Genomic DNA, 113,977 nt, shown 5'->3' on the forward strand with positions numbered 1-113,977 from the left:
GGATGTCACCGGCGATGAGGACGGGCAGCAGGGCGCCGGTGGAGGCACGGGCCGGCAGGACCGCCGCGAAGACCGCGAGACTGACCGTATTGGCCCCGCTCACGGCGGTCTTGGAGAAGCCGACGAGCAGGGCCGCGAAGGCGAGCGCGGCGAATTCCCAGCCGGTGAGGTGCCAGAGCGTCATGGTGTCCATTGCGGGCACCGATGCTATGCGTACCCGGCAGGCGCCCGTAAGGAGCGTCTCGTCAGGCGATCACCGACGGCCGGCGTACCGCGCCCGCAGTTCCCGCTTGAGCACCTTCATGCTCGGGCCCAGCGGCAGCGCGTCCGTGAACTCCACCCGGCGCGGGTACTTGTACTTGCCGAGGTGCTGCTTGGACCACTCGGTGATCTCGGCGCCGTCCGGTGTCGCGCCCGGGGCGGGGACGACCACGGCGCACACCTCCTCGCCGTGCAGTTCGTCCGGCAGGCCGATGACCGCGACCTGGGCGATGCCGGGGTGGCGCATCAGGACCTCCTCGACCTCGCGCGGATACACGTTGTAGCCGCCCCGGATGACGACGTCCTTCTTCCGGTCCACGATCCGCAGGAAGCCCTCGTCGTCCTTGGTGCCGAGGTCCCCGGTGCGGAACCAGCCGTCGACGAGCGCCTCGGCGGTGGCCTCGGGGCGGCCGAGGTATCCGGAGAAGACGTTGTGGCCGCGCACGACGACCTCGCCCAGCTCACCGGGCGGCAGCAGTTCGACGCGGTCCTCCGTCTCGGCGCGGGCGATCTCGACGTCCACGCCCCACAGCGGGTGGCCGATGGTGCCGGGCCTGGCGCCGAACACCGGCTGGTTGACGGCCGCGGCGGGCGAGGTCTCGGACAGCCCGTACCCCTCGTAGATCTTGGCGCCGAAGGCCTCCTCGAACCGCTCCAGCACGGCGACGGGCAGCGAGGCGCCGCCGGAGATGCACACCCGCAGCTCGGGCAGGGCGCCGGCCTCGGCCGCCGCCGCGGCGAGGGCGACGAACATGGTGGGCACCCCGTGGAAGGTGTTGACCTTCTCCCGCACCATCAGCTCGATCGCGCGCGCCGCGTCGAAGCGGGGCAGCAGGACGAGGGTCGCCCCGGCCCGCCAGGTGGAGTTGAGGGAGACGGTCTGGCCGAAGGCGTGGAACAGCGGCAACGCGCCGAGCGCGATGTCGTCGGGGCGGATGTCGTTGGCGTCGAAGGCGTTGACGGTCGCGTTCATCACCAGGTTGAAGTGGCTGAGCACCGCGCCCTTGGGCACGCCGGTGGTGCCGCTGGTGTAGAAGACGACGGCCGGGTCGTCGGCGTCACGCGTCACGTACGAGGGCAGCGGCTCGGCGTCCGCGGCGAGCTTGCCGAGTTCGTCGCCCAGGACGACGACCCGCACCCCGGCCTCCCGCGCGGCGGCCGCTCCCGTCTCCGCCTGCGCCGGGTGCACCAGCAGCAGGCCGGCGCCGCTGTCGGTGAGGACGTGCCCGACCTCCGCCGGGGACAGCAGCAGGTGGACCGGGACGACGACGGCACCGGCCGCGGCGATCGCGTAGTACGCCTGCGGGAAGTCGGCGGTGTTCGGCGCCATCAGGGCGACCCGGTCCCCCGGCCGGACGCCCAGCTCCGCCAGGGCACCCGCCTGGGCGCGGGCCCGCTGCCACACCTCGGCGAAGGTCAGCCGCAGGTCGCCCTCGACCAGTGCCTCCTTGTCGGGACGGCGCCGGGCGTTCTCGGCGAGGATGGCGGCGACGGAGAGGGTTGCCATGGGGTGTTGCTCCGTTTCCTTGCTGCGGCTCTGCAGTGGGGTCGGGTGGGTGGCGGCAACGGCCTAGGACCGTTCGACCAGCACCGCGCTGCCCTGCCCCACGCCGACGCACATGGTGGCGAGTCCGCGGGCGGCGTCGGTGCGCCGCATGCGGTGGAGCAGGGTGGTGAGGATGCGGGCGCCGGAGCAGCCGAGCGGGTGGCCCAGCGCGATGGCGCCGCCGGTGGGGTTGACCAGGGCGGGGTCGATGCCGAGCTGGTCGACGCAGGCGAGGGCCTGGGCGGCGAACGCCTCGTTGAACTCGGCCTCCGCGATGTCGTCGATGCTCCAGCCGGCGCGGGCCAGGACCTTGCGCGTGGCGGGGACCGGGCCGATGCCCATGACGTCCGGGTGGACGCCCGCCGAGCCGCCGGCCACGTAGCGGCCGAGCGACTCGAGGCCCAGGTCGTTCAGTGCCTCCTCGCTGACCAGCAGGAGGGCCGCGGCGCCGTCGTTCATCGGGGAGGCGTTGCCCGCGGTGACCGTGCCGCCGGCGCGGAAGACCGGCGTGAGTCGGGCCAGCTTCTCGACGGAGGTGTCCTCGCGGACGCACTCGTCGGTGTCGACGACCACGCCGTCGGGCCGCTCGACGGGGAGCAGCTCGGCGTCGAAGTGGCCGTTCTTGCGGGCCTCGGCGGCGAGGCGGTGGCTGCGCAGGGCGAACTCGTCCTGCCGTTCGCGCGACACGTCGTACCGCGCGGCGACCTCCTCCGCCGTCTCGCCCATGGCCAGCAGGCCGTGCAGGTCCTTCATCGCCGGGTTGACCAGGCGCCAGCCGAGCCGGGTGTCGGCGGTCTCGATGCGGTGCGGCAGGGCCTCGTCGGGGCGGGGCAGGACGAAGGGGGCGCGGCTCATCGACTCCGAGCCGCCCGCGAGCACGATGTCGGCCTCGCCCGCGGCGATGGTGCGGGCGGCGGTGGTGACGGCTTCGAGGCCGGAGGCGCACAGGCGGTTCACCGTGGCGCCGGGCACGGTCTCGGGCAGGCCCGCGAGCAGGGCGGCCATGCGGGCGACGTTGCGGTTGTCCTCGCCGGCCTGGTTGGCGGCGCCCCAGTACACGTCGTCGATGCGGGCGGGGTCGAGCGCGGGCACGTCGGCGACCAGGCCGCGGATCACGGTGGCGGCGAGGTCGTCCGGCCGCACGGCGGACAGGGCGCCGCGCAGCTTGCCGATCGGGGTGCGGCGGGCGGCCGCGAAGTGGACGGGACGCACGAGGTGACTCCTGACCGTCGTCGCTCGGCCGCCGGGCGGTGTGCCGCCGGCCGGCCTCCGCGAGCCTTCTTCCTTCATTCCCGCAGCGAAATTAGCACTGCTAGTTTTGGACTATAGACCTCCGGCCGCCTCCCTGGGAAGATCCTCCGGGTGACCTGCACCGACGCAGCTGGAGGAGACATGGCCGAGGCCCGCGAGCACGTCCTGTCCGGAACGCGGGGACGGATCACCGTCCGCGAGTGGTCCGCCGAGCGGCCCCGGTACGCGGTGCTGCTGATCCACGGCTACGGGGAGCACGCCGGCCGCTACGAGGAGGTGGCCGGCGTGCTGACGTCGCACGGCGCTGCCGTCTACGGCCCCGACCACATCGGGCACGGCGCCTCCGAGGGGGAGCGGGTGCTGATCGAGGACTTCGAGGACGTGGTCACCGACGTGCACGCGGTGGCGGAACTCGCCCGGGCCGCCCACCCCGGCCTGCCGGTCGTCGTGATCGGCCACTCCATGGGCGGCCTGATCGCCTCCCGCTACGCGCAGCGCCACCCCGAAGGGCTGACCGCGCTGGTGCTGTCCGGCCCGGTCATCGGCGACTGGGAGCTGCCGCGCCGTCTGCTCGCCCTGGACGAGATCCCCGACACCCCGATCAGTCCGTCCTCGCTCTCCCGGGACCCGGCGGTCGGCGCGTCGTACGCGGCCGACCCGCTGGTGTGGCACGGCCCGATGAAGCGGCCGACGCTGGAGGCCTTCGTCCGGACGCTGGAGACCGTCGCGAAGGGCGGCGACGTCGGCCGGCTCCCGCTGCTGTGGGTGCACGGCGACGACGACCGGCTGGTGCCGCTGCCCGGCAGCCGCGTCGGCGTCGAGCGGCTCAGCGGCGGCCACCTCACCGAGCGGATCTACCCGGGCGCCCGGCACGAGGTCTTCAACGAGACGAACCGCGCGGAGGTGTTCACGGACGTCACGCGCTTCCTGGACGGCGTGCTCGCCCGCTGAGCGGCCGGAGGCGTTTGCCCTGGTGCCCCACGGGCACCCGCGCCCCACGGAGTGGTTGCGCCGCCGCCCGCGTGGGACATCGCGGCCGCCGGCCGTGCGGCAGGCACCTGCGAGGAGGAGCGCGTCGCTCCGCTCCGTACGACCCGAGGCCCGGCGGTGAGGAACGGCTGAAGCGCCGCACGACTGCCCTGACGCCTCGCACGCACATCCGCACGACGAAAGAGGGGCACCATGGCCGACGCCCTCGAACTCGACGCGCTGTGGGAGGACTTCCACCGCGTGGTGAACATGACGTCCGCCGAGCTCGCGGACTGGCTCCGGGTACGGGACTCCGGCGAGCTGACCGAGCCACTGCCGGACGACGCCGGCTCGCCACTCGGTCAGCACGTCCTCGCGATCCTGCAGAAGCGGCGCACGGACCTGACGGAGGGCGACCTGCGCGCGATGCGCAAGGTCGTGGACACGGTGACCTCGCAGGCCGACCTGGAGAACGAGCCCCGGGCCGACGACACCCGGCTCAGGCACCGGCTGATGACGATCGGCCACGACCCGCTGAAGCCGTAGTGGCGGGCCACGACGAGCGCGTCGTACGGGAACTCGTCGGCGCGCACGGGCAGACGTACGCCGAGGAGGCCGGCATCCGGCTGAGGGACACCCCGCAGCCGCTGTACCGGCTGCTGGTCCTCGCCCACCTGCTCAGCGCCCGCATCCGCGGCTCGGTCGCCGTGGCGACCGCCCGGACCCTGGACGAGGCCGGACTCGGCGACCCGCGCCGCATGGCCGGCGCCGGCCGGCAGGAGCGGGTGGACGCCCTCGGCCGGGGCGGCTACCGGCGCTACGACGAGCGCACCGCGACGCAGCTCGGCGACGGGGCGGGGCTGCTGATCGAACGGTGGGGCGGGGATCTGCGCCGGCTGCGGAGGGAGGCGGACGGCGAGGTGCCCGAACTGCGCCGCCTGCTCCAGGAGTTCCCCGGTGTGGGACCGGCCGGTGCGGACATCTTCCTGCGCGAGGCCCAGCGGGTCTGGCCGGAGGCGGCCCCCTACCTCGACCGCAAGGCGCTGCAGGGAGCGCGGCGCCTCGGCCTCCCGGAGGACGCCGGCCGGCTGGTCGGGCTCGCCGGCGGAACGGAACCGGCCGTCCTGGCCGCCGCCCTGGTGCGCGCGGCCGTGGACAAGGAGACGGTGCGGGACGCCCTGGACCGCGCCGGCTGAGCGCGTACACGCCCCCACGGCCGGGGCGCGGGCTCTGCTTCGCACCTCCGCGGTACGGTTCCGGCCCCGCCCCCGCGGTCCTGCCGTCACCCGGACGGTCCCGTGCGCTGGTGACCCCACCGCCTCGGTGATGCCCTGAGGACACCGTGCCACGTCCTCCAGGAGGCATCCGCGATGAGCCGTCGTCCGTCCCACCCCGTCCGTCTCCTCGCCTCCGCGCTCGCGGCCGGCGCGCTGCTGACCACGGCGGCCTGCTCGGACGACGGCGGCGGGCCGGGCACCGCCTCGGACACCGCCGCCGAGGAGGCCGCCCGGGCCGCTTCGCCCGCCGTCGAGCGCGACGCGGTGCGGGAGGCGCCCACCGGCTCCCCCACGGCCTCACCGTCCCCCTCCACCTCGGCTCTCACCGCGCCCGGCGCGAAGGCCGCGCTGATCACGGAGGCGGACGTGGAGGACGACTGGAACCAGGTGCCGAACGCGGACAAGTGGCACGACAGCATGCTCATCGGCAAGGTCGACGTGTCCGACTTCCTGTCCGCGAAGGCCGACGCCGCGGAATGCCAGCAGCTGCTCGACCGGCTCTACTCCGGCGATCTGCTGGGCACGCCGTCCGGGGCGTCGGCGGTCACCGGCTTCGAGCAGGGCGACTCCCGTCTGCTGGAGCAGGTCGCCGCCTACCAGCGCAGCCAGCTGGACACCTCCCTGAAGTGGATGGCCTCGCTGCCGGAGACCTGCGACCAGTTCACGGCGACCGACGACTCGGGCGACAAGCGGACGGTGCAGGTGACCGAGGCCTCCGTGCCGAAGGTGGGCGACACCCGACAGGGTGTGCACGTGACGGTGCAGGGCAACGCCGGCGGCAACCCCGCGACCCTCACCCTGGACGTCGCCGCCGTGCGGGTCGGCATCAACGCGGTCGCGGTCACCGGCGGCGGCCTGAGCGGCGGCGAGACCGACTCCGTGCAGCAGGCGACGCAGCAGGGCACCGAACGGCTGCAGACCGTCCTGGCGGGCAAGACCCCCTCCCCGCAGCCCGGCGACCTCGACTGACCGCGCCGCGCAGCACCCGCCCCGCGTCCTCGGGCGCGGGGCGTCGCCGTGCGCGCCCTGGCCCAATCCCGGGACACGGTGATCAACCGGGCGGCACAATGGTCCGCGACGGGCGGCGCACGCGCGAAGCCCGGCGGGCACCGCATCCCGTCCCGTCTGGGAGGACGTATGACCACTCTCGCCGACCCCGTCCCCGGCGGACGGCCCGGTGACGTCGCGCGGGCCGCCTCGCTGAGCGGCGAGCTGGCCGGGCTGGGCGTCCACGGTGTCGTCCTGGCGTACGTCGACACCGCCGGGATCGGCCGGGTGAAGACCGTGCCGACCGCGAAGCTCGCCTCGGCCGCGGCCTGGGGCGTCGGGATGTCGCCGGTGTTCGACACCTTCCTCGCGAACGACGCGATCGTCACCACGGACGTCCTCGGCTCCCCGGACGGCGACCTGCGCCTCTACCCGGACCTCGACCGGCTGACCGTCCTCGCGGCACAGCCCGGGTGGGCGTGGGCGCCGGTGGACCGGATCACGCAGGAGGGCGAGCCGCATCCGGCGTGCGGGCGGACCGTCCTGCGCCGGATGGTGAGCGAGGCCGCCGAACGGCACGGGGTCACCTTCCGGGCCGCCGTCGAGATCGAGTGGGTCCTCGGCCGGGGCGACGCACCCGACGACACCTTCGTGCCCGCCGTATCGGGGCCGGCGTACGGCGCGACCCGGCAGATCGGGCTGAGCGACTGCGCCGCCGAGCTGCTGGCCGCCCTGGCGGCGCAGGACGTGGACGTGGAGCAGTTCCATCCCGAGTACGCGCCGGGGCAGTTCGAGGTCTCGGTGGGCGCGGTCGACCCGGTGGCGGCGGCCGACCGCAGTGTGCTGGTGCGCCAGACGATCCGGGCGGTGGCCCAGCGGCACGGGCTGCGGGTCTCCTTCTCCCCCGCGGTGTCGGCGCGGGGCGTCGGCAACGGCGGTCACCTCCACCTCTCGGCCTGGCGGGACGGGACGAACCTGCACGCGGGCGGTCCGGGCCGGTACGGCATGACGGCCGAGGCCGAGTCACTGGTGGCCGGGGTGCTCGCCCACCTCCCCGGGCTCACCGCGGTGACCGCGCCCAGCCCGGCCAGCCGGCTGCGGCTCAGGCCGTCCCAGTGGGCCGGGGTGTTCACCGCCTGGGGCCGGGAGACCCGCGAGGCGGCCCTGCGCGTGGTCACCGGCACGGCCGGGGTGCGCGACCAGGCGGCGAACCTGGAGGTCAAACCGGTCGACCTGGCCGCCAATCCGTACCTCGCGCTCGCCTGCGTGATCGCCGCCGGGCTGCACGGCATGGCCTCGTCCGCGTCCCTGCCCGAGGAGATCACCGGCGACCCGGCCCGGCTCGACCCGGACGAGGCCGCGGCCCGGGGTGTGCGCCGGCTGCCGGTCTCGCTCGCGGAGTCGGTCGACGCGTTCCGCGCGGACGACGTGCTCCGCGGCGCGCTGGGGCCGGTCCTGGCCGACGCGGTGACCGCGGTGCGGCGGGGCGAGATCGCGGCGGTCGACGGGCTGGACGACGACCGGTTGGCGGCGGCCTACCGCTGGATCTACTGACATGGCCGCGGGCCCCGTCCACGAGACCCTCGCCGCCCTGGACCTGGTCGACCACCACTGCCACGGCGCCGTCGTCGACGACCTGGACCGGGCGGGCTTCGAGTCCCTCCTCACCGAGGGCGAGGCGTGGCCCGGCGTCTCGGCCTTCGACAGCCCCGTCGGGCTCGCCGTCCGCCGGCACTGCGCGCCCCTGCTGGACCTGCCGCGCCACGCGTCGCCGGACGCGTACCTGGCCCGGCGCTCCGAGCTCGGCGCCGCCGAGGTGAACCGGCGGTTCCTGCGCGCCGCGGGCACCCACGTGTTCTGCGTGGACACCGGGTACGCCCCGCACCGCGTCACCACGCCGGCCGGCCTGGCCGGGGCGGCGGACGCGGTGGCGTACGAGGTCGTCCGGCTGGAGGGCGTCGCGGAGGCGGTGGCGGCCGGAGGCGTGGAGCCGGACGCGTACGCGGAGGCGTTCCGCACGGCCGCGTGGGAGGCGGTGCGGCGGCCGGACGTGGTGGGCGTGAAGTCGGTGGCCGCCTACCGCACCGGCTTCGACCTCGACCCGGCCCGCCCGTCGGCCGAGGAGGTGACGCGGGCCGCCCGGCGCTGGCTGGCGCGCGGAGGCCGGCTGGACGACCCCGTGCTCGTACGGCATCTGCTGTGGACCGCCGTCGACCTCGGCCGGCCGCTGCAACTGCACACCGGGTTCGGCGACAGCGACATCCGCATGCACCGCGTCGACCCCACCCGTCTGACCGACTGGCTGCACCTGATCGCCGGGACGGTCCCGGTGCTGCTGCTGCACTGCTGGCCCTACCAGCGGCAGGCGGCCTACCTGTCGGCGGTCTTCGAGCGGGTGTACCTCGACGTGGGCCTCACCCTGCACCATGTCGGCCCCGCCCGGGCGGGCGCGATCCTGGCGGAGGCCCTGGAGATCACGCCCTTCCGCAAGCTGCTGTACAGCTCCGACGCCTATGGAGTGGCCGAGTTCCACCACCTCGGGGCGCTGTCCTTCCGGCAGGGGCTCGCCGGGCTGCTGCAGGAGCGGGTGGACGCCGACGAACTGGCCCTTCCGGACGCGCTGCGTATCGCGCGGTGGACGGGCCGCGACAACGCGATCCGGGTGTACGGGCTGCCCGGCGACCCACCGGACGACGGCTGAGCGGCGTGGGGACGGTCACAGTCCCGGAGCGGCGCCCAGGAAGCACGAGACGTTGAAAGTATGATCAAGCGATGTCTGACATGACCGAAACCACGCCGGGCTGGCTGACGACCGACGAACTCGAGATGGCGCGCGCACGCATGCCGATCCTGTACGTCGAGGCCGTGCCCGTGCGCGTCGACGACAGCGGCGAAGTCACCAGCGTGGGCCTGCTGCTGCGCATCGGGCCGGACGGCACGGTCAGCCGGACCCTGGTCTCCGGCCGGGTGCTGCACCACGAGCGGGTCCGCGACGCCCTGCTGCGCCATCTGGAGAAGGACCTCGGCCCGGTGGCGCTGCCCCGGGTGCCGTCCTCGCTCCAGCCCTTCACGGTGGCGGAGTACTTCCCCACGCACGGCGTCACGCCGTACCACGACCCCCGGCAGCACGCGGTCTCCCTCGCCTACGTCGTGCCGGTGACCGGCGACTGCCGGCCGCGGCAGGACGCGCTGGACCTGGTCTGGTTCAGCCCGCAGGAGGCCTTGTCGGCGGCGGTGCAGAGCGAGATGCCGGGCGGGCACGGGGTGCTGCTGAAGCAGGCGCTGGCGCATGTGGGCTGCGTGATCTGACGGGGGACCGCGCGGCGCCGCGGGAGGGACCGGCGGGCGTCGGCCCGCGGGGCCCTCGCCCGCGCCCGGAACCGACAAAAGGGTCCCGCGGGCTCTCACCCGCGAAGACCCTTCGCTCTGTCGGGACGACAGGATTTGAACCTGCGACCCCTTGACCCCCAGTCAAGTGCGCTACCAAGCTGCGCCACGTCCCGTTGCCCGTGTGACCTGGGGTTTCCCCTGGCCGAACGCGCAGGAAAACCATACCGCACTCGGGCCGGTGGTCGCGCACCGCTTTTCGGGGCGGGCGGTGCCCCGCAGGTCAGCCCCGCTCCGCGCGGGCCCGTCCGCGCAGCGCCGTCCGGCCCGGCCCGGCGGCGCTCGCGTCGACGCGCACCAGGCCGCGTACCGCCGGTATCACGAGCAGGGTGGTGCACACCACGAAGCTCATCGCACCGGCGACGAGCAGGACGTGGCCCGCGCCGAGGGCCGAGGCCGCGGGGCCGGCGAGGGCCTGGCCGACGGGCATCATGGCGAGGGAGCCCGCGACGTCGTAGGCGTGGATGCGGTTGAGGACGTCGGGCGGGACCTGGGTCTGCACGCTGGTCGCCCACATGACGCCCCAGAAGGACATCCCGGCGCCGGCGACGGCGGCGCCGGCGGCCATGGCCGGTACGCCGAGACCGGCGCCGACGCTCGCCGGGAAGGCGGCGAAGCCGAAGAGGGCGATCGCGCCCGCGCGGAGCATGCGGCGCGGGCGCAGCCGCAGCGCGAGGAGTCCGCCGACGACCGTGCCGGCGCCCAGGGCCGAGTTGACCAGGCCGTAGGCGCGCGGGCCGTGCTGCTGCACGACCTCCGTCGCCACCAGCGGCACGGTCGGACCCCAGACGGCGATCATGTAGATGCCCCAGACGGCGATGACGCCCCACAGCCAGGAACGGGACCGGAATTCGCGCCATCCCTCGACGAGGTCGGCGCGGAAGGCCTCGGTGGCGCGGCCCGCGGGCTGCCGGCCGGCGCGGTCCCGGGGCGGGAGGGGAGGCAGGCGGAGCAGCAGCAGGCACAGGGCGCTGACCGCGTAGGTGGTGGCGTGGGCGGCGAAGACCCCGCCGGGCGAGGCGAAGCCGACCAGCAGTCCGGCCGCGGCGGGGCCGGCGAGCTGGGCCGCGGACTCGGCGACGCGGATGGCGCCGTTGGCGCCCTGGATGTCGGAGGCGAGCCGGGGCACGGTGCTGGCGACGCCGGGCTGGAACACGGCGCCCGCGACACCGTTGAGGAAGCCGATCGCGCAGATCTGCCAGAGGACCACATGGCCGGAGAAGAAGAGCGCGGCGGCCAGGGCCTGGGTGACCAGGCGCACCAGGTCGGCGCCGATCATGAGCCTGCGGGTGCTGAACCGGTCGGCGAGGACCCCGCCGAAGACGACCAGTCCGGCGAAGGCGGCGGCCGTCGCGGCCATGGCGAGCCCCACGGCGCCCGCCCCGTACCCGTGCTGGAGCAGGCCGGCGGCCAGGGCGACGGGCAGCATGGTGTCGCCGAGCCGGGCGACGGCCCGGGCGACGAAGAACAGGGCGAAGTCCCGTGACCAGACGGGTCGTGCCGCCTTCCGCTGGGCCGGCCCCTCGTGCGTGGGCCCTGATGACGTCCCGGCCATCCCGCGCGCTCCCCTCCCCGGCCGGTCCCCCGGCCCTGTGCTCGCCGCCCGGGCCCCCGTCGATCCCCCGGCCCCTGGTCCCCCGTCGCGCTACAGGCAGCCGGAGCCCCCCTCCGGCCCCGGCTGCCACGCTTGTCTCCGGATCATGCCACGGGGCACTGACAACGCCCGAAGGGTTTTCAGCCCCCGGTCGGGAGTCCCAGCCGGGGGTGCGCCTCCAGCAGCCGGGAGGGGGCGGCCTGGCGCCAGGAGTCGGCGAGGATGTCGCGCAGCTCGTCCTCGCCGTCGAGGGCGGCCAGGCGCGCCCGCACCCAGGCGAACTGGGCCTCGTGACCGGCGATCCAGAACTTCTCCGGCTCCGCCAGCACCAGTTCGGCGCGTTCCTCCTTCGGGCAGCGCACCGCCATGGAGGTCTCGTCCTCGGGCAGCGTGGCGAACATCTTGCCCGCGACCCGGAACGTGGGCATGCTCCAGGCGGTCTTCTCCGTGGTGTCCGGCAGGGACAGGGCGATACGGCGTACGTCTTCGGCGTCCGGCATGTCAGGCACCGTAGCCGCCGCCACTGACAATCAGCGGGGAATCAACCGCCGGCCGCGAGGGCGCCGACCTGCTTGAAGTAGAGGGTCGTCGGCCGCAGCACGCCTTCCGGGCTCGCCGCGTAGTCGGGGATCGTCCCGGCCCGTGTCCACCCGGCGGAGCGGTAGAGGTGTTCGGCGGGGCTGTCGGTCTCGGTGTCCAGGTGGAGCAGGGTGATGCCGGCCCGGGCGGCGGCCTCCTCGGCGACGGCCAGCAGCCGACGGCCGAGTCCCCGGCCGCGGGCGTCGCGGGACACCATGAGTTTCACCAGCTCGGCGCGGTGGCGGCTGTTGGGCTTGTCGGGCAGGGCGAGGCTCACCGTCCCGGTCACCCGGTCCCCCTCCTGCGCCACCCATACGGTGAGCTGTCCGGCCGCCACGGCGGCGGCCCGTCCCCGCCACCAGGCGAGGGCCTCGCCGCGGTCGAGCGGCGCCAGGAAGCCGACGGAGGCGCCGCCGTCCACCGTGTCGGTCAGCAGGTCGGTCAGCTCCTCCAGCAGCGCGGTCAGCCGGGCCTCGTCGGCGAGGGTCACGGTCACGGCAGCACCACCGCCAGCACGTACCGCGCGTCCTCCGGGCCGGCACACCGGAACCTGGTCGGCCCCCACACCCGCAGCCGCAGGCAGTCGCCGGTGCCGAGCTCGTGCGCGACGTCCTGTGCGGTCACCTCCAGTGCCCCTTCCAGGACCCAGATGTGCTGTTCGAGGCCGGGCACGGGCGGCCGGTCGTAGGCGATGTCGGCGCCGGCGGTGAGCCGTCCCTCGACGAGTTCGCCGCGCAGGCCCGCGTGCGGCGGGGAGACCGACCTGCGCACGAATCCGGCGGTGCGGTCCTCCCACAGCGGCTGCTCACCGGCGCGCACCAGGAGTGCCGGCTCCGCCTCGACCTCGCTGAGCAGCCGGGACATGGTCCGTCCGTACACCGCGCACAGGCGGTTCAGCACGGAGGCGGTGGGGCTGATCTCCGCGCGCTCGGCCCGGGACAGGGTGGACCGGCTCACCCCACTGCGCTCCGCCAGCTCGCCCAGCGACCAGCCGTGCTCGGCGCGCAGCTCGGCGAGGCGGGCGCCGAGCCGGGCGTCGACGGGATCCGGGAGTGGGGCGGGACTGTGCACCGCCTCGGACTGTTTCATATCCGGGATGCTATCCCAGATCAGAAACGCGGTTCATTTGACCCCGGAACGCCCGCCGAACGCGCTCAGCGTGCGCTCCAGCATCGGCAGCGCCCGCACCACCCGCTTCGAGCGGATCAGCAGGTCCCAGGCGGGCTCGAACTTCTTCCAGCCCCCGGCGTACGCGAGGTGCCGCAGCCGCTCGTGCGCCCCGGGCTGGGCCCCCGAGCCCCGCCAGATGCTGGACCAGCGGTAGAAGTCGCGGTACGCCCGCCAGTAGCCCTCCTCCAGCTGCCCGGCCGTCATGCCCCTGGGCCGGTGGACGACGTGGCGGGTGTCGTACAGGTCCCAGTCGCGGTGCAGGATGCGGTCCTCGGACTCCAGTTGCCGCCACAGCCCGGTCGACGGGTAGGGCGTCATGATGTGGAAGGTGGCCGTCTCGACGCCCTGCTCGACCGCCCACTGGACCGTCCGGTCGAAGACGTCGGGGCCGTCCTGGTCGAGCCCGAAGACGAAGCTGGCGTTGACCATCACCCCGGCGTCGTGCAGGCGCCGTACCGCCGCCCCGTAGTCCGTGCCGATGTTCTGGTTCTTGCGGCGTTCGGCGAGGTTGGCGTCGTTGACGGTCTCGAAGCCGACGAAGAGGCTGCGCAGCCCCGCCTCGGCCGCCCGCTCCAGCAGGCCCGGTTTCAGGACGGAGTTGACCGTGCCCGCCGCCTGCCACAGCCGGCCCATGCCCTTCATGCCGTCGAAGAGGGCCTCGGCGAAGCGCGGATTGCCGAAGAGGTGGTCGTCGAGGAAGTAGAGGTGGCGGCCGGGCAGGCGCTCGATCTCGGCGAGGGCGTCGTCGACGGCCTGCGTGTAGAAGGACTTGCCGCCCTCGAAGAAGGCGTCCTTGTAGCAGAAGTCGCAGTGGTGCGGGCAGCCGCGCGAGACGACGATGGAGTTGGGGACGAGGTAGAGGTGACGCTTGATCAGATCGCGGCGCACCGGCGGCAGTCCGGCGAGGGTGCGCAGCGTGGAGTCGTAGCGGCGGGCCGGTACGCCGTCGCGGAAGTCCTTCAGGAACAGCGGCCAGGTGTCCTCGCCGGGGCCGGTGAAGACCGTGTCGGCGTGGGCCGCCGCCTCGTCGGGCAGCGAGGTGACGTGCAGGCCGCCCATGGCGACGTGGACGCCGCGGGCACGGAAGTGGTCGGCGATCTCGTAGCTGCGCCGCGCCGAGGTGATGTACGGCTGGATCACCAGCAGGTCGGGGGTCGGCATGGCCGCCGGGTCGAGGCGTTCCACGTGCTCGTCGTGGAGGGTGACCTCGTCGTCGGGGTCCAGGTAGCCGGCGAGGGTGGCGAGGCCGAGCGGCGGGAACAGCGAGTACTTGATGGGCCGGAACAGCGGGCTCGTCGCCTCGGTCAGGGCCGGGAGGATCATCGTCACGCGCATGACAGCCCAGACAGCCGGGGGCGGGTGGCCGGTTCCCGTCGGCCGGCCGGCGCGCGGCGCGCCCTACCGTTCGGCGACCGCCTCGAGCGCGTCCAGCACCGGGCGGATCAGCGGATGCCCCTCGGCTCCCCGGCGTACGGCCGCGAAGACCCGGCGGGTGGGCGCGACGCCGTCGACGGGGCGGACCATCACCCCGGCCAGGTCCATGCCGAGCAGCGCCGAGCGCGGGACGAGCGCCACGCCCGCGTCGGCCGCGGCGAGGGACACGACCGCGCGGAAGTCGTCCGAGGAGTGCTCGAGTCGGGGCTGGAAGCCGGCCGTCTCGCAGGCCAGAACCACCACGTCGTGGCACGGGTTGCCGGGGTAGGGGCCGATCCACGGGTCCTTGGCCAGCTCCGCGAGCGGCACCTCCGCGGCGTCGGCGAGGCGGTGGGTGACCGGGACGACGGCGTCGAACGGCTCCGCGTACAGCGGGACGTGGGTCAGGCGCGGGTCGTCGGCGGACGGCGCCCCGCGGTACTCGACGGCGACCGCCACGTCGACCTGGCGGTCCAGCACCATCGGCAGGCTGGCGTCGCCCTCGGCGTCCTGGACGCGGATGCGGATGCCGGGCGCCGTCTCCGCGAGCCGGGCCAGCGCGGGTCCGACGACCAGGGTGATGCCGGTCGCGAAGGCGGCGACGGTGACCGTGCCGGCCTCGCCCGAGCTGTACGCGGCGAGCTCGGCCTCGGCCCGCTCCAGCTGGGCGAGGACGGCGTTGGTGTGGCTGAGCAGGATCTCGCCGGCCGGGGTCAGCCGTACGCCCTTGGCGCCGCGCTCGACCAGGCGGTGCCCGGTCTCCTGCTCCAGGGCGGTCAGCTGCTGGGAGACCGCCGACGGGGTGAGGTACAGCGCGGCGGCAGCCGCCGTCACGGTGCGGTGGTCCGCCACCGCTCGGAGGATGTGCAGCCGCCGCGCTTCGATCACGGAATCGATTCTCTCAGGTCGGACAACGGCGGGCCGGACGCCGTCAGGCGTCCAGCTCCGCCCGCGCCGCCACGAAGGCGTCCACCGCGCGGTCGACGTCCTCGGTGGAGTGGGCGGCGGACAGCTGCACGCGGATGCGGGCCTGGCCCTGCGGGACGACCGGGTAGGAGAAGCCGATCACGTACACGCCGCGCTCCAGCAGCAGCTCGGCCATGCGGCCCGCCTTCGACGCGTCGCCGATCATGACGGGCGCGATGGCGTGGTCGCCGGGGAGGATGTCGAAGCCCTCCTCGGTCATCCGGCGGCGGAACAGGGCCGTGTTCTCGGCGAGGCGGACGCGCAGGTCGTCGGCCGACTCCAGCAGGTCGAGCACCTTGAGGGAGGCGGCGGCGATCACCGGGGCCAGCGTGTTGGAGAAGAGGTAGGGCCGGGACCGCTGGCGCAGCAGGGCGACGATCTCGGCGCGGGCGGCGACGTAACCGCCCGAGGCGCCGCCCAGAGCCTTTCCGAGGGTGCCGGTGATGATGTCGACGCGGTCCATGACGCCGTGCAGCTCGGGGGTGCCGCGTCCGCCGGGGCCGACGAAGCCGACGGCGTGCGAGTCGTCGACCATGACCATGGCGTCGTAGCGGTCGGCGAGGTCGCAGATCTCGTCGAGCGGGGCGACGTAGCCGTCCATGGAGAAGACGCCGTCGGTGACGATCAGCTTGCGGCGGGCGTCGCCCGCGGTCTTGAGCTGCGCCTCCAGATCGGCCATGTCGCGGTTGGCGTAGCGCAGACGCTTGGCCTTGGACAGGCGGATGCCGTCGATGATCGAGGCGTGGTTCAGGGCGTCGGAGATCACCGCGTCCTCGGGGCCGAGGAGGGTCTCGAAGACGCCGCCGTTGGCGTCGAAGCAGGAGGAGTAGAGGATCGTGTCCTCCTGGCCGAGGAACGCGGAGAGGCGGGCCTCCAGCTCCTTGTGGACCTCCTGGGTGCCGCAGATGAAGCGCACGGACGCCATGCCGTAGCCCCAGCGGTCCAGCGCCTCGTGGGCGGCGGCGACGACCTCGGGGTGGTCGGCGAGACCGAGGTAGTTGTTGGCGCAGAAGTTGAGGACCTCGCCGGGACGGCCGCCGGCGGTGACGTTCACGGTCGCGGACTGGGGGGTGCCGATGACGCGCTCGGGCTTGTGCAGGCCGGCGGCGCGGATCTCGTCGAGGGTGGCGCGCAGGTCGTCGCGCACGGAGTCGAACATCTCAGAAGCTCCTAGGAAAAGCAGATGACTTACGCGGACCAGTCGAGGATGACCTTGCCGCCCTTGCCGCTCGCGGCGTCGGCGAAGGCCGCCTCGAAGTCGCGGTGGCTGTAGCGGCCGGTGATCACGGGCGCGAGGTCGAGGCCGCCTTCGAGCAGCACCGACATGGCGTACCAGGTCTCGAACATCTCGCGGCCGTAGATGCCCTTGATCGTGATCATCGAGGTGACGATCCGGGCCCAGTCGACCGGGAACTCCTCGGAGGGCAGGCCGAGCATCGCGATGCGGCCGCCGTGCGTCATGTTGGCGATCATGTCGCGCATCGCCTCGGGGCGGCCGGACATCTCCAGGCCGATGTCGAAGCCCTCGCGCAGGCCCAGTTCGCGCTGGCCGTCGGCGATGGTCGCCTTGGACACGTCCAGGGCGAGGCTGACGCCGACCTTGAGCGCGAGGTCCAGACGTTCCTCGCTCACGTCGGTGATCACGACGTTGCGGGCGCCCGCGTGCCGGGCCACCGCGGCGGCCATCAGGCCGATCGGCCCGGCGCCGGTGATGAGGACGTCCTCGCCGACCAGCGGGAAGGACAGGGCGGTGTGCACGGCGTTGCCGAACGGGTCGAAGATCGCGGCGACGTCGAGGTCGACGGGGACGCGGTGCACCCAGACGTTGGCGGCGGGCAGGGCGACGTACTCGGCGAAGGCCCCGTCCCGGCCGACGCCGAGGCCGACCGTGGCGCGGCACAGGTGACGCCGGCCGGCCAGGCAGTTGCGGCACTTGCCGCACACGAGATGTCCTTCGCCGCTGACGCGGTCGCCGGCCTTGATGTCGGTGACGTCCCGCCCCGTCTCGACGACCTCGCCGACGAACTCGTGCCCGACGACGAGCGGGGTGCGGATGGCCTGCTGCGCCCAGCCGTCCCAGGCCCGGATGTGCAGGTCGGTGCCGCAGATACCGGTGCGCAGCACCTTGATGAGCACGTCACCGGGTCCTACGGCGGGCTCGGGGACGTCCGCGAGCCGGAGCCCGGGCTCCGCCTTCTCCTTGACCAGCGCCTTCAACGCTACGGCTCCTGACGGGTGTGGTCCCCGCGGTGGGCATGCCGAAGCGGCCCGCGTCCGGGGAAGGGAGTGGAATCGCACAGCAATCTGCCGTACGTGACCGCCCCGGGTCCATCGAGCCTTTCTTAAGCCCGGCCGCAGCTTTCCTTCACACCCCGCGCACCGGTCGTGCCGTCCCCCGGCGGCTCACAGGGGGAGCCCGTCCTCGGCGCTGCGCTCGATGCGCCGTACGAGGTCGGCCGCCGACGACTTGACGGTCTCCAGACCTGCCCTCCCCCAGGTCCGGGGCCGCACGTCGGCGGCGGAGACGGTGCCCAGCACCGTCCCAGTACTGTCGATGAGCGGCGCGCCGAGGTAGGAGTGGATGCCGAACTCGTCGACGACGGCGTTGCCCGCGAAGCGCGGGTAGTCGCGCACGTCCTCCAGGACCAGCGCCTTGCGCCGGACCACCACGTGGGGGCAGAAGCCGTGGTCGCGGGGCTGGACCCGGCCGAACTCGGGACTGGTGCCGTCCCCGCGCCTCACCGGCGGGACGTCGGGCACGCGCAGGCCCGCGAAGAACTGCCCGCCCTCGACCAGGAAGTTGACCATCGCGTACGGCGCCTCGACGAGCACCGCGAGATGGGCCGCGAAGGCGTCGAGGGCCGGGTCCGGGCGTTCCGCCAGACCGAGGCGGCGCAGCCGTCGCACCCGGGCGGGGGCCTCCCGGTCCTCCGGGGTGAGCAGCAGACGTCCGACCGGGCGCGGCGGGTCGTAGCTCATGGGCGGGCCCCGGCGCCGAACCCCGTGGTGGGAGCCGGTGTGTGGGCGATGAGGTGGCGGACGAGGGTGAGCAGCGTCTGTACGCCGGAGCTGGAGATCCGGGCGTCGCAGCGCACGATGGGGATCTCGGGGTGGAGGTCCATGGCCGCGCGCACCTCCTCGGGGTCGTAGCGGTGGGCGCCGTCGAACTCGTTGATCGCGACGATGAAGCCGAGGCCGCGCTCCTCGAAGAAGTCGACGGCGGCGAAGGACTCCTCCAGGCGCCGGGTGTCGGCGATGATCACCGCTCCGAGCGCGCCCTCGCACAGCTCGTCCCACATGAACCAGAACCGTTCCTGGCCGGGGGTCCCGAACAGGTACAGCACGTGCTGCGGGTCGAGGGTGATGCGGCCGAAGTCCATGGCCACGGTCGTTTCGAGCTTGTTCTCGATGCCGTCGAGGTTGTCGGTGCCGGCACTGACGGTGGTGAGCAGTTCCTCCGTACTCAGCGGTGCGATCTCGCTGACCGCGCCGACGAAGGTCGTCTTGCCGACACCGAAACCGCCCGCCACGAGGATCTTCAGCGCGGTGGGGAACGGATCGGTGCCGTCGTCGTGGCCGTGGCCGTAGTCAGAGCTGTCGTCGTAGTCCATCGAGCACTGCCTCCAGAAGGGCCCGGTCCGTGGGGTCGTGGTGGAACGCGGCGGGGGGTTTGGTGGTCAGCGCGCCGCAGTCGACGAGGTCCGACAGCAGCACCTTGGTGACCGCGACCGGCAGCCTCAGGTGCGCGGCGAGCTCGGCGACCGGGAGGGGCGCCCGGCACAGGTCGAGTGCCTGCGCGTGTTCGGGTCCGAGGTCGCCGAGGGGGGTCGCCCCCGTGGCCATCACCTGGGACATCAGGTCGAGCGCGACGGTGGGCCGGGTACGGCCGTTGCTCACGGTGAAGGGGCGCACCAGCCGTCCGGCCGCGTCGTCGAGCCAGGGGCCGTCGCCGGCCGCGGCCACCCTCAAGGCCTCATCGCCGGGGGTTCCACGGCGTACTGCCGGGGCGCGGTGACCAGGTAGGGGCGGACGCTCTTGACCAGCATCGCCATCTCGTAGCCGAGCACGGCCGCGTCGGCCTCGCGGCCGGCCAGCACGGCGAGGCAGGTGCCGGAGCCGGCGGTGGTGACGAAGAGCAGGGTCGAGTCGAGTTCGACGACGACCTGGCGTACGTCTCCGCCGTCGCCGAACCGGACGCCGGCGCTGCGGCCGAGGGAGTAGAGGCCGGAGGCCAGGGCCGCCATGTGGTCGGCGCTGTCCGCGTCGAGGCCGTGGACGGACTTCACCAGTCCGTCGCAGGACAGGAGCACCGCGCTGGTCGTGTGCGGTACGCGCTGCACGAGGCCGCTCATCAGCCAGTCGAGGTCGGACACTTGGCCGGTCGGCGCGTCGCTCGCCATGGTGGATCGACTCCTTGGGGTACGAAGGGCAGCGGGAGCGCTGGTCGTGGGGGTGGGCGGGGGTGCTGTCATCCGGCCGGTTCGCTCCCGTCGTGCGAGGCGGTGCGGTCGGCGCGGGGCCCGGGCGGGCGGTGCGCATCGCTGTACGCGGTGCGGGCCGGTTGCCTGGGGGACGCGTCGGAGGTGACCGGCGCGGTGGGGGGTGATTCGGTGTGCGGCGGCGCTGTGCGGGCGGGCTCCGTGCGGGCCTGCTCCAGGTGCTGTTGGGCTTCGGCGAGGCCGACGCCGCGCTGGAAGGCCGCCATCAGGCCGGGGTCGTGGCCGACGAGGTGCCCGGGGTCGGTGTCCGGGCGCGGCGCGGGACCGCCGCGCAGCTGTGGCGCGATGTGCTCGTGGGCGCGGCGGCGGGGCAGTCGGGGCTTGTCCATGGTTCCGCGCACGGCGCCCTGACGCGGGACGGGCGGGGTGGCCGCGTGCTCGGCGAGGGCGCCCCGGTCACCGGGCCGGAGGCCCGGCACCGCGGCGGCCGGGTTGGCCCGGTCCTCCCGGGCGCTCCGCACGGGCAGCGGCAGGGGTCCCCCGCTCTCCGCGGCGGGGGACCCCTGAGACCCGGCAGGCACCGGCGCCCACGGGGCGGGGGCAGCGGGAGCGGGCGCAGGGAAGGCCGGTACGGCGGAGCCGGACGCCCCGGAGACGGGCGCGTCGGAGCCCGGTACGTCGGAGGCGGGCGCCCCGGTGCCCGGCAGGGCGGATGCGGGCACCCCGGACACCGGCGTGGCGGGAACGGGCGTCCCAGGGCCGGGCGCGGCGGAGGCGGGCACCCCGGGCACCGGCCGGGCGGACGTGGGCGGCAGGGGCGTGGCCGGCGGTCGCGGCTGCTGCGACGGGACGAGCGACGGCGTGGCCCCCGTTACCTCCTGCGGCCGGACCCCGGCATCCGGGAGGCCCGGCGCCGTGCCCAACAGGGCCTGCGGAACGACCAGTACGGCCTGGACTCCGCCGTAGATGTTGGTCTGCAGGCGGACCGTGATGCCGTGCCGCTTGGCGAGCTGGGAGACCACGTAGAGCCCGATGCGGCCGTCCGCCAGCAGACGGGCGACGTTGACCTGGTCGGGGTCGGCGAGCAGGGCGTTCATCCGGCTCTGCTCGGCCACGGGCATGCCGAGTCCGCGGTCCTCGACCTCCACGGCGAGGCCCGCGGTGACGAGGCTGGCCCGCATCAGCACCTGGGTCTGCGGGGCGGAGAACAGGGTGGCGTTCTCGACGAGTTCGGCCAGCAGGTGGATGACGTCGGCGACGGCGTGGCCGCGCAGGGTCCCGTCGACCGGCGGGACCAGCCGGACCCGGGAGTACTGCTCGACCTCGGCGATGGCCGAGCGCAGCACCTCGGTCATGTCCACCGGGTTGCTCCACTGCCGGCGGGAGACGGCGCCACCGAGCACGGCGAGGTTCTCGGCGTGGCGGCGGATGCGGGTGGCGAGGTGGTCGACGTGGAAGAGGCCCTTGAGGAGGTCGGGGTCCTCGATCTCGTTCTCCAGCTCGTCCAGGATGGAGATCTCGCGGTGCACCAGGGACTGGAGGCGCCGGGCGAGGTTGACGAAGACCTCCAGCTTCTGTTCGCTGCCCGCCTGGCTGGAGAGCTGGGCGGCCCGGACGACGGCGGTGACGGCCCCGTCGTGGGCGCGGGAGAGGTCGGCGGCGAGCAGTTCGAAGTCGTCCGCGTCGTCCGGCGGTCCGCCGCGCGGCTTGCGCGGGGGCGGGGTCTCACCGCGGCGCAACGCCTCGACCACGGCACGCAGATCGCCCTCCCCGCGCGCGGTGCTGCGGCGCAGCGCGCCGACACGCTCGTGCACGGACCGCGCGGCGCGGTCGGCGGCGACGGCGGCGATGACGACGGCCGCCAGTGCCACCGAGACCGCTCCGCCGAGCACGCCCCACAGGACGGGGCCGGGCCGTACGCCGCTGGAGCGGACGGTGAACAGCACCGCCGCGCAGGCGCTGAGGGCGACCGCCACGGGCGGCAGCACGGCGAGACGCAGGAGTTGGGGCCGTATGTGGGTCTCGTGCAGCGCGGGGGCGGTACGTGAGGCCGGCCGGCCGTGCCGCCCGCCCTCACGGCGGTCTGCTCGCGCGGCGGGGGCGCGGAGGTGAGACATCGGGGTCCTCGTGCTGGTCCGTTGGTCCGTCGGGCGCGGGGGCCCGCACCTGGTGGCGGGCACCATGCGGGCACGCGACGCCACGCGGGCGTGCGCCATCGCGCTGTCGGCCGGGCGGACCGGGGATCCGGCCCTACGTCGCCCGACGGACACTGACAGTAGTCGCCCGCACATCAAGTGCGGTGGGCAGTTGCCAAAGTCCCTCGGACAACGTCCCGCTCTGGTATGAGGCGTCGTACGACAGACCGATAACAAGGTGAAGCAGTCGTTCCAGAAGTACCGAGGACCGGTCCGGTTCGATCAAAATCGGTCACCGTGAGTGACGGCGACGGCCGGGTGTCCACCCGCGTCCGGACAGGCGGCGCCACCGGAGTATTGACGCCCCTGTGAAACAACGAAATAGTTTTTGTATCTTCGACTCGCAGGGGGCCCGATGACCGACACCACCCCGGACGCCGCACCCCGCACCACGACGTTCACCGCCCGCTCCCCGGCGACCGGCGAGCCGCTCGCCGAGCATCCGGTGCACGGTCCCGAGCACGTCGCCCTTGCCGTGGCGCGGGCCAGGTCGGTCCAGGCGGACTGGGCGGCGCTGCCCGCGGCCCGGCGCCGCGACCATCTGCTGCGCTGGAAGCGGGCCCTCGCCTCCGACCTCGACACCGTGGCCCGGACGATCGCCGAGGAGACCGGCAAGCCGGCCGGTGACGCCGCGCTGGAGGTCGTTCTCACCCTGGAACACCTCGGCTGGGCCGCCCGCAACGCCGACCGCGTCCTGCGCCGGCGGCGGGTGCGCACCGGGCTGTTCACCGTCCACCAGCGGGCCTCGCTGGTGCACCGGCCGGTGGGCGTGGTCGGCGTGATCGGCCCCTGGAACTACCCCTGCTACACCCCGATGGGCTCCGTCGGATACGCCTTGGCGGCCGGGAACGCCGTGGTCCTCAAGCCGTCCGAACTGACCCCGGGCACCGGCGTCCTGCTCGCCGGACTCTTCGACGCGGCCGTGCCCGCGCACGCCGGGCTGCTCACCACCGTCACCGGAGCGGCGGCCACCGGGGAGGCGCTGGCCCGCTCCGGGGTCGACAAACTGGCGTTCACCGGCTCGCCGGGGACGGCGCGCAGGGTGATGGCGGTGTGCGCCGAGACGCTGACGCCGTTCCTCGCCGAGTGCGGCGGGAAGGACGCCGTGATCGTCACCGCGGACGCGGACCTGGACGCCGCCGCCGACGCGATCGTGTGGGGCGCGCTGAGCAACGCCGGACAGACCTGTGCGGGCGTGGAACGCGTCTACGCCGTGCGCGAGATCCACGCCGCCCTGTGCGAACGGGTGGTGCGGCGCGCCGGTGCGCTGCGTCCGGGCGCCGAGGGCGACGCGGCCTACGGCCCGATGACCCTGCCGGCGCAGATCGGGGTCGTCGAGCGGCACGTCACCGGGGCGGTGGCGTCGGGCGCGCGGGCCCTGGTGGGCGGGCCCGAGTCGGTCCGGGCGCCGTACGTCGCGCCCGTCGTGCTGACCGATGTGCCGGAGGACGCGGCGGCGATGACGGAGGAGACGTTCGGACCGGTCGTCGCGATCAACCCGGTGACCGACGTGGACGAGGCGGTGGACCGGGCCAACGACTCCCGCTACGCCCTGGGGGCCGCGGTGTTCTGCCGCGACCGGCGGGCCGGGGCGGCGATCGCGGCGCGGCTGCGTGCGGGGGCGGTGTCGGTGAACTCCGTGCTGGGCTTCGCGGCCGTGCCGGCGCTGCCGTTCGGCGGTTCGCAGGACTCCGGTTTCGGGCGGATCCACGGCGCGGAGGGGCTGCGGGCCTTCACCTCCGTGCAGTCGACGACCGTGCAGCGGTTCGCCCCGCCGGTCACGCTGACCTCGTTCGAGGTGCCGGCGGCGACCCGGGAGCGCGCGGTGCGGCTGGCCCGGGCCCTGCACCTGCGGCGCTGAACCGCCCGCCGGTCAGGCGTCCAGCAGGGGGGCCAGGTAGCGGCGGGCGAAGGCCCGGGCCTGGTCCTCGTCGTCCATCTCGATGCAGCTGGCGGGGTTGAGAAGGAAGGAGACCGCCACCCGCACCATGAGCTCGGCGACCGGCCGCGGGTCCTCGTCGGGGCGGCCCTCGGCCTGCTGCGCACGGCGCAGATGGCCCGTCAGGTACTCGACGGTGGCGGCCAGCGAAGAGCCGCCGTTCACGGTCAGATAGGGCAGTACGACGTCCGGTTCCAGACGCAGCAGACCGCCGAAGAGCGGATGCGCACGGGTGTGGCGCAGGGCGACCACGAATCCCTCGACGACCCGTTCCTCCATGGTCGGCAGCGCCGCCACCGCCGCGTCCAGCCGCTGGAAGAACCGGCTGTTCTCGCGCAGCAGGGTCTGCTCGACCAGCTTGTCCTTGTTCTGGAAGCGCCGGTAGACGGTGACCCGGGAGACACCGGCCCGTTTGGCGACGTCGTCCACGGAGGAGCGGCGCAGGCCGAAGACGGTGAACTGCTCCAGCGCGGCGTCGAGGATGCGCCGCGCCGTCCGGTCCTCCGTCCCGGTCTTCAGGCCCGTGCTCACGAGAGCGACACCCCCGTCCCGAGAAATCAAGAAACAACGACCAACACTTTGTCACACGACCTTGGAGGACACCTCATGGGCAGTCGTCTCACCGGAGAGCAGTCCGCGTTCGTCGCGGCCGTCCGGGATTTCGCCAAGCGCGAGTGCGGCACCCGGGAGCAGCGTGACGCGCTGACCGGCGGCGGCCGCGAGGCCCACCATGCCGGGCTGTACGCCAGGCTCGCCGCGCTGGGCTGGCTCGGGGTGTGTCTGCCCGAGGAGTACGGGGGCTCCGGCGGCGGACTGGCCGACGCGTGTCTGTTCCTTGAGGAGACGTCGTACGGGATGGTCCCGGCCGGCGGTTTCGTCACCACCGTCATCGCCGCCAAGGCGTACGAACGGTTCGGCACCGAACGGCAGCGGCACGAGGTGCTGACCGGTGTCGTGAACGGCGACGTCCTGTCCATCGCCATGTCGGAGCCGGGGGCCGGTTCGGACGTCGGCGCGCTGCGCTGCCGGGCCCGGCGGGCGGCGGACGGCACCTGGGCCATCGAGGGGCAGAAGACCTGGATCTCCAACGCGCACCACGCGAAGAGCATCCTGCTGGTGGCCCGCACCGGGGAGGACAAGCACGCCGGGCTGACCATGTTCCACCTGCCGGCCGACGCCCCGGGCGTGGAGGTGCGGGGCATCGAGACCATGGGCGGCCGGGAGGTCAACGACGTGTTCCTCACCGGTGTCCGGCTGCCCGCTGACGCGGTGGTGGGCCGGGTGGACGACGGCTGGCGGCAGTTGATGGCCGGACTGAACCACGAGCGGCTGTTCCTGGCGTCGAACATGCTGGGCCTGGCGCGCCGCGCCTTCGACGACGCGCTCGCCTACGTCCGCGAGCGTGAGCAGTTCGGCCGGCCCGTCGGTTCGTTCCAGGCGCTGCGGCACCGGGTGGCCGACCTCGCCACCGAGATCGAGTGCACCCGGCTGCTGGTGCGCGAGGTGGCGTCGGACTGCGACGCGCAGCCGGACAAACTGTTCCCGCGGGAGGCGTCCATGGCGAAGCTGAAGGCCACCGAGATCGCCAAGCGGGCCGCCCTGGAGGGCATGCAGATGATGGGCGGCTACGGCTACACCACCGAGTTCGACATGGAGCGCCACCTGCGGGCCGCGGTCGTCTCCACGGTCTACGGCGGGACCAGCGAGATCCAACGGGACGTGATCGGCAAGTCGTACGGCCTCTGACCCGGCCGCGCGCGAGGCGCCCCGCCCGCCCCGGTCTCGGGCGGCGGGGCGGGGAGAGCGGTGCGGACCGGTCAGTCCTGGTAGAGCCCGGACAGCGCGTCGGCGTACTTGTCCCGGATGACCCGGCGCCGCATCTTCAGGGAGGGCGTCAGCTCACCGGTCGCCGGACCCCATTCCTCGGACAGCAGCGCGTACCGCTTGACCTGCTCGGTGCGGCTGAGCCGGGCGTTGGCGGCGGCCACCGCGCGCTCCACCTCGGCCCGGACGGCGGGGTGCCGCGCCAGCCCGGCGAGTCCGCCGTCCGCCTCGACGCCGTTGGCCGTGGCCCAGGCGGGGGCGCCCTCCGCGTCGAGCACCAGCAGGGCGACGAGGTAGGAGCGCCGGTCGCCGTGCACCAGCGCCTGGCCGATCAGCGGGTGCTCCTTGAGCGCGTTCTCCACCAGGGCGGGCGAGACGTTCTTGCCCGTCGAGGTGATGATCATTTCCTTCTTCCGGTCCGTGAGCCAGAGATAGCCGTCCTCGTCCGTCCGGCCGATGTCGCCGGTGGCCAGCCAGCCGTCGGCGTCCAGGACGGACCGCACCGATCCGTCCGGCTGGAGGTAGCCGGAGAAGACGGACTCGCCGCGCACCTCGATCTCACCGTCGTCGGCGAGCCTGACCTCCACGCACTCCACGGGACGTCCCACCGAGCCGATCCGGAAACCGGTCCGCGGGCTGTTGGTGGTGGCCACGCCGGTGGTCTCGGTCAGCCCCCAGGCATCCATGATCACGATGCCGAACCCGGCCCAGAAGTCCACCACGTCGACCGGCATGGGCGCCGACGCGCTCGCCGCCCAGGTGACCCGGTCCAGGCCACCCGCGGCCAGCAGCGGCGACAGGACCTCCCGGCGGGCCCGGGCGTAGCGCTCCTCCAGTTCGGCGGGCGGTGTCTCACCGCGCTCGCGGTACCCGACGTGCTCGCGGGCCACCGCGGACGCCTCGTCGATGACCGCCCGTTGATCCGCCGGCGTCAGGGAGAGAACGGCCCGCATGGCCCCGCACAGCTTCTCCCAGATCCGCGGCACACCGAAGAACTGGGCGGGGCGCACCTTGCGCACGACCGCGCCCACGCCCGTGGGGTCGGCGCAGAGGTAGACGTGCGAGACCCGGTGACAGGGCAGGTAGATGCCCAGCATCCGCTCGGCGACGTGGGCGAGCGGCAGGTAGCAGATGTGCTCGACGTGCGGCGGCAGCTCCACCACGGCGTCCAGCGCCAGCGCGTTGGCCATCACCTGCCGGTGGGTGACGACGACGCCCTTGGGTTCGCCCGTGGTGCCGGACGTGTAGACGACGGTCAGCGCGTCCCCCGGGCGCGCGGCGTCCAGCTCCTCGGCGAAGCGCTCCGGAACCCGTTCCCGGAGCAGGGCGGAGTACGGGAGGTGGCCGCCCTCGTCGCCCGCCTCGGCCACCACCAGCCGCGCCAGCGGTGTGCCGGCGTCGGTCAGCAGCGGCTCCCACGTCTTCACCTGCGCCGCCCCCTCCACCACGGCGACACGGGCCCGGCAGTTGCGGGCGATGTGGGTGATCTGTTCGGGGGCCGCGGTGCCGTAGACGCTGACCGGGACGGCACCGAGACGGACGAGCGCCAGGTCGGACAGCCAGTGTTCGGGCCGGTTGGCCATCATCAGCAGCACGTGGTCGCCGCGGCCGACGCCGAGTGCCGCGTAACCGGCGGCCAGGCGCCCGGTGTGCTCGTGGATCTCCGCCCAGGTGAGCGTCGTCCAGCCGCCGTCCCCGTCCGCCGGCTGCCAGGAGAGGCCGGGGAGGCCGGGGTACTCGCGGGCGTTGCGGGCCAGCAGCTGTGTCAGGGTCCGGTCGGCCGGGGCGGCGGGCGGTTCGCCGGTGGCGCGGGGCGCTGATGTCATGGGGCCTCCTTGCGGGTCGGGTGGAAACGGCCGGAGTCGACAGTCCGTGCACAGGTCCGTTCATGGTTCCGTTCAGGAGTCCGTGAAGGTTTCGCCCCGTTCGGCCTTGCGCAGGAGCAGCTCGGGCGGGACGAAGCGCTCGCCGTGGCGCTCGGCCAGCTCGCGCGCCCGGGCCACGAAGCCGGGCAGACCTCCCTCGTAGCCGTTGATGTACTGGAGGACGCCGCCGGTCCAGCCGGGGAAACCGATGCCGAGCAGCGAGCCGACGTTGGCGTCCGCCACCGAGGTCAGCACGCTCTCCTCCAGGCAGCGCACCGCGTCCAGCGCCTCGACGAAGAGCATGCGCTCCTGCATGTCGCGGAACGGGATCTCGTGCCCGGGCCTGGTGCCGTGCTTGCCCGGGGGGTGGCCCCCCGAACCCCCGAAGTGCTCGCGCAGTCCCGGCCACAGCCCGGCGCGCCTGCCGTCCTCGCCGTACTCGTAGAAGCCGGCGCCGCCGGAGCGTCCCGGGCGGCCGAACTCGTCGATCATGCGGTCGACGACGGCGTCCGCGGGGTGCGGCTCCCACCTCTGCCCGGCTTCCTCGGCCGCCCGGCGGGCCTCCTCACGGATCTTCCGCGGGAGGGTGAGTGTCAGCTCGTCCATCAGGGAGAGCACCTTGGCCGGGTAGCCGGCCTGGGCCGCCGCCTGCTCCACGGACGCGGGCTCGACACCCTCGCCGACCATGGCGACGCCCTCGTTGATGAAATGACCGATGACCCGCGACGTGAAGAAACCGCGCGAGTCGTTGACGACGATCGGTGTCTTCTTGATCTGCCGGACCAGATCGAAAGCACGGGCAAGGGCCTCGTCACCGGTCCGCTCACCCTTGATGATCTCGACCAGCGGCATCTTGTCGACGGGCGAGAAGAAGTGCAGCCCGATGAAATCGGCCTGACGCTCGACGCCCTCGGCCAGCGCCGTGATGGGCAGCGTCGAGGTGTTGGAGCACAGCAGCGCGTCAGGGGCGACGACGTGCTCGATCTCCTGGAACACCTTGTGCTTGAGCGACGTGTCCTCGAACACCGCCTCGATCACCGCGTCGCAGCCCGCCAGATCGGCGGCCTCGGCGCTCGGGGTGATCCGGGCGAGCAGCGCGTCGGCCTTCTCCTGGGTCGTGCGGCCCTTGGCCACGGCCTTGGCACACAGCTTCTCCGAGTAGCCCTTGCCCTTGAGCGCCGCCTCCAGGGAGACGTCCTTGAGGACGACGTCGATGCCCGCGCGGGCACACGAGTAGGCGATACCGGCGCCCATCATCCCGGCACCCAGAACGGCGACCTTGGTGACCTGGCGGGACTCGACGCCCCTCGGCCGGTTGGCGCCGGAATTGACCGCCTGGAGGTCGAAGAAGAACGCCTGGATCATGTTCTTCGTGATCTGCCCGGTGACGAGTTCCGTCAGGTATCGGGCCTCCACGACGAAGGCGGTGTCCACGTCGACCTGGCTGCTCTCCACGGCCGCCGCGAGGATGTTGCGCGGCGCCGGGAAGGGCGCACCACCCGTCTTCTTCTTCAGCAGCGCGGGGAGGGAGGGGAGCCGCGCGGCGAACCCCGGGTCCGAGGGCGTACCCCCGGGAATGCGGTGGCCGGGGGCGTCCCAGGGCTGGGCGGACCGCGGGTGGGCGTCCACGAACGCGCGTGCCCGGGCGAGGAGTTCGTCGTGGTCGGCGGCGATCTCGTCGACCAGGCCGGCCTCCAGGGCGCGTTCAGGTCCGTACGGGGTGCCGTCGAGGAGCACCTTCCGCAGGGCGTCCGCGACGCCGAACATCCGGACGGTGCGGGTCACTCCCCCGCCGCCGGGCAGCAGGCCCAGGGTGACTTCGGGAAGCCCGACCCGGGCGGCCGGGGTGTCCAGGACCACGCGGTGGTGGCAGGCCAGGGCGATCTCGTAACCGCCTCCCAGCGCCGCGCCGTTGATCGCGGCGACGACCGGCTTGCCCAGGGTCTCCAGGACGCGCAGCGAGCGCTTGACCCGCATCCCGGCCTCGAAGGACTCCTGCGCCGTCTCCGGGGTGACGGAGATCAGGTCGCGCAGGTCGCCACCGGCGAAGAAGCTCTTCTTGGCGGAGGCGACGATGACACCGCGGATGCCGTCACGGCGTTCCGCGAGCCGCGCCGCGACGGCGTCGAGCGAGTCGATGAACGCGGCGTTCATGGTGTTGGCGGACTGGTCGGGGTCGTCCAGGACGAGGGTGACGACGCCGGTGTCGTCCTGCTCCCAGCGGATGGTGGTGGACTCGGTGCTCATCAGGAGGTGCTCCAGGTGATCCGTCGGGAGGGGGTCAGATGCGCTCGACGATGGTGGCGATGCCCATGCCGCCGCCCACGCACAGGGTGGCGAGGCCGTACCGCTTGTCCTGGCGCTCCAGTTCGTCGACGAGGGTGCCGAGGATCATCGCGCCGGTGGCGCCGAGCGGGTGACCGAGGGCGATGGCGCCGCCGTTGACGTTGACCTTGTCCAGGGACAGTCCCATGTCCCTGACGAAGCGCAGGACGACCGCCGCGAACGCCTCGTTGATCTCGACCAGGTCGATGTCGTCGATGGTCAGCCCGGCCTTGGCGAGGGCCTTGCGTGAGGCGGGAGCCGGCCCGGTCAGCATGACGGTGGGATCGGAACCCGAGACCGCGACGGAGACGATCCGGGCCCGCGGGACCAGACCATGACGCTCACCGGCCTGCGTGCTGCCGATGGCGACGAGGGAGGCGCCGTCCACGATGCCGGAGGAGTTGCCCGCGTGGTGGACGTGGTCGATCTTCTCCACCCAGTGGTACTTCTGCAGCGCCACGGCGTCGAAGCCGCCGAGTTCGCCGATGTCGGCGAAGGAGGGCTTGAGCTTCGCGAGGGAGTCGGCGGTGGTGCCGGGGCGCAGGTGCTCGTCGTGGTCGAGGACGAGCAGCCCGTTGCGGTCCCGGACGGGGACGACGGACCGGTCGAAGCGGCCGTCCTTCCAGGCGGCGGCGGCCCGCTCCTGGGAGAGGGCCGCGTAGGCGTCCACGTCGTGGCGGGTGAAGCCCTCGATGGTGGCGATCAGGTCGGCGCCGATGCCCTGCGGCACGAAGCCGGTGTCGTGGTTGGTGCGCGGGTCCAGCACCCAGGCTCCCCCGTCGCTGCCCATCGGGACGCGGGACATGGACTCGACGCCGCCCGCGAGGACCAGGTCCTCCCAGCCGGAACGGACCTTCATGGCCGCCATGTTGACGGCCTCCAGACCCGAGGCACAGAAGCGGTTCTCCTGGACGCCGGCCACCGTGTCGGGGAGTCCGGCGGCGATGGCGGCGATGCGGGCGATGTCGGAGCCCTGGTCACCGAGAGGGCCGACGACACCGAGGACGACGTCGTCGATCGCCGCCGGGTCTAGGTCCGGGAAGCGGCTGAGGGTTTCGTGGATGAGGCCGACGACCAGGTCGACGGGCTTGGTGCCGTGCAGGGCTCCGTTCGCCTTGCCGCGTCCGCGCGGGGTGCGGATCGCGTCGTACACGTACGCTTCGGTGGTCATCTCGAGTGCCCTCCATGGGGGTCACGACGGGCCGCGGATGCGGCACGGCTTCGATGCGGGCGGTCGGCGCGGGATCAGCCGAGGAGGGAGCGGCCGATGATCTCCTTCATGATCTCGGTGGTGCCGCCGTAGATGGTCTGGATGCGGCTGTCGAGGAACGATCGCGCCACCCGGTACTCGCTCATGTAGCCGTAGCCGCCGTGGAGTTGCAGACACCGATCGACGACCCGCTTCTGCAGTTCGGTCGCCCACCACTTGGCCATCGACGCGTGCGCGGCGTCGAGCCGGCCCTTGTTGTGCTCGGTGACGCAGCGGTCCAGGAAGGTTCGGGTGACCGCCGTCTCGGTGGCCATCTCCGCGATCTCGAAGCGGACGTGCTGGAGCTTGGCCAGCGGCCGCCCGAACGCCTCGCGCTCCTTCACGTACCGCGTGGTGACGTCGAGGATCTCCTCGGCCGCGGCGGCGGCGCCGACCGCGATGGCCAGCCGTTCCTGGGCGAGATGGGCCATCAGGTGGGTGAAGGCGCGGTTCTCCTCCCCCAGCAGGTTCTCCTTCGGGACGCGTACGTCGGTGAAGAACAGCTCGGCGGTGTCCTGGGCCTTCTGGCCGATCTTCTCGAGGTTGCGGCCGCGTGCGAAGCCGTCCGCACCGCGCTCGACGACGAGCAGGCTCAGCCCGCGGCTGCCACCCTCGGGGGTGGTGCGGGCCACCACGACGACGAGGTCGGCGAGGATGCCGTTGGAGATGAAGGTCTTGGAGCCGTTGAGCAGGTAGTGGTCGCCCCGGTCGGTGGCGGTGGTGCGGATGCCCTGGAGGTCGGAGCCGGCGCCCGGTTCCGTCATGGCGATGGCGGTGACGATGTCGCCGGAGACGAACCCGGGCAGCCAGCGCCCCTTCTGCTCCTCGGTGGCGAGCCGGGTCAGGTACGGGCCGACGATGTCGTTGTGCAGGCTCAGGGCGAGTCCGGAGGCGCCGGCGCGGGCGAACTCCTCGATGAGCACGGCACTGTAGCGGAAGTCCTCGGTGCCACCGCCGCCGTACTCCTCGCCGACGGCCATCCCCAGCAGGCCCTGGCGGCCCGCCGAGCGCCACACCTCGCGGTCGACGACGCCGTCCTTCTCCCACCGTTCGTGGTGCGGGGCCACCTCCTTGGCGAGGAAGGTCCGCACGGTCTCGCGGAAGGCCTCGTGGTCGGGGCCGTACAGGTCTCGTTCCAATGTCACAGCCAACTCCTCACGCGTTCGACCAGCCGGGCGGGTTCGGGGCCGACGGGGGTGACGTTGAGCATCGTCACCCCCGCCTCCCGGAAGACCTCGACGCGGTCACGGACATAGCCCTCCGGGCCGGCCAGGCAGATCTGTTCCAGCAGTTCGGCCGGCACGGCGGCCTCCGCGTCCTTCTTGCGGCCCGCGAGGTAGTGCTCCTGGACGGCGGCGGCCGCGGCCTCGTAGCCGTAGGAGCAGACCAGGTCGTGGTAGAAGTTGCGGCCGGGGGCGCCCATGCCGCCGACGTACAGGGCGACGGCCGGGCGCATCAGGTCGCGGACCGTCTCGGCGCCGTCCCCGATGGCGAGCGGGCCGCCCGCCACGACCGACAGCGGTCCGAGTGCGGGATCGCGCTCGGCGGTGCCCTCGGCCAGGGACGGTCCCCACACCTCGGCGGCGTGCTCGGGCGCGTAGAGGAACGGCAGCCAGCCGTCGGCGAGTTCGGCGGTCATCCGGACGTTGGCCGGGCCGAGTGCGGCGACGTACACGGGGATGGTGACGCGGACCGGGTGGGTGAGCAGTTTCAGGGGTTTGCCGAGGGTGCCGCCCTTCTCGGGGGGAAGGGGCAGGTCGGTGATGCCGTGGTGCTCGATCACCTCGCGCCGCCAGATCCGCCGCGACAGCTCGATCACCTCGCGGGTGCGGCCCAGCGGGCGGTCGTAGCGGCGGCCGTGCCAGCCCTCGACGACCTGCGGTCCGGAGGCGCCGACGCCCAGGAGGGCGCGGCCGCCGGTGAGGGCGTCGAGGCCGGCGGCCGTCTGGGCGATCAGGGCGGGGGTGCGTGAGTAGACGTTCAGGACGGCCGAGCCGATCCGCATCCGCTCGGTCTTCGCGGCCAGGTAGCCCATGACCGTCGGGGAGTCGAAGCCGTAGGCCTCGGCCACCCAGACGGCGTCGAGGCCGGCGGACTCCAGCGTGGCGGCTCGGTCCGCCGCCTCGCGCGGGTCGCCGGTGTACGTCAGAGGCGAGGACAGTTCCATCAGCGGCGGCCCTTCAGCAGTTCGGGCAGGTCCCAGTCGCGGGCCACGTCGGCGGTGCCCGCGCCGGGGACGGCGGGAGGCAGCCGGAGAGTGCCGGGGGTGGCGGAGAAGCGGGGCGCGGGCGCGGGCTGGGTGACGCCGTGCGCCTCGGTGTAGGTGCCGCGCTCGGTCAGGTGCGGGTGGCCGGCCGCCTCGCGCAGTGAGAGGACGGGGGCGACGCAGGCGTCGGTGCCTTCGAAGACGGCCGTCCACTCGTCGCGGGACGCGGCCTTGAACCGGGCGGTGAACCGGGCCCGTAGCTCGGCCCAGTGGTGCGGATCGGCGCGGTCCGGCAGGTCGTCGCCGTCCAGGCCGAGCAGCGAGACGAACACGGCGTAGAATTGCGGTTCCAGGGCGCCGACCGCCATCCAGCCGCCGTCGGCGGTCTCGTAGACGCAGTAGTACGGGCAGCCGCCGTCGAGCGTGTTGCGTCCGCGGGCGTCCTGCCAGGTGCCCCCGGCGAGCATGCCCCAGAAGAGGGCGGTGAGGTGGGCGGCGCCGTCGACGATCGCGGCGTCCACGACCTGGCCCCGGCCGGTGGCGCGGGCGGTGAGCAGCGCGGCCAGGACGCCGGTGGTGAGGTAGAGCGAGCCGCCGGCGTAGTCACCGAGCAGGTTGGCGGGGACGGCGGGCGGTCCGTCCGGGGCGCCGATCATGGAGAGGGCGCCGGCCGTGGCGATGTAGCCGATGTCGTGACCGGCCAGCGGCGCGAGCGGCCCTTGCTGCCCCCAGCCGGTCATCCGGCCGTACACCAGGGCGGGGTTGACGGCCATGCACTCCTCGGGGCCGACTCCGAGCCGCTCCGCGACCCCCGGGCGGTAGCCCTCCAGGAGGATCTCCGCGCGTGCCGCCAGGGCCCGCACGGTCGCCGGCCCGTCGGGCGACTTGAGGTCGACCAGGACCGAGCGCTTGTTGCGGTTGGTCACGTCGTGGGCGGAATCACCGGCGAGCGGCCCGGGTCCGGGACGGTCGACGCGCACCACGTCGGCGCCCAGGTCCCCGAGCAGCATCGCCGCGAAGGGGCCGGGCCCGATGCCCGCCAGCTCGACCACGCGCACGCCGTCCAGCGGTCCGGCACTGCCGCGGCCGTGGGCGTCAGGGGGGTGGTGGCTCATGGGTTCCTCTCTCGGGCACGGCGGGCTGCCGCCGCGCGACCAGGACCTTACTGAGCGTTCGCTAAGAACGTAGAAGCGCACAGTCGATCGGTCAACGCCCTGAACACCAGGAGTTTCGGCGGGACTTGCCGGGGAAAGCAGACAGAGCCGAAGGTGAGGCCCCCGCCCGTTGCTGAGCGATCGCTAAGCTCGCAAGAGGAGAGGAATTCCGGACTCACGGTCGTACGATGCCGCCCGTCGACGCATGTTCCGAGGAGAGTCGTTGAGCACCGAGCCGAGCCAGGACACCGCGGCCCCGGCGCAGCACTGGCGCCGCTACGGGCCGCCCGACCTGCACCCGATCCTGGCGCACGCCATGGACGCCTTCAACGAGCACGGCTACCACGGCACTTCGGTCCGCAACATCGCCGGCCGGGTCGGCGTCACCGTGCCCGCGCTGTACTACCACTACGAGAACAAGCAGGCGTTGCTCGCCACCCTGCTGGAGACGTCCATCAAGGACGTCCTGGACCGCTGCCGGGCGGCGGCCGCGGAGGCCGGGCCCGATCCGCTGGCGAGGTTCTGCGGCATGGTCGAGTCGATCGTGCTCTACATGGCCCACCGCCGGTCCCTGGCCTTCCTGGACACCGAGATCCGCAGCCTGGAGCCAGGCAACCGGGCCCGCTACGTGGCGCTGCGCGACTACCTCCAGCACATGCTGCTGGACACGGTCGAAGCGGGCCGCGCCGAGGGGGTGTTCACGACGCCGATCCCGGCCGACGCCGTCCGCTCGGTGCTCATCATGTGCCAGGGCGTCGCCAACTGGTTCCGTCCCGACGGCCCGCTCAGCGCGGAGGAGGTCGCCGAACGCCATGTGCTGCTGAGCCTCGGCACCGTGGGGTACCCCGGCGCGTTCACCGGCGAAGCGGCACCCCCGTCCCTCCGGCGCCCCGCGGCCTCCCGCGGTCCGGCACCCCACAGCGTCCGGTGACGCGGACGGGGTTCCGGGATCGCTGCCTCACGGCACCACCGTCACGGTTTCAGCATCGACGAGAGGACACCGCATGGACCCGCGCGAAGCCCGCACCCGTTTCCAGGCGCTCCGCGAGACGAAAGGCACGGTCGAGGCGGCCGAACTGGACGCTGTCTGGGCCGGGTTGGACACCGTACGGCTCGAAGAGATCCTGGGCGAGTGGAAGGGTGGCGAGTTCGACACCGGCCATCCCCTCAACGGCATGCTGGAGCAGGCCGGCTGGTACGGCAAGACGTTCACCTCCGTGCACGACGTCAAGCCGTTGGTCTGCCGCGACGCCGAGGGCCGGCTGTACTCCAACCGCGAGCTGGGCCAGGGTGAGGCCAGCCTGTGGACCGTCGAGTTCCGCGGCGAGTACACCGCGACGATGATCTACGACGGCCGCCCGGTCCTCGACCACTTCAAACGGGTCGACGACACCACCCTCATGGGCATCATGAACGGCAAGGGCATCCCCGCCGACGGCCCCTACTACTACTTCTTCCTCGACCGCGTCGACGGCACCGCCCCGGGCCGGCGATCCGGCGAGGACCTGTGAGGCGCGTCCGCGCCGCCGTCACCCAGGAACCGGGCGCACCGTTCACCGTGCGGGACGTGGAGCTGGAGGAGCCGCGACCGCGTGAGGTGCTGGTCAGGATGACCGCGGCCGGGGTGTGCCACACGGACCTGGGGATCCAGGCGACCTGGCCCCGGCTGCTCACCCCCATGGTCTTCGGCCACGAGGGCGCCGGCCGGGTCGAGGCGGTGGGCGCGGAGGTGACGGGTGTCGTGCCGGGGGACGACGTCTGCCTGACGTTCGCCAGCTGCGGCGCGTGCCCGCAGTGTGGGGCGGGCCACCCGGCGTACTGCCACTCGGCGCGGGACCTCAACCTCTCCGGCGGACGCGGCGACGGCAGCACCCCGCTCCTCCTCGACGGCGCTCCTCTGCACGGCGGCTTCTTCGGTCAGTCCAGCTTCGCCACGTACGCGGTCGTCCACGAACGCGGCGTGGTCAAGGTGCCTTCCGGCCTGCCGGCCACGGTCGTCGCGCCCCTGGGCTGCGGCGCGCAGACGGGCGCGGGAACGGTGCTCAACCGGCTGCGCCCCGAACCGGGGACCTCACTCGTGGTTCTCGGGGCCGGCGGGGTCGGACTGAGCGCGCTGATGGCCGCGGTGGCCGCCGGCTGCGACCCCGTGGTGGCGGTCGACCCGGTCGCCTCCCGGCGGGACCTGGCCGTCGCACTCGGCGCCGAGGCGGCGCTGCCCCCGGGTGAGGGTCTGGCGGCGGCGCTGCGCGATCTCACCGGTGGCGGGGCGCACCACGTCGTGGACACCACGGGCCGGGCGGAGATGCTCCACCGTGCCGTCGAGGCGCTGCGCCCGCGCGGCGCGCTGGCCTTCCTCGGTCTCGGCGGTGAGGTGACGTTCGACATGATGCGCCTGATGACCAAAGGGGTCCGCCTGCATGGGGTGATGGAGGGCGATTCCGACCCCGCCCGCTTCGTCCCCGAGCTGATCGGCCTGCACCGGCGCGGCCTCTTCCCGGTGGACCGGCTGGTCACCACGTTCCCCTTCGAGGAGATCCACGCCGCCGTGGCCGCCATGCGCGACGGCAGCGCGGTCAAGCCCGTCCTCACCTTCGCCTGACCGCGCGGGCCGGGCCGTGCGGTCCGGGCGGGCATTGCCCCGGGCCACCCGCACGACCTGTGGTTGACTGATTCGCATGGTCCCGCCCCCTCGTCAACCCGTTCGGCCGTGACCGCCGATCCGACCACGGCCGCTCGGCCCCGCAACCGCAGGCAGCTCATCGTCGAGGCGGCCGGCCGGGTCTTCAGCGAACGCGGCTACCACAGGGCGTCCATGGAGGAGATCGCCGCCGGCGTGGGCATCACCGCGGCGGCCCTGTACCGGCACTTCCCGAACAAGTACGCGCTCTTCGCCGAGTGCGCCGACGTCATGGCGGACGGACTGGTCGCCGCACTCGACGAGGTGCCGCCCGGGGCGCCCCTGACCGATGTGCTCGCCGCCGTCACCCGGGTCACCGTCGCGCGCCGCGCGTCGGGCGGCGTGTACCGGTGGGAGGCCCGGTACCTCAACCGTGAGGACCGCCGGCGTCTCAGGGCGACGTTCGGGCGTCTCGTCGGACGGGTGGACGAGGCGGTGCAGCGCGAGTATCCGCGGTCCGACGAGCACCTGCGGGCCGTTGCGGCCCTCGGTGCGATCGGCTCCGTCACCATGCACCACACGTCCATCGCGCAGCGACGGGCCGAGGACCTGCTGTCGGCGTCGGCGCTGCGCGTGGCCGCCGCGGACCTCGCGGCGGTGCACCCGAGCGCACGCCCGGTCGAACTGCCCGCCCAGCCGGTGCCGCGCACCCGGCGCGCGGAGATCCTCGCGGCCGCCATCCCGCTGTTCGCACGGGACGGGTTCGCCAACGTCACGAACGGGCAGATCGCGCGGGCGGTGGGACTGGCCCCGTCCGCGCTCTACCGTCACTACCCCGGCAAGGTCGACATCCTGGCGGCGGCGTGCCTCCAGGCGGCGGGACTGCTGGCCCAGGGGGTGGAGCGGAGTCTCCACGAGGTGACCGGGCCGCACGAGGCCGTCGTCGCGCTGGCGGCGACCTACGTGGCCTACAGCTTCGAGTACACCGCGCTCAACAGCGTCGCCGAAGCCGAGGTGGCCGGTCTGCCGGACGATCTGCGGCGGCCCCTGGTCCTCGCCCAGCGTGAACACATCGCCGTCTGGGAGCAGCAGTTGCGGCTGGCCCGTCCGGAGCTGGACCCGCGTCAGGCCCGGGTGCTGGTGCACGCGGGCTTCGGGGTGGTGGTGGAGGCCGGACGCAGGCTGCGGTGGCGGGACGGCCGTGACCACCGTGCCGCCGTGACCGCTCTGGTCGTGGCCGCGCTGGGCCTGTGAAGCGCCCGGAAGTCACCTGGGAGCCCGCCCCTCGACGTTTCCGCCGCGGGACGGGTACCCGGGGTAGCGGACCGGTGGCTCAGCCGGGCCTGTTCCCGGTGGGGATCGTGATGGGCGTGGTGGACCCGGAGGAGCCCTTGTTGAGGAACAGCATGGCCAGGGCGCGCACGAACTGGTCGACCATGTAGAAGGCGCCGGGCATGACGGGCGACAGGCCCTCGCGGAACAGGATGTACGCCGGCCAGGCGGTGCGGACCAGGGCCGCCGCCGCGTAGTCGCGGCGCAGTCCCAGCCAGTCGCCGACCTCGTCGCTGAGGACGTAGCGCACGAACTCGTTGAGGAACCCGCGGGTGACGCCGAGATCGACCTGAGCGGTCAGGCCCAGCAGTTCCTCGGCCAGCTTCCTGCCCTCGGTCGTCGGGGCGAGGATCGGGGTGAGCACCTGCGCCGACTGCGCTTCGGCGGCCGCCCAGGTCTTGGGGATGTACTCGTCCGGCACACCGAGCAGGTGCAGGGCGACCTGCCAGGAATGCAGGAACGCCTCCTGGTCCGCGGCCGGGAACGGCACCCTCCAGTCGATCAGCTTCCTGCGGACGTAGGTGCCCAGACTGTGGAAGGTGACCAGGATGTCGGCGGCACTGATCGGGATGTGCTGGTCGGCGCCGGACGTCCACTGCGGTGACTGCGGCAGCAGGTGACGCACCGCCGCGTGCACCAGCCGGGTCTTGTTGGCGGTGACGACGAACTGTCCCGTGGGCTCGAAGGCCCCCAGCTGGGACAGGTCGTAGCCGAACGTGAACGTCTTGGCCGCGCGGTCCTGCATGTTGGCGCCGCCCGCGGACCAGTAGACGCTTCTGGCCTCACGGGGGATCACGGTGCTCATGATGCCGCTGCCGAGGCCGTACAGCATGAACAGGTAGGTGTCCCTGCGCCGGTTGAAGTCGGCCGCGCGGGTCAGCTTGGCGCGGTCGGCCCACGAGGGCAGCGTGTTGACCTGCCGCAGATGCGCGGTGAGGCCGGCCGGCAGACCGCTGGGCAGCGGGTCACCGTTGTTCACCCACCCCGCCATCGCGGCGTTGATCGACGGAACCTGGCCGTTCTTGATCAGCTCGGCCATCAGAGGGTCCGTGGCGCTGTCCCAGACGTACTCCGGGTCGGCACCCGTGCCGGTGCCGGCCACCGAGTCGGCCGACGGCCACGCCCACGCCGTGGCGCCGTCCGCCACGGTCACGAGCCCGAGCGCGACACCGAGGGACAGGACTCCTCGTCTGCTGAGATTCTCCATTGACTTAACCCGCTTCCCTGAGGGCCAGACGGTGCTCTACGTCCTTGCTGCATGCCGGTTGAGCGACCACCACACTTCGGGTCGTGCCAAGTGATGTGATTTCTCGTTAACATAGCGAGACGAGTCGGGGTGGGCAATGGGGGTGACAGCGGGTTCGTCGGCGCTCCCGTGCATCCCGACGGTCAACGGGGGTTCACGCCAAATGGGGAGATCCCTGGCGAACGGCATGGCCGTTGGGTAACCTGCGGCGCACGCCACGGACGGACATTGCCGTGGTCGGGCACAGGGGAACCCGGCCGTACGGACTGCCGTCGGCCGGGAGGCGGGGGGCACGGCGATGGATCAGCACACCCGGGACGGCGTGGACGAGTCCTCACAAGGACCACAGTTGTTCGGGGAACTGCGGAGCCGATTCGCCCGGCTCACGGCCGCCGCGGACGACCTGGCCGGACTCCTGGAACGGACCGCCGCCGAGGTGCGGGCCGGCATCGTGCCCGGCCTGCGGGTGGACGAGGCCCTGCGGGCGTTCCGCACCGGATTCCGTGAACTGGAGGAGGCCGTCGCGGCTCCGGGCGAGCCGGCCCTTCCGGCCGGCTCCGCCACGAGGTCCCTCTCCGCACTGGGCGCGGCCCTCAGCCGCCGCGTGGAAGCCGAAGCCGAGGCCATCCGTGCGGAGATCGCCGATCTCACGGCGCAACTCGAGGAGGCGAGGCTCGACCGGAGCCGTGTCGCGCTGAGCACGCTGATCGCGGAACTACGCGCGGATCTGGCCCACTTGGAGGCCGTACAGGGGCCTGTTTCCGCGGACCGGCGTCCCGCGGCCGCGACGCTGCCGAAGCCCGCTGGAGCGCCGGACGACGCTGCCGTCGCAGCCCGGCCGGCGGAGGAGGAGGCCGAGAGGTCCTCCGGTGTCGCGGAGAAGGCCCCGGACGTCGGGGCGGACGCACCGCTCCCGGAAGCCGGACGGCCCTCGGAGGGCGACGACGACGCGCCCTCCCGCCCCGGCGGCAAGGCCCGGCCGAAGGAAGGCCACCGCAGGAGCCCAGCGGCCCTGCCCCCGCAGCTCAGTGGCAGTTATGTCCTCGGCGGGGTGCCGTCCGAGCTCACGAGGGCCCCGGGGATCTCCGGCTCGTTCGCATCCGCGCCGGCCGCCGGTGCGGGACGGGGCACGCCCGCTCCCGGCCCGGCCCCCGCCCCGGCGCCGGCCGCGCCGGCTGCCCCGGAGCCCGACCGGCTTCCCGTCGGCCGCAGCGCGCAGGGCAGCGCGGACGACACCCCTCGCCGTCCCCGCAACGGTGCCGTGCGCAAGCGCCGGACCGGCGCCGTGGAGGACACGAACACGGCGGAGCCGGAAGCGGCCGACGACGAGCCCCACGACCGCCGCCCCTGGCAGGGGGACCGGACGACCCGGCTGGTCCGGGCCGGCCGACTCGACAGGGCGTACTGGGTGACCCGCTGTTCCGACGAACCGGAGGGGCGGGCACAGGCCCTGGCCTATCTGGCGGCGGCCTTCGCCACGGAGCAGGAGCCGTGGCAGGTGCAGTCCGTCTTCGAAAGCCGGCTGACCGGCACGGGCGACGGAGACCTGGCCCTCCCGGACGGCCCGGCGTGCACGACCACCCTCGTCGCCCATCTGAGGTGCTCCCTCGCCCAGGGATGGGGCACCGACCTGCGCCGCGACCTGCTGCAGCGGGTCACACTCGACGAGCCGTGGCAGGAGTTCGCCCACAAGGCCTGCGAGGCGCTGGGCGGCGGCCGGCCGCTCTTCACGACGGACGAGCCCGGCGGGGCGGACTCCGCTCTGACCAGGCGGGCGGAGCTGGGCGAACGGGCCCAGGCACTGATCGAGGACTTCGCCGTACGGAGCACCCCCTACCCCCGCGCCACCAATGTGCTGCACCACCTCCTCGACCAGAAGACGGTGCTCGGCGCCGGCGTCCGGGCGGTGGTGGACTGGGGCGCGCCGGCGGACGGCCCGGAGTGCGTCGAGGCCATCAGGAAGGCCGCCGCGGGGCTGGCCAAGCCCCGTCAGGTCGACAGCGTGATCGAAGAGACCGACCGGCGCTATCGGTCGAGCAGCCAGGCCCGCAAGCCGATCGAGGCGAAGGCGCTGGTCGCGCTGCAGGACGCCGTGCGGGAGGTCGCCGCGCTGCTGCGCACGGCGGTCACCGAGATCGAGACGGCGGCCTCGCAGCCGTCGCGGGCCACTCCGCACGCCGAGCTGTTCCGGCTCGCGGGGCAGATCGCGGCGCGCGAACCCCGCTGCGTCGAGGAGGCTGCCTTCGGACTGCTGGCCGACTGGATCCAGCGTCCCTCGCACGAGAGCGGCGGCCAGGACCCCGTACGCCCGGCGGAGAGCGGCAGCCGGACGACCACCGAACCGGACGCCTCCTGGCTGCTCCTCGCGCCCGAACTGCCGAGGAACGCGGACGGCGGACCGGCGCCCGCGGACCCCGCGGCCTACCCGGCGCTCATTCGGCTGCTGGACAGCCCGCCCTCCGCGGAGGAGGCGTTCGAGGCGTACGCCGCCGACGGGCGCCTGGACCTGGCGCGAAAACTGCTCGACGCCGCGCCCACGACGCTGGACCCGGACGACCCGCTCCTCCCGGAACTCGCGGACCGCCTTCAGGAGCAGTGCGCGCTGTGGAACAAGAAGCTCGGCCCCCGGATCGAGATCGCCATCGCGGACTTCGAGACCGCGCGACGGCAGAACCTCACCCACGCCGACGACGAGCGGATCCGCGCCAGCCTGGACGCGCTGTCCAGCCGGTACCAGGCGCTGAGGGCCTCGGGAGCCGCCGTCGACTACGGCGCGCTGGTGCGGCGGGCGGAGGAGCTGCGCCGGCCGTCGGTGGACCGGATAACGGCCCACCGGGCCGCGCTGGAGGACCGGCTGGACAAGACCCGGCTGGGCAGGGAGGACAAGCAGCGGGTCCGCCGGCTGCTGGAACGCAAGGACTGGGCGACCGCCTCGGAGCTGATCACCGAGGCGGAGCAGAAGAACCGGCTCCCGCAGGAACGCGACCTGGTCGCCCAGGACCTGCGCGGATTCGTCGACCTGCTCAACACGGACACCTCCCGCATGGCCAAGGAGAACGCGGACGCGCGCTACCTGGCACGGCGCGCGTCGCGGCGTGACCGCCAGAGCGCGGAGGCCGAGGTCGCCCTGGAGGCCTGGGAGAGGATCCACGACCGGCGGCCGGGTGCCGTCCGGCAGCGCAGCACCGACCTCAAGAGCGTGCTGCGGCTGCTGGGCCTGAACGCGCACAGCGTACGCACCGACCAGGGCGCCAGCGGACTCCAGGGAGTCCTGCGCTACGGGGTCTCCTGCGACATGAACAGGGTCGCCTCCCATGTGCCCGAGTTCGGCTCCGGGTCGGGAGGCGTGTTCCAGGTCCTGCTCGCCACCCGGCCCCTCATCGGCCAGAGCCCCGCCGACCTGCTCACCGGGCAGGACCAGCTCAGGCCCACCTTGCTGCTCTGCCCCCAGACCTTCACACCGGCCCAGCGCTTCCGGATCGCCGGCGCGCTGGCCCAGCACGTCACGCCCACGCTCGTCGTGGACCACGCCGTCATCGGCTGGATGGCCGCACGGGCGTACGGCTCCTTCCAGCGTTTCCAGCGCGTCACCCTGCCCTGGACCCGCACCAACCCCTACCAGGACGCGGGTGTCGTCCCCCGGGAGATGTTCTACGGGCGCACCGCGGAGGAGGCGACCGTCCTCGACCCTCGCGGCGGGATGTTCCTGTACGGAGGCCGGCAGCTGGGCAAGTCCGCCCTGCTGCGCCGGATCGAGACGGAGTGGCAGGGCAGGGAGAACGAGATCGCCGTCTACATGGACCTGCGGGGCCTGGGCATCGGCGAGTCCCAGGGGCCCGACCGCATCTGGCAGCAGCTGCGCACGGCCCTCGACCGGCACCCCGGATTCGCCCGCGAGACCGCACGCCTCGGCCGCAACGCCGGGCCGGAGGTCATCGCCCACTCCATCAAGAACTGGCTCGACGCCGACAGCGTGCGCCGGGTGCTGCTGCTGGCCGACGAGGCCGACCCCTTCCTGACCGCGGACTCCAACAAGGTGGCCACCCGCGGCGGCACCTCCGACTTCGTGGTGCTGCGCGCGCTGCGCCAGCTCCGCGACGACACGTCCGGCCGGTTCAAGCCCGTCTTCGCCGGCCTGCACCAGGTGCAGCGGTTCGGCACCATGTCCAACACCCCCACCGTGCAGGGCGGCGTGGACGTGCTCATCGGCCCCCTCGACCCGGACTCCGCGCGGTCCCTGGTCGTCGAGCCGCTCGCGGCGCTCGGCTTCGTCTTCGGGCCGTCGGAGGAGGAACGCAACCTCGTCTGGCGGCTGCTCGCGGCGACCAACTACTACCCGCCGCTGATCCAGCTCGTGTGCCGCACGCTCGTCACCACGCTGCGTCAGCGGCTGGAGCGCACAGAGTCGCACCCGCCCGTGCTCATCACCGAGGAGGACGTGGAACAGGTGATCACCGCTCGGGCCGTCATGGACGGTCTGCGCGACAAGCTGCGGATCACCGTCAACCTGGAGGACCGTTACCGGGTGCTCAGCCTGGTGACCGCCCGCATGGCCATCCAGGACAGCTACGCGGCCACCTACCCGGCCCGCACCATCCACGACGAGGCCGCCGCCGTGTGGGAGCCGGGATTCCCCGAGCACACCGAGCAGGTGACGGCCGGATACCTCCGGGAGATGGTGGGCCTCGGCATCCTGGTCGAGGGCCCCGAGGGGCCCGAGGGCCACGGCTACACCATGCGCAGCCCGAACATGGTGAACCTGCTGTGGACCGTGGACGACATCGAACGTGAGCTCAAGACCGCCGAGTTCGACGCCCCCTACGAGTACAACCCGCTCCAGGCCCGGCGCACACTGGAGCTGGAGACCGACGGGCTACGCCGTTTCAGCCCGCTCACCGACGGCCGGATCGCCGTACTGACCCAGGGCACGGGTCCCGTCACCGTGTTCGGCAGCCCGGCGCTCGGCAGCGCCAGACTGGTCGCCGCCCTGCGTTCCAAACTCGCGGCCGATCAGGTCAGCGCGATCAGGACCCGCCGCGGCACCGCCGAGGACCGGGCGCACGACAGCACCGCTCAGGTGGACTGTGTACGTCCCGCCGAGCTGGGCGAGTGGATCACCCGTAACTCCGCGCCGGGTGCGGAGAACCACAAGCCGTCCCTGCTGGTGGTCGACCTGCTCGGCGCCGACGAGGCCGAGTGCGCCGAGGTGGAGGCCCGCCTCGGGCGGCGTGAACTGGCCGAACGGCTGAGGTCGGTCCTGCTGCGCTCCAACCGTCAGGACGACCTCCGTTCCGACACCGACCAGGTGGTGCGCATGGAACGCTGGACGGTCGAGTCGCTGCGGGCCTGGCCCGAGTGCGTCTACGACACGCCCGACCAGCGCAGTCGGCTCATCGCCGCCACCGGAGGCTGGCCGGAGTTGGTTGAGGACGTGGTCGCCCGTGCCGCGTCGCACTCCATGCAGCGGACCGACGCCTGCGCGTGGGGACGCGACCGCCTGACGGATCCGCAGCTGGCCAGTGCCTTCATCGACGCCGTGGGCCTGACCGAACGCCAGGTGGAGGTCCTGCGCGACTGGGTCGAGTACGCCACCCTCGACGACCGGAGCGAGGGACTCCCGCTGACGGACGTCGCCGACCTCCTCGCCGAACACCTCGCTCCCGAAGAGGGTCCTCCGCTGGAGGCCGCCGAACGCCTGCAGCGGGAGTTGAGCGCCCTTCAGGTCCTCGATCCGGTCAAGGGCGGAGGGCTGCTGCTGGACACCGCGGTGTGCACGGCACTGCACACCCTGCACACCGCGGGTGCCGGCCGTGCCGCGGAGTGACACACCGGGTCCGCGCGCGGCGCCCGCGGACCCGGAAGAGGCGCGGACGGTGATGCCCGGGGCCGGCGCGACCGCCGGTCATCCGCTGACGGCCGGCCTGCCCGGCGTCCGGGACCACCTGCGCGCCGTCGCCCGGGATCTGCACCACGGCCGCAGCTGCCTGTGGATCTTCCCCGACCACCTGGTCGAGAACGGCACCGCGGACCGGCTCTTCGGCGAGGTGGTCGCCGGGACGGCCGGCGCCCGCGTCGAGGACGTGCACGCCGAGCTCGCCGAGGCGACGGTCCCCGGGCCACGGACAGCGGCGCGCCCGCCGCGCCGCAGCATCTGGGGCCCACCCGCCGCGGGCCGCTCCCCTGATGCCTCTGCCGCTCCGTCGTTCGGCGCACGTCTCCAACACGCCCTGGAGGCACGGGTACCGGCGGAGGACGAGGACCCTCTGGAGCGCGTCCTGGAGACGTTGCTCACCGGAGGCCGGACGGGCGCCCGCTGGTTCGTCAGCGCACGTTCCTGGCTCGAACCCGATCTCGAAGGACTGGTGGCGTTGTACCAGCGCCTCACCCACCAGGTACGGGCCGAACCGCCGCCCGTCGAGTGCACCCCTCGCCTGCTGCTCGCCGCCCGGTACGGGGACATTCCCGCGGACCTCCCCGCCCGGTCGGACCCGGACACGGCACGGGTGCACTGGTGGTGGGGCGTCCTGGGACGGCTGGACGGTCTGACGGCCGCCGCCCACACCGAGGCGGCCCGGCCCTCCCTCGCGCTCCTGGCCGAGGGCGACCTCACCGGCAAGGACGGCGCGCCCGGCAGGGACCTGCGGGAGATCTCACCCGCTGAAGCGGCCTACACCCGCACCGTGCGGACACAGCTGCGAAGGGAGGCCGCGGCCGAGCTGGCCGGCCCGGACCTCGCCCTGCTGCCCGCCCTGCTCACCGCTCCCGACGTGGGCGTCTGGGAGAACGACGAGGCCGCGGTGAAGTCCGTACGGGACGCTCTGCGCTGTGCCGCGGAAGACCCTGTGGACGCCCCGGCCACCGACTGCCATCTCCATCCCGTCACCTCCGCCCCCGCCCAGAACCTCCGGGACGCCTGGGCCCGTGGTGCCGTCGACGCCTGGGAGGGACGGCTGCACGTCCGGATCACCGACCGGCTGCGCTGCTCGGGCGGCGACAGGGCGGAACACCGGCGGACCGAAGACCTGCACACGGCGGTGTGGCGGGCACAACTGCGCGTCATCTACCCCCTGCTGGCCTCGGGGCGCGGCCAGCTCCAGGACGCCTATCTGCGGCTGACCCGGATGAGTGTGCAGGGCCTGCGCGACCGCGCGCGCCACCGGCTGCGCGGTCAGGGCCGGGAGTACCGCGTGCCGTCCTCGCCCTCCCTCATGGAGCTCTCCGAACTGAGATTCCTCATGAGGCTCTTCTCCGGCTCCCCCAACGATCTCCTCGGAACGTTGTGCGAGGCTCTGCACAAGGCCCGCAACCATCTGGCCCACCACCAGTGCCTCGGCCGGCAGGATGTCGACGAGGTGTGCAGGGCGCTCGCCCGCCTCGACGGCATCGACGCGGCCCGCCCGCGCCACCTCACCGTGCCCGGCCCGCGACCACCCGCCCCCGGTCCTTGAGGTGCCGCCCGCTGGGGGCGGGAGTCGATCCGGTATCCGCACGCCTGGTGAGGTCGCGCGGACCGACGTCACCGTTCGCCGGCGAGGTCGAGGTCGTCGGTGCGTGTCACGGCCTCGGCGGGACGGGGGCGGCGGCTCGGGGCCTCAGTCGGGTGGGAGACGCCCCGCCACCACGGTGCCTGGGGAAGCTCCCCCGCCGGCTCGAAGGGCTCACCGGGCCGCGGCAGCGCCACGGCCTGCCCGGCCTCCTCGGCCGCGGTCATCGTCCACTCCCCCGGCTCCGCCCAGGCGTGCGGCGCCAGGTTGAAGGTCCCCCAGTGGATCGGCAGCACGGCGCCGCCGGGGCTGCCGCCCTGGAGGTCGAGGTGGGCGCGTATGCCCTCCTCGGGGGTCATGTGGATGTCCGGCCAGAACTCGGCGTACGCCCCGATCTGGATCATCGTGGCGTCGAACGGGCCGTGTGCGGCGCCGATGTCCCGGAAGCCGTCGAAGTAGCCGGTGTCGCCGCTGTGGTAGACGCGGTGCTCCTCACCGGCGACGACCCAGGACGCCCAGAGGGTGTGCTGGGTGTTGCGCAGCCCGCGTCCGCAGAAGTGGCGGGCCGGGGTGGCGGTCAGGGTGAGGCCGCCGACGCGCGTCGACTCGTGCCAGTCCAGCTCCCGCAGCCGGCCGGCGGACACGCCCCAGTGTTCGAGGTGGGCGCCGACACCGAGGGGCACGGCGAACAGGGTGTCCGTGCCGGCCAGCGCCTTGATCGTGGGCATGTCCAGGTGGTCGTAGTGGTCGTGGGAGATGACGACGACGTCGACCGGGCCCAGGGCCGCCAGGGGCACCGGGACCGGGTGCAGCCGCTTGGGGCCGGCGAAGGGGAACGGGGAGCAGCGCTCGCCCCATACGGGGTCGAAGAGCACCCGCTGTCCGTCGATCTCGGCGAGCACGCTGGAGTGCCCGGCCCAGGTCAGCCGCAGCCCGGTGGCGGGCGGCCGGGCGAGGTCGGCGAGCGTGGCGGCGTGGACCGGGACCGTGCCGCGCGGGGCACGGCGCAGCCGCGACTCCCGGTCGAAGTAGATCTTGGCGAACTCGCGGGCCGATCCGGAGGGCCGGGTCCGGGCGGTGCCGCCGGGGTTCTGGAAGACCCCGTCACGGAAGTGCGGCGATCTGCGGATACGCGCCATGCGCTCACCGCCCGGGTCCGCGCCGAAGGCGGCGGGCCGCGGCACGCGGAACCCGGTGTGGGGGGAACGGGGGGCGGCCACGGTACCTCCTGGTGGAGTGGGTCAGGCTCTCATTGTCGTCCTGTCCGACGTCACCTCGAACGACGGATGCCACATCCAGGTTCCCTCCGCCCGCCGTACCGGTGAGGGCGCCCCCGCCGGAGCGCCCGGAACGGTTCGGCACGGCCGACGGACAGGAAGGTGGCCCCCATGGCCCGCGTGTCCCTCACCCCGCCCCGGACTCTCCTCTTCCGCTTCGGCCGGGCGAGCCTGCGTTCGTGGAGCTGACGGCCGTGATCGCCGTCGAGAGCCTGCGTTCCCGGGTCAACGCCGCGCTCGACCTCACCAGTCAGGGCTTCCAGGACTCCTGCGACCTGCCCGGCGCGGGGCGCACGGGCGCGGCCACCGCCACGGTGGACTGAGCCGGCGGGCCGGATGCGGCCGTCGTCGCACACGCGTGCGCCTGTATAGGGTGACGGGCGTGACGAGAGTCCGGTTGAGTGTGGCGGAGCGGCGTGAGGAGCTGCTGCGCGCGGCCATCGAGCAGATATCGGCGCGGGGCGTGGCGGCGCTGCGGATCGCCGACGTGGCCGCGGCGCTCGGTGTCAGCAGCGCGCTGGTGCTCTATCACTTCTCGACGAAGGAGAGGCTGGTCGCCGCCGCGTTCACCCACGCCGCCGAGGACGATCTGGCCCGTCTGCGCAAGCTGCTGGGCCGCCGTACGTCGGCGCTGCGCCGGCTGCGCGCGGCCGTGCGGTGGTACGCCCCGACCGGGCAGGCCAAGGGCTGGCGGCTGTGGATCGAGGGCTGGGCGGCGTCGCTGCGCGAGCCCGCGCTGCGGGAGGTCACGCGGGAGCTGGACCGGCAGTGGAAGGCGGCCATCGCCGAGGTCATCGCGGACGGTGTGGCCGCCGGGGAGTTCCCGTGCCCGGACCCCGACGGCGCCGCCCTGCGGCTGACGGCACTGCTGGACGGGCTGGCCGTTCAGCTGACGTCGTACACGGGCGCGGTGCCCCGCACCCGTGCGCTGCGCTGGGTGGACGAGGCGCTCGCCCGCGAACTCGGCCTGGACCGGGAGGCCCTGACCGAGCCACGCCCCTGAGGCGCCCCGCCGGCCGGAGCAGCAGGGCGTCCTCGCCTCAGGCCACCGCGGCGATCCGCAGTTTGATGTCGTCCGCCGACAGGGTCCCCTTGGCCGTGACGTGGTCCCCCGAGGATTCGCCGCGCAGGCGGCGGCCGATCCACGGCACCAGGTACTCCCGTGCCCAGTGCACGTCGTCCCGCCGGACGTCGAAAGTGCCGCGCGGTGGCAGGGGCGGCCAGGGCTGGTCCGGGTCCGCCGGGATGCGCAGGCCGAGGACCTGGCCGGCGCGCAGCGCCACGCGGGTGTGCCCCTCGGCCGACAGGTGCAGGCGGTCGGCGTCCCAGGCCCTGCGGTCCTGGACGCTGCGCAGCGACCACAGGTCCAGCACCGGGCAGCCGTAGCGGTCGGCGATGGCCCTCACGTGCCCGTTGTAGGTGGCGATCTTGCCGCGCAGGTGCTTGAGGACGGGCACTCCGCGGGTGTCGAAGCCGGTGGTCACCAGCACCGTGCCGGCCGCGGCGGTCAGCGCGGCCACCGCCCGCTCGAACCGTTCGGCCACCTCGTCGGGATCGGTGCCGGGCCGGATGATGTCGTTGCCGCCGGCACAGAACGAGACCAGGTCCGGCGCGAGTTCGACCGCCCGGGGGACCTGCTCCGCCACGATCTGGTCGAGCAGCCTGCCGCGTACGGCGAGGTTCGTGTACGTGAAGTCGCCCTCGGGGCGCCGGTCCGCGAGCAGTACGGCGAACCGGTCGGCCCAGCCGACGAACGCCCCGTCGGGGCCGGGGTCGCCGACGCCCTCGGTGAAGCTGTCCCCCACCGCCACGTACGACCCGATCACTGCTCTGCTGTCACTCTTCGAATCGTCTGCCACATCGGCCCATGATTCACCCTGGAATGTGACCTACGCGACCGTAGGAAAGGGTTGACGGGCGGTGAGAAAAGCCACTCCTAAAGTGTTCGCCAACTCAGGAATAAGCAAAGCCCGATGACGGACGCACCGAAGGCCGGACCCGGGGATCGGGGTCCGGCCTTCGGTGGCGCGGGTACTGCGCGGGACGGTCGTCAGATGGAGACGCCGTGCGAGCGCAGGTAGGCGACCGGGTCCACGTCGGAGCCGTAGTCCGGCGTGGTGCGGATCTCGAAGTGCAGGTGCGGTCCGGTCACGTTGCCGGTGGCGCCGGAGAGACCGATCTGCTGACCGGCGGTCACGGACTGGCCGGCGGAGACGGAGAGCGAGGACAGGTGGGCGTACTGGGCGTAGTAGCCGTCGGCGAGCTTGATGACGACCTGGTTGCCGTACGCGCCGCCCCAGCCGGCGGAGACGACCGTGCCCGCGCCGACGGCCTTCAGGGAGGTGCCGGTCGGGACGACGAAGTCGGTGCCGGTGTGGTAGCCGCTGGACCACATGCTGCCGGACTGGTGGTACGGGGTGCCGACGCCGGCGCCGGCCACCGGGGTGGTGTAGCCGCTGGTGGTGCCGGCGGACTGGGCGCTCGCGCCGGAGGACGTCGACGCGGAGGTCTTCGCGGTGTCCGACGACTTCTCGGCGGACTGCGCGGAGGACTTCTCGGCCTGGGCCGGCTTCTCGGCGGACTTCTCCGAGGACGGCGAGGACTTGGCGCTGCCGGCCGCGGCCTTCTGGCCGATCGACAGCTTGAGACCCGGGTGGATGAGCGACGGGTCGGAGCCGACGGCCTCGCGGTTGTCCGAGTAGAGCTTCTTCCAGCCGCCGTCGACGTGCTGCTCGTCGGCGATCTTCGAGAGGTAGTCGCCGCTCTTCACGACGTAGGTGTGCGAGGCCGAGCTCTTGTCGGCCGACTTCTGCGCGCCGGTCGCGACGGACTGGACGGACTGTCCGGCGACGGAGTGCGCGGGAGCGGCGTTGGCGGCGGCGGCACCCATCAGCGGGAGCGCGAGCGCGGCGCCACCGGTACCGGCGACGGCGATGGTGCGGGTGAGGCGCTGGGCCTTGGTACGGCGGTGCTTACCCTTCGCGGGCATGGCGAATTCCTCTCCGGCGCCTGCGAGGTGAGCTGTCGGGTGCGGGCTGGAGATGCCCGGCCGCGTCATGCCGCGGCTTTACCCCGAGCCGTTCCGGGAACCGGAACAGGCGGTTTTACCTGTGGGTCCCCCGCTCCTGCCGTGTACGGGTGGTGGACGAGTGCGGGCTCCGGTCGGCGGCAGGATTAGGCGTCCGTCCGGATCGGTGGTGAACGTAAGCGACCAAGATGCGAACGGACAAGCGAGAGGTTTCGCGGACAGGTGTTTCGCTTGATCCTTTGGAGGAACGGGCGGTCACACTCCGTGGATTCCGCGAGCGTCCTTTTCCGCAAAGCGCCTTGATAAGCGCATGCATTACGTGAACATGACGGGCAACGGACGGTCACCTCTATGACGCTGCTCACGGGAGACACTCCAGCACCCCTCATTTCCATACGAGTTGGAATGAAGGGACCAATTCGGGCAGACAGCCCAAATACCCAGCAGCCGGACCTGCCGGTCGGCCTTGGGTGACTCGTTGCCGCAGGCAAGGGATGCCGTATCGTCGGCTGGGCGCCCGTCGACGAGCAGCGCCGGCGGGGCGGAGTGGGAGGAGCCCCCGTGACGCAGCAGGTCCCGTCGACCGAACCCGAGCTGGCCGGCGTGCGCAACTTCCGGGACGTGGGCGGACTGCCGACCGTGGACGGGCGGCGCGTGCGCCACGGGGTGCTGTTCCGCAGCGGTCACCTCGCGCACGCCACCGGGGACGACGCCGCGTTCCTCGCCTCGCTGGGACTGCACACGATCTTCGACTTCCGCAACGCCGCCGACCAGAAGCTCGAGGGCCCGGACGTCGAGCTGCCGGGCGTGCGCAATGTGAACCTGCCGCTGAGTGATCCGGCCGACGGCGCCGAGTTCTGGAAGATGGTCCGCGACGGCGACCTCGACCAGCTCCGCGGAATCCTGGCGGACGGCCAGGCCGCGAACCGGATGATCACCTCCTACCGCACGATCATCAAGGAGCGCACGGCGGAGCACTCCCGGGTGCTGCACGCGCTCGCCGAGGACAGCGTCCCCGCGCTGATGCACTGCGCGGCCGGCAAGGACCGCGCGGGCCTGTCGATCGCGATCACCCTGCTCGCCCTGGGCGTGCAGCGGGACGCCATCGTGGAGGACTACCTGAAGTCGAACGCGACGCACCGCCGCTACAAGGTGCGCCGCAGCAGCTCCGCCGCCTCGGCCTACTCCCCCGAGGTCATGGAGCTGCTCAGCCCCCTGTTCGACGCGCGCGCCGAGTACCTGACGGCGGCCTTCGAGACCGTCGAGGAGACCTGGGGCGGGGTCGACACCTACCTGGAGAACGGGCTCGGCGTCACCCCGGAGATCCGGGAGCGGCTGCGCGAGCGGATGCTGGACTGAGCCACCCGCTCACGGTGCCGGCCGGCTACTTGGCGCCCACCTCGAAGAGCAGGAAGAGGAAGCCCGCGACGACGTGCCCGAGGGCGATGTAGATGAGGAGTCGCACCCACAGGGCGCGCGGGAGCTTGTCCTGGATCGTGCTCATGGCATCTCTCCTGCGGTGTGAAGGGTCGGTGTGGTGACGGGCCCCAGGCACAGCGCCGCCGTGGGGCTCTGCAGCAGGGTGTGGACGAAGAGGAGCTCCAGCCCGTCGGCGTCCTGGGCGGCGATCCGGTGCGGGGTCAGGGAGTCGAAGTGCGCACTGTCGCCCGGGCCGAGCAGGTGCGCGGCGTCCCCGAGGCGCAGCCGCAGCCGGCCCCGCAGGACGTAGAGCCACTCCTCACCGGGGTGCACGCGCACGATGTCGCCCTGGGAGCCGTGCGGCACACGGACGCGCAGGGCCTGCATCCCGCGGCCGGAACCGCCGGCCTGCCAGTACGTCCAGCCGCCGGCGGCCGTCGGCTCCATGTCCCCGGCCCGCACGACGGCGTCCCGGTCCGCGGCCGTCTCGCCGAGCAGCTCCGAGACGGTCGTACCATAAACGCGGGCGAGCGAGAGCAGCATCGGCAGCGAGGGCTGGCGCTGCCCGGTCTCCAGCCGGGAGAGGTGCGCGGGCGACAGCCCGGCGGCGCGGGCCGCCGCCTCCAGGGTGAGGGCCGCACGGCGCCGCAGGGCGCGCAGCTGCGGGGCGACCACGGAGGTCACGGCGTCCGCCGGTTCCTCCACCGGTTCCTCCGTGGGGTCGTTCGAGGAGGTCATGCCTCCATTCAGCCCCAGTTTTGCCCGCGAGGCAATTTTGTTGCCTCACAGGCAAAACAGGGTCGGTCCCCGGCGGCTAGCGGTTCGCCACCGCCTGCCTGACCAGTGTCTTCCCGAAGTCCCACATCAGGCCGCCGCCGTTGTGCGCGTCCTCCATCACCTCGGTGAAGGCGTCGATGAAGCGGTCCACGTCCGAAGTGTCGATGATCAGCGGCGGGATCAGCTTGATCACCTCCAGGTGGTCGCCGGACACCTGCGTCAGGATCCGATGCCGTTGCAGCAGCGGCACCACCACCATCTGCGCGAACAGTCCCTTCCTGGCGGCCTGCAGCATCGTCCAGCGGCTGCGCAGCCTCAGCGACCTCGGCCGGCCGAACTCGATGCCGATCATCAGTCCCCTGCCCCGGACGTCGGCGATCAGCTCGTAGCGGTCCACCAGCTCCGTCAGCCGGGTCTTGAGGCGTTCGCCCACGGCGGCGGCGTTCGCCACGATCTCCTCGTTCTCCATCACCGACAGCACCGCGAGCCCGGCGGCCATGGCCTGCGCGTTGGCCCCGAAGCTCGCCGAATGGACCAGCACCCGGTCCATCGAGGAGTACACCTTCTTGAAGATCCACTCCTTGCCCAGCGTGGCCCCCACCGGCACATAGCCGCCGGACAGCGCCTTGGCCACGCACACCAGGTCCGGCTCGACGCCGTCCTCGTGCTGGTAGGCGTAGAACTTCCCGGTCCGGCCGAGGCCCGTCTGCACCTCGTCGGCGATCAGCAGCGCCTTGTGCCGGCGCAGCAGCTCCTGCGCGGCCCGCAGATAGCCGGGCGGGGCCTCGTGGACGCCCTTGCCCTGGATCGGCTCGACGATCAGCGCGGCCACGTCGCCCTTCATCAGCTCGCGGGCCAGGGTATCGAGGTCGCCGAGCGGCACGACGGTGTCCGGCAGCAGCGGGGCGAAGCCGTCCCGGAAGCCGCTCTCGCCGTTCACGGACAGCGAGCCGGTGGTCAGCCCGTGGAAGGCGTGCGTGCAGTAGAGGATCCTTTGCCTGCCGGTCGCGTACCGGGCGAACTTCAGCGCGGTCTCCACGGCCTCCGTGCCGCTGTTGCCGAAGAAGACGCGGTCCAGGTGGGGGCTGTAGGAGAGCAGCCGCTCGGCCAGCAGTCCGGGCAGCGGCGGGCAGTCGAAGCGGGTCAGGTCGGCCAGCGAGGCGTCGAGGACGTCGTGCAGGGCCTTGCGGACGACGGGGTGGTGGCGGCCCAGGCCCATCACGGCGAACCCGGCGAGCATGTCCAGGTAGTCGTTGCCGTCCGTGTCCCAGAAGTGCGCGCCCTCGGCCCGCTCGTACACCTTGTCGAAGCCGATGGTGCGCAGCATGCGCGGCAGTTGGTGGTTGAGGTGCTTCGCGTGCAGCTCGTACCGCTCGGCGCCACGCTCGGCCAGCAGCGCGCCGAGGTCGAACTCCTTGGTCATTCAGTTCTCTCCTTGCCCTGGCATGACGATCCGGCCGCCCCCGGCCGCTTCCCGTACGGTCGGGCTCGCGCTGATCCGGCCGGCGATCTCGACCGGGGTGAGGCCGATGTCGGCGAGCACCTCGGCGCGTTCGGCGTGCGCGAGGAACTGTTCCGGGATGCCGAACCGCCGTACGGGTACGTCGACTTCGGCGTCGCCCAGGGCCAGCGCCACCGCGGAGCCGACCCCGGCGGCGCGGCTGTTGTCCTCGACGACGGCGATGACGTCGTGCTCGGACTGCTCGCGCGAGGGATAGCCGGAGAGCACGCCCTTGCCGCGCAGCTTGGAGGCGTTCTGACGACCTGTCAGGAGATTGTGGACGTAGCTCTGGTGGCCGGTGTCCCACAGGATGCGGTCGGCCGGTGACTCGGAGACCCGGTGCGGGGCGACGGTGAGTTCCACCACGCCGAGGTCGGGTCCGAGGTGTCCGCCGGTACGGGCGACCGAGTGCACCAGGAAATCGCGTATCGCGTCGGACAGTTCGCCGAGTTCCGCCTCGGACAGCGCCTTCAGGTCGTGTGGTCCCCGGATGCTCTCCGGAATCGTCACGCTCGGGCCCCCTTCGGTTCGTGCTGCTCAGCTCACGGTGACGGCCGGCTCCCCCGACGCGCCGTCCTTCTCCATCTGCTCGGCGATCCGCATCGCCTCGTCGATCAGCGTCTGAACGATCTTCGACTCGGGCACGGTCCTGACGACCTCGCCCTTGACGAAGATCTGGCCCTTGCCGTTGCCGGAGGCAACGCCCAGGTCGGCCTCGCGGGCCTCGCCGGGGCCGTTGACCACGCAGCCCATGACGGCGACGCGCAGCGGCACCTCCATGCCCTCCAGACCGGCCGTGACCTCCTCGGCCAGCTTGTAGACGTCCACCTGCGCCCGGCCGCAGGACGGACACGACACGATCTCCAGCCGGCGCTCCCGGAGCCCGAGGGACTCCAGGATCTGGATGCCGACCTTGACCTCCTCGACGGGCGGTGCCGACAGGGAGACGCGGATGGTGTCGCCGATGCCCTGGGAGAGCAGGGCGCCGAAGGCGACGGCCGACTTGACGGTGCCCTGGAAGGCGGGGCCGGCCTCGGTGACGCCGAGGTGCAGCGGATAGTCACACTGGGCGGCGAGCCGGCGGTAGGCCTCGACCATGACGACCGGGTCGTTGTGCTTCACGGAGATCTTGATGTCCCGGAAGTCGTGCTCCTCGAAGAGCGACGCCTCCCACAACGCGCTCTCGACCAGGGCTTCCGGGGTGGCCCTGCCGTACTTCTGGAGCAGGCGGCGGTCCAGGGAGCCCGCGTTCACGCCGATGCGGATCGGGGTGCCGTGGTCCTTCGCCGCCTGGGCGATCTCCTTGACCTTGTCGTCGAACTGCTTGATGTTGCCGGGGTTCACCCGGACCGCGGCGCAGCCCGCCTCGATGGCGGCGAAGACGTACTTCGGCTGGAAGTGGATGTCCGCGATCACCGGGATCTGCGACTTCTTCGCGATCACGGGGAGGGCGTCGGCGTCGTCCTGCGTGGGACACGCCACACGCACGATCTGGCAGCCGGAGGCCGTCAGCTCGGCGATCTGCTGGAGCGTCGCCCCGATGTCGGACGTACGGGTCGTCGTCATCGACTGCACCGACACCGGGGCCCCGCCCCCCACCGCCACCGGCCCGACCTGGATCCGCCGCGACATGCGCCGCTCGGCGATCGGCCGGACCGGTACCTCGGGAACGCCCAGGGAGATGGCGGTCACTACGTCAGTCCCGGTTCCCGGAGACCGTCTCCCGCATGGCCCGCAGGGACTCCTTGAGGGAGCCCATGGTGGCCAGGACGGCGGTGGGCTCGTAGCCGCAGTGCGCCATGCAGTTGGCGCAGCGCGGGTCCTTGCCGCGGCCGTACTTGTCCCAGTCGGTCTCCTCGATCAGCTCCCGGTACGTGGGCACGTACCCGTCGCTCATCAGGTAGCAGGGGCGCTGCCAGCCGAAGAGGGAGTAGTTCGGGATCGCCCAGGCGGTGCAGGGGAAGTCGACCTTGCCCTCGAGGAAGTCGAGGAACAGCGGGGAGTGGTTGAGCCGCCAGCGGGCCCGGTTGCCGCCCGAGAACGCCTTCTTGAACAGCTCACGGGTCTGCTCCACGCCCAGGAAGTGCTCCTGGTCGGGCGCCTTCTCGTAGGCGTAGGCGGGCGAGATCATCATCTCGTCGACCTTGAGGTCGTCGTTGAGGAAGTTGAGCACCTCGACGATGGTCTGCGGGGTGTCGGTGTTGAAGAAGGTCGAGTTGGTGGTGACCCGGAAACCGCGTCGCTTGGCCTCCTTGATGGCCTCCACGGCCTCGTCGAACACCCCCTCCTTCGCCACGGACTCGTCGTGCCGCTCACGCAGCCCGTCGATGTGCACCGCGAACGCGAAGTACGGCGAGGGCGTGAACTTGTCCATCTTCTTGCGCATGAGCAGGGCGTTGGTGCACAGGAAGACGTACTTCCGCTTGGCCACCAACTGGCGCACGATCTCGTCGATCTGCGGGTGCATCAGGGGTTCGCCGCCGGCGATGGACACCATCGGCGCACCGGACTCGAGCACCGCCCCCACGGCCTGGGCGACCGGCATGCGCTGCTTGAGCACCCCGGCCGGGTGCTGGATCTTGCCGCATCCCTCGCACTTCAGATTGCAGGCGAACAGCGGCTCCAGCTCGACGATGAGCGGGAACTTGTCCCGCCGCCGGAGCTTCTGTTCGGCCAAGTATGTAGCGACCTTGATGGACTGGCGCAGCGGCATGGCCATCTGGGCTCACCTCCTGGGGAGCAGCAAAGAACGGTGCCATTCGAAAAATGCGGGAAGTACGGACCGGAGGACGCGGAAAGCCGATATTCCACCGCGCACGGTGCCGATCCGGACGAGTTCGTGTTCGGGAGCGTCCACGACCACCCGGACGGCCGCAACGGGGCGCGGGCCCGTACGGACGGCGCTCAGGAGCGTGGCGGCGGACTCCATGTCGACGGCGATCGCGCCGGTCGCGAGCAGGTCGGCGCGTTCGGCACCGCGGACGACGTGGTCCGAGCCGGTCAGCGGCCCGGTGTGGACGGTGCGCCCGGGCACGGCACGCACCAGCTCCTTGACGAGCCGGTCGGTCCCGACGCACCCGACCGCGCCCCGCGGGTCCCGGGTCTCCTCGGCGACGACCAGGTCGCCGGGGTGCATACCGGGGGCGAGGCCCGCGCAGAAGCCCGTGGCCAGTACGGCGGCGTCGCCGAGCGCCGGGCCGGCCAGGACCCGGGCGAGGGAGCGCTCGGCCGCCTTCGGTCCCATGCCGGTCCGCAGGACCGTGACCGGCCCGGCGGCCCCGCCTCGGTCACCGGCGCGCAGGGCGAGGTGCTCGATGCCGAGCGCGCAGGCGATCAGCAGCGGGGCCGGTCCGGGCTGTGCGCTCATCAGCTCCCCTTCGCCTCGGTCAGCGACTCGGCGAGTGCCTGGACCGTGCGGGGCGCCTTGGCGAAGGGTTCGCCGTGGACGTACCGGCCGAGCGCGGTGAGCGGGAACACCTGCCGGTAGAGGTGGTAGTTGATGGAGAAGTCCCAGGGGAAGCCGGTGCCGGTGAAGTACGGCTCGTCCCAGGAGCCGTCCTCCCGCTGGGTGGCGGCCAGCCACTCGACGCCGCGCTCGACGGCCTTGGAGTCCCTCTCCCCGGCCGCCAGCAGGGCCATCAGGGCCCAGGCCGTCTGCGAGGCGGTCGAGGCGCCCTTGCCGCTCCACTCCCTGACGTTGCGGTAGGAGCGCAGGTCCTCGCCCCAGCCGCCGTCGTCGTTCTGGACGGACTCCAGCCAGGTCACCGCGCGGCGGATGGCCGGGTGCGAGGCGGGGATGCCCGCGGCGGTCAGGGCCGGGACGACGGATCCGGTGCCGTAGACGTAGTTGACGCCCCAGCGGCCGAACCAGGAGCCGTCCGGCTCCTGCTCGGCGAGCAGCCACTGGATGCCGCGCCGGGTGCGCGGGTCGTGGGCGAGGCCCTCGACCGCGAGCATCTCCACGACGTGCGCGGTGACGTCCGCGGACGGCGGGTCGATCACCTCGCCGAAGTCGCAGAAGGGCAGCCGGTTGGGGAAGGGGCTGGTGTTGTCGACGTCGAAGGCGCCCCAGGCACCGTTCTTCGACTGCATGCCGAGGTTCCAGCGCACCCCGCGGCCGATGGCCTTCTCCGTGCGCTCCGGGTCGTGGTGCCGGACGCGGCGCAGGGCGAGGACGACCTCGGCGGTGTCGTCGATGTCGGGGTAGTTGTCGTTGTGGAACTCGAACGCCCAGCCGCCGGGCGGGAGTCCGGGCCGCTTCACCGACCAGTCGCCGGGCCGCACGATCTGCTCGCCGAGCATCCAGTCCGCGGCCTTCACCAGCTGCGGGTGGTCGGCGGGCACCCCGGCGTCGGCGAGCGCGATGGTGGCCAGGCAGGTGTCCCACACCGGGGACTGGCAGGCCTCGATCATCCGGGCCCCGTCCTCGCGCCACACGGCGAAGCGGTCCAGGGACTTCAGGCCGGCCCGCATGACGGGGTGTTCGAGGTCGTAGCCGAGGAGGTACAGGGCGATGACCGAGTACACGGCCGGGGGCTGGATGCCGCCCCAGCATCCGTCGTTCTCCTGCCGTTCGACGATCCAGCGGGCGGCGGTGTTCATCGCCGCCCTGCGCAGCCGTTTCGGTGCCACCTTGCGGTAGGCGTGCAGGGCCTTGTCGATGCGCTGGAAGGCGCCGTCCCAGCTGGCCGCCGGGGCCAGAGGCCGGGGCGGGGCGGGGCGGGCGGGGTCGGTGTGCAGTTCGTCGAGCGGGAACGGCGCCGGGCGCACCGGGCGCTTCGCCGAGACGATGGTCAGCGGCACGATGGTCTGCCGGGCCCAGCAGCCGAAGTCGTAGATGTTCAGCGGCACCCAGGTCGGGAACCAGATCAGCTCCGGCGGGAGTTCGGGCAGGTCCTCCCACTTCCACCAGCCGAACAGGGCCAGCCAGATCCGGGTGAAGACGCGGGAGGCGGCGATGCCGCCCTGGGCCCGGACCCATTCCGCTGCCTTCGCCATGTGGGGGGCGTCGGGGGCGTCGCCGGCCAGGCGGAGGGCGACGTAGGCCTCGATGGTGGCGGACAGGTCTCCGGGGCCGCCGTAGAAGGTGGCCCAGGTGCCGTCCTCGCGCTGCTCGCCGCGGATGAAGAGGGCGGCGGCGCGGGTGGTCTCCTCGTCCTGGATGCCGAGGAACTGACGCAGGAGCAGGTCCTCGGCGTCCATCGTGACGTTGGTCTCGAGGTCGCCCTTCCACCAGCCCTCGGCGTCCTGCCGGGAGAGCAGGAAGTCGGTGGCGCGCCGCGTCGCGCGGACGGCGGCTTCGTGTACCCCGGCCGCCGCGGCGGGGCTCGTGATGTCGGCTGTTTCGCTGGCCGCGGCTGCGCGGGACGGGAGGGCCGCCCCGGTGCTTCCGTCGGTCGTCGCTGTCATGGCTTCCCCTTCGTGCAGTGTGCAAGTGGTGCGTCTGCTGTGGGTCCGCCGTCGGCCGGTGCTGTGGTTCCCGCGACACCGGCCGGCGACTACGCGAGGGCTATTCGACCGATAGTGATCATCTCTTTCGTACGACGACGAAGTCCGCGAGCGCCGTGAACCGGTCCCGTACCCGGTCGGGCATGTCGACGGTGCCGAGGGCTTCGATGGCGATGGTGTGCTGGCGGCGCGCCTCGTCGGCGGTCCACTCGCGCCCGCCCGCCTCCTCGATGAGGGCGGCACGGGCCGCGAACTCCTCCTCGGAGAAGTTCGCGAAGTCGCTGCTCTTGGCGTCGGCGGCGAGGATCTCGCCGAGCCGCTCGGAGGCGGGGCCGCCCGCGGCCAGGGCGGCCACGACCGGGAGGGACTTCTTGCGCTGGCGCAGGTCGCTCCAGGTCTGCTTGCCGGTGGCGTCCGGGTCGCCCCAGATGCCGAGGAGGTCGTCGACGGCCTGGAAGGCCAGGCCGAGGTGGTAGCCGTAGGTCTCCAGCGTGTCGGCGGTGTGCTCGTCGGCGCCGCCGAGGACCGCGCCGATGGAGCTGGCGGAGGCGAGCAGGGCGCCGGTCTTGTTGCCCTCCATCTCCAGGCACTCCTCGACGCTGACGCGGTCGCGGTGCTCGTAGGAGATGTCCTGGGCCTGACCGTCGATCAGGGCGCGGGACGCGCGGGTCAGGCGGCGGGTGGCGCGGCCGGCGTCGACGGTGCCGAGTTCCAGCAGCACCTCGTTGGCCAGGGCGAACAGGGCGTCGCCGACCAGGATGGCCTGGGCGGGGCCGTGCACCTTCCACACGGTGTCCCGGTGGCGGCGCTGTTCGTCGCCGTCCATCAGGTCGTCGTGCAGGAGGGAGAAGTTGTGCACCAGCTCCACGGCGACCGCGCCGGGCACCCCGACCTCGGGCGCGGCACCGGTGACCTCGGCGGAGAGCACCGCGAGCGCGGGACGGACGGCCTTGCCGCCGTCGCCGTCCGCGGGGTTGCCCTGGGCGTCGATCCAGCCGAAGTGGTAGGCGGCGACGGTGTCCATGGGGGGCGCCAGGCGGTCGACGGCCGCTCGCAGGACCGGCGTGGCCAGCGTCCGGCCGCGCTCCAGCAGCGCGGCCACGTCCACCGTGGTCCGTCGATCGGCCTTCGGGGCCGGGGGCACAGTGGACACAGTCTCTCCTCCAGTTGCGGTACCGGGAGTGCGGGAGTCGGTCCCACGCGGATCGGTTCTCATGCCGCCTCCTCGAAATCGGGAAGGCGGTCGCGGGACCGGCCCAGGGCGGCGAGCGCGGCTCCCGCCGCCCCGACACCGCTGCGGACGGCACTCTCCATGGTCGCGGGCCACCCGGTGGCGGTCCACGCACCGGCCAGGTACAGGCCGGGTGCCTTGGTACGGGCGCCGGGCCGGAGCCGGCCGACACCGGGGGCCGGCGCGAAGGTCGCGGTGCGCTCCCTGGTCACGAAGAAGTCCTTCACCTCGGCGCCCCGGGCGCGGGGCAGCAGCCGCTCCAGTTCCGGCAGGTAGCGCTCGCGCAGCGTGGCCACGGGTGTGTCGATCTCGTCCTGCGCGGTCGACTGGGACAGCGCCAGGTACTGACCGTTCTTCAGGCCGGAGGCCTCGGTGCGGTCGAACACCCACTGCACCGGGGTGCCGAGGGCCGTGAGGAAGGGCGTGGCGAGCACCTTCCGGTCGTAGATCACATGGACGTTGAGGATCGGAGCGGTGCCGATCTCCAGCAGCTGCCCGGGAGCGTCGAGCGCGCCCGGGGGCAGGAGTTCGTGCGCCTCGCGCTGCGGTACGGCGAGGACGACGGCGTCCGCCAGAAGCGTTTCGCCCGGAACCTGAACGCTCCACTCCCCATTCCCGTTCATGAAGACGGAGGTGACGCGTGTACGGACTTCGGTACGGACGCCCGCGGAGTCGAGCGCCTTGCGGGCCAGCCGGTCGTGCAGTTCACCGAGCGGGACGCGGGCCCAGCCGATGTCGGCCGCGCCCGGGTCGGACAGCAGACCGGTCTTGAACACCATCGCGGCGAGCCCCAGCGAGGCGTCGCCCGCGGCCGCGTTGAGGGTGGCGACCCCGACCAGGTCCCACAGGGCCTCGACGGCACGCGCCGACTGACCGTGCGCGGTCAACCAGCTGCCGAAGTCCTGGCTGTCCAGCGCCGGATCGGTGAGGTCGAGCCCCTTGAGCGCGAGCGCGGCGCGCCCGACCCGGGCGCGCTCGGCGAGCGAGAGGTGCGGATACGTGGCGAGGCTGCGCCCCAGGTGCAGGGGTACGGGCAGCGCGTCGCGCCGCAGCCGGCCGAGCCGTCGTCCCTCGGGCCTGGCCAGGTCGACGACGGGCACGTCGAGACGTTCCTGCACCGGAGCGAGCGCCGTCCCCTCGATCCGGTCGAGGAACCAGCGGTAGGCGGTGCAGCAGCGCAGATACACATGCTGGCCGTTGTCGACGGTCAGGTCGCCGCGCCGGAAGGAGAAGGCGAGCCCGCCCAGGCGCGGCCGTCCCTCCAGCAGGGTGACGCGGACCCCGGCGTCGGCGAGGGCGAGCGCGGCGGTGACACCGGCGAGTCCGCCGCCGACCACGACGGCGTGTCTGCCGGCCGGGACGGCGGAGACGTCCGTGAGCGGCCCGTCGTCACGCGTGCCGTTGCCGTGGGTCATCGTGCACCTTTCCCTGCCCGGTCGCCGTGGTGTGTGAACGCTGTACGGCAGACCGTCTCAGTCAGGGACGCCGCCCGCCACCGGAGGGTTGCCCGCCGTTCTGCGCCGTGCGTGCCGCCGTGGACCGGTGTGCCGCTCACGGGCGCCTCCTGCCGGACCGCCGGACCACGTGCCGGGTGTCCAGTCCGGACAGGCCGCGCACGGCGACGTACGCCTTCTCGCGTCCGGGCAGCGAGACCCGGCCGCGCAGCACGGCCTCCGGGTCGCGCTCGATGCGGTCCAGGAGGCGGCGGTAGATGCCGGCCATGGCGGCGACACAGGCACCGCTGCGCCGGTCGAGCATCGGGAGCAGCCGGTACCCCTCGGCGAAGAGGGCGCGGGCCCGGCGCACCTCGAAGTGCACGAGGCCCGCGAAGTCGGAGCCCTCCGGTGGCACCGGCCCGGCGAACCCGGCCGAGCAGCCGAACTTGGCGAGGTCGTCGGCGGGCAGGTAGGTGCGCCCGCCCTCCGCGTCCTCGCGGACGTCCCGGAGGATGTTGGTGAGCTGGAGCGCGAGCCCGAGCGTGTCGGCATACTCGGGCGCGCGCTCGGCGCCGCGCGCCCCCGGTTCGGTGCCGAAGACACCGAGCGAGAGGCGTCCGATGGCACCGGCCACGCAGCGGCAGTAGACCTTCAGGTCGTCCCAGGTCTCGTAGGTCTCGCCGCGCAGGTCCATCTGGACGCCGTCGATCAGTTCGTCCAGTCCGCCCAGCGGGATCGGGAACTGCCGCGCGGCGTGGGTGAGGGCGACGGCCACCGGGTCGGTGTCGTCCTCATCGACCGCGCCCTCGTGGACACGGCCGAGCAGGGTCCGGGTCTCCTCCAGCCGGGCGACCTTGACGTCGGCCGCGAGATCGCCGTCGCCGATGTCGTCGACGCGGCGCGAGAACGCGTAGAGCGCCGACATCGCCCGGCGCTTGGGCGTCGGCAGGAGCCGGATGCCGTAGGCGAAGTTCCGGGCCTGCTGTCCGGTGACGGTCTCGCAGTAGCTGTACGCGGCGAGTACCGGTGCGGACACGTGTGCTGACGACTCCACGGTCCGGATCACCCCTTTCCTCGCAGGGTCGCGCCCACCTCGCGCAGCAACCGGACCTTACCGGGCTTGGGCGGGCCGGGCAGTACGTCGTGTCCGGTGGCGGTGATCGCCCCGAGGGCCGCTCGTCCCCCGGCGACGAATCCGGCGAGCAGCAGCCTCAGCCTTCCGTGGACGCTGCCCACCAGGGGGGCGCCTTCGTTCAGCAGTTCGCGGGCGCGCCCGGCCTCGAAGGCGATCAGTGCGCGCACCGACGCGCCCGCGGTGGGTGCGGCGAGATCCGCCTCCTGGACGTGGAAGCGCACCATGTCCTCGGCGGGCAGGTAGACGCGGTCCCGGGTGAGGTCCTCGGCGACGTCCTGGAGGTGCTCGACGATCTGCAGGGCGGTGCAGATCCGGTCGGAGTGGCGGATCCGCTCGGGGGTCGAGGTGCCGGTGACGGCGAGGACGAGGCGGCCGACCGGGTTGGCGGACAGCTCGCAGTAGGCGAGGAGGTCGTCGTAGGTCTCGTACCGGCCGACCAGCTGGTCCTGGCGGTTGGCGGCGATGAGGCCGAGGAAGGGCTCGGGGGTGAGCGAGCGGCGGCGCACGGTGGGCTCCAGGCGCCGCAGCAGGGGGTGGCGGGGCGTGCCGTCGAAGACCCTGCGCAGGTCGGCCTCGAAGGCGTCCAGCATCAGCAGCCGGTCGTCGGCGCGGTCCTCGGGGACGCCGAGGAGGCGGGCGTCGGCGCCGCCGGGGGCCAGGTCGCCGTCGCCGATGTCGTCGACCAGACGGGCGAAGCCGTAGACGGCCATGAGGTCGGTGCGCCAGTCGCGGGGCAAGAAGAAGGGGGCCACGGGGAAGTTCTCGTTCGCGGCCTTGTCGAGCGTGCCGCGCTCCGGATCGACGGCGTGCGCCGTGTCGGTCACCGTCATCGCCGGCTGCCCGGGACGGGGACGGCGCACGCTTCGCGGGGCAGGGGAGTTTCCGTAGCCATTGCCGTCACATCTCCCGTTCTACACTGCCGACCCAATACACACTATTTCGGACACGCCGCCCGGCCGCCCGTGCGGCAGGCCCGCTCAAGGGTGACGGGCATTATCGCCCCATGTGCCGCGTTTCGGGACCGGTACAGCTTACGTTGTACAACTCACCGAGATCCGCCGGGGTGCTCTGCGCATCACCACAACACACCGAGCGGCTTCAAGATTCCTCATCCGGCCAGGAGTTGACGCTTCCTTTGCAGACGCGGGGCCCCGCCGGAACAGTTCCGGCGGGGCCCCGGCGTGTCGGGCTACTTGCCCGTGAACTTCTCGTACTCCTTGAGGACCTCGTCGGTCGGCCCGTCCATGCGCAGTTCGCCGCGTTCCAGCCACAGGACACGGTTGCAGGTGTCGCGGATGGACTTGTTGTTGTGGCTGACCAGGAAGACCGTGCCGGCCTCCTTGCGCAGCTCGCGGATGCGCTCCTCGGAGCGCGTCTGGAACTTGCGGTCACCGGTGGCCAGCGCCTCGTCGATCATGAGGACGTCGTGGTCCTTGGCGGCGGCGATGGAGAAGCGCAGGCGGGCGGCCATGCCGGAGGAGTAGGTGCGCATCGGCAGGGTGATGAAGTCGCCCTTCTCGTTGATGCCGGAGAAGTCGACGATGTCCTGGTAGCGGGCCTTGATCTCCTCACGGGTCATGCCCATGGCGAGACCGCCCAGGATCACGTTCCGCTCGCCGGTCAGGTCGTTCATCAGGGCCGCGTTCACGCCGAGCAGGGAGGGCTGGCCGTCGGTGTAGACCTTGCCCTTCTCGGCGGGCAGCAGGCCCGCGATGGCCCGCAGCAGCGTCGACTTTCCGGAGCCGTTGGAGCCGATCAGACCGATGGCCTCGCCCCGGTAGGCGACGAAGGAGACGCCCCGCACGGCGTGCACCTTGCGCACGCCCCGCTCCTGACCCCGCTTCACGATGCGGCTGAGGGCCGCGGTGGCGCTGCCCTTGCCGGTCTTGGCGCCGTTGACGCGGTAGACGATGTGGACGTCGTCCGCGATGACCGTCGGCACCCGCTCGCCCTGCTGCTGCTCAGCCACGGCCGTACCTCTCCTCCGCCTTCCAGAAGTACACGAAGCCGCCGGCCACGGCGAGCACGGCCCAGCCGGCCGCCACCGCCCACACGTGCGGCGGGAGATTGCCGGAGCCGTAACCGTCGATCAGCGCGAAGCGCATCAGGTCCATGTAGACGGCCGCCGGGTTCCACTGGAGCACGTCGGCGATCCAGGACGGCTTGTCCTTCAGCATGATCGGGATGGAGAACATGACGCCGGAGGCGTACATCCAGGTCCGCATGATGAACGGCATGAGCTGCGCCAGGTCCGGCGTCTTCGCCCCCATCCGCGCCACGATCAGCGCGAGACCGGCGTTGAACAGGAACTGCAGGGCGAGCGCCGGAATGATCAGCACCCAGGACAGCGTGGGATAGCTGCCGAAGGCCGCGGCCACGATGAAGAGCACGATCATCGAGAAGAGCAGCTGCTGGAGTTGCTGGAGCGCGAAGGAGACCGGCAGCGAGGCGCGCGGGAAGTGCAGGGCCCGCACCAGCCCCAGGTTGCCGGAGATCGCGCGCACGCCCGCCATCGCCGAGGACTGCGTGAAGGTGAAGACGAAGATCCCCGTCACCAGGAACGGGATGTACACGTCCTTCGGCATGCCCCGGCCCGCGTTCAGGATCAGGCCGAAGATCAAGTAGTAGACCAGGGCGTTCAGCAGCGGCGTGGCCACCTGCCACACCTGGCCCAGCTTGGCCTGGCTGTACTGAGCGGTCAGCTTCGCCTGGGAGAAGGCGAGGATGAAGTGCCGCCGCCCCCAGAGCTGACGGACGTACTCGACGAGGGACGGCCGGGCGCCGCTCACGGACAGCCCGTACTTGGCGGCGAGCCGTGCCGCCGTGAGGCCCTCGTCGGGCGACACGGGCCTGGTCATCGCGACCGTGCCGTCGTGCGTTGTCTCACTCACTAGTGGAAACTTTCGTCTTCGTCGATCGTGGCCGGTACGGGCCCGGGCGTGGGCCCGTCGGCCTCGGGCGGCCGGGGTGCTCTCGGATACGAGCTTGTCAGATCACGGGAGGCCGGCCCAGCCGGGTCAGCCGCCACACCGTACGCCACTTCATGGGCCGGCGAGGACCGCACGGGGTGCCCCAGCCCTCCCGGAACCCGCCGAACCAGGCCTTCAGGGCCGGGCGCGAGGGACGGCGCAGCAGCGTGAGCAGCAGCCACACTCCGAGATAGACCGGAACGAGGAGCGCGGGGAGGTTGCGACGGGCCAGCCAGACGCGGTTGCGGGCGACCATGCGGTGGTAGACCGCGTGCCGCGAGGGCGCCGTCGTCGGGTGGTACAGCACCATGTCGGAGCGGTAGTCGATCATCCAGCCGGCGTCGAGGGCCCGCCATGCCAGGTCGGTCTCCTCGTGGGCGTAGAAGAACTCGCCCGGCAGGTTGCCGACCTCCGCGAGGACGCGGGTGCGGACGGCGTTGGCGCCGCCGAGGAAGGTGGTCACCCGGGAGGAGCGCATCGGGTCGGAGGCGCGCAGGCGCGGCACGTGCCGGCGCTGGGTCTCGCCGGTGTCCGGGTCGGCGATGCGGAAGCTGATGATGCCGAGCTCCGGGTCGTCCGTGAAGGCCTTGCGGCACAGCTCGGCGGTGTCGGTGCGGGCGAGCAGGCCGTCGTCGTCCAGGAAGAGCAGGACGTCGACGTCGGTGCCGCCGGGGCCGAAGGCCTCGATGCCGACGTTGCGGCCGCCGGGGATGCCCAGGTTCTCCGGCAGCTCGACGGTGCGGACGCCGGCGGGTACCTCCGGGACGGGCGAGCCGTTGCCGACCACGACCACCTCGACCGGGTCGCCGTCCTGCTCGGCGACCGAGTCGAGCAGGGCGCGCAGCTCCTCGGGGCGGTTGCCCATCGTGATGACGACGGCGCCCACCTTCATGGCCGCGCTCACTTGAGCCTGCTGGAGGCGAGGACGGACACGAGGTGCAGCAGGGTCTGGAGCAGGGCGATCCCGGCGAGTACGGCGGTGCCGAGGCGGGTGAAGAACAGGTCGCCGCGGGCCTGGTCGACGACGGCGAGGACCAGGATCAGCAGGGAGGCCTCGATGCCGAGGATCAGCCGGTGGAACTTGAGCGCCCCGGCGGCCCGGCGGGCCAGCGCCATGCCGGAGGAGCGGATCTCGGAGGCGGACTCCTTGACCGGGGCCATCCCGGCCTGGTGGCGGGCGACGCCGACCAGGTCGGTCTCGGCCTTGATCAGGATGGCGCCGAGGGCGGCCAGGGTGCCCAGGAAGGCCCACAGCCAGTCGATGCGTCCGCTGCCGAACAGGTCGGCGGCGCGCAGACCGAGCCCGACCAGGACCGCGGCGTCGGTGAGGTAGGCACCGACGCGGTCCAGGTAGACGCCGCCGAGCGAGTACTGCTTCTTCCAGCGCGCGATCTCGCCGTCGACGCAGTCCAGCAGCAGGTACAGCTGGACCGCCACCACACCGAGCACGGCGCCCCAGATGCCCGGCACCAGCAGGGCCGGGGCGGCGAGGACACCGCAGACGGTCATCAGGTACGTGAGCTGGTTGGGCGTGATCCTGGTGTTCACCAGGTAGCGGTCGATCCGCAGCGAGACCTCGCGCATGTAGAGGCGTCCCGCCCAGTGCTCACCGCTGCGCCGGTCCTTGACCCCCGCGGGATGGACGACCGGGCGTAGTTCAGCTACCGATGGCCTTGACATAGTCGGCGTACATGTCCTTGATCTGGTCGGTCGTGAGGGCGAGGTGTTCGAGGATCGTGTAGCGGCCGGGCCGGGTCTGGGGGGCGAAGTCGACGGCCTGCACGAACTCGTCCAGGTCGAAGCCGATCTCGCCCGGCAGTACGGGCAGCCCGTGGTGGCGCAGCACGTCGGCCATCTGCCCGGCCGTCTCCCGGTCGCCGCGCAGAAACGTGGCGAAGGCGCCGCCGAGGCCGCACTGCTCGCCGTGGAGCGCGCTGCGCTTGGGGAACCGCAGGTCGAACGCGTGACTGATCTCGTGGCAGGCGCCCGACGCGGGACGGCTGTCCCCGGCCACCGACATGGAGATGCCGCACAGCACCAGGGCCTCGGCCAGCGTCGTCAGGAAGGTGTCGTCGCCGATGCCGCCGGGGTGGCGCAGCACCGCCTCGGCCGCCTGGCGTGCCATCGCGGCGGCCAGGCCGTCGACCTTCTCGCCGGTCTCGCGGTGCGACAGCTCCCAGTCGGCCACAGCGGAGATCTTGCAGATCACATCGCCGATGCCGGCCCGGACGTAGCGCACCGGGGCCTCACGGATCACATCGAGGTCGATGACGATGCCGATCGGGTTGGGCACGCCGTAGGATCCGCGGCCCGCGTCGTTGTCGAGGGTGGCGACCGGCGAGCACAGCCCGTCGTTCGCCAGATTGGTGGCCACCGCGACCAGCGGCAGGCCCACCCGGGCCGCCGCGTACTTGGCGCAGTCGATGACCTTGCCGCCGCCGACACCGACCACCGCGTCGTAGCGGCCGGACTGCTTGATGGAGTCGGCGAGCCGGACGGCACCGTCGATGGTGCCGTCGGCGTCCGCGAACCAGTCGGCGCCCGGGAAGGCCGGGCCGAACCGGTCCCGCAGCACCTGGCCGGAGCCGTTGCTGATGGCGAAGGCCAGTCGCCCGGAGGGCGAGATCCGCTCGTCGGAAAGAATCGCGGCCAGGTCGTCGAGCGCCCCCGGCCGGATGTCGACGACGAGCGGCGAGGGGATGAGCCTCGTCAGTACTGGCACGCGATCTCCCGTCCCTTGGCGAGGTCGTCGTGGTTGTCGATCTCGACCCACTTGACGTCGCCGATGGGCTCCACGTCGATCCGGAAGCCGCGGTTGACCAGCTCCTGGTAGCCGTCCTCGTAGTACAGCTGCGGGTCGCGCTCGAAGGTGGTCTTCAGCGCGTCGGCCAGCTCCACGGCGGCGTCGCCCTCGATGAGGGTGACGCCGATGTACTCGCCGGTCGCCTCGGCGGGGTCCATCAGCTTGGTGATGCGCTGGACGCCCTTGTCGGGGTCGACGACGACCTTCATCTCCTCCTCGGCGAGGGACTTCACCGTGTCCAGCGCCAGGATGATCTTCTTGCCGTCGCCGCGGGCGGCGAGCAGGGTCTTCTCGACGGAGACCGGGTGCACGGTGTCGCCGTTGGCGAGGATCACGCCGTCCTTGAGGGCGTCACGCCCGCACCACAGGGAGTAGGCGTTGTTCCACTCCTCGGCCTTGTCGTTGTCGATGAGGGTGAGCTTGACGCCGTACTTCTGCTCCAGCGCCTCCTTGCGCTCGTACACGGCCTCCTTGCGGTACCCGACGATCACCCCGACCTCGGTGAGGCCGACCTCGGCGAAGTTGCCCAGGGTCAGGTCCAGCACCGTGATGTCGTCCTCCGCGCCCTCGGGACCGACCGGGACCAGTGCCTTGGGCAGGGTGTCGGTGTAGGGGCGCAGACGGCGTCCGGCGCCGGCCGCCAGCACGAGGCCGATCATGCGGGTTCTCCTTCGTCGTGTACGGCGGGTGCGCCGACCTTGTGGGCGGCGACCCAGAAACGGATGCTCTCGACGAGCACCACGAGGGCGACGGCCACGGCGAGCACCGTGAGCGCGACCTTGAAAGCGGAGGCGGTGAGCAGCACGGCCAGCACCGTGACCAGCAGTGTGCGGCCCTCGTGCCCCCCGATCGCCCGCACCAGCCAGTGCGGGGGCGCACCCGCGTTGCCGCGGATGCGGTAGACCGTGTCGTAGTGATGGTAGGCGACCGCGGCCACCAGCCCGAAAGCCGCCGGAAGCGCTCCGTTCACGTCCGCTTTCGCCGCCAGTACCAGTACGGTGCCGTACTCGGCGGCGCGGAGGAAGGGCGGGACCAGCCAGTCGAGGGCGCCCTTGAGGGGGCGGGCGACGGCGAGGGCGGACGTCAGCACGTAGACGATCGCGGCCACGGCCGGCCAGGGCCCGCCGAAGCCGGTGAACGCGGCCGTCGCGACGACGGCGGCGCCGCCGAGGAGGGCGACGGCGGGGGCGGTGAAGCCGGGCAGCCGGCGGGCGGGCTTCCGCAGGCCCGCGGCCACGGCCTCGGCGAGCGGGCCGGAGTCGGCGAGGTCTGCCAGCGCCTTCGCGGCCCGGTCGGTGCGGGTGGCCCTGCGGGTCAGCGAGCGCAGAACGCGGCCGGCCGTGGTGTAGGTCGCGGCGAACGCGCAGCCGATCAGCAGCGCGTAGAAGGTGATCCGGGGGGTGGTGGCCGCGGTCAGGACGGCGATCATGGCCCAGCGTTCACCGATGGGCAGGACGATCATGCGGCGCACCCAGACCGTCCAGCCGACGCTGTCGAGCTTGTCGGAGAGGGCCGCGGTGGGGCTGGTGTTGGCGGTGGCGTCGTGGTTGGCCTCGTTGAAGGAGAAGTCCACGACGTGCCGGCAGGTCTGGAGCACCATCGCGCCGAGAGCGAGGGCCCATACGTCGTCGCCGCCGCGGGCGGCGCCGAGGGCGAGGCCCGCGTAGTAGGCGTACTCCTTGGCGCGGTCGAAGGTGGCGTCCAGCCAGGCGCCGAGCGTGGAGTACTGCAGGGAGTAGCGGGCGAGCTGCCCGTCGGTGCAGTCGAGGACGAAGGAGGCGATCAGCAGGACGCCGGCGGCGACGAAGCCGCCGCGGGTGCCGGTGGCCGCGCAGGCCGCCGCTATGAGCGCGGTGAGCAGCGAGGCGGTGGTGACCTGGTTGGGGGTCAGTCCGCGTCGCGCGCACCAGCGGGCGATGTAGCGGGAGTAGGGGCTGATGAGGAAGGTGGTGACGAAGCCGTCGCGGGCCTTGACCGCCGACTTCAGGCGTACGGCCTCGTCGTCGACGGAGGCGACGGCCTGCCGTGCCTCGTTGCGGGCCTGCGGGTCGGCGGGGACGGCGGCGACGAGACTGCCGAGCTCCGGCCGGTGCACGTCGGCGCCGTCGGCGTCGAGCGCGGTGACGATCCGGTCGGCGAGGCTGTCCACGGCCACGACCGCCGTACCGCCGCCCGCGGAGCTCTCCCGGGCCATCGCGCGGGTGAGGGCCTGGCGGGCGTCCGGCTGGGCGGTCACGGCGCCGGGGATCGCGGCGAGCGGGAAGCGGGGGTCGGTGAGGCCGAGGCGGAGGGCGTGCAGATGGCCCACGAAGCGGGCGTCGACCACGGCGACCCGTTCTCCGCCCGGCACCCGGGCGAGCAGCGTCTCGGCGTCCGCCGTGCCGGAGGCGAGCCGCACCTCGAAGCCGAGGGACCGCAGCTCGCTCTCGACGGACGAACCGGGGACCGGCTGGCCGGTGAGGATGGCGGTCGACAACCGAACTCACTCCCTGGTGCCGGCGCCAGTGCGCCGGTCCTGTGCATGGTGGGGCGCCCGTGCCTGGGGCACCCGGGCGGCATGTCGGCAGAGGTTATCGGATGCCCGGAACACCGTGTTCACCGCCCGTTTCACGGTCGGTCGACGCCGCTTGCACCCGCCTTAGCCGCGATCATCATCGGGGATCCGGGGCCCGCCCCACAAACCGCGCTCCCCAAACGGACATCAAGGGCATCGCGCAGTGTCGAGGGGTGTGCGCGGAGGGTCAGGGCGGTACGCGGGCGCGGTGGTGGACGCCTGGCCTCCCGCAGGGGCGCCGCATTCGGGCAACGCCCTGACCTGCGTAACGTTTCCGCAGGTCAAGGCACATGACAACGGTGTTCAGTGCCGCGTTGCCCTATACCCCCCACCCGTAGTTGACTGAGATTCCGCAGACAAGGGAGGCGGCTTTCATGGGGGCTGGGCACGATCACGGGCACGCGCACGGCGCGCACGGCGGCGGGACGGCGACGGCCGCGTACCGCGGCAGGCTGCGGGTCGCGCTGGCGATCACGCTCACCGTCATGGTCGTCGAGATCGTCGGCGGTGTGCTCGCCGACTCTCTCGCGCTGGTCGCCGACGCGGCGCACATGGCGACGGACGCCCTGGGGCTGGGCATGGCGCTGCTGGCGATCCACTTCGCGGGCCGGCCGCCGAGCGACCGGCGCACCTTCGGCTACGCCCGCGCGGAGATCCTCGCGGCCCTGGCGAACTGTGTGCTGCTGCTCGGGGTCGGCGGGTACGTCCTGTACGAGGCGATCGAGCGGTTCGTCACACCGGCCGGCACCGCGGGCGGGCTGACCGTCGTCTTCGGTGCGATCGGTCTGGTGGCGAACATGGTGTCGCTGACGCTGCTGATGCGCGGCCAGAAGGAGAGCCTGAACGTGCGGGGCGCCTTCCTGGAGGTGGCGGCGGACGCGCTGGGTTCGCTGGCGGTGATCATCTCGGCGCTGGTCATCCTGGGCACGGGCTGGCAGCCGGCCGACCCGATCGCGTCCCTGGTGATCGGTCTGATGATCGTGCCGCGCACGTGGCGGCTGCTGCGCGAGACGCTGGACGTGCTGCTGGAGGCGGCGCCCAAGGGCGTGGACATCGCCGAGGTGCGCGCCCACATACTGGCGCTGGACGGCGTCGAGGACGTCCACGACCTGCACGCGTGGACCATCACCTCGGGCCTGCCGGTGCTGTCGGCGCACGTGGTGGTGAGCGGCGAGGCACTGAGCGCGATCGGTCACGAGAAGATGCTGCACGAACTGCAGGGCTGCCTGGGCGACCACTTCGACGTGGAGCACTGCACCTTCCAGCTGGAGCCCAGCGGGCACGCGGAACACGAGGCACGGCTGTGCCACTGAGGCCGGTCCGGAGAGCGCGTCGTCGGTAGGGCTGCTCGTCGGGGGCGGGGGCGCGGGCCGGTGAGGGGTGCGCCGGGGAATGCCGCCGTCCGCCGGTCTGCCGCCCTCTGTCTCCCCGGCGCTCCCCTCGGTCGCGCCCGGGGCGGTTCCCGGGGGGTGACGCCGGGCACGATCTTCCATCGGGCCCCCTCGGCGTTCGACCGGTGACGGCCGCTGCCCGCGCCACCGCGCGGGACATGCGGGTGTGCCGGGAAGTGCCGGGAGTACCGAATGCGTGGGGCACACTTGGGGCGCGAGGACCGATGTGAAGGATGGGTATGCCGATCACTCCTGCCACCGCGACGCACAGTTCGTCGAACGGCACCGCAGACGCGATTTTGCTGGAACTGGTCGACGAGAACGGCGTGACGGTCGGTACCGCGGAGAAGCTCGCCGCGCACCAGCCGCCGGGGCAGCTGCACCGCGCCTTCTCCGTGTTCCTCTTCGACGAGCGCGGCAGGCTGCTCCTCCAGCAGCGGGCCCTGGGCAAGTACCACTCCCCCGGCGTGTGGTCCAACACCTGCTGCGGTCACCCCTACCCCGGTGAGGCGCCGTTCGCCGCCGCGGCCCGGCGGACGTTCGAGGAGCTCGGCGTCTCGCCGTCGCTGCTCGCCGAGGCGGGCACGGTGCGCTACAACCATCCGGACCCGGCCTCGGGGCTGGTCGAGCAGGAGTACAACCACCTGTTCGTCGGCCTGGTGCAGGCAGCGCCGCGGCCCGACCCGGAGGAAGTGGCCGAGACGGTCTTCGTGACCCCGGACGAGCTGGCCGAACGGCACGCGAAGGACACCTTCTCGGCGTGGTTCATGACGGTGCTGGACGCGGCACGGCCCGCCGTCCGCGAGCTGACGGGTGCCTCCGCCGGCTGGTGAGCGGGCCCGCTAGGTCGGGGGATGTTTGAGCGGCAGGGCGGCCCAGATCACCTTGCCGCCGCTCGCAGTGTGGGCCACGTCGCACGCCCCGCCCGCCTCCAGGGTGATCTCCCGGACCAGGAGCAGTCCGCGCCCGCCCGTCCGGCCGTGGTCCGTCTCCAGGGCGGTCGGGCGGTAGGGGTGGTTGTCCTCCACGGACACCCGGACCCACTCGGGCCCGACGGCGACCTCCACGGCGAGCGTCGGCGACAGCACCGCCGCGTGCCGGACGGCGTTCGTGACCAGCTCCGAGACGATCAGCAGCAGGCCCTGGGTCACCTCGTCGGAGACCGGCACGCCCTGGCGTACCAGCAGGTCCCGGACGGCGTGCCGGGCCTGCGGGACCGAGGCGTCGACGGCGGGCGCGGTGAACCGCCAGACGCCTTCGTACGGCAGCGGCTGTGCGGGCCCGGTCTCGTCCATCGTCCGGTCGCCACCCTCGGGCTCGATTGTCACCACACCCCAGAGTGTTGGTAACGCGTCCCTCCGCACCGGAGAACTGAACACAAGTCGGCAGGTATCGAACGGTTCTGATCGTTGGCGTATGACCCGGTCAGCTGTGGGACCGTTCCTGTCCCGCTTGCACCTGCCCCCCGAACCGTTCGGACGGATGGATAGCATCCGGCCCATGGAGCCACATCTGCTGCACCGGGTGTCCGACTCGGTCGCCACCGTCGTCGTCCACCACCCGGCCAAGCGCAATGCCATGACGGCCGCGATGTGGCGGGCGCTGCCGGAGCTGCTCGGCACCCTGGCGGGCGACCCCGCGGTGCGGGCGCTGGTGCTCACCGGTGAGGGCGCGACGTTCTGCGCCGGGGCCGACATCTCGACCCTGCGGGACTCCGCTCAGGAGGCGCAACTGCTCGCCGTGCGCGCCGAGGAGGCCCTCGCGGCCTTCCCCAAGCCGACGCTGGCGGCGATCCGCGGTCACTGCGTGGGCGGCGGCGCCCAGTTGGCGGCGGCCTGCGATCTTCGGTTCGCCGAGGAGGGGGCCCTGTTCGGGGTCACCCCCGCCAAGCTCGGCGTGGTCTACCCGGCGTCGGCGACCCGGCGGCTGGTGTCGCTGGTGGGTCCGGCCACGGCCAAGTACCTGCTGTTCTCCGGCGAGCTGATCGACGCCGGGCGGGCGCTGCGCACGGGCCTGGTCGACGAGGTACTGCCGGGGGACGAACTCGACAAGCGGGTCGCCGAGTTCACCCGCGTCCTGGTCTCCCGTTCGCAGCTGACGCAGGCGGCGGCGAAGGAGTTCGCGAACGGCCGCACCGACCGGGACGAGCACTGGGCCGCGCAGGCACGCGGCAGCGGCGACACCGCCGAGGGTGTCGCCGCGTTCCTGGAGCGCAGGCAGCCGCGCTTCGCCTGGAGCGTGCCTACGTCAGGATGAACCGGTTCCGGGTGTGGAACTCCTCGACGAGGTGGGCGGGGGCCTTCTGCGGTGACCCGGCGTCGTAGGGCGGCTGCGGGTCGTACTCCGTCAGCAGCTGGACCGCCTGGGCGTGCTCGTCGCCGGCGATCCGGCCCACCAGGGTGAGGCCCATGTCGATGCCGGAGGAGACGCCGGCCGCGGTGACGTACTTGCCGTCGGTGACCACCCGCTCCCCCGTCGGCTCGGCGCCGAACCGCTTCAGCAGGTCCAGGGCCAGCCAGTGCGAGGTGGCCCGGCGACCGGTGAGCAGCCCCGCCGCGGCGAGCAGCAGGGAGCCGGAACAGACCGAGGTGGTCCAGGTGCTGGTGGCGTCGGCGGCGCGCAGCCAGTCCAGCAGGGCCCCGTTGTCCATCTGCGCCTGTTGACCGGGGCCGCCCGGCACGAGGACCACGTCCGGGCTCGGTACGTCCGCGAGGGTCCGGTCGGCGGTCAGCGCGAGGCTTCCCGTGTCGTTGCGGACGGGGCCGGTCCGCTCGGCGGCGAAGACGGTCTCCGCGTCCGGGACACGGCTCAGGACCTCGTACGGTCCCACGGCGTCGAGGGCGGTGAAGCGGTCGAAGAGGACGATGACGATCTGCACGTGTTTCCTTTCGTGTGCACTCGGTGAGCGGGGGGTCAGCGGGCACCCGCGGGCCGGAACCGGCGGCGGTACTCGGCCGGTGAGGTGCCGAGCGCCCTGACGAAGGCGCGGCGCATGGCCTCCGGTGTGCCGTAGCCGCTGACGCGGGAGACCTCCTCGACGCCGTCGGCGCTGTCCTCCAGCAGCCGGCGGGCGTGTTCGAGGCGCACCCGGTCGACGTACCGGCCGGGCGTCGTGCCGGTCTCGGCCTGGAAGGCGCGGGCGAAGTGGCGCGGGGAGAGGGCGGCGCGGGCGGCGAGGGACTCCACGCTCAGGTCGGCGCCGGGGTGCTCGGTGATCCACTGCTGGACCTCGCGGAGCGGCTCGCGGCACGCGGTCTGGGCGGCGAGCTGGGCGCTGAACTGGGCCTGGTTGCCGGGCCGGCGCAGGAAGACCACCAGGTGCCGGGCGACGGTGAGGGCGGCGTCCCTGCCCAGGTCCTCCTCCACCAGGGCCAGGGAGAGATCGATGCCGGAGGTGACACCGGCGGACGTGGCCACGTGGCCGTCACGGACGTAGATCGGGTCGGGGTCGACCTCGACCGCCGGGTGGTCACGGGCGAGCCGGTCGCAGTACGCCCAGTGAGTGGTGGCGCGGCGGCCGTCCAGCAGACCGGCCGCGGCGAGCAGGGCGGCCCCGGTGCAGACGGAGACCAGGCGCGGGGCGCCGGGCCCGTGCTCGCGCAGCCACCCGATCAGGCGCGGGTCCGGATTCCGGGTGCCCTGGCCGCCGGGGACCAGCAGGGTGTGCGGGGCGGGCACCCCGGTGAGGGCCCGGTCCGGTACGACGGTCAGACCGCTGGACGTGCGCACGGGAGCGCCGTCGAGCGAGGCGGTGCGGATGCGGTAGGTGCCCGGTGTGTGCTGCTCGGCGCCCGCGAAGACCTCCACGGGACCGGTGACATCGAGGCTCTGGACGTCGTCGAAGAGGACGACGAGAACGGTGCGCTGCGCCATGCCGCCGATTCTTCGGCCGCCCGACGACGGCCGCAATGACGAGTTCCCCACCTTTCCTGCCATGCCTCCCACACCCCTGGAGGACGTACTGAGCGGTTGGTAACGTGCCGAGCATGACAACCGCCGCCCTCGATGCCCGCGCCGGCCGCCGCTGCCACAACGCGCTGAACTCGCTGCACTCGACGCACTACTTCTCGCCCGACGTGGGCCGGGAGCTGGCGGCCCTCGGGGTCACCGACCCCCGGGCCGTCAACTTCGCGGTGCGTGCCGCCGCGCTCGGCCCGGTCGGGGCCGGTGCCGTGACGGCCACGTTCTACAACTACAAGCACGACCTGGTGGCGCGGCACGTGCCCGCCGTGTGGGAGACCGTCACGCCCGCCCAGGTCCTGGCGGCGCGCACACGCGCCGTCGACGCGACGCTGCGCCGCCTGCTGGGCGAGGAGGCCGTGGCGTCCGCGGAGATGGCGGAGGCGGCCGGGCTGGCGCTGCGGGCGGCCGAGGGCTGCTCGCGCAGCGCCCGCCCGCTGTACTCGGCCCACGCCGACCTGCCCGTGCCCGGCGAGCCGCACCTCGCGCTGTGGCACGCGGCGACCCTGCTGCGCGAGCACCGGGGCGACGGGCACCTCGCCGCACTGCTGGCCGCCGGCCTCGACGGCCTGGAGGCGCTGGTGACGCACACCGCCACCGGCAAGGGCATGACGCCGAAGTGGGTCTTCACCACCCGCGGCTGGAACCAGGAGGAGTGGGACGCGGCGTCGGACCGGCTGCGGGACCGCGGGCTGCTCGACGACGCCGGTGAGCTGACCGAGCAGGGCGTGGCCCTGCGCGACGGGATCGAGCGGGAGACGGACCGGATGGACGAAGCCCCGTACGCGCACCTGGGCGCGGAGGGCGTGGCACGTCTGACGGAGCTCGGGACCGCCTTCGCGCGCCGGGCACTCGCCGCCGGCGCCTTCCCGAAGGACCTGCTCGGCAAGCGCTGAGCAGACGGTCCGCGCGCACGGGGCATGCCGGGCCGATCGCGAGGTACCTGTACTACTCCCGGCCGGAGGGGCCGGGAGAGGAAAGGGGCTTTTCGTGTTCCGTGCCATCGCAGACGTCCTGCGCCAGATCGGTGGCGCCGTCGCCACCGTCGTCACGCTTCCCTTCCGGGCCCTGGCCCGGCTCTTCGGCGGGGCCTCGTCCTCGACCCGCCGGGCCTGATGCCGCGTCCCGGCACCGCCCCGACGCGACGGGCCCGGGTGGCGCCCTGATCCCCGATTGTCGGCACCACCTGCCACAATTGCCGCGCAACCTCTGTGAGAAGGCGGTACGGGATCGTGACGACACCCGGGTCCAGCGCGTCCATCGACGTGCGGTCCATCGAAAGCAGGATCGCCGAGGAGCTCGGCGTACGGGAGCGGCAGGTGAAGGCCGCGGTGGAGCTGCTCGACGGCGGCTCGACGGTGCCCTTCATCGCCCGCTACCGCAAGGAAGCGACCGAGATGCTCGACGACGCGCAGCTGCGCACGCTCGAGGAACGGCTGCGCTATCTGCGGGAGCTGGAGGAGCGGCGTACGGCGATCCTCGACTCGGTGCGCGAGCAGGGCAAGCTCACCGAGGATCTGGAGGCCCGGATCCGTGAGGCGGAGACCAAGGCCCGCCTGGAGGACATCTACCTGCCGTTCAAGCCCAAGCGGCGTACGAAGGCGCAGATCGCGCGGGAGGCCGGTCTGGAGCCGCTCGCCGAGGGCCTGCTCGCCGACCCGTCGGTGGACCCGCTCGCCGCGGCCGCCGCGTTCGTCGACGCCGGCAAGGGCGTGGCCGGTCCGCAGGCCGCCCTGGACGGCGCCCGGTCGATCCTCACCGAGAAGTTCTCGGAGGACGCCGACCTGATCGGCGAGCTGCGCGAGCGGATGTGGGTGCGCGGGCGGCTCGCCGCCAAGGTGAAGGCGGGCAAGGAGGAGGCCGGCGCCAAGTTCGCCGACTACTTCGACTTCGCCGAGCCGTTCACCGAGCTGCCCTCGCACCGGATCCTCGCGATGCTGCGCGGCGAGAAGGAGGACGTCCTCGACCTCGTCCTGGAGCCCGAGGAGCCCACCGACGGGCCCTCGTCGTACGAGGGCATCGTCGCCCACAGGTTCGGGATCGCCGACCGCGGCCGGCCCGGCGACAAGTGGCTCCAGGACACGGTCCGCTGGGCCTGGCGCACCCGCATCCTGGTCCACCTCGGCATCGATCTGCGGCTGCGGCTGCGCACGGCCGCCGAGGACGAGGCGGTCAACGTCTTCGCCGCCAACCTGCGCGACCTGCTGCTGGCCGCCCCGGCCGGTACGCGTGCGACGCTCGGCCTCGACCCGGGTTTCCGTACGGGTGTGAAGGTCGCCGTGATCGACGCGACCGGCAAGGTCGTGGCCACGGACGTGATCCACCCGCACGTCCCGGCCAACCGGTGGGACGAGGCGATCGCCAAGCTGGCGCGGCTGGCGAAGGAGCACGCGGTCGAGCTGGTCGCGATCGGCAACGGTACGGCCTCCCGCGAGACGGACAAGCTCGCCGGTGAACTCATCACCAAGCACCCCGAGTTGAAGCTCACCAAGGTGATGGTGTCCGAGGCGGGCGCCTCGGTGTACTCGGCGTCGGCCTTCGCCTCGCAGGAACTGCCCGACATGGACGTGTCGTTGCGCGGTGCCGTGTCGATCGCGCGGCGGCTCCAGGACCCGCTGGCCGAGCTGGTGAAGATCGACCCGAAGTCGATCGGCGTCGGCCAGTACCAGCACGACCTGTCCGAGGTGAAGCTGTCGCGTTCGCTGGACGCGGTGGTCGAGGACTGTGTGAACGGCGTGGGCGTGGACGTCAACACGGCCTCCGCGCCGCTGCTGGCCCGCGTCTCCGGCATCACCTCGGGGCTCGCCGAGAACATCGTGGCGCACCGGGACGCGAACGGGCCGTTCCGGTCGCGGACCGAGCTGAAGAAGGTGTCGCGGCTCGGGCCGAAGGCGTACGAGCAGTGCGCGGGCTTCCTGCGGATCCGGGGCGGCGACGACCCGCTGGACGCGTCCAGCGTGCACCCCGAGGCGTACCCGGTGGTGCGGCGGATGGTGAAGACCGTCGGCCAGGAGGTGGCCGGTCTGATCGGCAACACGTCGGTGCTGCGGTCGCTGAGGCCGGCGGAGTTCGTGGACGAGAAGTTCGGTCTGCCGACGGTGAGCGACATCCTGAAGGAGCTGGAGAAGCCGGGGCGCGACCCGCGTCCCGCGTTCAAGACGGCCACCTTCAAGGAGGGCGTGGAGAAGATCTCCGACCTGGCGTCCGGGATGGTCCTGGAGGGCGTGGTCACGAATGTGGCCGCGTTCGGGGCGTTCGTGGACGTCGGTGTGCATCAGGACGGGCTGGTGCACGTGTCCGCGATGTCGAAGACGTTCGTGAAGGATCCGCGGGACGTGGTGAAGCCCGGGGACATCGTGAAGGTGAAGGTGCTGGACGTCGACATTCCGCGCAAGCGGATCTCGCTGACGTTGCGGTTGGACGACGAAGCCGCTCCGCAGGGCGAGCAGAAGCGGGAGCCGCGTGGGGGCAGGCCTCCTCGGCAGCGGCAGCAGGGACGTTCCGGAGGGAAGGGGAAGCCGGCCTCGGCTGCGCCGGCTCCGTCCAACGGGGCGATGGCCGACGCGTTGCGGCGGGCCGGGCTGGCGTAGGCGCCGACGCCGGGCTGGGCGGGGGTGGGTCGCGCGGCCCGGCGTTTGCGGGGTGCCTCCCCCATACTCGGCTGCGCTCGCGCGGGGGGACCCCCACCGCCCACCCGTGGCGCCCCTGGGGGTACCTCCCAGGCCGTTCAGGCACTGGGGGAGGCACGACTGCCCGCAGTTACGGCGGCGGGCGGACGGCTGCGGCTAGGCGGGCGTCTCCGTCACCTTGCCGTTCGTCACCTCCAGGCGGCGGGTGACGTGGATGGCGTTCAGCATGCGGCGGTCGTGGGTGATCAGGAGGAGCGTGCCCTCGTAGGCGTCCAGGGCTGATTCCAGTTGCTCGATGGCCGGCAGGTCCAGGTGGTTGGTCGGCTCGTCGAGGACCAGGAGGTTGACGCCTCTGCCCTGGAGGAGGGCCAGGGCGGCCCTCGTGCGTTCGCCCGGGGAGAGGGTCGACGCCGGGCGCATGACGTGGTCCGCCTTGAGGCCGAACTTGGCCAGGAGGGTGCGGATCTCGGCCGGCTCGATGTCGGGCGTCGCCGTGCGGAAGGCGTCGAGCAGGGACTCGGGCCCGTGGAACAGCGCGCGGGCCTGGTCCACCTCGCCGAGCAGGACCCCCGAGCCCAGCGCCGCGTGCCCGGCGTCGAGCGGGACGCGGCCCAGGAGCGCGCCGAGCAGCGTGGACTTGCCCGCGCCGTTGGCTCCCGTCACCGCCACGCGGTCCGCCCAGTCGATCTGGAGGGAGACCGGGCCGAGCGTGAAGTCGCCGCGCCGGACCTCCGCGTCGCGCAGGGTGGCGACCACCGCGCCGGAGCGCGGCGCCGACGCGATCTCCATCCGCAGGTCCCACTCCTTGCGAGGCTCCTCGACGACGTCCAGACGCTCGATCATGCGCTGGGTCTGCCGGGCCTTGGCGGCCTGCTTCTCGCTGGCCTCGCTGCGGAACTTGCGGCCGATCTTGTCGTTGTCGTTGCCCGCCTTGCGCCGGGCGTTCTTGACGCCCTTGTCCATCCAGGTGCGCTGCATCTGCGCCCGGTCCTGGAGGGCCGCGCGCTTGTCGGCGTACTCGTCGTACTCGTCGCGGGCGTGCCGGCGGGCCACCTCGCGTTCCTCCAGATAGGCCTCGTAGCCGCCGCCGTAGAGGTTGATCTGCCGCTGGGCCAGGTCCAGTTCGAGGACCTTGGTGACGGTGCGGGTGAGGAACTCGCGGTCGTGGCTGACGACGACGGTGCCGGCGCGCAGGCCGGTCACGAAGCGTTCGAGGCGTTCCAGGCCGTCCAGGTCGAGGTCGTTCGTGGGCTCGTCGAGCAGGAAGACGTCGTAGCGGGACAGGAGGAGGGAGGCGAGGCCCGCCCGCGCCGCCTGGCCGCCGGACAGGGACGTCATCGGCTGGTCCAGGTCCACCGTCAGGCCCAGTGCGTCGGCGGTCTCCTCGGCACGGTCGTCGAGGTCGGCGCCGCCGAGGGCGAGCCAGCGCTCCAGGGCCGTCGCGTAGGCGTCGTCGGCGCCGGGGGCGCCGTCCACCAGGGCCTGGGTGGCCTCGTCCATGGCGCGCTGGGCCTCGGTGACGCCGGTGCGGCGGGCGAGGAACGCGCGGACGGTCTCGCCGGGTCGCCGCTCCGGCTCCTGCGGGAGGTGGCCGACGGTGGCGCTCGGCGGGGACAGGCGCAGCTCGCCCTGTTCCGGAGTGGTGAGGCCGGCGAGCATCCGCAGCAGGGTGGACTTGCCGGCGCCGTTGGCCCCGACGAGTCCGATCACGTCGCCGGGGGCGACGACGAGGTCGAGCCCGGTGAACAGGGAGCGGTCTCCGTGGCCGGCGGCGAGGTTCTTGGCGACGAGGGTGGCAGTCATCAGATCGTCGATCCTAACCGCGCCCCGCCGCGCGCTCAGCCGGGTTTCCCGCCCCGCACCGCCGCCACCAGCACGCTTCCGGGTGTCCTGGCCACCACGAAGGACTCCCCCTTCACCGTCTTCGCGTCCAGGGCGATGCGGTGGCCGCCCGGTTCGAGCACGTCGTCGAAGACCTCGTGGGTGTGGGTGCGGTGGAGGCGGTCGAGGCGGTACGCGGTGAGCCGCACCCGGCAGGGCGAGGTCACCTCGATCTCCGCCGCGCCGCCGGTCGCCGTCAGGCGGGTCAGCCGGTGCCGCTCGGCCGGGCCTCGGTCCAGGGCGTGTTCGATCTGGGCGACGAGCAGCGGGACGATCGGGGCGAGGCCGTCGACGTGGGCGACGTCGACGCCGGCCCGGGTGAAGGCGCGGCGTACGGCGGCCCGCTCCTCCTCGCCGGTCGCGCGGCCGAAGGCGACGGCGCCGTAGGCGCGCAGTTCGTCGGCGGGGACGCCGGAGGCGTCCTGGGTGATGTCGGCGCCGATGCCGATGGTGCGCAGCGCCGCGGCGAGTCTGGCGAGCAGGGCGACGCGGGCGCCGATCAGCAGGACCCGGCGGCGGGTGTGCGCGCTGCCGTCGAGCAGGGCGGCCAGCGCCGCGCGGTATTCGGTGCCGGGGAAGCGGAAGGGGCCGATGCCGTGGTAGCCGTTGAACTCGAGGTCGGCGTGTTCGCCGGTCTGCCAGGCGAAGTCCCGCCAGATGAAGTCGTCGCCGTCGCGCCGGATCACGGCGGTCACGGCGCCGCAGGCCAGGTCCTCGCAGTCGGGACAGCCGTAGATGACGTACCGGCCGCCGGGCAGCGGCGCGTCGGTCTCCAGGAGCAGGCCCCGGACCTGCGCGGTGAAGATCGCCGGTGGGACGTCGGCGGCGAGCGGGGAGACGGCGTCCAGGTCGGAGAGCCGGAACAGCAGGGACCGTCCGTCCACGATGAAGTCCATGAAGTCGCGGTGGACCTGGTAGTCGCCACCGGCGAGGACTCCACCGGCCCGCATCGCCGGTGCCAGGCCGAAGGTCGCGTATTCGGCAGCCATGCGGTGAGTATTCCCCCGGCGCCGCCGATGTGAGCACGTGCTGACGTACGTGGGCACAGAGGCCTATCGTCCCGGTGTGGAAACCGAACTGGGTGACGAGGTCGTCGTGGTCGGCGGCGGTGTGATCGGGCTGACGACGGCCGTCGTGCTCGCCGAGCGCGGCAGGCGGGTGCGGGTGTGGACGCGGGAGCCCGTCGAGCGCACCACCTCGGCGGTCGCGGGCGCGCTGTGGTGGCCGTACCGCATCGAGCCGGTGGCGCTGGCGCGGGAATGGGCGCTGCGTTCCCTGGACGTGTACGAGGAACTGGCGGCGCGGCCCGAGGGGACCGGCGTACGCGTGGTCGAAGGGGTGCTGGGCGAGACGGGACTGGACGAGGTCGACGGATGGGCGACCGCACGGCTGCCGGGGCTGCGCTCGGCGCGGGCCGAGGAGTACGGCGGTTCGGGGCTGTGGGCACGCCTGCCACTGATCGACATGTCGACTCATCTGCCGTGGCTGCGGGAGCGGCTGACGGCGGCGGGCGGTGTGGTGGAGACGCGTGCGGTGGCCGATCTGGCGGAGGCCGGGGCGCCGGTCGTGGTCAACTGCACGGGGCTGGGCGCCCGGGAGCTGGTGCCGGACGCGTCCGTGCGTCCGGTGCGCGGGCAGCTGGTCGTGGTGGAGAACCCGGGCATCGACACCTGGCTGGTCTCCACCGACCCGGCCTCCGGGGAGATGGCGTACTTCTTCCCGCATCCCGGCCGGCTCGTCCTGGGCGGCACGGCCGAGGAGGACGCGTGGTCGGCGGAGCCGGACCCGGCGGTCGCGGAGGCGATCGTACGGCGGTGTGCCGCGCTGCGGCCCGAGATCGCCGGGGCGCGGGTGCTGGAGCACCGGGTGGGGCTGCGGCCGGCGCGGGACGCGGTGCGGCTGGAGCGCGAGCGGCTGCCGGACGGCCGGCTGCTGGTGCACAACTACGGGCACGGCGGCGCGGGCGTGACGGTGGCCTGGGGCTGCGCCCGCGAGGCGGCACGGCTCGCGGGCGGCTGACCGGGCGGGCGCTGCGGTGCCGGGCCGCAGGCCCCCCCGGCGGTGGTCAGTCCTCGTGCCTGCCGATCGGGTCGCCCTCCACCTCCGTTCCGGCGCCCGGGCCGATGCGGATCTCGAAGTCGCCGTCGTACTGCTCGTGGCCCGCGATGACGGCCAGTTCGACGGCCTCGGAGCCCATCTCGCCGCGCACGATGAGCGGGTCCCTGCGCAGGTCTCGCATGAGGGCGACACACATGAAGATCATCACGATGACGAACGGTGCGGCCGCGAGGATCGTGAGGTTCTGCAGGCCGGTCAGCGCGTCGCCCTGGCCGCTGCCGACCAGCAGCATGATGGCGGCGACGGCACCCGTGACCACGCCCCAGAACACGACCACCCAGCGGCTGGGTTCGAGGGCGCCCTTCTGCGAGAGGGTGCCCATCACGATCGAGGCCGCGTCGGCGCCGGAGACGAAGAAGATGCCGACGAGGACCATCACCAGCAGGCTGGTGGCGGTGGCGACGGGGAACTGCTGGAGGACGGCGAACAGCTGGCCCTCGGGGGTCGAGTCGTTGCCGAGCCGGTCCTGCTCCTGGAGCTTCATCGCCGAGCCGCCGAAGATCGCGAACCAGACCAGGCTGACCGTGCTGGGCACCAGGATGACGCCGCCGATGAACTGCCGGATCGTCCGTCCCCGGCTGATGCGGGCGATGAACATGCCGACGAAGGGCGTCCAGGAGATCCACCAGGCCCAGTAGAAGACGGTCCAGCTGCCCAGCCAGTCGGCGACCCCCTTGCCGCCGCTGGCCTCGGTGCGGCCGGCCAGCTGGGGCAGGTCGCCGAGATAGGAGAAGACCGACGTCGGCAGCAGGTCGAGGACGACGATGGTCGGGCCCGCGACGAACACGAACACCGCGAGGATCAGGGCCAGCACCATGTTGGTGTTGGACAGCCACTGAATGCCCTTCTCCACACCGGAGATCGCGGAGGCCACGAACGCGACGGTCAGTACGGCGATGATGGAGACGAGCAGTCCGGTGCTGACCTTGTCCAGCCAGTCCAGCTTCTCCACACCGGAGCCGATCTGCAGCGCGCCGAGGCCGAGCGAGGCGGCGGAGCCGAAGACGGTCGCGATGATCGCGAGCATGTCGATGATCCGGCCGCCGACGCCGTTGGCGTTCTTCTCGCCGATGAGCGGGGTGAACACGGCGCTGATGGTCTGGCGGCGGCGCCGGCGGAAGGTGCTGTAGGCGATGCCGAGACCGACCACCGCGTAGATCGCCCACGGATGGAGCGTCCAGTGGAAGAGGGTGGTGGCCATGGCCGTCTCCATGCGTTCGCCGGAGTCGGCCGGGGAGGTGCCCGGCGGGGGCGTCGTGTAGTGCGCCAGCGGCTCGCTGACGCCGTAGAACATCAGGCCGATGCCCATGCCCGCGCTGAACATCATCGCGACCCAGGACACGGTGCGGAACTCGGGTTCCTCGCCCTCGGCGCCGAGGTGGATACGGCCGTAGCGGCTGGCCGCGAGCCAGAGGGCGAAGACGACGAATCCGGAGGCGGCCAGCATGAACGCCCAGCCGCCGTTGTGCATCAGGCCACCGAGCATGCTGGTGGAGACGTCCTCCAGCGAGTCGGTGAAGGCGGCGCCCCAGACGACGAAGGCGAGGGTCAGGGCAGCCGTGACGCCGAAGACGACCCGGTCGGTCCGGGGGTGCTTCTCCTGCCCGGAGAGGCCCGCTTCCGCACCCGGCAGCGTGCCTCTTTCGTGGTGTTCCTTGTCGCTCGGTCGGTCCTGCGTCACAGGCGGCACCTTTCCCTTCGGTGAGGCCGAAAGTAGTCCTCTGCTACGCCCTTACCACGTGTGACGCGGAACTCACCTCCTCAGCAGCGGGTGTCGGGTTCGCCCACCGTCAGGTGATACGCGGCGCGGCCGTCCAGGAGCAGCGGTACGAGGGCCCGCAGCGGCTGGCGCAGCGGCACCCGGGCCCCCTCGCCGTCCGGGCGCACCTGTACGCCGTGCAGGGCGAGTTCGTCCTCGACCTGGGCGTACTGGTCGGCGGTGAGCCGGTAGGCGCAGGGCGGGTCCTGGATCACCTCGGCGGGTTCGGCCGGGTCGTTGTCGGCGCCCCCGAGGTAGACCGGGCCGGTGTCGGCCCGGCCGGTCCGGCGGGCGGCGCCGGTGGCCTCCTCGATGCGTCCGCGCCGCTCGTCCGCGTGGCGGAAAAGGCCCCCCAGGGCGGCGAGCTGGGAACGCACCCTGCGCCGGTTGTTCAGCGCCTCGTCCTGCCGCTCCGCGTCGGTGCGGGGGTCGACGCGGCTCTCGATGAGCAGGCCGACGGCGTGCTTGACGCCGGACATGTTGCGCAGGATGCGTTCCTGGCCGTCGCCGGCGGTCTGCTTGACCGGGTCACCGGTGACCGGGTCGGTCCAGATGCCGTAGGTGCCGGTCGAGTACCCGGCGTTCTCGGCGGCGGGACGGACGTAGGCACCGGACAGCGTGCGGGCCTCGTCGTGCACCGCCGCGTCGGTGTTGAGGTTGCGGGGCCAGAGGTCGAACAGGTCCTTGTCGTAGTACGGGGGTGTGGCGCCGTACTCGTGCAGGTCGTAGAGGACGTCGGGCTGCCGGTCGCGGATCACGGCGGCCAGGGCGCGTGCCTCGGCGGTGCGCAGGGCGAGGTGGTCGCGGTTGATGTCCACGCCGTCGCTGTTGCCGCGGGTGTCGGCGGCACGGCCGTCGGGGTTGGCGGTGGGCACGACCAGCACGGTGGTGCGGTCCAGGAAGCGCCGGGTCCGCCGGTCCGTGGCGTAGGCCAGGTCACGGACGGTGGACAGGCACGCCTCGCGGCCGGAGGGCTCGTCGCCGTGCTGACTGCACACGAGGAGCACCGTGTTCGGGGCGGTACGCCTGCCGATGGTCACGAGCTGGACCGGGCGGTTCTGCTGCGTCGTGCCGATGCGGTCGACGGTGACCCGTCCGCTCGCCCGGTCGACGGCGGACAGGAACGCCTGTTCCTCGGGCTGGGTGGTCCAGCGGGCGCCGTGGGACGTCTCGAAGCCGGTGCGGGGCGGCTGGTGCTGCGAGGAGCCGGCGGCGTGGGCCGGGGCGGTGAGGAGGGACGCGGTGAGGGCCGTGACGGTGAGGGTGAGGGTGCGCAGGCGGTTCATCGGCCTCCGTTCGGGACACGGTGCGTGGTGTGCGGCGCGCGCACGCCGTCCGGGGACGTGGCGGCACGGGGAGCCGGAGGGCTGTCGGGACGCGCGGGGAGGGTGGCCGTGGCCGGCGGCGCGAGCGGTCTCCAGGTCAGGAAGCGCGTGCGTTTCGGCATGCGCGGGACGGTACATCGGTCAACTGCTGTACAGAAGAGGGCGTCCGGAGGCTGCCGGGGCCTACGGAGGCCCGCGCGGCGGGTGTCTCATGTCGGCCGGATGACGATCATGTGACCGGAGTGGCCGTGGACATGACTGGGCGCACAGGGGCTGAATAGGCTCCGAACAGTCCTCGTACCCCTACGACTTGGAGCTTTCGTGCACCGCAGATTCATCGTGCCGGGCGCACTGGGCGCCGCCTCCCTCATGCTGGCGATCCCGGCGTCGGCGGCGGCCCACACCCCCGGCGCTCCGGGCATCGGCGACCCCTACTACCCGGCCTACGGCAACGGCGGCTACGACGTCTCCCACTACGACCTGCGCCTGAAGTACCAGCCGGCGACCGACCGGCTGGAGGGGACGGCGACGATCCTGGCCCGCACCACACAGGATCTGTCGCGTTTCAACCTGGACTTCCTGCTGGACGTCGGCGAGGTGCGGGTGAACGGCGCCAAGGCATCGTTCACGACGTCGGGCGAACACGAGCTGGAGATCACCCCGAAGAGCCCGCTGCGCAAGGGCACGCCCGTCACCGTCGTGGTGCGCTACAGCGGGGTGCCGTCCTCGAAGCAGGCGTACGGCTTCACCAGCTGGCACCGCACCCCCGACGGCGGCGTCGGCGCGAACGAGCCCGAGGCGGCCTGGTGGTGGTTCCCGAGCAACGACCACCCGCTCGACAAGGCCACCTTCGACGTGTCCGTGCAGGTGCCGGACGGCACCCAGGCCATCTCCAACGGCACGCTCCAGTCCAGCAGCTCGCGCCTGGGCTGGACCCGCTTCAACTGGCGGTCGGACAAGCCGCAGGCCACGTATCTCGCCACTCTGGCGGTCGGGAAGTTCGACCTCACCACCGGCACGACCGAGGGCGGCATCCCGGTCGTCAACGCCTACAGCAAGGACCTCGGCGCGAACGACGGCGCGGCGCGGGCCAGCGTGGAGCGGACCGGGGAGATCGCCGACTGGCTGAGCGGCTACTTCGGGCCGTACCCCTACAACGCGCTCGGCGGGTACGTGCCGAACACGAACACCGGGTACGCGCTGGAGACGCAGACCCGGCCGTTCTACAGCCCCCGGCAGTTCGCGAACGGGTCGAACGTGTCCGTCGTCGTCCACGAACTGGCCCACCAGTGGTACGGCGACCTGGTGTCCGTGCACGGCTGGAAGGACATCTGGATCAACGAGGGCTTCGCGCGGTACGCCCAGTGGCTCTGGTCCGAGCACGAGGGCGAGGGCACCGCGCAGGAGCTCGCCGACTACACGTACGCGTCGCACCCGGCGGACGACCCGTTCTGGACGGTGCGGCCCGGTGACCCCGGGCCGGAGAACCAGTTCGACATCGCGGTCTACGACCGGGGCGCGCTGGCCGTGCAGGCGCTGCGCAACGAGATCGGCGACGAGGCCTTCTTCAAGGTCCTGAAGGGCTGGCCGCAGCGGTACGCCTACGGCAACGCCTCGGTCGCCGACTTCCAGCGGTACGCCGAGGAGGTGTCCGGCAAGCCGCTGGCCGCGCTGTTCGACACCTGGCTGTTCCAGCCGTCGAAGCCGGCCGCGCCGGCGGCCCGCGCGGCGTCCCTCGCGAAGGCGTCGGTCACGCCCGCACAGCCGCGGTCCTGGAAGAAGATCGCCGCGACGAACGACGTGCACGAGCACTGAGGGCCCGGGGACGGCGTCCGCCTCAGGCGCCGTCCCCGTGGTCGTACACGGTCACGGATAGGCCCTGCCTCGTGAGCCGCTCCGTGACGAGCGGCTCCACGCGGGACCACTTTCCGCCGGCCGGTCCGCAGCCGATGCGGGGCATGTGCACGGAGGCGTTCAGCTCGGCCGCCCGGCCGGCGAGGCGGCCGAGGGCGGTGTCGATCGCCTCGTAGCGCACCGGGACGCCCTTGCTGCCGGTCCTGATGCCGTGCTGGCCGATCATGTTGGCCACCCACACGTACGGCTCGACCCGGACGAGCTGGACGGCGCCCAGACCGAAGTCGTTCGACGCGCGGTCGCGGTGCCAGGCGCGGTAGGCCGCCTCCGGCTCCGGCCGGCGGCGGGACACGGCAAGGACGAAGCCCTTGCCCCAGCCGCCGAGGTCGTTGCAGACATGGGCGATCACCTTGACACCCCTGACCGAGGGGGCGGTGGCGTCACCACGGACGTACGCGATCTCCGGCATGACACCACCGTAGGGGCCGCCACTGACAGCGGCCCCGGTCCGCTAGCCGCTCAGCCCGCTGAGCTCCTGGTCGGCGTTGCGTGCCACCCGGCGGCGGACGCCGAACCAGCCGACGACCAGCATCACCGCGATAACCGGGATCAGCAGGAGGGTCCAGCGGCCGATCTCGGGGTCGTTGCCCATCAGACAGAGCACCGCCACCAGGAAGGCGATCGTGACGATCTCCGTGACCGGGCTGCCGGGCAGGCGGAAGTGCGGTCGGGCGACCAGGCCGGCGCGGGCGCGGCGGACGAAGACCAGGTGGCAGATCATGATGATCACCCAGGTGCTGATGATGCCGAGAGAGGCGACGTTCAGCACGATCTCGAAGGCCTTGCTCGGCATCAGGTAGTTCAGGCCCACGCCGAGCACACAGATGCCGCAGGTGAGCAGGATGCCGCCGTAGGGCACCTGGGTGCGGCTCATCACGCGGGTGAACTTGGGCGCGGAGCCCGCCATCGCCATGGAGCGCAGGATGCGGCCGGTGGAGTACAGGCCGGAGTTCAGGGACGACATCGCCGCGGTGAGGACGACGAGGTTCATCACGTCGCCGGCCGCCGGGACGCCGACCTTGGACAGGACGGTGACGAAGGGGCTCTCGTCGCCGGAGTAGAGCGAGCCGGGCAGCAGCAGGGCCAGCAGGACGACCGAGCCGACGTAGAAGAGGGCGACGCGCCACATGATCGAGTTCACCGCGCGCGGGACGACCTTCTCGGGCTCGGCGGTCTCGCCGGCGGCGACGCCGACCAGTTCCAGGGCCGCGTACGCGAAGATCACACCCTGCATGACGAGCACCACGGGCATCACACCGTGCGGGAGGATGCCGCCGTGATCGGTGATCATGCTGACGCCGGGGGTGTAGCCGCCCACGTCGTGCTGGGTGGCCAGCAGGAAGATGCCGATCAGCATGAAGCCGACCAGGGTGGCGACCTTGATGATCGCGAACCAGAACTCCATCTCGCCGAAGATCTTCACCGAGATGAGGTTCACGGCCAGGACCACCGCGAGGGCGGCCAGGGCGAGCACCCATTGCGGGATGCTCGTGAACAGGCTCCAGTAGTGCGTGTACAGCGCGATCGCGGTGATGTCGGCGATGCCGGTGGTCGACCAGTTCAGGAAGTACATCCAGCCGGCGACGTAGGCACCCTTCTCGCCGAGGAACTCGCGCGCGTACGACACGAAGGACCCGGACGAGGGCCGGTAGAGCACGAGCTCGCCGAGCGCCCTGACGACGAAGAAGGCGAAGACGCCGCAGACGAGATAGGCGATGGCGAGCGCCGGGCCCGCGTCGCGCAGCCGTCCGCCGGCGCCGAGGAAGAGGCCGGTGCCGATCGCGCCGCCGATGGCGATCATGTTGACGTGGCGGGCCTTGAGGTCCTTGCTGTAACCGGCGTCGCCCGCGTCCGCGGGTGTCCCGGCCGCCTGGGGATGGGCGGCGGCCTGTGCCGTGTCGACGGCGTCCTTGCTCACGGGTGGTTCCACTCTCTGGTGCGCCCGGGCGGGGTACACCCGGGTCGTCCGTACAGTGACTAGGCCCGCACCACCCTTCGCGGCACAGACCAAGGCAGCACCTTCCCACGACCCTGCGTTCGCATGCGATGGCTCATGTCACACAGCGTGACTTCTCACAGGACCCGCCGGGCGCCTTCACGTGGGGCACATGAGGTGTCACAGCGTTGGTGAGACAGCGATACTGCTGCACATGACGACACGCGACACCGGGGAGCCGACCCTCACCATCGACGAGCTGGCCGCGCGGACCGGCGTCACGGTGCGCACGGTCCGTTTCTACGGCACCAAGGGTCTGCTGCCGCCGCCGGTGATCGGCCCGCGGCGGGTCGGGCACTACGGCCGGGAGCACCTGGCCCGGCTGGCGCTGATCGAGGAGCTTCAGCACCAGGGCATGACGCTGGCCGCGATCGAGCGGTATCTGAAGCAGCTGCCGCCGGACCTGACCGCCCACGACCTCGCGCTGCACCGTGCGGTGGTGGCCTCCTGGGCGCCTCAGACGGTGGAGCGGGTCACGCGCGAGGAGCTGGGCCGGCGGGCCGGGCGGCCACTGACGGACGAGGAGGTGGACCGGCTGGCGGAGATGGACATCGTCGTACGGGACGGCGAGGCGGGCGGCGCGGACGCCTACCGCGTCGACGCGGGACTGCTCCGGCTCGGCGTCGAGCTGCTCGACGTGCCCCTGTCCCCCGAGACGGTCCTCGCCGCGCGCACGGCCCTGCTCGAGCACTCCCGCGCCGCCGCGCGCGATCTGTCGCGGCTGCTGCGCGACGCGGTCGCCGAGCGCGACGCGCGGGACGTGCGGTCCCTGTCCGCGCACATGCACCCGATCGTGGTGCAGGCGCTGCTGACCACCTTCCAGCGGTCGCTGCGGGACGAGCTGCGGGCGTGGCTCGACGCCGACGGCGAGCGCTGAGGGGCCCCAGTCGCTCGCCGCCGGTGGGACGGCGCCGTCAGCGGCCGTCGGTGAAGACCTCCCCCTTCTCCGCCTTCTCCACGAGCAGCGCGGGAGGCGTGAACCGGTCGCCGTAGCGCTCGGCGAGCTCGCGCGCGCGGGCCACGAAGCCGGGCAGGCCTCCCTCGTAGCCGTTGATGTACTGGAGGATGCCGCCGGTCCAGCCGGGGAAGCCGATGCCGAAGATGGAGCCGATGTTGGCGTCGGCGACGGAGGTGAGCACGCCCTCCTCCAGGAGGCGGACGGTGTCCAGCGCCTCGGAGAACAGCATCCGCTCCTGCATGTCGCGGAACGGGATCTCGTACCCGGGCTTGGTGAAGTGCTCGCGCAGTCCCGGCCACAGCCCGGTGCGCTTCCCGTCCTCGCCGTACTCGTAGAAGCCGGCGCCGCCGCTGCGGCCGGGGCGCTGGAACTCGTCCACCATGCGGTCGATGACGGCCTCGGCGGGGTGTGCGGTCCAGGTGCCGCCGGACTCCTCCACGGCCCGCTTGGTCTCCTCACGGATCTTCCGCGGGAGGGTGAGTGTCAGCTCGTCCATCAGGGAGAGCACCTTGGCCGGGTAGCCGGCCTGGGCCGCCGCCTGCTCCACGGACGCGGGCTCGACACCCTCGCCGACCATGGCGACGCCCTCGTTGATGAAATGACCGATGACCCGCGAGGTGAAGAAGCCGCGCGAGTCGTTGACGACGATCGGTGTCTTCTTGATCTGCCGGACCAGATCGAAGGCACGGGCAAGGGCCTCGTCACCGGTCCGCTCACCCTTGATGATCTCGACCAGCGGCATCTTGTCGACGGGCGAGAAGAAGTGCAGCCCGATGAAATCGGCCTGACGCTCGACGCCCTCGGCCAGCGCCGTGATGGGCAGCGTCGAGGTGTTGGAGCACAGCAGCGCGTCAGGGGCGACGACGTGCTCGATCTCCTGGAACACCTTGTGCTTGAGCGACGTGTCCTCGAACACCGCCTCGATCACCGCGTCGCAGCCCGCCAGATCGGCGGCCTCGGCGCTCGGGGTGATCCGGGCGAGCAGCGCGTCGGCCTTCTCCTGGGTCGTACGGCCCTTGGCCACGGCCTTGGCACACAGCTTCTCCGAGTAACCCTTGCCCTTGAGCGCCGCCTCCAGGGAGACGTCCTTGAGGACGACGTCGATGCCCGCGCGGGCACACGAGTAGGCGATACCGGCGCCCATCATCCCGGCACCCAGAACGGCGACCTTGGTGACCTGGCGGGACTCGACGCCCCTCGGCCGGTTGGCGCCGGAATTGACCGCCTGGAGGTCGAAGAAGAACGCCTGGATCATGTTCTTCGCGGTCTGGCCGGCGGCCAGCTCGACGAAGTAGCGGGCCTCGATGACCTGCGCGGTCTCGAAGTCGACCTGGGAGCCCTCGACGGCGGCGGCCATGATGTTGCGCGGCGCCGGATAGGGGGCGCCGTTCGTCTGCTTGCGCAGGTTGGCCGGGAAGGCGGGCAGGTTGGCGGCGAACTTCGGGTGGGCGGGGGTGCCGCCGGGGATGCGGTAGCCGGGCCTGTCCCAGGGCTGGGCGGACTCCGGGTGGGCGTCGATGAAGGCGCGGGCCTTGGCGAGCATGTCCTCGTGGCTGTCGGCGACCTCGTCGACCAGGCCGTTCTCCTGGGCGCGGCGCGGGGTGTACTGGGTGCCCTGGAGGAGGACCTTCAGCAGCGCGTCGGTGATGCCGAGCATCCGGACGGTGCGGACGACGCCGCCGCCTCCGGGGAGCAGGCCGAGGGTGACCTCGGGGCAGCCGATCTTGGAGCCGGGCGCGTCGAGGGCGACGCGGTGGTGGCAGGCCAGGGCGATCTCGTAACCGCCGCCGAGGGCCGCGCCGTTCATCGCGGCGACGACGGGCTTGCCGAGGGTCTCGATGCGGCGCAGGTCGCGCTTGATGGCCATGCCGCCGTCGAAGAGGTCCTGCGCCGTCTCCGGGGTGACGCGGATGAGGTCGCGCAGGTCGCCGCCGGCGAAGAAGGTCTTCTTGGCGGAGGTGACGATGACGCCGCGGATCGCGTCCTTCTCGGCTTCCAGACGGTCGGTGACGGCCGCGAGGGAGGCGCGGAACGCCTGGTTCATGGTGTTGGCGGACTGGTCGGGGTCGTCCAGGACGAGGGTGACGACGCCGGTGTCGTCCTGCTCCCAGCGGATGGTGGTGGACTCGGTGCTCATCAGGAGGTGCTCCAGGTGATCCGTCGGGAGGGGGTCAGATGCGCTCGACGATGGTGGCGATGCCCATGCCGCCGCCCACGCACAGGGTGGCGAGGCCGTACCGCTTGTCCTGGCGCTCCAGTTCGTCGACGAGGGTGCCGAGGATCATCGCGCCGGTGGCGCCGAGCGGGTGACCGAGGGCGATGGCGCCGCCGTTGACGTTGACCTTGTCCAGGGACAGTCCCATGTCCCTGACGAAGCGCAGGACGACCGCCGCGAACGCCTCGTTGATCTCGACGAGGTCGATGTCGTCGATGGTCAGCCCGGCCTTGGCGAGGGCCTTGCGGGTGGCGGGGGCGGGTCCGGTGAGCATGATGGTGGGCTCGGAACCGGACACGGCGGCGGAGACGATCCGCGCGCGCGGGGTGAGCCCGTAGCGGTCGCCGACCTCCTTGGAGCCGATGGCGACGAGGGAGGCGCCGTCCACGATGCCGGAGGAGTTGCCCGCGTGGTGGACGTGGTCGATCTTCTCCACCCAGTGGTACTTCTGCAGCGCCACGGCGTCGAAGCCGCCGAGTTCGCCGATGTCGGCGAAGGAGGGCTTGAGCTGCGCGAGGGAGTCGGCGGTGGTGCCGGGGCGCAGGTGCTCGTCGTGGTAGAGGACGGTGAGGCCGGCGCGGTCCTTCACCGGCACGACGGACCGCTCGAAGCGGCCCTCCTTCCACGCCGTGGCCGCCCGCTCCTGGGAGAGGGCCGCGTACTCGTCGACGTCGCGGCGGGAGAAGCCCTCGATGGTGGCGATCAGGTCGGCCCCGATGCCCTGCGGCACGAAGTTGGTGGCGAGGTTGGTCATCGGGTCGTTGAACCAGGCGCCGCCGTCCGAGGCCATCGGCACCCGGGACATGGACTCGACGCCGCCCGCGAGGACCAGGTCCTCCCAGCCGGAACGGACCTTCATGGCCGCCATGTTGACGGCCTCCAGACCCGAGGCACAGAAGCGGTTCTCCTGGACGCCGGCCACCGTGTCCGGCAGGCCGGCGGCGATGGCGGCGATGCGGGCGATGTCGGAGCCCTGGTCACCGACCGGTCCGACGACACCGAGGACGATGTCGTCGACGGCGGCCGGGTCGAGGTCCGGGAACCGGGCGCGGATCTCGCGGATGAGGCCGACGACCAGGTCGACGGGCTTCGTGCCGTGCAGGGCTCCGTTCGCCTTGCCGCGTCCGCGCGGGGTGCGGATCGCGTCGTACACGTACGCTTCGGTGGTCACTGGCAGGCCTTTCACTGAGGGTTCTTCGCAGGGCTGTTCGGCTGAGGGGTGCGGGGCAGGTCCCAGTCGCGGGCGACGGCCTCCGCGTCGGCGCCGGGCCGGGCGGGGCCGGTGCGGACGGCGGTGGGGGTCGCCGAGAAGCGGGGCGCGGGGGCCGGCTGGGTGATGCCGCCGTGGTCGGTGAAGGTGCCGCGGGCGGCGAGGTGCGGGTGGTGCGGGGCCTCGCGCAGCGACAGGACGGGGGCCACGCAGGCGTCGGAGTCCGTGAAGAGGGCCGTCCACTCGTCGCGGGTGCGGGCCTTGAAGCGGGCGGCGATCGCCTCGCGCAGCTCGCCCCAGCGGGCCATGTCCTCGCGGGCCGGCGCCTCGCCCGGGATGCCGAGCCGCTCCATGAACTCGGCGTAGAACCGGGGTTCCAGGGCGCCGACCGCCATGTACTGGCCGTCGGCCGTCTCGTAGGTGCCGTAGAAGGGGGCGCCGCCGTCGAAGAGGTTGCTGCCGCGCCGGTCCTGCCAGGCGCCGGCGCCGAGCATGCCGTGGATCATCGCCGAGAGATGGGCGGCGCCGTCCACGATGGCGGCGTCGACGACCTGGCCGGTGCCGGTCGCGCGGGCGTGCTGCAGGGCGGCGAGGATGCCGACGACCAGGTAGAGGGAGCCGCCCGCGTAGTCGCCGAGCAGGTTGGCCGGGACGGCCGGCGGCCCGTCGGGGGCGCCGATCATGCCGAGGGTGCCGGTGAGCGCGATGTACCCGATGTCGTGACCGGCGCGCTGGGCGAGGGGGCCGTCCTGGCCCCAGCCCGTCATGCGGCCGTAGACGAGGCGCGGGTTGCGGGCGTGGCAGGACTCGGGGCCGACGCCGAGGCGCTCGGCGACGCCGGGGCGGTAGCCCTCGATCAGGACGTCGGCGCGTTCGGCTAGGTCGAGGACGCGGGCCGGGCCGTCGGGCGACTTGAGGTCGACGATCACCGAGCGCTTGTTGCGGTTGGTGACGTCGCGGGCGGGGTCGATCGCCAGGCCGGGGCCGCCGGGCCGGTCGACGCGGACGACGTCGGCGCCGAGGTCGGCGAGGAGCATGGCGGCGAAGGGCCCGGGGCCGATCGCGGCCAGTTCGACCACGCGCACGCCGCTGAGCGGGCCGTCACCCGGCGTCTTCGCCTCTGTCATCGTGCCCCCAGCTCTGTGACACTACTGATGTAACACCGGCGATGCTAAGAACGTGTTCCACTCGGCACAAGACCTGACGAGCAAGCGCTTAGCCAATTATGGAGCAGGCTCGTCGTCGGGCTCGGCACTCCTCACGCTAGCCTCAGCCACCGGCGACGGCGCGTGCTGTGGACCCAGAGGTTGCCCACGAGGCCGCCGAGGGACGCCGACGGGACGCCGAACGGTGGCGAAGGAGTGTCATGAGCAGGCTGAACAGGACGGACCGGCCGTACGACATCGTGCTCTTCGGGGCGACGGGTTTCGTCGGCGAGCTGACCGCGGAGTACCTCGCCGCCCATGCGCCCGAGGGACTGCGCTGGGCGATCGCCGGCCGCGACGAGGAGAAGCTGCGGCGGCTCGCCGGTCGGCTGCCCGGCGGTACCGAGGTCGGCATGCTGCGGGCGGACGTGTCCGATCCGGCCTCCTTGCGGGCGCTCGCCGAGCAGGCGCGCGTGGTCGCCTCGACGGTGGGCCCCTACGTCCGGTACGGCGAGGGACTCGTCGCCGCCTGCGCGGACACCGGCGCGGACTACCTGGACCTGACGGGCGAGCCCGAGTTCGTGGACCTCATGTACGTGCGGCACGACGCCCGCGCGCGGGAGACCGGCGCGCGGCTGGTGCACGCGTGCGGCTTCGACTCCGTGCCGCACGACCTGGGCGTGTACTTCACGGTGCGGCAGCTGCCGGAGGGCGTGCCGCTGACCGTGGACGGTTTCGTGACCGCCGACGCCACCTTCTCCGGCGGGACGTTCGCCTCCGCGCTGGGCCAGTTCGCGCGCGGCCGGCAGATGCAGGCCGCGGCGCGGGAACGGCGCCGGCACGAACCGCGGCTGGTGGGCCGCCGGGCGGTGACGCCGACGGGCGCGCCCCGGTACGCCGGGGAGGTGGGGGCCTGGGCGCTGCCGTTGCCGACCGTCGATCCGCAGATCGTGCGGCGTTCCGCCAAGGCCCTCGACCGGTACGGTCCCGACTTCCGCTACCGGCACTACGCGGCCGTCCGGCATCTGCCCGTCGCGGTGGGCGGGGTGGCCGCGGTGGGCGCGCTGGTGGCGGCGGCACAGGTCCCGCCGGTGCGGCGCCGCCTGTCCGGCCTGCTCAAGCCGGGTGACGGACCGAGCCCGCAGAAGCGTGCCAGGAGCTGGTTCCGGGTCCGCTTCGTGGGCGAGGGCGGTGGCCGGCGGGTGTTCACCGAGGTCGCGGGCGGTGATCCCGGGTACGACGAGACGGCGAAGATGTTCGCCGAGGCGGCGCTGTCCCTCGCCGTCGACGACCTGCCGCAGACCGCCGGTCAGGTCACGACGGCGGTGGCGATGGGCGACGCGCTCACCGAGCGCCTACGGGCGGCGGGCATCACCTTCCGGGTGGCCGCCACGCGCTGACACGACGCGCCGGGCGGCGGGCTCGGCGCCCGTCCCGGCGGGACCGGGCCCGGGCGGCCTATCCCGACCACCCGGCGATCGTGTAGATCATCCCGCCTATCCAGGCCACCCCGGCCGTCACCGCGAGCGTCAGGCCCGCGGTCACCGCTCGTTCGGTGAGTCGGAGCGGGTGGGCGGAGGGCTCGGGGGTGCGGTGTGTCGTCATGCGCTCAGCCTGCCGCCAGCCACTGACAACGCACATCCGTACGGATACTCAGGCGTGTCGGACGACGGGCGTCACTCCGCGTGGACGGCGTCCCGCAGGGCCGCGCGGCACAGGGCGTCCGCCCGGCGGGTCGTCTCCGGCAGACGGTAGGCGGGGGTCAGCGCCAGCGTGTGCGCGCAGGCGTTGTCGAGGCTCACGCGATGGCCGACGGAGACGAAGACCGGCTTGACCGCGTCGCGGGTCCGCAGTGCGCGCCCGACCTCTTCGGCACCGGCCAGCAGCGGGGACGTGCTGCCGCGCGGCGCGTCCGGGTCGTCGTGGGTGAAGGTGAACGGGTTCTTGGCGACGCCGATCGTGGGCAGCCCGGTGAGCACGCCGAGATGGCTGGCGAGGCCGAAGCGGCGCGGATGGGCCAGCCCGTAGCCGTCGCAGACGACCAGGCCCGGCGGGCAGGGCAGCGCGTGGAGGGCCGCGAGGACGGTGGGGATCTCCCGGAAGGCGAGCAGGCCGGGCACATAGGGGAAGGAGATCCGCCCGACGGCGGTGGCCTCCGCGGCCACGGCGAGGGTCGTCGCGTCGAGGACGACGGCGGCCGCCGCGACGACGTTCCGTTCGTCGTCGTAGGCGACGTCCACACCGGTCACCCGGCCCGTTCCGGGAGGCGGGCCCGGCTCGTCGAGCACCACGCGGGCCCGCAGTTCGTCCTGGACGGCGCGGGCCTCTTCCTCGGTCGCGGGCCAGCCGGCGGGAGTCTGCGCGGTCACGGTCGTCATGGTGGCCGCAAGCCTACGGGACCCGCCGCAGTAGGCTCGCGATCATGTTCGTACTGGAGCTGTCCTACACCGCCCCGCTCGAAGCCGTCGACGCCGTGCTGCCCGACCACGTGGTGTGGCTCGACGCCCTCTACGAGCAGGGCGTGTTCCTGGCGTCCGGGCGCCAAGAGCCCCGCAACGGCGGATTGATCATCGCCGTCGCGGAGGACCGGGCGCGGATCGAGCAGATCGCCGCGGGCGACCCCTTCGTCGAGGCGGGCGTGTGCGCGTACCGCATCACCGAGTTCATCGCCACGAAGACGGCGCCGGCGCTGGAGCGGTACCGGGAGACGCTCGGCTAGGGCCTGTCGTATGGATCAGGTCGGCCGAGAGCGACGGTGCGTCTTCGCCGCCCCGCGACACCTGCATGATCCGAACGACAGGCCCTGAGGCCGGTGCGGCTCATTTGCCGAGCGCACGCTGCAGCTCGCCCTTGTTCATGTTCGAACGACCGCTGATGTCACGGCGCTTGGCCTCCTGGTACAGCTGATCGTAGGTGGGGCCCTGGGAGCCCTGCCGCGACCCGGAGCGCTGCCCGCCGCGCTTGCTCGGCGACTTGTCCTGCGTGGACGTACGGCTGGCGGTCTTCGACTCGCCGGACCGGGCGCGCTCCTTGTTCACCGTCCGCGCCGCGATCTCCTTGGCCCGGCCGGTGCTCTCACCACGGTCCTCGGCGCTCTCCTTGATGTGTTCGTACTGCCGCTCCCGCTTGGAGCTCGAACCGCGTGGCATGTCCGCTCACTTCCTCTCACGTTCAGCGAACGGATACCCACGTTACGGACAAACACCCGGCCCCGCGCTCCCAGCGCCTCCTGACGGACGCGGACGGGTGGACGCGTGGCGCGTCGGCCGCAAGTGCCTTGTGTGGCACGCGAGGAGAGACATGTCACTCGCGTGCATGAAAGGCGGTGACAGAGGTCACTCGCACATCGTGTGCACGGATTGGCTGATTCCGTCGTCTCTTCCAGTGCCCGGCCCGTACCACCCCGGAAGCCCGCCCAGCCGTCACGAGGGAGCAAGGCGTTGTCCACCGTCATCGAGCAGCCCGTCGAGGCGCGTCTCGTCGCTGCCGCGCCGCGTATGCCGAGCATTCCCGCCACACTGCACTACGACCGGCGCGACCCGTTCGCCGTCCGCATGACCTTCCCGGCCCCGGCCACCCTGGAGGGCGTGGAGGTCTGCTGGACCTTCTCCCGCGAGCTGCTCATCACCGGGATGCGGGAACCCGACGGCCACGGAGACGTCCGGGTGCGGCCGTACGGGTACGACCGCACCGTGCTGGAGTTCCACGCCCCCGAGGGCACCGCCGTCGTCCACGTCCGCTCCGGCGAACTGCGCCGGTTCCTCCAGGCCACCAGCGAGCTGGTGGCGGTCGGCCTGGAGCATCTGCACCTGGACCTGGACCACGACCTGGCGGAGCTGATGCGGGGCACCTGCTGAGCGGGCCGCCCGCCGGACCGGACGTCCCGCCGGCGCAACGACGGACCGCCGCGGGCGTCCGGTCGGTCCGCCGGCGCGCGCCACGCCGCTGAGCGGAATCCGCCACGGGGCCCGGGCCCCGGCCGGCCTCGGCGGGGGCCGGTCAGCCGCCCGTCGAGGCCACCGCACGCCCCGTCTCCGCGCTCACCGCCGCCCGCACCTCCCGCAGGACCTTCCCCAGGCCGGGTGCCGCCGCCGCGCCGCGCGCGGTCAGCTCCTCGATCCGTCCCTCCCTGCGCGCCCGGTCCCCCACGGGCCCGAGGGCGCGCAGCTCGGCCGCGGCCGCGAGCGCGGCGACGATCGCGTCCCGCTCGGAGGGCTCCCCGGCCGGCAGCGGGCCGTCCAGGACGGCCCGCGTCTCCTCGCGCAGCGCCTGTGCCGCGGTGCCCCGGGCCAGGACGTGGTCCACGGACGGGAACACCCCGAGCACCCGCTTCTTCTCGGCCCGCAGATACCCGTCGGCCACCAGCTGTTCCCGGACGGCGTCGAAGGTGACCCGCGCGTACGACCGCACCCACGCCCGCCAGCGGCGCGGCATGGACTCGCGGACGAGGTCCAGCAGTCCGTCGAGGACGGCGTCGCCGGTGCGGGAGTCCAGGTCGACGGGCGTGGCGATGCCGTCGTCGTCGGTGAGCAGGCCGCGCCGGGCGAGTTCGGCGAGGGCGCCTGCGCGCACCAGGTGCCGCAGCCGCGCGGTGTCGGCGCCCCCGGGCCGTGCGGGGTCCCAGGCCAGCAGGCAGAGCCGGGCCGGCAATGAGAGTGAGCCGATGGGCACGGGGCCTCCTTGGGGCCGTGAGACCGGATCCGCGATAAGGCGTTGACACCCCGGACCGGCACTCCTACGGTGTACAACGCTTCTGTTGCCGCCGATCGGAGAAGGACGTTGCTCGTCTGAGGTTCTGAGACACCGCGTCACCCCCAGCGTGGGTGTACGTCGCGTGCGACCTCGGCGTTCGAGCCGTCCCTTGCGGAACAGGGCCTTTTTCATGCCCCGCCGTCCCGCGGACTCCTCCTTCCCTCGCCGGACTGCGGTCGCCGCTCCCGGTGTCTCGATACGCGTTTGCCCCTGACCGCATCAAGCAACCGCGGAGACCCTGTATGTCTGCATCCATCACCTGTACGGCCCTCTCCTTCGCCTGGGCCGACGGCACCTCCGTCTTCGAAGGGCTCGACACCGCGTTCGGCCCCGGCCGGACCGGGCTCGTCGGGGTCAACGGGTCCGGAAAATCCACCCTGTTGAAGCTGATCGCCGGGCAGCTCGTCCCCACCGACGGCGCCGTCCGCGTGGCCGGCGAGGTGGGCCACCTCCCGCAGAACGTCACGCTCGACACCGGCCTGCGGGTCGACGAGGCGCTCGGCATCGCCGCGCAGCGGGCCGCGCTGCACGCCATCGAGGCCGGTGACGTGGCCGAGGAGCACTTCGAGACCGTCGGCGACGACTGGGACGTCGAGGAGCGCGCCCTCGCCACGCTCGGCGAGCTCGGCCTCGGCCATGTGGCGCTGGACCGGACCATCGGCGAGGTGTCCGGCGGCGAGTCCGTTCTGCTCCGGCTGGCGGCCCTGCTGCTGCGCCGGCCGGACGTCCTGCTGCTGGACGAGCCGACCAACAACCTCGACCTGTACGCCCGCAGGCGGCTGTACGCGGCCGTCGCCTCCTGGCCGGGGGTGATGATCGTGGTCAGTCACGACCGTGAGCTCCTCGACCTCGTCGACCAGATCGCCGACCTGCGGTCCGGCGGCATCACCCGGTACGGCGGCAACTTCTCGGCGTACGAGGAGGCCCTGGCCGTCGAACAGGAGGCGGCCGAGCGCATGGTGCGCGTCGCCGAGGCCGACCTGCGCAAGCAGAAGCGCGAACTGTCCGACGCCCATGTCGTCCTGGCCCGGCGCAAGCGGTACGGACAGAAGATGTACGACACCAAGCGCGAGCCCCGGGCGGTGATGAAGCTGCGCAAGCGCACCGCCCAGGAGTCCGCCGGGAAGTACCGCATCATGCACGAGGAGAAGCTCGCCGAGGCGAAGGAACGGCTCGACGACGCGGTGGAGGCCGTGCGGGACGACGACGAGATCCGCGTCGACCTGCCGTACACGGCCGTCCCGCCGGGCCGGTCCGTGCTCACCCTGCGGGACCTGGAACTCGTGCACGGCGCGCGGGTGGCGGGCGGTCTCGATCTGCACGGTCCCGAGCGGATCGCGCTGACCGGGCGCAACGGCGCGGGCAAGACCACGCTGCTGCGCACGATCGCCGGGGAGCTGGAACCGGTGTCGGGCGAGGCGACCGCGCACGTGCCGCTGCGGTTCCTGCCCCAGCGCCTCGACGTCCTCGACGAGTCGCTGACCGTCGCCGAGAACGTGGCCCGGTTCTCGCCGGGCGTGACCAACAACCGGATCCGGGCACGGCTGGCCCGCTTCCTGTTCCGGGGCGCCCGGGCCGACCAGCAGGCGGCGACGCTGTCCGGGGGCGAACGTTTCCGGGCCACCCTGGCCGCCCTGATGCTGGCCGAGCCCGCGCCCCAGCTGCTCCTGCTGGACGAGCCGACGAACAACCTGGACATGGCGAGCGTCCGGCAGCTCACCACGGCCCTGGAGTCGTACGAGGGGGCGCTGATCGTGGCCAGTCACGACCTGCCGTTCCTGGATTCGATCGGCATCACGCGCCGGCTGCTGCTGGAGGGAGGAGAGCTGAAGGACATCACGCGGGACGCCGGCACGGAACGGCGGGCCGGCTGAGGGAGGCGTTCACCGCCGGGAAGGAGCCCCGGTGAAGCGCCGCCGGCCGCCGACGGGGGTTCCTTTCGTGCGGGCGCGCATTGCATGATGGCCCATCGGCGCTCCTCCGCGCGCCGCCCGTCCGGCTCAGGACCTGCGGGTTCGGGCCGCGCCACGCCCCGGTCGACGGTGGCTGATCAGCGGCCTTTACAGTGCGTTTAACCTACGGTCTCGTAACCTACGGTTTCGTAGCCTACGATCCCGTAGGTTCCCGGCACCGCTCGCCGGTCCGCCTTCCGCTTTGTCGTACGTCCCCTGGAGTACCTGTGACGATCACTTCCCCGCACCTCGGCACCTCCGCCGCTTGGACCGACGCCCGGCTGCTGTACGCCCTGGAGGAAGTGGTCGAGAACGAACTCAACCGGCATCTGAAGGTCGCCAAGGACTGGATGCCGCACGAGTACGTGCCGTGGAGCGACGCCCGCAACTTCCCCGGGCTCTTCGAGGACGGCGAGGCCTGGGAGAAGGACCAGTCCAAGGTCACCGAGATCGGCCGGATCGCCCTCGTGGTGAACCTGCTCACCGAGGACAACCTGCCCAGCTACCACCACGAGATCGCGAGCCTGTTCGGCCGCGACGGCGCCTGGGGCACCTGGGTGCACCGCTGGACCGCCGAAGAGGGCCGGCACGGCATCGTGATGCGCGACTACCTGCTCGCCTCGCGCGCCGTCGACCCGGACAAGCTGGAGCAGTTCCGCATGGCCCACATGAGCGAGGGCTTCGAGTCGGACAACCGGCACTCGATGCTGCACTCGGTGGCGTACGTCGCCTTCCAGGAGCTGGCCACCCGCATCTCGCACCGCAACACCGGCCACCAGTCCGGTGACCCGGTCTGCGACCGCATGCTGGCCCGCATCGCGACCGACGAGAACCTGCACATGATCTTCTACCGGAACCTGCTCAAGGCCGCCTTCGAGCTCGCGCCCGACCTGACGATGCAGGCGGTGCGGGACGTGGTCGTGAACTTCCGGATGCCCGGCCACGGCATGCCCGGCTTCGAGCGGGCCGCCGCGCAGATGGCGATCGGCGAGGTCTACAACCTGCGCATCCACCACGACGACGTGATCCAGCCCGTGCTGCGCTTCCTGAAGATCATGGAGATCGACGGCCTCGGCCCCGAGGGCCGGCAGGCCCAGGAGGAGCTCGGGCTGTACATGGGCGGCCTGGACGCGGAGGCCGCCAAGTTCGACGAGAAGCTGGCGGCCCGCAAGGCCCGGATGGCGGCCCGCGCGGCGGGCTGACCGTCCCCCCGGGGCGGGTGCGGCACTGCGAAGCAGCGGGGGGCGAGGTCCCGGCCGTCCGGGTTCACCGCGCGGTGCGCCGCAGTGCCTGCCGTTCCTTCTCCGACAGTCCGCCCCAGACCCCGAAGCGCTCGTCGTGGGCCAGCGCGTAGTCCAGGCAGGCCGAGCGGATCGGGCACAGGGCGCAGATCCGCTTGGCGTCCCGTACCGAGCTTCCGGGCTCGGGGAAGAAGAAGTCCGCCCCGGTCTGTGCGCACAACGCCTCCTGCTGCCAGGTCAGGTCGGGCGTCGCGATCGTGTCGATGTGCATGGGCAGGATCGTGCCCGGTGGCGAAAAACGTTCGATCAACGCGGGATCAACGCGGGCCGCCCGGGCCCACGACCGCACCGGCGGACCTACCCGGCAGACCTCCCGATGGTCTCCCCGGCACGGGTGGGTCCGCACGGCGGCGCGCGGGAGCGGTTGTCCGTGGTCGGTGGAAGACTCGGCAGTGCAGGCAACGGGACCCTTCCGAGGAGGGCAATGATGCTCACCACCCGTTTTGTCACCGGCGCCCCGAACTGGGTCGACGTCGGCACGTCCGACATCGACGGCGCCACGTCGTTCTACGGTGGACTCTTCGGCTGGCGGTTCCGGTCGGCGGGGCCCGAGGCCGGGGGCTACGGCTTCTTCGAGCTGGACGGCCGGATCGTGGCCGGGGGTATGCGGACCACGCCGGAGCAGGGACCGCCGTCCTGGACGGTGTACTTCCAGACCCCTGACGCCGAGGCCACCGCCAAGGCCTCCGAGCAGGCCCACGGCGGCGTGCTCGTGCGGCCGACGGACGTGATGGGCCAGGGCACCATGGCGATCCTCGCCGACCGGGCACAGGTGCCGTTCGGCGTCTGGCAGCCGGGGCGGCTGGGCGGCTTGGGCGTGGCGGGCGAGACCGGTGCGCTGTGCTGGGTCGAGCTGTACACGCCGGACATCGCGGCCGCCGCCGCGTACTACCACGCGGTGCTGGGGCTGGAGACCTCCGCGGTGCCGTTCCCCGGCGCCGGCACGTACACGTGCGTGAACCCGGCCGGGGCGGGCGAGGAGAGCATGTTCGGCGGCGTCGTCCCGCTCGCCGACGACGCGCTGGAGACGGACGCCCACTGGCTGCCGTACTTCGCGGTCGCCGACGCGGACGCCACGGTCGCGCAGGCCGGGGAGCTGGGCGGCACGGTGCGGATGCCCGCGACGGACATCGAGGGTGTCGGGCGCCTCGCCCGGCTCGCCGACCCGTACGGCGCCCGGTTCGCGGTGCTCAGGCCGGCGCCGCGGGAGGGGTAGAGCGACACGCCCGGTCCGGCGTACTCAGGCGGAGGCGCGGCGGACCAGGGTGGTCGGCAGGATCACTCCGGAGGCCGTGCCGGACACGGCTCCCGCCCCGTGGTCCCGGGCCGCGGATTCCGGGGCCCCGGCCGCGGATTCCCCGTCGCCGTCCCCCGCCGTCCCGCGGTCCAGGCCGCGCAGCAGCAGGCGGGCCATCAGCCGGCCCATGCCCTCGATGTCCTGGCGGACCGTGGTCAGCGGGGGGTCGGTCTGCTCGGCGACGGGCAGCATGTCGTCGAAGCCGACCACGGCCACGTCGTCCGGCACCCGCCGTCCCCGCTCGCGCAGCACCCGCAGGGCGCCCGCCGCGGTGAGGTCGTTGGCCGCGAACACGGCGTCCAGGTCCGGGCGCCGGTCCAGCAGCTCGCGCATGGCGCGCTCACCGCCGCCCGGCGTGAAGTCCCCGTGCGCGATCAGCCCGGGGCCGGCGTCCGCGCGGACGTCCCGGAAACCCGCGAGCCGGTCGGCGGCGGAGGTCTGGTCGAGCGGGCCGGCGATGTGCGCGACGCGGGTGCGGCCGAGGGCGGCCAGATGGCGTACGGCCTCGCGGGCGCCGCCGCGGTTGTCGCTGTCCACGTAGACCACGTCGTCCCGGCCGTCGTCCCAGCCGGGCCGGCCGCCGAAGACGGTCGGCACCCCGGCACGGCGGACGAGGCCGGGCAGCGGGTCGTCGAGGTGGAGGGAGAAGACGAGGGCGCCGTCGACATGCCCGCCGGCCAGGTAGCGGCCGACGCGGGCGTGGTCCTCGCGGCCCTCGGTGAGCAGCAGGACGAGCTGGTTGTCGTGGGCGGTCAGCTCCTTGCTGATGCCGCGGAGCTGCTGGGCGAAGTAGGGGTCGGTGAAGACCCGGGTCTCCGGTTCGGCGGCGACGACGGCCACGGCGTCGTGGCGTTTCGTCACCAGGCTGCGCGCGGCCTGGTTGGGGACGTAGCCCAGCTCCTCCACCGCGCGCCGGACCCGCTCGGCCAGCGCGTCCCGCACCCCGTGCGCCCCGTTGACCACGCGGGACACGGTGGCCCGTGAGACCCCGGCCCGCGCGGCCACGGCCTCCAGCGTGGGACGCGGCGCGGTCTCGGTCACGGGCTCCTCCTCGGCGGCTGCCGCTCAGGATAGCGGCAGGTCGCCGGGCGGGAGAGGGCTCCCGGGCCGCGGAGGGCAGGGGGCACCCGGCGGGGCCGGCGCACCGGCCCCGGCCGGTCGTCAGTGCTCGTGCTCGGGGGCCTCCTCGGCCGTCCGGGCGTGCTCGTGCGGTTCGTATCCGGGGATCGTGCCGTCCGTCTTCTTCACCAGGAACAGCCCCACCATCCCCATGTCGGAGTGGCTCTGGACGTGGCAGTGGTACATCCACGCCCCGGCACCGACCCCCTCCCCCGCGATCACCTGGAAGCCGAAGGAGTCCGCCGGGCCGACGATCTTGTTGTCGACGACCCGGCTGGGGTCCTCCGGCCCGGTCAGCATGCCGGTGCGGTTGTCGGCCCAGCGGTGACCGTGCATGTGGAAGGTGTGGTAGTACTCGCCGTGCGTGATCATCACGAATTCGACGCGGTCGCCCACGGTGGCCTCGAAGTCCGGACCCGTGTGCGGGGCACGGTTGTTGATCCGCATGTCGTTGAAGACGATGGTGTGCGTGGCGTCCGGCAGCACGTCGCCCTGGCGGCGCACGACGACCGGGCCGTAGAGGCCGTTGCGGATGCCGCCGGTGCCGTGTTCGGTGCCGACGACATGGTCGTGGTAGTGCCAGTAACCCGCGCTGCCCGGCCGCCAGGTGCCATCCTTGCGGCGACCGGGCGCGTGGGTGCGCCAGGTGTAGGTGCGGGTGCCGCCGGGCTCGACGTCGCTCCGGTTCATCTTCGTGCCGTCGCTGGAGATCTCGTAGTCGAGCCCGTGGACGTGCAGACTCGCCGCCACGTCCATGGTGTTGGTGAACTCGATGTGCAGCGTGTCGCCCTCGTTGAGTTCGATCAGCGGGCCCGGGATCGTGGCCTTGCCCTTCTCCAGGCCGTATCCCATCTGCCCGTCCGGCAGCTTCTCGGCGTACAGCTTGATGTGCTTCACCTCGCCTCCGGCCGGTGCCGTCGCCGCCTGCACCACCTGCGGCCGGTCGGCGGCGCCGGCCGCCGCCGAGGCCGCCGACAACGATGTCGCGGCGGCAGCGCCGCCCAGCAGCACCCGGCGGTTGAAGCCGCGTCTGTCCATGCCGAACTCCCCACACTGGTACGGAATTTGCTCAGACGTAGCTGTGATGAGCCTGTGAGACGGTACCGGGCCCCGCTCCGTTTATCCACACTCAGGACAAAGTTCGACCCATCCCGGTGATATCTATTGGCGAATCACGTAAAGAGGTCTAACTTCCTTGGCGCTGCTGCCGTGACCGAGGAGGTGCCCATGCACTTACGAGGGTTGAGCGCGAGAAGAAAGAGTTGGGCGGCGTTCGCGACCGCCGGGTTCGTCGCCGCCGGACTGCTGTCCGGCCCCGCCGCCAGTGCGCGGCCGGCGCCGGATCCCTCCCTGACAACGATGTCGATCACGTCGCCACCGGGTGGCGCCAACGTACGCGTCCTGGTCTTCTACGGATCCGCCGCGGCCGGCGACGAGTCGCCGGTGGTGAACGCCGGGATCGCGGCGATCGAGCGGATCGGGCTGTCCGGCCCCGCGAAGGAACGCTTCAAGGTCGAGGCCACGGACGACGCCTCGGTCTTCACGAACGAGAGGAAGCTCGGCCGCTTCAACGCGATCGTGTTCCTGACCGGGGGCGGTGACGTCCTCGATCCGGACCAGGAGGCGGGCCTGGAGGCGTACATGGAGGCCGGCGGCGGTTTCGTCGGCATCCACGACGCGGCCCGCGCGGAGCCGTACTCGGACTGGTTCACCGGTCTGGTCGGCGCACGGCCTGCCGCGTCCAGCCCGGCGGGTGTCCAGCGGGCCACCGTCGAGGTCGGTGACCGGAACCATCCGGCCACCAAGGACCTGCCGGTCCAGTGGAAGCGGCCCGACCAGTGGTTCAACTGGCAGAAGAACCCGTCCGGCGAGGTGCACACGATCGCCCGGGTGCGCGAGTCGACGTACCAGCCCGGCGCGAGCGCCAACGGGTGGGACCACCCGGTCAGCTGGTGCCGGGACTACGACGGCGGGCGGTCCTTCTACACCGGTATGGGCGGCACGGTGTCGTCGTACGACGAGACCGACTTCCGCGCCCATCTGCGCGGCGCCCTGCTGTGGACGACACGGCTGGTGCAGGCCGACTGCAAGGCGACCATCACCGGCAACTACCAGGCGGAGCGGCTGACCCAGCCCAACCAGCCGGGCCAGAGCGACCAGATCGGCGAGCCGCACGGACTGGTCACCGCGCCCGACGGCCGGGTGCTGTACATCGGCCGGGGCGGTGCGGACTCGTCCCAGCCCGTGATCACGGACTGGAACAACCCCGACATCGGCAAGGGCAAGGGCCAGATCCACGTCTGGGACCCGAAGACCAAGAAGGTGACGCTCGCCGGTGAACTGACCGTCTTCGGCAACAAGGGCGGCGGCGACGAGCTGGTCAAGGTCGAGGAGGGACTGCTCGGCATCGAACTGGACCCGGGGTTCGAGGAGAACGGGTGGGTGTACCTGCACTACACGCCGCACTCCGGGATCAACCGGGACACGCACATGGCCGAGCGGCGCGTCTCCCGCTTCACGCTCGACCGGGCGACGAACAAGCTGGACCTGGGCAGCGAGAAGGTGCTGCTGAAGTGGCCGGTGCAGATCCACAGCTGCTGCCACGCGGGCGGCGGGATGGCCTGGGACTCCAAGGGGAACCTGTACATCGCCACCGGTGACAACAACTCCAGCGGCTTCAGCGGCGGTTACTCGGGCAACAACCCGGAGCCCAACTTCAAGGGCGTGTCCTTCGCGGACGCGCGCCGCACCGCCGGCAACACCAACAACCTCAACGGGAAGATCCTGCGCATCCACCCGGAGCCGGACGGGACGTACACGCTCCCCGAGGGCAACCTGTTCACCGGCAAGGAGACCGCCGAGGGCGGCGGCAAGACGCGCGGCGAGATCTACGTGATGGGGGTACGCAACCCGGCACGCATCTCCGTCGACAAGTCGACCGACACCCTCTACGCGGGCTGGGTCGGCCCGGACGCGGGCGCCCCGTCACCGACGTGGGGCCCGGCGAAGTACGACACGTTCGCCGTGATCACCAAGGCGAGCAACCGGGGCTGGCCGTACTGCATGGGCAACAAGCAGCCGTACCGGGACCGGAACCTGCCGGACCCGTCGAAGCCGCTGGGCTGGTACGACTGCGACCACCCGAAGAACGAGTCGCCGAACAACGACGGCCTGGTCAACCTGCCGCCGGTGACCGGCAACAACATCTGGTACTCGCCGCAGGGCGGCGGCCCCGACTTCCCGCGCGACGAGAACGGCATCCCGTCGTACGAACAGGCCGAGGCCACCTACAAGCTGCCCTGGCTCAAGGGCGGCGGCCAGGCCGCGATGAACGGCCCGGTCTACCGCTACGACGCGGCGAGCACGAGCGCCACCAAGTGGCCGGCCTACTGGGACGGCAAGTGGTTCGTCGGCGACTTCTACGACGCCGACCAGCCGCGCAACGCGGTGCTGATGGACCCGAAGACGCAGGGCGACGGCGGTCTGCCGGTGCACGCGGAGTCGCTGAAGAAGATCGTGCCGGTCGGCAACGACGGCATCAAGAACCTGATGGGCTGGAAGTTCGGCCCGGACGGCGCGCTGTACGTCCTCGACTACGGTCGCGGCTTCTTCACCTCGGACTCCAAGTCGGCCCTGTGGCGGGTCACCTACAAGGGCGGCGGGCCGACCCCGGCCGCCGGGCAGCTGGCGAGGGGGAGCGAGTGACACGGCAACGAAGAATGTGGGCCGCCCTGCTGGCCGGCCTGCTGATGATGCTCGGCCTCCAGGCCACGTCCGCCTCCGGACAGCCCCGGGCCGAGTCCGGGACCGAGGCCGCCGAGCAGGTCCTCACCTGGACCGCGGGTGACGACATCACCAAGTACGCGTCCGCACCCGAGACGGCGGTGGCCGGACCGGCGACGATCGTCTTCGAGAACAGTGCGGCGACCGGCAACACCACCGGCATGCCGCACACGCTGACGTTCGTGACCGGTGACCCCGCCTACAACAGCGACGTCCAGCTGAACATCCTGGCCAACCCGTTCGACGCCCAGGGCGGCAAGCACACCGCCGAGGTCACCCTCACCCCGGGCCGCTACCTCTACCACTGCACGATCCCCGGCCACGGCCAGATGCAGGGCGTGCTCGTGGTGACCGAGGGCGGCGGCAGCGACACGACGGCACCGGAGACCTCGGCGGACGTCAAGGGCACGCAGAACGCCGAGGGCCAGTACGTCGGTTCGGCGAGTGTGACGATCGCCGCGACCGACGCCGGCTCCGGTGTCGACCGCGTCGAGTACGCGATCGGTGCCGACGGCGCCTGGCAGCCGTACACCACGCCGGTCGTCGTCGACCAGGTCGGCGACCACACCGTGCGCTACCGGGCGTTCGACAAGGCGGGCAACGCGTCCGCCAAGAAGAGCGTCACGTTCTCCGTCGTCGCCCCGCCGACCGACGACAGGACGCCGCCGGAGACCTCGGCGACGGTCGGCGGCGAGAAGAACGCGGACGGCGCGTACATCGACATGGCGACGGTGACGGTCACCGCCTCCGACACCGGCAGCGGTGTGAACACCATCGAGTACGCGATCGGTGCCGACGGCGCCTGGCAGGCGTACACCGCGCCGGTGATGGTGCATCAGGTGGGCACCCACACCGTGCGCTACCGCGCCACCGACAAGGCGGGCAACGTCGCGGCGGACAAGAGCGTCGAGTTCACGGTCGTCGCCGCTCCCCCGCAGGACACCACCGCACCGGTGACCGGGGCGACCGTGGAGGGCACGAAGAACTCCGACGGCGCGTACGTCGGCAGGGCCAAGGTGACCGTCAGCGCCACGGACGAGGGCGGTTCCGGCGTGGCCGGCATCGAGTACTCGCTCGACGCCGGGCCCTACCTGGCGTACAGCGCGCCCGTGGTCGTCGACCGGGCCGGCGCGCACACCGTGGCGTACCGGGCGAGCGACAGGGCGGGCAACACGTCCGAGCCGCTGAGCGTCAGCTTCACGGTGGTGGCGGGCGGGGGCGTGCCGGCGCCGCCGTGCCCGGAGTACGACGAGCGGCTGACGGTGATCGTCGGCACGGTCGACTCGGGGGTGCCGAACCGGGTGACGAACAACCGGTGCCGGATCAACGAGCTGATCGAGGACGAGAAGGAGTGGACGTCCCAGGCGCTCTTCCTCAAGCACGTCGGGGAGGTCCTGGACGCGCTGCTGGACGAGGGGG

General features: G+C 72.5%; 101 protein-coding genes, 1 tRNA gene and 1 riboswitch (2 of these 103 running past the window's edge). Of the genes, 35 read left to right on the forward strand and 67 right to left on the reverse strand.

Annotated features, from left to right (window positions below):
• The 3 genes from ACIRG6_RS13785 to ACIRG6_RS13795 all read right to left on the reverse strand — a co-directional run.
• On the reverse strand, window positions 1-193 hold the start of the coding sequence (locus ACIRG6_RS13785) for a sulfite exporter TauE/SafE family protein (protein ID WP_403322627.1). It extends 581 nt beyond the left edge of the window; only the first 193 of its 774 coding nucleotides appear in the window; the start codon lies at window positions 191-193; its stop codon lies off the left edge, out of view.
• A 60-nt stretch (window positions 194-253) separates the two neighbouring features.
• On the reverse strand, window positions 254-1,768 hold the full coding sequence (locus ACIRG6_RS13790; RefSeq protein ID WP_364821980.1) for a long-chain-fatty-acid--CoA ligase: 1,515 nt from the start codon (window positions 1,766-1,768) through the stop codon (window positions 254-256).
• A 63-nt stretch (window positions 1,769-1,831) separates the two neighbouring features.
• Window positions 1,832-3,019: a thiolase family protein gene (locus ACIRG6_RS13795; RefSeq protein WP_318215434.1), complete on the reverse strand. Its 1,188-nt coding sequence runs from the start codon at window positions 3,017-3,019 to the stop codon at window positions 1,832-1,834.
• Between the two features lie 180 nt (window positions 3,020-3,199).
• On the opposite strand from ACIRG6_RS13795, the gene ACIRG6_RS13800 reads away from it, so the two are divergent.
• The 7 genes from ACIRG6_RS13800 to ACIRG6_RS13830 all read left to right on the forward strand — a co-directional run bounded on the left by ACIRG6_RS13800 (window position 3,200) and on the right by ACIRG6_RS13830 (window position 9,600).
• Window positions 3,200-4,009, forward strand: coding sequence for an alpha/beta hydrolase (locus ACIRG6_RS13800; protein WP_403322630.1), 810 nt, complete (start codon window positions 3,200-3,202; stop codon window positions 4,007-4,009).
• Between the two features lie 231 nt (window positions 4,010-4,240).
• The gene (locus ACIRG6_RS13805; protein ID WP_318215432.1) at window positions 4,241-4,573 is read left to right on the forward strand and encodes a DUF3140 domain-containing protein; all 333 of its coding nucleotides are present in this window, start codon (window positions 4,241-4,243) and stop codon (window positions 4,571-4,573) included.
• Window positions 4,573-5,223 (forward strand): HhH-GDP family DNA glycosylase, encoded by a 651-nt coding sequence (locus ACIRG6_RS13810; protein ID WP_364681226.1) that lies wholly within the window; start codon window positions 4,573-4,575, stop codon window positions 5,221-5,223. Before ACIRG6_RS13805 ends, ACIRG6_RS13810 begins: the two co-directional genes overlap by 1 nt.
• 174 nt (window positions 5,224-5,397) lie before the next feature.
• Window positions 5,398-6,273: a hypothetical protein gene (locus tag ACIRG6_RS13815; RefSeq protein WP_364821985.1), complete on the forward strand. Its 876-nt coding sequence runs from the start codon at window positions 5,398-5,400 to the stop codon at window positions 6,271-6,273.
• Window positions 6,274-6,441: 168 nt separating this feature from the next.
• Window positions 6,442-7,845 (forward strand): type I glutamate--ammonia ligase, encoded by a 1,404-nt coding sequence (locus ACIRG6_RS13820; RefSeq protein ID WP_403322634.1) that lies wholly within the window; start codon window positions 6,442-6,444, stop codon window positions 7,843-7,845.
• Between the two features lies 1 nt (window position 7,846).
• Entirely contained in the window at window positions 7,847-8,992 is a 1,146-nt protein-coding gene (locus tag ACIRG6_RS13825; protein WP_364681218.1) for an amidohydrolase family protein, read from the forward strand.
• A gap of 80 nt (window positions 8,993-9,072) precedes the next feature.
• Window positions 9,073-9,600, forward strand: a complete 528-nt coding sequence (locus tag ACIRG6_RS13830; RefSeq protein ID WP_189231746.1) for an NUDIX hydrolase family protein — start codon at window positions 9,073-9,075, stop codon at window positions 9,598-9,600.
• 120 nt (window positions 9,601-9,720) lie between these two features.
• On the opposite strand, the gene ACIRG6_RS13835 is transcribed toward ACIRG6_RS13830, so the two are convergent.
• From ACIRG6_RS13835 to ACIRG6_RS13900, 14 genes are all read right to left on the reverse strand, one after another.
• Window positions 9,721-9,794, reverse strand: a tRNA-Pro gene (locus ACIRG6_RS13835).
• A 107-nt stretch (window positions 9,795-9,901) separates the two neighbouring features.
• Complete coding sequence (locus ACIRG6_RS13840) at window positions 9,902-11,233, reverse strand: MFS transporter (RefSeq protein WP_403322637.1); 1,332 nt, start codon at window positions 11,231-11,233, stop codon at window positions 9,902-9,904.
• A gap of 179 nt (window positions 11,234-11,412) precedes the next feature.
• Window positions 11,413-11,772, reverse strand: a complete 360-nt coding sequence (locus tag ACIRG6_RS13845; protein WP_364681212.1) for an MmcQ/YjbR family DNA-binding protein — start codon at window positions 11,770-11,772, stop codon at window positions 11,413-11,415.
• A 41-nt stretch (window positions 11,773-11,813) separates the two neighbouring features.
• On the reverse strand, window positions 11,814-12,347 hold the full coding sequence (locus ACIRG6_RS13850; RefSeq protein WP_364821992.1) for a GNAT family N-acetyltransferase: 534 nt from the start codon (window positions 12,345-12,347) through the stop codon (window positions 11,814-11,816).
• On the reverse strand, window positions 12,344-12,940 hold the full coding sequence (locus ACIRG6_RS13855) for a helix-turn-helix domain-containing protein (protein ID WP_364681207.1): 597 nt from the start codon (window positions 12,938-12,940) through the stop codon (window positions 12,344-12,346). The genes ACIRG6_RS13850 and ACIRG6_RS13855 overlap by 4 nt, the downstream gene beginning before the upstream one ends.
• Before the next feature lie 33 nt (window positions 12,941-12,973).
• Window positions 12,974-14,356, reverse strand: a complete 1,383-nt coding sequence (locus ACIRG6_RS13860) for a B12-binding domain-containing radical SAM protein (RefSeq protein WP_403322641.1) — start codon at window positions 14,354-14,356, stop codon at window positions 12,974-12,976.
• A gap of 63 nt (window positions 14,357-14,419) precedes the next feature.
• Window positions 14,420-15,322, reverse strand: a complete 903-nt coding sequence (locus ACIRG6_RS13865) for a LysR family transcriptional regulator (protein ID WP_318215422.1) — start codon at window positions 15,320-15,322, stop codon at window positions 14,420-14,422.
• A gap of 43 nt (window positions 15,323-15,365) precedes the next feature.
• Window positions 15,366-16,559: a glycine C-acetyltransferase gene (locus tag ACIRG6_RS13870; protein WP_364681204.1), complete on the reverse strand. Its 1,194-nt coding sequence runs from the start codon at window positions 16,557-16,559 to the stop codon at window positions 15,366-15,368.
• A 29-nt stretch (window positions 16,560-16,588) separates the two neighbouring features.
• Window positions 16,589-17,617, reverse strand: coding sequence for an L-threonine 3-dehydrogenase (gene tdh, locus ACIRG6_RS13875; RefSeq protein ID WP_403322644.1), 1,029 nt, complete (start codon window positions 17,615-17,617; stop codon window positions 16,589-16,591).
• A 186-nt stretch (window positions 17,618-17,803) separates the two neighbouring features.
• Window positions 17,804-18,379 carry a GAF domain-containing protein gene (locus tag ACIRG6_RS13880; protein ID WP_351012347.1) on the reverse strand — a complete coding sequence of 192 codons (576 nt, stop codon included), beginning with the start codon at window positions 18,377-18,379 and terminating at the stop codon, window positions 17,804-17,806.
• On the reverse strand, window positions 18,376-19,011 hold the full coding sequence (locus ACIRG6_RS13885) for a GTP-binding protein (protein WP_364681201.1): 636 nt from the start codon (window positions 19,009-19,011) through the stop codon (window positions 18,376-18,378). The genes ACIRG6_RS13880 and ACIRG6_RS13885 overlap by 4 nt, the downstream gene beginning before the upstream one ends.
• Complete coding sequence (locus ACIRG6_RS13890; protein WP_364681198.1) at window positions 18,989-19,363, reverse strand: DUF742 domain-containing protein; 375 nt, start codon at window positions 19,361-19,363, stop codon at window positions 18,989-18,991. The genes ACIRG6_RS13885 and ACIRG6_RS13890 overlap by 23 nt, the downstream gene beginning before the upstream one ends.
• 2 nt (window positions 19,364-19,365) lie before the next feature.
• The gene (locus ACIRG6_RS13895; RefSeq protein WP_189231605.1) at window positions 19,366-19,800 is read right to left on the reverse strand and encodes a roadblock/LC7 domain-containing protein; all 435 of its coding nucleotides are present in this window, start codon (window positions 19,798-19,800) and stop codon (window positions 19,366-19,368) included.
• 68 nt (window positions 19,801-19,868) lie between these two features.
• Window positions 19,869-21,956: an ATP-binding protein gene (locus tag ACIRG6_RS13900; protein WP_403322654.1), complete on the reverse strand. Its 2,088-nt coding sequence runs from the start codon at window positions 21,954-21,956 to the stop codon at window positions 19,869-19,871.
• Between the two features lie 433 nt (window positions 21,957-22,389).
• Between ACIRG6_RS13900 and ACIRG6_RS13905 the strand changes: the two genes are divergently transcribed.
• Window positions 22,390-23,895, forward strand: a complete 1,506-nt coding sequence (locus ACIRG6_RS13905) for an aldehyde dehydrogenase family protein (RefSeq protein WP_403322656.1) — start codon at window positions 22,390-22,392, stop codon at window positions 23,893-23,895.
• 12 nt (window positions 23,896-23,907) lie between these two features.
• Here ACIRG6_RS13905 and ACIRG6_RS13910 read toward each other — a convergent pair whose 3' ends face one another.
• Window positions 23,908-24,504, reverse strand: a complete 597-nt coding sequence (locus tag ACIRG6_RS13910) for a TetR/AcrR family transcriptional regulator (protein WP_239764628.1) — start codon at window positions 24,502-24,504, stop codon at window positions 23,908-23,910.
• A gap of 75 nt (window positions 24,505-24,579) precedes the next feature.
• On the opposite strand from ACIRG6_RS13910, the gene ACIRG6_RS13915 reads away from it, so the two are divergent.
• Window positions 24,580-25,719 carry an acyl-CoA dehydrogenase family protein gene (locus tag ACIRG6_RS13915; RefSeq protein WP_365024679.1) on the forward strand — a complete coding sequence of 380 codons (1,140 nt, stop codon included), beginning with the start codon at window positions 24,580-24,582 and terminating at the stop codon, window positions 25,717-25,719.
• 71 nt (window positions 25,720-25,790) lie between these two features.
• Here the strand turns inward: ACIRG6_RS13915 and ACIRG6_RS13920 are convergent, their stop codons facing one another.
• From ACIRG6_RS13920 to ACIRG6_RS13945, 6 genes are all read right to left on the reverse strand, one after another.
• Complete coding sequence (locus ACIRG6_RS13920) at window positions 25,791-27,623, reverse strand: AMP-dependent synthetase/ligase (protein ID WP_403322659.1); 1,833 nt, start codon at window positions 27,621-27,623, stop codon at window positions 25,791-25,793.
• Between the two features lie 72 nt (window positions 27,624-27,695).
• Window positions 27,696-29,909 (reverse strand): 3-hydroxyacyl-CoA dehydrogenase NAD-binding domain-containing protein, encoded by a 2,214-nt coding sequence (locus ACIRG6_RS13925; protein WP_403322661.1) that lies wholly within the window; start codon window positions 29,907-29,909, stop codon window positions 27,696-27,698.
• Between the two features lie 34 nt (window positions 29,910-29,943).
• On the reverse strand, window positions 29,944-31,158 hold the full coding sequence (locus ACIRG6_RS13930; RefSeq protein WP_403322662.1) for an acetyl-CoA C-acetyltransferase: 1,215 nt from the start codon (window positions 31,156-31,158) through the stop codon (window positions 29,944-29,946).
• A 74-nt stretch (window positions 31,159-31,232) separates the two neighbouring features.
• Entirely contained in the window at window positions 31,233-32,381 is a 1,149-nt protein-coding gene (locus ACIRG6_RS13935; RefSeq protein ID WP_403322665.1) for an acyl-CoA dehydrogenase family protein, read from the reverse strand.
• Window positions 32,378-33,403, reverse strand: a complete 1,026-nt coding sequence (locus ACIRG6_RS13940) for an LLM class F420-dependent oxidoreductase (protein WP_403322667.1) — start codon at window positions 33,401-33,403, stop codon at window positions 32,378-32,380. The genes ACIRG6_RS13935 and ACIRG6_RS13940 overlap by 4 nt, the downstream gene beginning before the upstream one ends.
• Window positions 33,403-34,557: a CaiB/BaiF CoA transferase family protein gene (locus ACIRG6_RS13945; RefSeq protein WP_403322669.1), complete on the reverse strand. Its 1,155-nt coding sequence runs from the start codon at window positions 34,555-34,557 to the stop codon at window positions 33,403-33,405. The genes ACIRG6_RS13940 and ACIRG6_RS13945 overlap by 1 nt, the downstream gene beginning before the upstream one ends.
• Window positions 34,558-34,819: 262 nt before the next feature.
• Between ACIRG6_RS13945 and ACIRG6_RS13950 the strand changes: the two genes are divergently transcribed.
• The 4 genes from ACIRG6_RS13950 to ACIRG6_RS13965 all read left to right on the forward strand — a co-directional run bounded on the left by ACIRG6_RS13950 (window position 34,820) and on the right by ACIRG6_RS13965 (window position 38,467).
• The gene (locus ACIRG6_RS13950) at window positions 34,820-35,527 is read left to right on the forward strand and encodes a TetR/AcrR family transcriptional regulator (RefSeq protein WP_364683998.1); all 708 of its coding nucleotides are present in this window, start codon (window positions 34,820-34,822) and stop codon (window positions 35,525-35,527) included.
• A gap of 73 nt (window positions 35,528-35,600) precedes the next feature.
• Window positions 35,601-36,107, forward strand: a complete 507-nt coding sequence (locus tag ACIRG6_RS13955; RefSeq protein ID WP_364684000.1) for a DUF4334 domain-containing protein — start codon at window positions 35,601-35,603, stop codon at window positions 36,105-36,107.
• Window positions 36,104-37,195, forward strand: a complete 1,092-nt coding sequence (locus tag ACIRG6_RS13960) for an NAD(P)-dependent alcohol dehydrogenase (protein ID WP_403322672.1) — start codon at window positions 36,104-36,106, stop codon at window positions 37,193-37,195. Before ACIRG6_RS13955 ends, ACIRG6_RS13960 begins: the two co-directional genes overlap by 4 nt.
• 108 nt (window positions 37,196-37,303) lie before the next feature.
• Window positions 37,304-38,467: a TetR/AcrR family transcriptional regulator gene (locus tag ACIRG6_RS13965; RefSeq protein ID WP_364684004.1), complete on the forward strand. Its 1,164-nt coding sequence runs from the start codon at window positions 37,304-37,306 to the stop codon at window positions 38,465-38,467.
• Window positions 38,468-38,546: 79 nt separating this feature from the next.
• On the opposite strand, the gene ACIRG6_RS13970 is transcribed toward ACIRG6_RS13965, so the two are convergent.
• The gene (locus tag ACIRG6_RS13970) at window positions 38,547-39,752 is read right to left on the reverse strand and encodes an oxygenase MpaB family protein (RefSeq protein WP_318215406.1); all 1,206 of its coding nucleotides are present in this window, start codon (window positions 39,750-39,752) and stop codon (window positions 38,547-38,549) included.
• A gap of 337 nt (window positions 39,753-40,089) precedes the next feature.
• Here ACIRG6_RS13970 and ACIRG6_RS13975 point away from each other — a divergent pair, with 337 nt between their 5' ends.
• The gene (locus tag ACIRG6_RS13975; protein WP_403322674.1) at window positions 40,090-45,615 is read left to right on the forward strand and encodes a hypothetical protein; all 5,526 of its coding nucleotides are present in this window, start codon (window positions 40,090-40,092) and stop codon (window positions 45,613-45,615) included.
• Between the two features lie 52 nt (window positions 45,616-45,667).
• Window positions 45,668-47,239: a hypothetical protein gene (locus tag ACIRG6_RS13980; protein ID WP_403322676.1), complete on the forward strand. Its 1,572-nt coding sequence runs from the start codon at window positions 45,668-45,670 to the stop codon at window positions 47,237-47,239.
• A gap of 68 nt (window positions 47,240-47,307) precedes the next feature.
• On the opposite strand, the gene ACIRG6_RS13985 is transcribed toward ACIRG6_RS13980, so the two are convergent.
• Window positions 47,308-48,495 carry an MBL fold metallo-hydrolase gene (locus ACIRG6_RS13985; protein ID WP_403322679.1) on the reverse strand — a complete coding sequence of 396 codons (1,188 nt, stop codon included), beginning with the start codon at window positions 48,493-48,495 and terminating at the stop codon, window positions 47,308-47,310.
• A 236-nt stretch (window positions 48,496-48,731) separates the two neighbouring features.
• Here ACIRG6_RS13985 and ACIRG6_RS13990 point away from each other — a divergent pair, with 236 nt between their 5' ends.
• Both ACIRG6_RS13990 and ACIRG6_RS13995 read left to right on the forward strand, forming a co-directional pair.
• Window positions 48,732-48,875, forward strand: coding sequence for a hypothetical protein (locus ACIRG6_RS13990; RefSeq protein WP_364684012.1), 144 nt, complete (start codon window positions 48,732-48,734; stop codon window positions 48,873-48,875).
• Between the two features lie 59 nt (window positions 48,876-48,934).
• The gene (locus ACIRG6_RS13995; RefSeq protein WP_364684014.1) at window positions 48,935-49,555 is read left to right on the forward strand and encodes a TetR/AcrR family transcriptional regulator; all 621 of its coding nucleotides are present in this window, start codon (window positions 48,935-48,937) and stop codon (window positions 49,553-49,555) included.
• A 37-nt stretch (window positions 49,556-49,592) separates the two neighbouring features.
• Here the strand turns inward: ACIRG6_RS13995 and ACIRG6_RS14000 are convergent, their stop codons facing one another.
• The gene (locus tag ACIRG6_RS14000) at window positions 49,593-50,378 is read right to left on the reverse strand and encodes an SGNH/GDSL hydrolase family protein (RefSeq protein WP_318216395.1); all 786 of its coding nucleotides are present in this window, start codon (window positions 50,376-50,378) and stop codon (window positions 49,593-49,595) included.
• A 224-nt stretch (window positions 50,379-50,602) separates the two neighbouring features.
• Window positions 50,603-51,541, reverse strand: a complete 939-nt coding sequence (locus ACIRG6_RS14005; RefSeq protein ID WP_403322680.1) for a M23 family metallopeptidase — start codon at window positions 51,539-51,541, stop codon at window positions 50,603-50,605.
• A 4-nt stretch (window positions 51,542-51,545) separates the two neighbouring features.
• Window positions 51,546-51,703, reverse strand: a riboswitch (cyclic di-AMP (ydaO/yuaA leader).
• A gap of 438 nt (window positions 51,704-52,141) precedes the next feature.
• Between ACIRG6_RS14005 and ACIRG6_RS14010 the strand changes: the two genes are divergently transcribed.
• Complete coding sequence (locus ACIRG6_RS14010) at window positions 52,142-52,939, forward strand: tyrosine-protein phosphatase (RefSeq protein WP_364684018.1); 798 nt, start codon at window positions 52,142-52,144, stop codon at window positions 52,937-52,939.
• A 25-nt stretch (window positions 52,940-52,964) separates the two neighbouring features.
• Here the strand turns inward: ACIRG6_RS14010 and ACIRG6_RS14015 are convergent, their stop codons facing one another.
• From ACIRG6_RS14015 to ACIRG6_RS14110, 20 genes are all read right to left on the reverse strand, one after another.
• Window positions 52,965-53,084 carry a DUF6126 family protein gene (locus tag ACIRG6_RS14015; protein ID WP_189231612.1) on the reverse strand — a complete coding sequence of 40 codons (120 nt, stop codon included), beginning with the start codon at window positions 53,082-53,084 and terminating at the stop codon, window positions 52,965-52,967.
• A complete protein-coding gene (locus ACIRG6_RS14020; RefSeq protein ID WP_403322683.1) occupies window positions 53,081-53,737 on the reverse strand; it encodes a helix-turn-helix domain-containing protein in 657 nt (218 codons plus the stop codon). Before ACIRG6_RS14020 ends, ACIRG6_RS14015 begins: the two co-directional genes overlap by 4 nt.
• 76 nt (window positions 53,738-53,813) lie before the next feature.
• A complete protein-coding gene (locus tag ACIRG6_RS14025; protein ID WP_403322684.1) occupies window positions 53,814-55,199 on the reverse strand; it encodes an aspartate aminotransferase family protein in 1,386 nt (461 codons plus the stop codon).
• Complete coding sequence (locus ACIRG6_RS14030) at window positions 55,200-55,787, reverse strand: 1-deoxy-D-xylulose-5-phosphate synthase N-terminal domain-containing protein (protein ID WP_403322686.1); 588 nt, start codon at window positions 55,785-55,787, stop codon at window positions 55,200-55,202.
• Between the two features lie 27 nt (window positions 55,788-55,814).
• Window positions 55,815-56,969 (reverse strand): flavodoxin-dependent (E)-4-hydroxy-3-methylbut-2-enyl-diphosphate synthase, encoded by a 1,155-nt coding sequence (gene ispG, locus ACIRG6_RS14035; RefSeq protein ID WP_403322688.1) that lies wholly within the window; start codon window positions 56,967-56,969, stop codon window positions 55,815-55,817.
• 4 nt (window positions 56,970-56,973) lie between these two features.
• Window positions 56,974-57,996 (reverse strand): adenosyl-hopene transferase HpnH, encoded by a 1,023-nt coding sequence (hpnH, locus tag ACIRG6_RS14040; protein ID WP_239764607.1) that lies wholly within the window; start codon window positions 57,994-57,996, stop codon window positions 56,974-56,976.
• A gap of 6 nt (window positions 57,997-58,002) precedes the next feature.
• Window positions 58,003-58,644 carry a phosphorylase family protein gene (locus ACIRG6_RS14045; RefSeq protein ID WP_318215395.1) on the reverse strand — a complete coding sequence of 214 codons (642 nt, stop codon included), beginning with the start codon at window positions 58,642-58,644 and terminating at the stop codon, window positions 58,003-58,005.
• Entirely contained in the window at window positions 58,644-60,686 is a 2,043-nt protein-coding gene (gene shc / locus ACIRG6_RS14050) for a squalene--hopene cyclase (protein WP_364824192.1), read from the reverse strand. The genes ACIRG6_RS14045 and shc overlap by 1 nt, the downstream gene beginning before the upstream one ends.
• A gap of 118 nt (window positions 60,687-60,804) precedes the next feature.
• Window positions 60,805-61,869: a polyprenyl synthetase family protein gene (locus tag ACIRG6_RS14055; RefSeq protein WP_350715553.1), complete on the reverse strand. Its 1,065-nt coding sequence runs from the start codon at window positions 61,867-61,869 to the stop codon at window positions 60,805-60,807.
• A 68-nt stretch (window positions 61,870-61,937) separates the two neighbouring features.
• Window positions 61,938-63,371 carry a hydroxysqualene dehydroxylase HpnE gene (gene hpnE / locus ACIRG6_RS14060; protein WP_350715282.1) on the reverse strand — a complete coding sequence of 478 codons (1,434 nt, stop codon included), beginning with the start codon at window positions 63,369-63,371 and terminating at the stop codon, window positions 61,938-61,940.
• A complete protein-coding gene (locus tag ACIRG6_RS14065; RefSeq protein WP_229869778.1) occupies window positions 63,368-63,511 on the reverse strand; it encodes a DUF6380 family protein in 144 nt (47 codons plus the stop codon). Before ACIRG6_RS14065 ends, hpnE begins: the two co-directional genes overlap by 4 nt.
• Entirely contained in the window at window positions 63,508-64,458 is a 951-nt protein-coding gene (gene hpnD, locus ACIRG6_RS14070; protein ID WP_364684031.1) for a presqualene diphosphate synthase HpnD, read from the reverse strand. The genes ACIRG6_RS14065 and hpnD overlap by 4 nt, the downstream gene beginning before the upstream one ends.
• A complete protein-coding gene (gene hpnC / locus ACIRG6_RS14075; protein WP_364684033.1) occupies window positions 64,455-65,357 on the reverse strand; it encodes a squalene synthase HpnC in 903 nt (300 codons plus the stop codon). The genes hpnD and hpnC overlap by 4 nt, the downstream gene beginning before the upstream one ends.
• A 359-nt stretch (window positions 65,358-65,716) precedes the next feature.
• The gene (locus ACIRG6_RS14080; RefSeq protein ID WP_189231623.1) at window positions 65,717-66,496 is read right to left on the reverse strand and encodes an ABC transporter ATP-binding protein; all 780 of its coding nucleotides are present in this window, start codon (window positions 66,494-66,496) and stop codon (window positions 65,717-65,719) included.
• Complete coding sequence (locus ACIRG6_RS14085) at window positions 66,489-67,418, reverse strand: ABC transporter permease (protein ID WP_364684035.1); 930 nt, start codon at window positions 67,416-67,418, stop codon at window positions 66,489-66,491. The genes ACIRG6_RS14080 and ACIRG6_RS14085 overlap by 8 nt, the downstream gene beginning before the upstream one ends.
• 97 nt (window positions 67,419-67,515) lie before the next feature.
• A complete protein-coding gene (locus ACIRG6_RS14090; protein ID WP_364684074.1) occupies window positions 67,516-68,388 on the reverse strand; it encodes a glycosyltransferase family 2 protein in 873 nt (290 codons plus the stop codon).
• Window positions 68,389-68,396: 8 nt separating this feature from the next.
• Complete coding sequence (locus ACIRG6_RS14095; RefSeq protein ID WP_350715270.1) at window positions 68,397-69,176, reverse strand: CDP-alcohol phosphatidyltransferase family protein; 780 nt, start codon at window positions 69,174-69,176, stop codon at window positions 68,397-68,399.
• Window positions 69,154-70,218, reverse strand: coding sequence for an iron-containing alcohol dehydrogenase family protein (locus tag ACIRG6_RS14100; protein ID WP_318215388.1), 1,065 nt, complete (start codon window positions 70,216-70,218; stop codon window positions 69,154-69,156). Before ACIRG6_RS14100 ends, ACIRG6_RS14095 begins: the two co-directional genes overlap by 23 nt.
• Complete coding sequence (locus ACIRG6_RS14105; RefSeq protein ID WP_318215387.1) at window positions 70,206-70,958, reverse strand: phosphocholine cytidylyltransferase family protein; 753 nt, start codon at window positions 70,956-70,958, stop codon at window positions 70,206-70,208. Before ACIRG6_RS14105 ends, ACIRG6_RS14100 begins: the two co-directional genes overlap by 13 nt.
• A complete protein-coding gene (locus tag ACIRG6_RS14110; protein ID WP_350715264.1) occupies window positions 70,955-72,775 on the reverse strand; it encodes a DUF5941 domain-containing protein in 1,821 nt (606 codons plus the stop codon). The genes ACIRG6_RS14105 and ACIRG6_RS14110 overlap by 4 nt, the downstream gene beginning before the upstream one ends.
• Before the next feature lie 452 nt (window positions 72,776-73,227).
• Here ACIRG6_RS14110 and ACIRG6_RS14115 point away from each other — a divergent pair, with 452 nt between their 5' ends.
• The gene (locus ACIRG6_RS14115; protein WP_364684042.1) at window positions 73,228-74,166 is read left to right on the forward strand and encodes a cation diffusion facilitator family transporter; all 939 of its coding nucleotides are present in this window, start codon (window positions 73,228-73,230) and stop codon (window positions 74,164-74,166) included.
• 317 nt (window positions 74,167-74,483) lie between these two features.
• Window positions 74,484-75,077 carry an isopentenyl-diphosphate Delta-isomerase gene (gene idi / locus ACIRG6_RS14120; protein WP_318215384.1) on the forward strand — a complete coding sequence of 198 codons (594 nt, stop codon included), beginning with the start codon at window positions 74,484-74,486 and terminating at the stop codon, window positions 75,075-75,077.
• A gap of 9 nt (window positions 75,078-75,086) precedes the next feature.
• Here idi and ACIRG6_RS14125 read toward each other — a convergent pair whose 3' ends face one another.
• Window positions 75,087-75,539, reverse strand: coding sequence for an ATP-binding protein (locus tag ACIRG6_RS14125; RefSeq protein ID WP_364684076.1), 453 nt, complete (start codon window positions 75,537-75,539; stop codon window positions 75,087-75,089).
• A 205-nt stretch (window positions 75,540-75,744) separates the two neighbouring features.
• On the opposite strand from ACIRG6_RS14125, the gene ACIRG6_RS14130 reads away from it, so the two are divergent.
• Window positions 75,745-76,500: an enoyl-CoA hydratase/isomerase family protein gene (locus tag ACIRG6_RS14130; protein WP_318215383.1), complete on the forward strand. Its 756-nt coding sequence runs from the start codon at window positions 75,745-75,747 to the stop codon at window positions 76,498-76,500.
• Here the strand turns inward: ACIRG6_RS14130 and ACIRG6_RS14135 are convergent.
• A complete protein-coding gene (locus ACIRG6_RS14135) occupies window positions 76,487-77,122 on the reverse strand; it encodes a DJ-1/PfpI family protein (protein ID WP_364684044.1) in 636 nt (211 codons plus the stop codon). The genes ACIRG6_RS14130 and ACIRG6_RS14135 overlap by 14 nt on opposite strands.
• Before the next feature lie 35 nt (window positions 77,123-77,157).
• Entirely contained in the window at window positions 77,158-78,117 is a 960-nt protein-coding gene (locus ACIRG6_RS14140) for a GlxA family transcriptional regulator (RefSeq protein WP_365022613.1), read from the reverse strand.
• A gap of 113 nt (window positions 78,118-78,230) precedes the next feature.
• Between ACIRG6_RS14140 and ACIRG6_RS14145 the strand changes: the two genes are divergently transcribed.
• From ACIRG6_RS14145 to ACIRG6_RS14155, 3 genes are all read left to right on the forward strand, one after another.
• Entirely contained in the window at window positions 78,231-79,100 is an 870-nt protein-coding gene (locus ACIRG6_RS14145; RefSeq protein WP_364684048.1) for an SCO6745 family protein, read from the forward strand.
• Between the two features lie 94 nt (window positions 79,101-79,194).
• Window positions 79,195-79,320, forward strand: coding sequence for an LPFR motif small protein (locus ACIRG6_RS14150; protein WP_308299232.1), 126 nt, complete (start codon window positions 79,195-79,197; stop codon window positions 79,318-79,320).
• A gap of 116 nt (window positions 79,321-79,436) precedes the next feature.
• Window positions 79,437-81,794: a Tex family protein gene (locus ACIRG6_RS14155; RefSeq protein ID WP_364684051.1), complete on the forward strand. Its 2,358-nt coding sequence runs from the start codon at window positions 79,437-79,439 to the stop codon at window positions 81,792-81,794.
• Between the two features lie 195 nt (window positions 81,795-81,989).
• Here the strand turns inward: ACIRG6_RS14155 and ACIRG6_RS14160 are convergent, their stop codons facing one another.
• Both ACIRG6_RS14160 and ACIRG6_RS14165 read right to left on the reverse strand, forming a co-directional pair.
• A complete protein-coding gene (locus ACIRG6_RS14160; protein ID WP_364824177.1) occupies window positions 81,990-83,636 on the reverse strand; it encodes an ABC-F family ATP-binding cassette domain-containing protein in 1,647 nt (548 codons plus the stop codon).
• A 35-nt stretch (window positions 83,637-83,671) separates the two neighbouring features.
• The gene (locus ACIRG6_RS14165; RefSeq protein ID WP_403322697.1) at window positions 83,672-84,703 is read right to left on the reverse strand and encodes an oxidoreductase; all 1,032 of its coding nucleotides are present in this window, start codon (window positions 84,701-84,703) and stop codon (window positions 83,672-83,674) included.
• 76 nt (window positions 84,704-84,779) lie between these two features.
• Here ACIRG6_RS14165 and ACIRG6_RS14170 point away from each other — a divergent pair, with 76 nt between their 5' ends.
• Window positions 84,780-85,733 carry an FAD-dependent oxidoreductase gene (locus tag ACIRG6_RS14170; RefSeq protein ID WP_364684057.1) on the forward strand — a complete coding sequence of 318 codons (954 nt, stop codon included), beginning with the start codon at window positions 84,780-84,782 and terminating at the stop codon, window positions 85,731-85,733.
• Between the two features lie 46 nt (window positions 85,734-85,779).
• Here the strand turns inward: ACIRG6_RS14170 and ACIRG6_RS14175 are convergent, their stop codons facing one another.
• Together ACIRG6_RS14175 and ACIRG6_RS14180 are read right to left on the reverse strand one after the other, a co-directional pair.
• Entirely contained in the window at window positions 85,780-87,513 is a 1,734-nt protein-coding gene (locus tag ACIRG6_RS14175) for a BCCT family transporter (RefSeq protein WP_364684059.1), read from the reverse strand.
• Between the two features lie 80 nt (window positions 87,514-87,593).
• Entirely contained in the window at window positions 87,594-88,877 is a 1,284-nt protein-coding gene (locus ACIRG6_RS14180; protein ID WP_403322700.1) for a M14 family metallopeptidase, read from the reverse strand.
• A gap of 360 nt (window positions 88,878-89,237) precedes the next feature.
• On the opposite strand from ACIRG6_RS14180, the gene ACIRG6_RS14185 reads away from it, so the two are divergent.
• Window positions 89,238-90,731 (forward strand): M1 family metallopeptidase, encoded by a 1,494-nt coding sequence (locus tag ACIRG6_RS14185; protein WP_403322702.1) that lies wholly within the window; start codon window positions 89,238-89,240, stop codon window positions 90,729-90,731.
• A 22-nt stretch (window positions 90,732-90,753) separates the two neighbouring features.
• Here the strand turns inward: ACIRG6_RS14185 and ACIRG6_RS14190 are convergent, their stop codons facing one another.
• Window positions 90,754-91,239, reverse strand: coding sequence for a macro domain-containing protein (locus ACIRG6_RS14190; RefSeq protein WP_403322704.1), 486 nt, complete (start codon window positions 91,237-91,239; stop codon window positions 90,754-90,756).
• A 42-nt stretch (window positions 91,240-91,281) separates the two neighbouring features.
• Window positions 91,282-92,748 (reverse strand): amino acid permease, encoded by a 1,467-nt coding sequence (locus ACIRG6_RS14195; protein ID WP_364684067.1) that lies wholly within the window; start codon window positions 92,746-92,748, stop codon window positions 91,282-91,284.
• A 232-nt stretch (window positions 92,749-92,980) separates the two neighbouring features.
• Here ACIRG6_RS14195 and ACIRG6_RS14200 point away from each other — a divergent pair, with 232 nt between their 5' ends.
• Complete coding sequence (locus tag ACIRG6_RS14200; RefSeq protein ID WP_350715231.1) at window positions 92,981-93,703, forward strand: MerR family transcriptional regulator; 723 nt, start codon at window positions 92,981-92,983, stop codon at window positions 93,701-93,703.
• A 37-nt stretch (window positions 93,704-93,740) separates the two neighbouring features.
• On the opposite strand, the gene ACIRG6_RS14205 is transcribed toward ACIRG6_RS14200, so the two are convergent.
• The 3 genes from ACIRG6_RS14205 to ACIRG6_RS14215 are packed head-to-tail and all read right to left on the reverse strand — an operon-like array spanning window position 93,741 to window position 98,336.
• Window positions 93,741-95,921 (reverse strand): 3-hydroxyacyl-CoA dehydrogenase NAD-binding domain-containing protein, encoded by a 2,181-nt coding sequence (locus tag ACIRG6_RS14205; protein WP_403322705.1) that lies wholly within the window; start codon window positions 95,919-95,921, stop codon window positions 93,741-93,743.
• Between the two features lie 34 nt (window positions 95,922-95,955).
• Window positions 95,956-97,170: an acetyl-CoA C-acetyltransferase gene (locus ACIRG6_RS14210; protein ID WP_403322708.1), complete on the reverse strand. Its 1,215-nt coding sequence runs from the start codon at window positions 97,168-97,170 to the stop codon at window positions 95,956-95,958.
• 11 nt (window positions 97,171-97,181) lie between these two features.
• Entirely contained in the window at window positions 97,182-98,336 is a 1,155-nt protein-coding gene (locus tag ACIRG6_RS14215) for a CaiB/BaiF CoA transferase family protein (RefSeq protein WP_318215368.1), read from the reverse strand.
• Between the two features lie 239 nt (window positions 98,337-98,575).
• On the opposite strand from ACIRG6_RS14215, the gene ACIRG6_RS14220 reads away from it, so the two are divergent.
• On the forward strand, window positions 98,576-99,754 hold the full coding sequence (locus tag ACIRG6_RS14220) for a saccharopine dehydrogenase family protein (RefSeq protein WP_364677218.1): 1,179 nt from the start codon (window positions 98,576-98,578) through the stop codon (window positions 99,752-99,754).
• A gap of 58 nt (window positions 99,755-99,812) precedes the next feature.
• On the opposite strand, the gene mmpA is transcribed toward ACIRG6_RS14220, so the two are convergent.
• Together mmpA and ACIRG6_RS14230 are read right to left on the reverse strand one after the other, a co-directional pair.
• Window positions 99,813-99,959, reverse strand: coding sequence for a morphogenic membrane protein MmpA (gene mmpA / locus ACIRG6_RS14225; protein WP_359403066.1), 147 nt, complete (start codon window positions 99,957-99,959; stop codon window positions 99,813-99,815).
• Between the two features lie 71 nt (window positions 99,960-100,030).
• Window positions 100,031-100,732, reverse strand: coding sequence for an endonuclease V (locus ACIRG6_RS14230; protein ID WP_364677216.1), 702 nt, complete (start codon window positions 100,730-100,732; stop codon window positions 100,031-100,033).
• Window positions 100,733-100,776: 44 nt separating this feature from the next.
• On the opposite strand from ACIRG6_RS14230, the gene ACIRG6_RS14235 reads away from it, so the two are divergent.
• Window positions 100,777-101,073, forward strand: coding sequence for a YciI family protein (locus ACIRG6_RS14235; RefSeq protein ID WP_364677214.1), 297 nt, complete (start codon window positions 100,777-100,779; stop codon window positions 101,071-101,073).
• 100 nt (window positions 101,074-101,173) lie between these two features.
• Here ACIRG6_RS14235 and ACIRG6_RS14240 read toward each other — a convergent pair whose 3' ends face one another.
• Window positions 101,174-101,503: a plasmid stabilization protein gene (locus ACIRG6_RS14240; protein ID WP_189231653.1), complete on the reverse strand. Its 330-nt coding sequence runs from the start codon at window positions 101,501-101,503 to the stop codon at window positions 101,174-101,176.
• Window positions 101,504-101,794: 291 nt separating this feature from the next.
• On the opposite strand from ACIRG6_RS14240, the gene ACIRG6_RS14245 reads away from it, so the two are divergent.
• Complete coding sequence (locus ACIRG6_RS14245; RefSeq protein WP_364677212.1) at window positions 101,795-102,211, forward strand: spore wall synthesis regulator SsgD; 417 nt, start codon at window positions 101,795-101,797, stop codon at window positions 102,209-102,211.
• Window positions 102,212-102,353: 142 nt separating this feature from the next.
• On the opposite strand, the gene ACIRG6_RS14250 is transcribed toward ACIRG6_RS14245, so the two are convergent.
• Window positions 102,354-103,025, reverse strand: coding sequence for a GOLPH3/VPS74 family protein (locus ACIRG6_RS14250; RefSeq protein WP_364677211.1), 672 nt, complete (start codon window positions 103,023-103,025; stop codon window positions 102,354-102,356).
• Window positions 103,026-103,348: 323 nt separating this feature from the next.
• Between ACIRG6_RS14250 and ACIRG6_RS14255 the strand changes: the two genes are divergently transcribed.
• Both ACIRG6_RS14255 and ACIRG6_RS14260 read left to right on the forward strand, forming a co-directional pair.
• Window positions 103,349-104,980, forward strand: coding sequence for an ABC-F family ATP-binding cassette domain-containing protein (locus tag ACIRG6_RS14255; RefSeq protein ID WP_365023809.1), 1,632 nt, complete (start codon window positions 103,349-103,351; stop codon window positions 104,978-104,980).
• A 305-nt stretch (window positions 104,981-105,285) separates the two neighbouring features.
• Complete coding sequence (locus ACIRG6_RS14260; protein WP_239764567.1) at window positions 105,286-106,260, forward strand: acyl-ACP desaturase; 975 nt, start codon at window positions 105,286-105,288, stop codon at window positions 106,258-106,260.
• Window positions 106,261-106,324: 64 nt separating this feature from the next.
• Here ACIRG6_RS14260 and ACIRG6_RS14265 read toward each other — a convergent pair whose 3' ends face one another.
• Window positions 106,325-106,570, reverse strand: a complete 246-nt coding sequence (locus ACIRG6_RS14265) for a WhiB family transcriptional regulator (RefSeq protein WP_364677207.1) — start codon at window positions 106,568-106,570, stop codon at window positions 106,325-106,327.
• A gap of 216 nt (window positions 106,571-106,786) precedes the next feature.
• Between ACIRG6_RS14265 and ACIRG6_RS14270 the strand changes: the two genes are divergently transcribed.
• On the forward strand, window positions 106,787-107,575 hold the full coding sequence (locus ACIRG6_RS14270; RefSeq protein ID WP_365023822.1) for a VOC family protein: 789 nt from the start codon (window positions 106,787-106,789) through the stop codon (window positions 107,573-107,575).
• A gap of 24 nt (window positions 107,576-107,599) precedes the next feature.
• Here ACIRG6_RS14270 and ACIRG6_RS14275 read toward each other — a convergent pair whose 3' ends face one another.
• Both ACIRG6_RS14275 and ACIRG6_RS14280 read right to left on the reverse strand, forming a co-directional pair.
• A complete protein-coding gene (locus ACIRG6_RS14275) occupies window positions 107,600-108,697 on the reverse strand; it encodes a LacI family DNA-binding transcriptional regulator (RefSeq protein WP_364677205.1) in 1,098 nt (365 codons plus the stop codon).
• A gap of 120 nt (window positions 108,698-108,817) precedes the next feature.
• Window positions 108,818-109,813: a multicopper oxidase domain-containing protein gene (locus ACIRG6_RS14280; protein WP_365023812.1), complete on the reverse strand. Its 996-nt coding sequence runs from the start codon at window positions 109,811-109,813 to the stop codon at window positions 108,818-108,820.
• A gap of 189 nt (window positions 109,814-110,002) precedes the next feature.
• Between ACIRG6_RS14280 and ACIRG6_RS14285 the strand changes: the two genes are divergently transcribed.
• Both ACIRG6_RS14285 and ACIRG6_RS14290 read left to right on the forward strand, forming a co-directional pair.
• Window positions 110,003-112,480 (forward strand): ThuA domain-containing protein, encoded by a 2,478-nt coding sequence (locus tag ACIRG6_RS14285; RefSeq protein WP_403322717.1) that lies wholly within the window; start codon window positions 110,003-110,005, stop codon window positions 112,478-112,480.
• Between the two features lie 14 nt (window positions 112,481-112,494).
• Window positions 112,495-113,977, forward strand: partial view of an OmpL47-type beta-barrel domain-containing protein gene (locus ACIRG6_RS14290; protein WP_403323124.1) — the 5' portion only. Its footprint extends 707 nt past the window's final position; the window shows 1,483 of its 2,190 coding nt (coding positions 1-1,483); its start codon is at window positions 112,495-112,497; the stop codon falls past the right edge of the window.

It is taken from the genome of Streptomyces flaveolus (genome assembly GCF_044765825.1).
Lineage (GTDB): Bacteria > Actinomycetota > Actinomycetes > Streptomycetales > Streptomycetaceae > Streptomyces > Streptomyces flaveolus.

Bases quoted from the DNA above. Each gene is read 5' to 3' on its own strand.
- ACIRG6_RS14015 (WP_189231612.1), bottom strand. From the start codon at position 53,084: ATGAGCACGATCCAGGACAAGCTCCCGCGCGCCCTGTGGGTGCGACTC.
- ACIRG6_RS14265 (WP_364677207.1), bottom strand. From the start codon at position 106,570: ATGCACATCGACACGATCGCGACGCCCGACCTGACCTGGCAGCAGGAG.
- ACIRG6_RS13970 (WP_318215406.1), bottom strand. From the start codon at position 39,752: ATGGAGAATCTCAGCAGACGAGGAGTCCTGTCCCTCGGTGTCGCGCTC.
- hpnH (WP_239764607.1), bottom strand. From the start codon at position 57,996: ATGGCCATGCCGCTGCGCCAGTCCATCAAGGTCGCTACATACTTGGCC.
- ACIRG6_RS13930 (WP_403322662.1), bottom strand. From the start codon at position 31,158: ATGACCACCGAAGCGTACGTGTACGACGCGATCCGCACCCCGCGCGGA.
- ACIRG6_RS14165 (WP_403322697.1), bottom strand. From the start codon at position 84,703: ATGGCTGCCGAATACGCGACCTTCGGCCTGGCACCGGCGATGCGGGCC.
- ACIRG6_RS14095 (WP_350715270.1), bottom strand. From the start codon at position 69,176: ATGTCAAGGCCATCGGTAGCTGAACTACGCCCGGTCGTCCATCCCGCG.
- ACIRG6_RS14200 (WP_350715231.1), top strand. From the start codon at position 92,981: ATGACGACACGCGACACCGGGGAGCCGACCCTCACCATCGACGAGCTG.
- ACIRG6_RS13860 (WP_403322641.1), bottom strand. From the start codon at position 14,356: ATGCGCGTGACGATGATCCTCCCGGCCCTGACCGAGGCGACGAGCCCG.
- ACIRG6_RS13900 (WP_403322654.1), bottom strand. From the start codon at position 21,956: ATGTCTCACCTCCGCGCCCCCGCCGCGCGAGCAGACCGCCGTGAGGGC.
- ACIRG6_RS14215 (WP_318215368.1), bottom strand. From the start codon at position 98,336: ATGACAGAGGCGAAGACGCCGGGTGACGGCCCGCTCAGCGGCGTGCGC.
- ACIRG6_RS14145 (WP_364684048.1), top strand. From the start codon at position 78,231: ATGACAACCGCCGCCCTCGATGCCCGCGCCGGCCGCCGCTGCCACAAC.
- ACIRG6_RS14160 (WP_364824177.1), bottom strand. From the start codon at position 83,636: ATGACTGCCACCCTCGTCGCCAAGAACCTCGCCGCCGGCCACGGAGAC.
- ACIRG6_RS14125 (WP_364684076.1), bottom strand. From the start codon at position 75,539: ATGGACGAGACCGGGCCCGCACAGCCGCTGCCGTACGAAGGCGTCTGG.
- ACIRG6_RS13940 (WP_403322667.1), bottom strand. From the start codon at position 33,403: ATGGAACTGTCCTCGCCTCTGACGTACACCGGCGACCCGCGCGAGGCG.
- ACIRG6_RS13840 (WP_403322637.1), bottom strand. From the start codon at position 11,233: ATGGCCGGGACGTCATCAGGGCCCACGCACGAGGGGCCGGCCCAGCGG.
- ACIRG6_RS14285 (WP_403322717.1), top strand. From the start codon at position 110,003: ATGCACTTACGAGGGTTGAGCGCGAGAAGAAAGAGTTGGGCGGCGTTC.
- mmpA (WP_359403066.1), bottom strand. From the start codon at position 99,959: ATGACGACACACCGCACCCCCGAGCCCTCCGCCCACCCGCTCCGACTC.
- ACIRG6_RS14230 (WP_364677216.1), bottom strand. From the start codon at position 100,732: ATGACGACCGTGACCGCGCAGACTCCCGCCGGCTGGCCCGCGACCGAG.
- ACIRG6_RS13845 (WP_364681212.1), bottom strand. From the start codon at position 11,772: ATGCCGGACGCCGAAGACGTACGCCGTATCGCCCTGTCCCTGCCGGAC.
- ACIRG6_RS14045 (WP_318215395.1), bottom strand. From the start codon at position 58,644: ATGAGCGCACAGCCCGGACCGGCCCCGCTGCTGATCGCCTGCGCGCTC.
- ACIRG6_RS13800 (WP_403322630.1), top strand. From the start codon at position 3,200: ATGGCCGAGGCCCGCGAGCACGTCCTGTCCGGAACGCGGGGACGGATC.
- ACIRG6_RS13895 (WP_189231605.1), bottom strand. From the start codon at position 19,800: ATGGCGAGCGACGCGCCGACCGGCCAAGTGTCCGACCTCGACTGGCTG.
- ACIRG6_RS13825 (WP_364681218.1), top strand. From the start codon at position 7,847: ATGGCCGCGGGCCCCGTCCACGAGACCCTCGCCGCCCTGGACCTGGTC.
- hpnE (WP_350715282.1), bottom strand. From the start codon at position 63,371: ATGACCCACGGCAACGGCACGCGTGACGACGGGCCGCTCACGGACGTC.
- ACIRG6_RS13920 (WP_403322659.1), bottom strand. From the start codon at position 27,623: ATGACATCAGCGCCCCGCGCCACCGGCGAACCGCCCGCCGCCCCGGCC.
- ACIRG6_RS13880 (WP_351012347.1), bottom strand. From the start codon at position 18,379: ATGAGCTACGACCCGCCGCGCCCGGTCGGACGTCTGCTGCTCACCCCG.
- ACIRG6_RS14140 (WP_365022613.1), bottom strand. From the start codon at position 78,117: ATGGCGCAGCGCACCGTTCTCGTCGTCCTCTTCGACGACGTCCAGAGC.
- ACIRG6_RS13790 (WP_364821980.1), bottom strand. From the start codon at position 1,768: ATGGCAACCCTCTCCGTCGCCGCCATCCTCGCCGAGAACGCCCGGCGC.
- ACIRG6_RS14020 (WP_403322683.1), bottom strand. From the start codon at position 53,737: ATGACCTCCTCGAACGACCCCACGGAGGAACCGGTGGAGGAACCGGCG.
- ACIRG6_RS13980 (WP_403322676.1), top strand. From the start codon at position 45,668: ATGCCCGGGGCCGGCGCGACCGCCGGTCATCCGCTGACGGCCGGCCTG.
- ACIRG6_RS14220 (WP_364677218.1), top strand. From the start codon at position 98,576: ATGAGCAGGCTGAACAGGACGGACCGGCCGTACGACATCGTGCTCTTC.
- ACIRG6_RS13925 (WP_403322661.1), bottom strand. From the start codon at position 29,909: ATGAGCACCGAGTCCACCACCATCCGCTGGGAGCAGGACGACACCGGC.
- ACIRG6_RS14205 (WP_403322705.1), bottom strand. From the start codon at position 95,921: ATGAGCACCGAGTCCACCACCATCCGCTGGGAGCAGGACGACACCGGC.
- ACIRG6_RS13830 (WP_189231746.1), top strand. From the start codon at position 9,073: ATGACCGAAACCACGCCGGGCTGGCTGACGACCGACGAACTCGAGATG.
- ACIRG6_RS14190 (WP_403322704.1), bottom strand. From the start codon at position 91,239: ATGCCGGAGATCGCGTACGTCCGTGGTGACGCCACCGCCCCCTCGGTC.
- ACIRG6_RS14115 (WP_364684042.1), top strand. From the start codon at position 73,228: ATGGGGGCTGGGCACGATCACGGGCACGCGCACGGCGCGCACGGCGGC.
- ACIRG6_RS13855 (WP_364681207.1), bottom strand. From the start codon at position 12,940: ATGAAACAGTCCGAGGCGGTGCACAGTCCCGCCCCACTCCCGGATCCC.
- ACIRG6_RS13815 (WP_364821985.1), top strand. From the start codon at position 5,398: ATGAGCCGTCGTCCGTCCCACCCCGTCCGTCTCCTCGCCTCCGCGCTC.
- ACIRG6_RS14130 (WP_318215383.1), top strand. From the start codon at position 75,745: ATGGAGCCACATCTGCTGCACCGGGTGTCCGACTCGGTCGCCACCGTC.
- ACIRG6_RS13805 (WP_318215432.1), top strand. From the start codon at position 4,241: ATGGCCGACGCCCTCGAACTCGACGCGCTGTGGGAGGACTTCCACCGC.
- ACIRG6_RS13955 (WP_364684000.1), top strand. From the start codon at position 35,601: ATGGACCCGCGCGAAGCCCGCACCCGTTTCCAGGCGCTCCGCGAGACG.
- ACIRG6_RS14180 (WP_403322700.1), bottom strand. From the start codon at position 88,877: ATGAACCGCCTGCGCACCCTCACCCTCACCGTCACGGCCCTCACCGCG.
- ACIRG6_RS13905 (WP_403322656.1), top strand. From the start codon at position 22,390: ATGACCGACACCACCCCGGACGCCGCACCCCGCACCACGACGTTCACC.
- ACIRG6_RS14280 (WP_365023812.1), bottom strand. From the start codon at position 109,813: ATGGACAGACGCGGCTTCAACCGCCGGGTGCTGCTGGGCGGCGCTGCC.
- ACIRG6_RS14105 (WP_318215387.1), bottom strand. From the start codon at position 70,958: ATGATCGGCCTCGTGCTGGCGGCCGGCGCCGGACGCCGTCTGCGCCCC.
- ACIRG6_RS14005 (WP_403322680.1), bottom strand. From the start codon at position 51,541: ATGCCCGCGAAGGGTAAGCACCGCCGTACCAAGGCCCAGCGCCTCACC.
- idi (WP_318215384.1), top strand. From the start codon at position 74,484: ATGCCGATCACTCCTGCCACCGCGACGCACAGTTCGTCGAACGGCACC.
- ACIRG6_RS14235 (WP_364677214.1), top strand. From the start codon at position 100,777: ATGTTCGTACTGGAGCTGTCCTACACCGCCCCGCTCGAAGCCGTCGAC.
- ACIRG6_RS13820 (WP_403322634.1), top strand. From the start codon at position 6,442: ATGACCACTCTCGCCGACCCCGTCCCCGGCGGACGGCCCGGTGACGTC.
- hpnC (WP_364684033.1), bottom strand. From the start codon at position 65,357: ATGACGGTGACCGACACGGCGCACGCCGTCGATCCGGAGCGCGGCACG.
- ACIRG6_RS13870 (WP_364681204.1), bottom strand. From the start codon at position 16,559: ATGTTCGACTCCGTGCGCGACGACCTGCGCGCCACCCTCGACGAGATC.
- ACIRG6_RS14090 (WP_364684074.1), bottom strand. From the start codon at position 68,388: ATGAAGGTGGGCGCCGTCGTCATCACGATGGGCAACCGCCCCGAGGAG.
- ACIRG6_RS14025 (WP_403322684.1), bottom strand. From the start codon at position 55,199: ATGACCAAGGAGTTCGACCTCGGCGCGCTGCTGGCCGAGCGTGGCGCC.
- ACIRG6_RS14240 (WP_189231653.1), bottom strand. From the start codon at position 101,503: ATGCCACGCGGTTCGAGCTCCAAGCGGGAGCGGCAGTACGAACACATC.
- ACIRG6_RS13975 (WP_403322674.1), top strand. From the start codon at position 40,090: ATGGATCAGCACACCCGGGACGGCGTGGACGAGTCCTCACAAGGACCA.
- shc (WP_364824192.1), bottom strand. From the start codon at position 60,686: ATGACAGCGACGACCGACGGAAGCACCGGGGCGGCCCTCCCGTCCCGC.
- ACIRG6_RS13885 (WP_364681201.1), bottom strand. From the start codon at position 19,011: ATGGACTACGACGACAGCTCTGACTACGGCCACGGCCACGACGACGGC.
- ACIRG6_RS13915 (WP_365024679.1), top strand. From the start codon at position 24,580: ATGGGCAGTCGTCTCACCGGAGAGCAGTCCGCGTTCGTCGCGGCCGTC.
- ACIRG6_RS13945 (WP_403322669.1), bottom strand. From the start codon at position 34,557: ATGAGCCACCACCCCCCTGACGCCCACGGCCGCGGCAGTGCCGGACCG.
- ACIRG6_RS14255 (WP_365023809.1), top strand. From the start codon at position 103,349: ATGTCTGCATCCATCACCTGTACGGCCCTCTCCTTCGCCTGGGCCGAC.
- ACIRG6_RS14270 (WP_365023822.1), top strand. From the start codon at position 106,787: ATGCTCACCACCCGTTTTGTCACCGGCGCCCCGAACTGGGTCGACGTC.